The 106,239-nt window shown below is 69.1% G+C and carries 104 protein-coding genes, 2 tRNA genes, 1 pseudogene and 1 riboswitch; of the genes and pseudogenes, 60 read left to right on the forward strand and 47 right to left on the reverse strand.

Going from position 1 to position 106,239, the window contains the following annotated elements; translation table 11 throughout:
* Positions 1–349: 349 nt before the first annotated feature.
* Together ACSDR0_RS25130 and ACSDR0_RS25135 are read right to left on the reverse strand one after the other, a co-directional pair.
* Positions 350–898 carry a flavoprotein gene (locus tag ACSDR0_RS25130; RefSeq protein ID WP_435291333.1) on the reverse strand — a complete coding sequence of 183 codons (549 nt, stop codon included), beginning with the start codon at positions 896–898 and terminating at the stop codon, positions 350–352.
* A gap of 86 nt (positions 899–984) precedes the next feature.
* The gene (locus tag ACSDR0_RS25135) at positions 985–1,608 is read right to left on the reverse strand and encodes a DJ-1/PfpI family protein (RefSeq protein WP_435291334.1); all 624 of its coding nucleotides are present in this window, start codon (positions 1,606–1,608) and stop codon (positions 985–987) included.
* An 82-nt stretch (positions 1,609–1,690) separates the two neighbouring features.
* Between ACSDR0_RS25135 and ACSDR0_RS25140 the strand changes: the two genes are divergently transcribed.
* Positions 1,691–1,939 carry a cell division protein SepF gene (locus ACSDR0_RS25140; protein ID WP_435291335.1) on the forward strand — a complete coding sequence of 83 codons (249 nt, stop codon included), beginning with the start codon at positions 1,691–1,693 and terminating at the stop codon, positions 1,937–1,939.
* Positions 1,940–2,074: 135 nt separating this feature from the next.
* On the opposite strand, the gene ACSDR0_RS25145 is transcribed toward ACSDR0_RS25140, so the two are convergent.
* Positions 2,075–2,233, reverse strand: coding sequence for a hypothetical protein (locus ACSDR0_RS25145; RefSeq protein WP_435291336.1), 159 nt, complete (start codon positions 2,231–2,233; stop codon positions 2,075–2,077).
* Between ACSDR0_RS25145 and ACSDR0_RS25150 the strand changes: the two genes are divergently transcribed.
* Both ACSDR0_RS25150 and ACSDR0_RS25155 read left to right on the forward strand, forming a co-directional pair.
* Positions 2,232–2,522, forward strand: coding sequence for a hypothetical protein (locus ACSDR0_RS25150; RefSeq protein ID WP_435291337.1), 291 nt, complete (start codon positions 2,232–2,234; stop codon positions 2,520–2,522). The two genes, ACSDR0_RS25145 and ACSDR0_RS25150, sit on opposite strands and share 2 nt — an antisense overlap.
* Positions 2,523–2,775: 253 nt before the next feature.
* Complete coding sequence (locus ACSDR0_RS25155; protein ID WP_435291338.1) at positions 2,776–3,525, forward strand: SDR family NAD(P)-dependent oxidoreductase; 750 nt, start codon at positions 2,776–2,778, stop codon at positions 3,523–3,525.
* 18 nt (positions 3,526–3,543) lie between these two features.
* Here the strand turns inward: ACSDR0_RS25155 and ACSDR0_RS25160 are convergent, their stop codons facing one another.
* The gene (locus ACSDR0_RS25160; protein ID WP_435291339.1) at positions 3,544–3,999 is read right to left on the reverse strand and encodes a hypothetical protein; all 456 of its coding nucleotides are present in this window, start codon (positions 3,997–3,999) and stop codon (positions 3,544–3,546) included.
* A gap of 334 nt (positions 4,000–4,333) precedes the next feature.
* Between ACSDR0_RS25160 and ACSDR0_RS25165 the strand changes: the two genes are divergently transcribed.
* Both ACSDR0_RS25165 and ACSDR0_RS25170 read left to right on the forward strand, forming a co-directional pair.
* Positions 4,334–7,126, forward strand: coding sequence for a tetratricopeptide repeat protein (locus tag ACSDR0_RS25165; protein ID WP_435291340.1), 2,793 nt, complete (start codon positions 4,334–4,336; stop codon positions 7,124–7,126).
* Between the two features lie 13 nt (positions 7,127–7,139).
* Positions 7,140–7,922, forward strand: a complete 783-nt coding sequence (locus tag ACSDR0_RS25170; RefSeq protein ID WP_435291341.1) for an SDR family NAD(P)-dependent oxidoreductase — start codon at positions 7,140–7,142, stop codon at positions 7,920–7,922.
* A 30-nt stretch (positions 7,923–7,952) separates the two neighbouring features.
* Here the strand turns inward: ACSDR0_RS25170 and ACSDR0_RS25175 are convergent, their stop codons facing one another.
* Genes ACSDR0_RS25175 through ACSDR0_RS25185 form a run of 3 tightly spaced genes read right to left on the reverse strand, consistent with a single transcriptional unit; the run spans position 7,953 to position 9,926 of the window.
* Positions 7,953–8,624 (reverse strand): nucleoside deaminase, encoded by a 672-nt coding sequence (locus ACSDR0_RS25175; RefSeq protein ID WP_435291342.1) that lies wholly within the window; start codon positions 8,622–8,624, stop codon positions 7,953–7,955.
* Between the two features lie 5 nt (positions 8,625–8,629).
* Positions 8,630–8,989 carry a hypothetical protein gene (locus ACSDR0_RS25180; RefSeq protein WP_435291343.1) on the reverse strand — a complete coding sequence of 120 codons (360 nt, stop codon included), beginning with the start codon at positions 8,987–8,989 and terminating at the stop codon, positions 8,630–8,632.
* Between the two features lie 31 nt (positions 8,990–9,020).
* Positions 9,021–9,926, reverse strand: coding sequence for a hypothetical protein (locus tag ACSDR0_RS25185; RefSeq protein ID WP_435291344.1), 906 nt, complete (start codon positions 9,924–9,926; stop codon positions 9,021–9,023).
* 101 nt (positions 9,927–10,027) lie between these two features.
* Here ACSDR0_RS25185 and ACSDR0_RS25190 point away from each other — a divergent pair, with 101 nt between their 5' ends.
* On the forward strand, positions 10,028–10,678 hold the full coding sequence (locus ACSDR0_RS25190) for a hypothetical protein (protein WP_435291345.1): 651 nt from the start codon (positions 10,028–10,030) through the stop codon (positions 10,676–10,678).
* Here ACSDR0_RS25190 and ACSDR0_RS25195 read toward each other — a convergent pair.
* Positions 10,621–11,160 (reverse strand): hypothetical protein, encoded by a 540-nt coding sequence (locus ACSDR0_RS25195; protein ID WP_435291346.1) that lies wholly within the window; start codon positions 11,158–11,160, stop codon positions 10,621–10,623. The genes ACSDR0_RS25190 and ACSDR0_RS25195 overlap by 58 nt on opposite strands.
* 362 nt (positions 11,161–11,522) lie before the next feature.
* On the opposite strand from ACSDR0_RS25195, the gene ACSDR0_RS25200 reads away from it, so the two are divergent.
* The 3 genes from ACSDR0_RS25200 (at position 11,523) to mltG (ending at position 14,813) form a co-directional block, all read left to right on the forward strand.
* Positions 11,523–12,395 carry a hypothetical protein gene (locus ACSDR0_RS25200; RefSeq protein WP_435291347.1) on the forward strand — a complete coding sequence of 291 codons (873 nt, stop codon included), beginning with the start codon at positions 11,523–11,525 and terminating at the stop codon, positions 12,393–12,395.
* A gap of 958 nt (positions 12,396–13,353) precedes the next feature.
* Positions 13,354–13,866, forward strand: coding sequence for a SigE family RNA polymerase sigma factor (locus ACSDR0_RS25205; RefSeq protein ID WP_435291348.1), 513 nt, complete (start codon positions 13,354–13,356; stop codon positions 13,864–13,866).
* Entirely contained in the window at positions 13,863–14,813 is a 951-nt protein-coding gene (gene mltG / locus ACSDR0_RS25210) for an endolytic transglycosylase MltG (RefSeq protein WP_435291349.1), read from the forward strand. Before ACSDR0_RS25205 ends, mltG begins: the two co-directional genes overlap by 4 nt.
* 393 nt (positions 14,814–15,206) lie before the next feature.
* Here the strand turns inward: mltG and ACSDR0_RS25215 are convergent.
* Together ACSDR0_RS25215 and ACSDR0_RS25220 are read right to left on the reverse strand one after the other, a co-directional pair.
* A tRNA-Ser gene (locus tag ACSDR0_RS25215) sits at positions 15,207–15,295 on the reverse strand.
* Positions 15,296–15,414: 119 nt separating this feature from the next.
* The gene (locus tag ACSDR0_RS25220; RefSeq protein WP_435291350.1) at positions 15,415–17,736 is read right to left on the reverse strand and encodes an AAA family ATPase; all 2,322 of its coding nucleotides are present in this window, start codon (positions 17,734–17,736) and stop codon (positions 15,415–15,417) included.
* A 117-nt stretch (positions 17,737–17,853) separates the two neighbouring features.
* Between ACSDR0_RS25220 and ACSDR0_RS25225 the strand changes: the two genes are divergently transcribed.
* Positions 17,854–18,810, forward strand: coding sequence for an NAD(P)H-quinone oxidoreductase (locus ACSDR0_RS25225; protein ID WP_435291351.1), 957 nt, complete (start codon positions 17,854–17,856; stop codon positions 18,808–18,810).
* 4 nt (positions 18,811–18,814) lie between these two features.
* Positions 18,815–19,327 (forward strand): bacterial proteasome activator family protein, encoded by a 513-nt coding sequence (locus ACSDR0_RS25230; RefSeq protein WP_435291352.1) that lies wholly within the window; start codon positions 18,815–18,817, stop codon positions 19,325–19,327.
* A 114-nt stretch (positions 19,328–19,441) separates the two neighbouring features.
* On the opposite strand, the gene ACSDR0_RS25235 is transcribed toward ACSDR0_RS25230, so the two are convergent.
* Complete coding sequence (locus ACSDR0_RS25235) at positions 19,442–20,242, reverse strand: HAD family hydrolase (protein WP_435291353.1); 801 nt, start codon at positions 20,240–20,242, stop codon at positions 19,442–19,444.
* 233 nt (positions 20,243–20,475) lie between these two features.
* On the opposite strand from ACSDR0_RS25235, the gene ACSDR0_RS25240 reads away from it, so the two are divergent.
* The gene (locus ACSDR0_RS25240; RefSeq protein ID WP_012886943.1) at positions 20,476–20,679 is read left to right on the forward strand and encodes a cold-shock protein; all 204 of its coding nucleotides are present in this window, start codon (positions 20,476–20,478) and stop codon (positions 20,677–20,679) included.
* Positions 20,680–20,855: 176 nt separating this feature from the next.
* Here ACSDR0_RS25240 and ACSDR0_RS25245 read toward each other — a convergent pair whose 3' ends face one another.
* Positions 20,856–22,007 (reverse strand): FAD-dependent oxidoreductase, encoded by a 1,152-nt coding sequence (locus ACSDR0_RS25245; protein WP_435291354.1) that lies wholly within the window; start codon positions 22,005–22,007, stop codon positions 20,856–20,858.
* A 103-nt stretch (positions 22,008–22,110) separates the two neighbouring features.
* Here ACSDR0_RS25245 and ACSDR0_RS25250 point away from each other — a divergent pair, with 103 nt between their 5' ends.
* Positions 22,111–22,656 (forward strand): TetR family transcriptional regulator, encoded by a 546-nt coding sequence (locus ACSDR0_RS25250; protein ID WP_435291355.1) that lies wholly within the window; start codon positions 22,111–22,113, stop codon positions 22,654–22,656.
* Positions 22,657–22,955: 299 nt separating this feature from the next.
* On the opposite strand, the gene serS is transcribed toward ACSDR0_RS25250, so the two are convergent.
* The 3 genes from serS to ACSDR0_RS25265 form a co-directional block, all read right to left on the reverse strand.
* Positions 22,956–24,218, reverse strand: coding sequence for a serine--tRNA ligase (serS, locus tag ACSDR0_RS25255; protein WP_435291356.1), 1,263 nt, complete (start codon positions 24,216–24,218; stop codon positions 22,956–22,958).
* Between the two features lie 190 nt (positions 24,219–24,408).
* Positions 24,409–25,329: a prephenate dehydratase gene (pheA, locus tag ACSDR0_RS25260; protein WP_435291357.1), complete on the reverse strand. Its 921-nt coding sequence runs from the start codon at positions 25,327–25,329 to the stop codon at positions 24,409–24,411.
* Between the two features lie 110 nt (positions 25,330–25,439).
* On the reverse strand, positions 25,440–26,846 hold the full coding sequence (locus ACSDR0_RS25265) for a glycosyltransferase 87 family protein (protein ID WP_435291358.1): 1,407 nt from the start codon (positions 26,844–26,846) through the stop codon (positions 25,440–25,442).
* A gap of 325 nt (positions 26,847–27,171) precedes the next feature.
* Here ACSDR0_RS25265 and ACSDR0_RS25270 point away from each other — a divergent pair, with 325 nt between their 5' ends.
* Positions 27,172–29,283: a hypothetical protein gene (locus tag ACSDR0_RS25270; protein ID WP_435291432.1), complete on the forward strand. Its 2,112-nt coding sequence runs from the start codon at positions 27,172–27,174 to the stop codon at positions 29,281–29,283.
* Here ACSDR0_RS25270 and mptB read toward each other — a convergent pair.
* The 3 genes from mptB to ACSDR0_RS25285 form a co-directional block, all read right to left on the reverse strand.
* Positions 29,165–30,679 (reverse strand): polyprenol phosphomannose-dependent alpha 1,6 mannosyltransferase MptB, encoded by a 1,515-nt coding sequence (mptB, locus tag ACSDR0_RS25275; protein ID WP_435291359.1) that lies wholly within the window; start codon positions 30,677–30,679, stop codon positions 29,165–29,167. The two genes, ACSDR0_RS25270 and mptB, sit on opposite strands and share 119 nt — an antisense overlap.
* 81 nt (positions 30,680–30,760) lie before the next feature.
* On the reverse strand, positions 30,761–31,441 hold the full coding sequence (locus ACSDR0_RS25280; protein WP_435291360.1) for a glycosyltransferase family 2 protein: 681 nt from the start codon (positions 31,439–31,441) through the stop codon (positions 30,761–30,763).
* Positions 31,442–31,487: 46 nt separating this feature from the next.
* Positions 31,488–31,841 carry an STAS domain-containing protein gene (locus ACSDR0_RS25285; protein ID WP_326646321.1) on the reverse strand — a complete coding sequence of 118 codons (354 nt, stop codon included), beginning with the start codon at positions 31,839–31,841 and terminating at the stop codon, positions 31,488–31,490.
* 229 nt (positions 31,842–32,070) lie between these two features.
* Here ACSDR0_RS25285 and ACSDR0_RS25290 point away from each other — a divergent pair, with 229 nt between their 5' ends.
* A complete protein-coding gene (locus ACSDR0_RS25290; RefSeq protein ID WP_435291361.1) occupies positions 32,071–32,598 on the forward strand; it encodes a hypothetical protein in 528 nt (175 codons plus the stop codon).
* A 60-nt stretch (positions 32,599–32,658) separates the two neighbouring features.
* Here ACSDR0_RS25290 and ACSDR0_RS25295 read toward each other — a convergent pair whose 3' ends face one another.
* Together ACSDR0_RS25295 and ACSDR0_RS25300 are read right to left on the reverse strand one after the other, a co-directional pair.
* Positions 32,659–33,786 (reverse strand): sensor histidine kinase, encoded by a 1,128-nt coding sequence (locus ACSDR0_RS25295; RefSeq protein WP_435291362.1) that lies wholly within the window; start codon positions 33,784–33,786, stop codon positions 32,659–32,661.
* Entirely contained in the window at positions 33,783–34,478 is a 696-nt protein-coding gene (locus ACSDR0_RS25300; protein ID WP_435291363.1) for a response regulator transcription factor, read from the reverse strand. Before ACSDR0_RS25300 ends, ACSDR0_RS25295 begins: the two co-directional genes overlap by 4 nt.
* Before the next feature lie 128 nt (positions 34,479–34,606).
* Here ACSDR0_RS25300 and ACSDR0_RS25305 point away from each other — a divergent pair, with 128 nt between their 5' ends.
* From ACSDR0_RS25305 to ACSDR0_RS25315, 3 genes are all read left to right on the forward strand, one after another.
* Positions 34,607–34,774, forward strand: coding sequence for a hypothetical protein (locus ACSDR0_RS25305; RefSeq protein WP_435291364.1), 168 nt, complete (start codon positions 34,607–34,609; stop codon positions 34,772–34,774).
* The gene (locus ACSDR0_RS25310; protein WP_435291365.1) at positions 34,771–35,037 is read left to right on the forward strand and encodes a DUF6412 domain-containing protein; all 267 of its coding nucleotides are present in this window, start codon (positions 34,771–34,773) and stop codon (positions 35,035–35,037) included. The genes ACSDR0_RS25305 and ACSDR0_RS25310 overlap by 4 nt, the downstream gene beginning before the upstream one ends.
* Before the next feature lie 281 nt (positions 35,038–35,318).
* Positions 35,319–36,014, forward strand: coding sequence for a YidC/Oxa1 family membrane protein insertase (locus tag ACSDR0_RS25315; RefSeq protein ID WP_435291366.1), 696 nt, complete (start codon positions 35,319–35,321; stop codon positions 36,012–36,014).
* A gap of 141 nt (positions 36,015–36,155) precedes the next feature.
* Here the strand turns inward: ACSDR0_RS25315 and ACSDR0_RS25320 are convergent, their stop codons facing one another.
* Both ACSDR0_RS25320 and ACSDR0_RS25325 read right to left on the reverse strand, forming a co-directional pair.
* The gene (locus ACSDR0_RS25320) at positions 36,156–36,605 is read right to left on the reverse strand and encodes an ATP-binding protein (RefSeq protein WP_435291367.1); all 450 of its coding nucleotides are present in this window, start codon (positions 36,603–36,605) and stop codon (positions 36,156–36,158) included.
* A 157-nt stretch (positions 36,606–36,762) separates the two neighbouring features.
* Positions 36,763–38,634, reverse strand: coding sequence for a PAS domain S-box protein (locus ACSDR0_RS25325; protein ID WP_435291368.1), 1,872 nt, complete (start codon positions 38,632–38,634; stop codon positions 36,763–36,765).
* A gap of 125 nt (positions 38,635–38,759) precedes the next feature.
* Between ACSDR0_RS25325 and ACSDR0_RS25330 the strand changes: the two genes are divergently transcribed.
* A complete protein-coding gene (locus tag ACSDR0_RS25330; RefSeq protein WP_435291369.1) occupies positions 38,760–39,344 on the forward strand; it encodes a methylated-DNA--[protein]-cysteine S-methyltransferase in 585 nt (194 codons plus the stop codon).
* 96 nt (positions 39,345–39,440) lie between these two features.
* Here ACSDR0_RS25330 and ACSDR0_RS25335 read toward each other — a convergent pair whose 3' ends face one another.
* The 4 genes from ACSDR0_RS25335 to ACSDR0_RS25350 all read right to left on the reverse strand — a co-directional run bounded on the left by ACSDR0_RS25335 (position 39,441) and on the right by ACSDR0_RS25350 (position 43,045).
* Positions 39,441–40,787, reverse strand: a complete 1,347-nt coding sequence (locus ACSDR0_RS25335; RefSeq protein WP_435291370.1) for a purine-cytosine permease family protein — start codon at positions 40,785–40,787, stop codon at positions 39,441–39,443.
* Positions 40,778–40,890, reverse strand: a riboswitch (TPP riboswitch). (Overlaps the previous gene by 10 nt.)
* A gap of 393 nt (positions 40,891–41,283) precedes the next feature.
* Positions 41,284–41,607 (reverse strand): rhodanese-like domain-containing protein, encoded by a 324-nt coding sequence (locus ACSDR0_RS25340; protein WP_435291371.1) that lies wholly within the window; start codon positions 41,605–41,607, stop codon positions 41,284–41,286.
* Between the two features lie 214 nt (positions 41,608–41,821).
* Complete coding sequence (locus tag ACSDR0_RS25345; protein WP_435291372.1) at positions 41,822–42,427, reverse strand: TenA family protein; 606 nt, start codon at positions 42,425–42,427, stop codon at positions 41,822–41,824.
* Between the two features lie 15 nt (positions 42,428–42,442).
* Positions 42,443–43,045, reverse strand: a complete 603-nt coding sequence (locus tag ACSDR0_RS25350; protein ID WP_435291373.1) for a DM13 domain-containing protein — start codon at positions 43,043–43,045, stop codon at positions 42,443–42,445.
* A gap of 137 nt (positions 43,046–43,182) precedes the next feature.
* Between ACSDR0_RS25350 and ACSDR0_RS25355 the strand changes: the two genes are divergently transcribed.
* Positions 43,183–43,827 (forward strand): GOLPH3/VPS74 family protein, encoded by a 645-nt coding sequence (locus ACSDR0_RS25355; protein ID WP_435291374.1) that lies wholly within the window; start codon positions 43,183–43,185, stop codon positions 43,825–43,827.
* A 298-nt stretch (positions 43,828–44,125) separates the two neighbouring features.
* Here ACSDR0_RS25355 and ACSDR0_RS25360 read toward each other — a convergent pair whose 3' ends face one another.
* Positions 44,126–45,343, reverse strand: a complete 1,218-nt coding sequence (locus ACSDR0_RS25360; RefSeq protein ID WP_435291375.1) for an LCP family protein — start codon at positions 45,341–45,343, stop codon at positions 44,126–44,128.
* Between the two features lie 357 nt (positions 45,344–45,700).
* On the opposite strand from ACSDR0_RS25360, the gene ACSDR0_RS25365 reads away from it, so the two are divergent.
* On the forward strand, positions 45,701–47,173 hold the full coding sequence (locus tag ACSDR0_RS25365; RefSeq protein ID WP_435291376.1) for a hemolysin family protein: 1,473 nt from the start codon (positions 45,701–45,703) through the stop codon (positions 47,171–47,173).
* Positions 47,170–48,204: a hemolysin family protein gene (locus ACSDR0_RS25370; RefSeq protein WP_435291377.1), complete on the forward strand. Its 1,035-nt coding sequence runs from the start codon at positions 47,170–47,172 to the stop codon at positions 48,202–48,204. Before ACSDR0_RS25365 ends, ACSDR0_RS25370 begins: the two co-directional genes overlap by 4 nt.
* 560 nt (positions 48,205–48,764) lie before the next feature.
* Here ACSDR0_RS25370 and ACSDR0_RS25375 read toward each other — a convergent pair.
* Positions 48,765–48,850, reverse strand: a tRNA-Leu gene (locus tag ACSDR0_RS25375).
* 164 nt (positions 48,851–49,014) lie between these two features.
* Between ACSDR0_RS25375 and ACSDR0_RS25380 the strand changes: the two genes are divergently transcribed.
* The 7 genes from ACSDR0_RS25380 (at position 49,015) to pknB (ending at position 57,913) form a co-directional block, all read left to right on the forward strand.
* On the forward strand, positions 49,015–49,755 hold the full coding sequence (locus ACSDR0_RS25380) for an FhaA domain-containing protein (RefSeq protein ID WP_435291378.1): 741 nt from the start codon (positions 49,015–49,017) through the stop codon (positions 49,753–49,755).
* Positions 49,756–49,772: 17 nt separating this feature from the next.
* Positions 49,773–50,240 carry an FHA domain-containing protein FhaB/FipA gene (locus ACSDR0_RS25385; protein WP_435291379.1) on the forward strand — a complete coding sequence of 156 codons (468 nt, stop codon included), beginning with the start codon at positions 49,773–49,775 and terminating at the stop codon, positions 50,238–50,240.
* Positions 50,237–51,553: a PP2C family protein-serine/threonine phosphatase gene (locus ACSDR0_RS25390; protein WP_435291380.1), complete on the forward strand. Its 1,317-nt coding sequence runs from the start codon at positions 50,237–50,239 to the stop codon at positions 51,551–51,553. Before ACSDR0_RS25385 ends, ACSDR0_RS25390 begins: the two co-directional genes overlap by 4 nt.
* Before the next feature lie 4 nt (positions 51,554–51,557).
* Positions 51,558–52,937 carry an FtsW/RodA/SpoVE family cell cycle protein gene (locus ACSDR0_RS25395; RefSeq protein WP_435291381.1) on the forward strand — a complete coding sequence of 460 codons (1,380 nt, stop codon included), beginning with the start codon at positions 51,558–51,560 and terminating at the stop codon, positions 52,935–52,937.
* Positions 52,934–54,391 carry a peptidoglycan D,D-transpeptidase FtsI family protein gene (locus ACSDR0_RS25400; protein WP_435291382.1) on the forward strand — a complete coding sequence of 486 codons (1,458 nt, stop codon included), beginning with the start codon at positions 52,934–52,936 and terminating at the stop codon, positions 54,389–54,391. The genes ACSDR0_RS25395 and ACSDR0_RS25400 overlap by 4 nt, the downstream gene beginning before the upstream one ends.
* Entirely contained in the window at positions 54,388–55,962 is a 1,575-nt protein-coding gene (locus tag ACSDR0_RS25405; protein ID WP_435291383.1) for a serine/threonine-protein kinase, read from the forward strand. The genes ACSDR0_RS25400 and ACSDR0_RS25405 overlap by 4 nt, the downstream gene beginning before the upstream one ends.
* A gap of 82 nt (positions 55,963–56,044) precedes the next feature.
* Entirely contained in the window at positions 56,045–57,913 is a 1,869-nt protein-coding gene (gene pknB, locus ACSDR0_RS25410) for a Stk1 family PASTA domain-containing Ser/Thr kinase (protein ID WP_435291384.1), read from the forward strand.
* Positions 57,914–58,184: 271 nt separating this feature from the next.
* On the opposite strand, the gene ACSDR0_RS25415 is transcribed toward pknB, so the two are convergent.
* From ACSDR0_RS25415 to ACSDR0_RS25425, 3 genes are read right to left on the reverse strand one after another with little or no spacing between them, the layout of a single operon-like run.
* Positions 58,185–58,757 carry an anthranilate synthase component II gene (locus ACSDR0_RS25415; protein WP_435291385.1) on the reverse strand — a complete coding sequence of 191 codons (573 nt, stop codon included), beginning with the start codon at positions 58,755–58,757 and terminating at the stop codon, positions 58,185–58,187.
* Positions 58,754–58,912, reverse strand: coding sequence for a hypothetical protein (locus tag ACSDR0_RS25420; RefSeq protein ID WP_435291386.1), 159 nt, complete (start codon positions 58,910–58,912; stop codon positions 58,754–58,756). Before ACSDR0_RS25420 ends, ACSDR0_RS25415 begins: the two co-directional genes overlap by 4 nt.
* 6 nt (positions 58,913–58,918) lie before the next feature.
* Complete coding sequence (locus ACSDR0_RS25425; protein WP_435291387.1) at positions 58,919–59,587, reverse strand: class E sortase; 669 nt, start codon at positions 59,585–59,587, stop codon at positions 58,919–58,921.
* Positions 59,588–59,798: 211 nt separating this feature from the next.
* On the opposite strand from ACSDR0_RS25425, the gene ACSDR0_RS25430 reads away from it, so the two are divergent.
* Complete coding sequence (locus tag ACSDR0_RS25430) at positions 59,799–60,044, forward strand: cell division protein CrgA (protein WP_435291388.1); 246 nt, start codon at positions 59,799–59,801, stop codon at positions 60,042–60,044.
* A 48-nt stretch (positions 60,045–60,092) separates the two neighbouring features.
* On the opposite strand, the gene ACSDR0_RS25435 is transcribed toward ACSDR0_RS25430, so the two are convergent.
* Both ACSDR0_RS25435 and ACSDR0_RS25440 read right to left on the reverse strand, forming a co-directional pair.
* Positions 60,093–60,968, reverse strand: coding sequence for a rhomboid family intramembrane serine protease (locus tag ACSDR0_RS25435; RefSeq protein ID WP_435291389.1), 876 nt, complete (start codon positions 60,966–60,968; stop codon positions 60,093–60,095).
* A gap of 244 nt (positions 60,969–61,212) precedes the next feature.
* Positions 61,213–61,749, reverse strand: a complete 537-nt coding sequence (locus tag ACSDR0_RS25440; protein WP_435291390.1) for a peptidylprolyl isomerase — start codon at positions 61,747–61,749, stop codon at positions 61,213–61,215.
* A 330-nt stretch (positions 61,750–62,079) separates the two neighbouring features.
* Between ACSDR0_RS25440 and ACSDR0_RS25445 the strand changes: the two genes are divergently transcribed.
* Positions 62,080–62,559 (forward strand): hypothetical protein, encoded by a 480-nt coding sequence (locus tag ACSDR0_RS25445; protein WP_435291391.1) that lies wholly within the window; start codon positions 62,080–62,082, stop codon positions 62,557–62,559.
* Positions 62,560–62,754: 195 nt separating this feature from the next.
* Positions 62,755–63,846, forward strand: coding sequence for a hypothetical protein (locus tag ACSDR0_RS25450; RefSeq protein WP_435291392.1), 1,092 nt, complete (start codon positions 62,755–62,757; stop codon positions 63,844–63,846).
* Positions 63,847–64,252: 406 nt separating this feature from the next.
* Here ACSDR0_RS25450 and ACSDR0_RS25455 read toward each other — a convergent pair whose 3' ends face one another.
* Positions 64,253–64,801 carry a hypothetical protein gene (locus ACSDR0_RS25455; protein ID WP_435291393.1) on the reverse strand — a complete coding sequence of 183 codons (549 nt, stop codon included), beginning with the start codon at positions 64,799–64,801 and terminating at the stop codon, positions 64,253–64,255.
* Positions 64,802–64,979: 178 nt separating this feature from the next.
* Here ACSDR0_RS25455 and ACSDR0_RS25460 point away from each other — a divergent pair, with 178 nt between their 5' ends.
* The 3 genes from ACSDR0_RS25460 to ACSDR0_RS25470 are packed head-to-tail and all read left to right on the forward strand — an operon-like array spanning position 64,980 to position 67,615.
* Positions 64,980–65,648 carry a response regulator transcription factor gene (locus ACSDR0_RS25460; protein WP_435291394.1) on the forward strand — a complete coding sequence of 223 codons (669 nt, stop codon included), beginning with the start codon at positions 64,980–64,982 and terminating at the stop codon, positions 65,646–65,648.
* Between the two features lies 1 nt (position 65,649).
* Entirely contained in the window at positions 65,650–67,155 is a 1,506-nt protein-coding gene (locus ACSDR0_RS25465; protein ID WP_435291395.1) for a sensor histidine kinase, read from the forward strand.
* A gap of 49 nt (positions 67,156–67,204) precedes the next feature.
* Positions 67,205–67,615 carry a Rieske (2Fe-2S) protein gene (locus ACSDR0_RS25470; protein WP_435291396.1) on the forward strand — a complete coding sequence of 137 codons (411 nt, stop codon included), beginning with the start codon at positions 67,205–67,207 and terminating at the stop codon, positions 67,613–67,615.
* Positions 67,616–67,877: 262 nt separating this feature from the next.
* On the opposite strand, the gene ACSDR0_RS25475 is transcribed toward ACSDR0_RS25470, so the two are convergent.
* Positions 67,878–69,107: a hypothetical protein gene (locus ACSDR0_RS25475; protein WP_435291397.1), complete on the reverse strand. Its 1,230-nt coding sequence runs from the start codon at positions 69,105–69,107 to the stop codon at positions 67,878–67,880.
* Positions 69,104–69,616, reverse strand: coding sequence for a SigE family RNA polymerase sigma factor (locus ACSDR0_RS25480; protein WP_435291398.1), 513 nt, complete (start codon positions 69,614–69,616; stop codon positions 69,104–69,106). Before ACSDR0_RS25480 ends, ACSDR0_RS25475 begins: the two co-directional genes overlap by 4 nt.
* Before the next feature lie 405 nt (positions 69,617–70,021).
* Between ACSDR0_RS25480 and ACSDR0_RS25485 the strand changes: the two genes are divergently transcribed.
* From ACSDR0_RS25485 to ACSDR0_RS25505, 5 genes are all read left to right on the forward strand, one after another.
* Positions 70,022–70,903, forward strand: a complete 882-nt coding sequence (locus ACSDR0_RS25485) for a GNAT family N-acetyltransferase (protein WP_435291399.1) — start codon at positions 70,022–70,024, stop codon at positions 70,901–70,903.
* A 236-nt stretch (positions 70,904–71,139) separates the two neighbouring features.
* Positions 71,140–72,138: an RNA polymerase subunit sigma-70 gene (locus ACSDR0_RS25490; RefSeq protein ID WP_435291400.1), complete on the forward strand. Its 999-nt coding sequence runs from the start codon at positions 71,140–71,142 to the stop codon at positions 72,136–72,138.
* 5 nt (positions 72,139–72,143) lie between these two features.
* The gene (locus ACSDR0_RS25495) at positions 72,144–72,890 is read left to right on the forward strand and encodes a DUF6069 family protein (RefSeq protein WP_435291401.1); all 747 of its coding nucleotides are present in this window, start codon (positions 72,144–72,146) and stop codon (positions 72,888–72,890) included.
* Positions 72,891–73,479: 589 nt separating this feature from the next.
* Entirely contained in the window at positions 73,480–74,361 is an 882-nt protein-coding gene (locus ACSDR0_RS25500; protein WP_435291402.1) for a L,D-transpeptidase family protein, read from the forward strand.
* Positions 74,362–74,508: 147 nt separating this feature from the next.
* Positions 74,509–74,754 (forward strand): hypothetical protein, encoded by a 246-nt coding sequence (locus tag ACSDR0_RS25505; protein ID WP_435291403.1) that lies wholly within the window; start codon positions 74,509–74,511, stop codon positions 74,752–74,754.
* A gap of 98 nt (positions 74,755–74,852) precedes the next feature.
* Here the strand turns inward: ACSDR0_RS25505 and ACSDR0_RS25510 are convergent, their stop codons facing one another.
* On the reverse strand, positions 74,853–75,818 hold the full coding sequence (locus ACSDR0_RS25510) for a serine hydrolase domain-containing protein (protein WP_435291404.1): 966 nt from the start codon (positions 75,816–75,818) through the stop codon (positions 74,853–74,855).
* 33 nt (positions 75,819–75,851) lie between these two features.
* Positions 75,852–76,898 carry an aldo/keto reductase gene (locus tag ACSDR0_RS25515; RefSeq protein WP_435291405.1) on the reverse strand — a complete coding sequence of 349 codons (1,047 nt, stop codon included), beginning with the start codon at positions 76,896–76,898 and terminating at the stop codon, positions 75,852–75,854.
* Between the two features lie 105 nt (positions 76,899–77,003).
* Between ACSDR0_RS25515 and ACSDR0_RS25520 the strand changes: the two genes are divergently transcribed.
* Positions 77,004–77,948, forward strand: a complete 945-nt coding sequence (locus ACSDR0_RS25520) for an AraC family transcriptional regulator (protein ID WP_435291406.1) — start codon at positions 77,004–77,006, stop codon at positions 77,946–77,948.
* Positions 77,949–78,239: 291 nt separating this feature from the next.
* Positions 78,240–79,139 carry an aminoglycoside phosphotransferase family protein gene (locus ACSDR0_RS25525; protein ID WP_435291407.1) on the forward strand — a complete coding sequence of 300 codons (900 nt, stop codon included), beginning with the start codon at positions 78,240–78,242 and terminating at the stop codon, positions 79,137–79,139.
* Between the two features lie 66 nt (positions 79,140–79,205).
* On the opposite strand, the gene ACSDR0_RS25530 is transcribed toward ACSDR0_RS25525, so the two are convergent.
* Positions 79,206–80,486, reverse strand: coding sequence for an NAD(P)/FAD-dependent oxidoreductase (locus ACSDR0_RS25530; protein ID WP_435291408.1), 1,281 nt, complete (start codon positions 80,484–80,486; stop codon positions 79,206–79,208).
* Positions 80,487–80,847: 361 nt separating this feature from the next.
* Between ACSDR0_RS25530 and ACSDR0_RS25535 the strand changes: the two genes are divergently transcribed.
* The 3 genes from ACSDR0_RS25535 (at position 80,848) to ACSDR0_RS25545 (ending at position 83,547) form a co-directional block, all read left to right on the forward strand.
* Positions 80,848–81,315, forward strand: coding sequence for an RrF2 family transcriptional regulator (locus ACSDR0_RS25535; protein ID WP_435291409.1), 468 nt, complete (start codon positions 80,848–80,850; stop codon positions 81,313–81,315).
* A 179-nt stretch (positions 81,316–81,494) separates the two neighbouring features.
* Positions 81,495–81,983, forward strand: coding sequence for a MarR family winged helix-turn-helix transcriptional regulator (locus tag ACSDR0_RS25540; protein WP_435291410.1), 489 nt, complete (start codon positions 81,495–81,497; stop codon positions 81,981–81,983).
* A 73-nt stretch (positions 81,984–82,056) separates the two neighbouring features.
* Positions 82,057–83,547, forward strand: a complete 1,491-nt coding sequence (locus ACSDR0_RS25545) for a DHA2 family efflux MFS transporter permease subunit (RefSeq protein ID WP_435291411.1) — start codon at positions 82,057–82,059, stop codon at positions 83,545–83,547.
* Between the two features lie 215 nt (positions 83,548–83,762).
* On the opposite strand, the gene ACSDR0_RS25550 is transcribed toward ACSDR0_RS25545, so the two are convergent.
* Positions 83,763–84,614 (reverse strand): DUF72 domain-containing protein, encoded by an 852-nt coding sequence (locus ACSDR0_RS25550; RefSeq protein ID WP_435291412.1) that lies wholly within the window; start codon positions 84,612–84,614, stop codon positions 83,763–83,765.
* 312 nt (positions 84,615–84,926) lie between these two features.
* Positions 84,927–85,415 (reverse strand): CAP family protein, encoded by a 489-nt coding sequence (locus ACSDR0_RS25555; protein WP_435291413.1) that lies wholly within the window; start codon positions 85,413–85,415, stop codon positions 84,927–84,929.
* A gap of 732 nt (positions 85,416–86,147) precedes the next feature.
* Between ACSDR0_RS25555 and ACSDR0_RS25560 the strand changes: the two genes are divergently transcribed.
* Complete coding sequence (locus ACSDR0_RS25560; RefSeq protein WP_435291414.1) at positions 86,148–87,101, forward strand: superoxide dismutase; 954 nt, start codon at positions 86,148–86,150, stop codon at positions 87,099–87,101.
* A gap of 238 nt (positions 87,102–87,339) precedes the next feature.
* Here the strand turns inward: ACSDR0_RS25560 and ACSDR0_RS25565 are convergent, their stop codons facing one another.
* Entirely contained in the window at positions 87,340–87,900 is a 561-nt protein-coding gene (locus ACSDR0_RS25565; protein WP_435291415.1) for an isochorismatase family protein, read from the reverse strand.
* A gap of 141 nt (positions 87,901–88,041) precedes the next feature.
* Between ACSDR0_RS25565 and ACSDR0_RS25570 the strand changes: the two genes are divergently transcribed.
* Together ACSDR0_RS25570 and ACSDR0_RS25575 are read left to right on the forward strand one after the other, a co-directional pair.
* Positions 88,042–88,515, forward strand: a complete 474-nt coding sequence (locus ACSDR0_RS25570) for a GNAT family N-acetyltransferase (protein ID WP_435291416.1) — start codon at positions 88,042–88,044, stop codon at positions 88,513–88,515.
* A 122-nt stretch (positions 88,516–88,637) separates the two neighbouring features.
* Positions 88,638–89,720 (forward strand): aldo/keto reductase, encoded by a 1,083-nt coding sequence (locus tag ACSDR0_RS25575; RefSeq protein ID WP_435291417.1) that lies wholly within the window; start codon positions 88,638–88,640, stop codon positions 89,718–89,720.
* A gap of 170 nt (positions 89,721–89,890) precedes the next feature.
* Here the strand turns inward: ACSDR0_RS25575 and ACSDR0_RS25580 are convergent, their stop codons facing one another.
* Positions 89,891–90,715, reverse strand: coding sequence for a hypothetical protein (locus ACSDR0_RS25580; RefSeq protein ID WP_435291418.1), 825 nt, complete (start codon positions 90,713–90,715; stop codon positions 89,891–89,893).
* Positions 90,716–91,170: 455 nt separating this feature from the next.
* On the opposite strand from ACSDR0_RS25580, the gene ACSDR0_RS25585 reads away from it, so the two are divergent.
* The gene (locus ACSDR0_RS25585; RefSeq protein WP_435291433.1) at positions 91,171–91,395 is read left to right on the forward strand and encodes an amidase family protein; all 225 of its coding nucleotides are present in this window, start codon (positions 91,171–91,173) and stop codon (positions 91,393–91,395) included.
* Positions 91,396–91,590: 195 nt separating this feature from the next.
* A complete protein-coding gene (locus ACSDR0_RS25590) occupies positions 91,591–91,965 on the forward strand; it encodes a VOC family protein (RefSeq protein ID WP_435291419.1) in 375 nt (124 codons plus the stop codon).
* A gap of 231 nt (positions 91,966–92,196) precedes the next feature.
* Here the strand turns inward: ACSDR0_RS25590 and ACSDR0_RS25595 are convergent, their stop codons facing one another.
* Both ACSDR0_RS25595 and ACSDR0_RS25600 read right to left on the reverse strand, forming a co-directional pair.
* On the reverse strand, positions 92,197–92,334 hold the full coding sequence (locus ACSDR0_RS25595) for a hypothetical protein (protein ID WP_435291420.1): 138 nt from the start codon (positions 92,332–92,334) through the stop codon (positions 92,197–92,199).
* A 456-nt stretch (positions 92,335–92,790) separates the two neighbouring features.
* Positions 92,791–93,795 (reverse strand): LacI family DNA-binding transcriptional regulator, encoded by a 1,005-nt coding sequence (locus ACSDR0_RS25600; protein WP_435291421.1) that lies wholly within the window; start codon positions 93,793–93,795, stop codon positions 92,791–92,793.
* 250 nt (positions 93,796–94,045) lie between these two features.
* Here ACSDR0_RS25600 and ACSDR0_RS25605 point away from each other — a divergent pair, with 250 nt between their 5' ends.
* The 9 genes and pseudogenes from ACSDR0_RS25605 to ACSDR0_RS25645 all read left to right on the forward strand — a co-directional run bounded on the left by ACSDR0_RS25605 (position 94,046) and on the right by ACSDR0_RS25645 (position 103,715).
* Positions 94,046–95,323 (forward strand): ABC transporter substrate-binding protein, encoded by a 1,278-nt coding sequence (locus ACSDR0_RS25605; RefSeq protein WP_435291422.1) that lies wholly within the window; start codon positions 94,046–94,048, stop codon positions 95,321–95,323.
* Between the two features lie 170 nt (positions 95,324–95,493).
* Positions 95,494–96,420, forward strand: a complete 927-nt coding sequence (locus ACSDR0_RS25610; RefSeq protein ID WP_435291423.1) for a carbohydrate ABC transporter permease — start codon at positions 95,494–95,496, stop codon at positions 96,418–96,420.
* 1 nt (position 96,421) lies between these two features.
* Positions 96,422–97,300 (forward strand): carbohydrate ABC transporter permease, encoded by an 879-nt coding sequence (locus ACSDR0_RS25615; RefSeq protein WP_435291424.1) that lies wholly within the window; start codon positions 96,422–96,424, stop codon positions 97,298–97,300.
* A complete protein-coding gene (locus ACSDR0_RS25620) occupies positions 97,297–98,658 on the forward strand; it encodes a GH1 family beta-glucosidase (RefSeq protein WP_435291425.1) in 1,362 nt (453 codons plus the stop codon). The genes ACSDR0_RS25615 and ACSDR0_RS25620 overlap by 4 nt, the downstream gene beginning before the upstream one ends.
* Positions 98,659–98,906: 248 nt before the next feature.
* Positions 98,907–99,491 (forward strand): hypothetical protein, encoded by a 585-nt coding sequence (locus ACSDR0_RS25625; RefSeq protein ID WP_435291426.1) that lies wholly within the window; start codon positions 98,907–98,909, stop codon positions 99,489–99,491.
* A 95-nt stretch (positions 99,492–99,586) separates the two neighbouring features.
* A complete protein-coding gene (locus ACSDR0_RS25630; protein WP_435291434.1) occupies positions 99,587–100,756 on the forward strand; it encodes a sensor histidine kinase in 1,170 nt (389 codons plus the stop codon).
* A complete protein-coding gene (locus ACSDR0_RS25635) occupies positions 100,753–101,421 on the forward strand; it encodes a response regulator (RefSeq protein ID WP_435291427.1) in 669 nt (222 codons plus the stop codon). The genes ACSDR0_RS25630 and ACSDR0_RS25635 overlap by 4 nt, the downstream gene beginning before the upstream one ends.
* Before the next feature lie 480 nt (positions 101,422–101,901).
* Positions 101,902–102,801 (forward strand): aminoglycoside phosphotransferase family protein, encoded by a 900-nt coding sequence (locus tag ACSDR0_RS25640; RefSeq protein WP_435291428.1) that lies wholly within the window; start codon positions 101,902–101,904, stop codon positions 102,799–102,801.
* A 103-nt stretch (positions 102,802–102,904) separates the two neighbouring features.
* Positions 102,905–103,715, forward strand: a pseudogene (locus ACSDR0_RS25645) (IS630 family transposase).
* A 77-nt stretch (positions 103,716–103,792) separates the two neighbouring features.
* On the opposite strand, the gene ACSDR0_RS25650 reads toward ACSDR0_RS25645, so the two are convergent.
* On the reverse strand, positions 103,793–104,227 hold the full coding sequence (locus ACSDR0_RS25650) for a DUF5980 family protein (protein WP_435291429.1): 435 nt from the start codon (positions 104,225–104,227) through the stop codon (positions 103,793–103,795).
* Between the two features lie 379 nt (positions 104,228–104,606).
* On the opposite strand from ACSDR0_RS25650, the gene ACSDR0_RS25655 reads away from it, so the two are divergent.
* A complete protein-coding gene (locus ACSDR0_RS25655) occupies positions 104,607–104,837 on the forward strand; it encodes a GNAT family N-acetyltransferase (protein ID WP_435291430.1) in 231 nt (76 codons plus the stop codon).
* Positions 104,838–105,268: 431 nt separating this feature from the next.
* On the opposite strand, the gene ACSDR0_RS25660 is transcribed toward ACSDR0_RS25655, so the two are convergent.
* The gene (locus ACSDR0_RS25660) at positions 105,269–106,060 is read right to left on the reverse strand and encodes a hypothetical protein (RefSeq protein ID WP_435291431.1); all 792 of its coding nucleotides are present in this window, start codon (positions 106,058–106,060) and stop codon (positions 105,269–105,271) included.
* Positions 106,061–106,239: the final 179 nt, after the last annotated feature.

The raw sequence follows: 106,239 nt of genomic DNA on the forward strand, positions 1-106,239 counted from the left end.
ACGTCCAGTTGAAGGACTTCATTAGGCGATGTCTGCATAGACGATCAGCTTAGGGCTGGCGCCTTCGACTACCTGGGTGCGCTGTTGCATCGTCCTCTGTCTTCTGCTCTGCCATAGAACGACCTCACGATCACCTCTCAAACACTCACTAAGACCCGGAAGCCCGACAACACACGAGCCGAACGGCCGGGAGACGAAGAACATCGGAACAGGCCAAGACCATGGGAATCAAAGGTGATCTCACATCACACAATGACTGCGGATGCATAATGTGATTCTGTGGCGACCGATAATCACGAAGAATCGACACGTCTCATGGCGCCGGTTCCTCACCGCTCGCCACGACCGGTCACCGCGCGTCCGGCGAGCCTGTTTTCGAGAGCTCCCCGAGAGCGAGGGCCCAGAGGTGGCTCTCCTGGATCGCGTCTCCGGTATCGGCCGGGTCGGACCCGGAGGGGCTGGGCAGGACACGGACGCCTTCGGCCCGGAGGCTTTCGACACTTCGGCGAAACGGTGCGCGTGCGGCGAGAGCGTCGTTGACGAAGGGCAGGACGACCACGGGGATGCCAAGCCCGGGGGCTTCGGCGAGGAGCCCGAGGGCGTAGGTGTCGGCGATGCCCTGCGCGAACTTGTTGACGGTGTTGTACGTGGCGGGGGCGACGATGATCGCGTCGGCCCTCGGGGGCTTCGGCTCGTCCGGTGTCCGGTATCGGCTGCGGACAGGGCGGCCGGTCCGCCGTTCCAGGGCGGGGACGTCGACGAAGTCCAGGGCGGACGGGGTCGCGACGACCTGGACGGTCCAGCCCTCGCCCTGGGCAAGGGCGACGAGACCGCCGACGTCCCGGGCGGCACCGGCCGCGCACACGATGACGTAGAGAAGCCGTCCTGACTCGGTCACGCGATCACTCCCAGGTACGCGGCACATTCACGGGCTCGGAGGTCCACGGGCCTCTCGGGCGTGTACCCGTGAGATCCCGCGTGAGATCAGCGGGCTCTTTCCGCGAGGAGATCCTTCGCGGCCTGCGACGCCTTGGCGGGGGATCCGGCGTCGAACGGCGGTCGCGGGTCGTACTCGATGGCGAGCTGGATCGCCTCGGCCGCGGTCTGACCGGCGATGCGTGCCGCCAGGGCGAGCGCCATGTCGATGCCGGAGGACACCCCGGCGGCGGTCACGACCTTCCCCTGGAACACCACGCGCTCGGCCGTATAGGTGGCCCCGAACGACTCCAGTATGTCGGCCGCGCCCCAGTGGGTCGTCGCCGAGAGCCCGGTGAGCAACCCCGCGGCCCCCAGCAGCAACGATCCGGTGCACACCGAGGTCGTCCACGTACTTCCCCCGTCCATCCGGCGGATCCAGCCGAGGAGCACGTCGTCGCCGAGCAGTGCCCGGCTCCCCGGACCTCCCGGGACGAGCAGCACGTCACAGGAGTCGACGTCGGCGAACGCCGAGCCCGCGGTGAGAACCAGAGATCCTGCGTCGTTCCGGACCGGCCCGGGCTCGACGGCCGCGAACACGACGTCGGCGCCCGGAAGGAACCTGAGCACCTCGTACGGGCCGACCGCGTCGAGCGCGGTGAACCGGTCGAACAGCGGTATGACGATACGCACGACGATTCCCCCTAGTGGCGAGGTGCCACCCACGCTTCGGAGGACACCTTGACGGGCGTGACGGACAGTGGAGACTTATGCGGTGGTCAAAACACTACGTCCCCAGAATTACAACGAGGCGATCTACGTCGGGCACTTCTTCCGTACCGGCGTGCCCGTGGTGATGGACCTCACCGGGTTACCGGACGACGAGGCGAAACAGTTCGTCGACTTCGCCGCCGGCCTGGTGTTCGGCAGAGGCGGGGACATGGACCGCCTGTCGCCCAAGGTGTTCCTGCTGATGCCTCGCGGGCTGGGCAATCGGGTACCGGTCGTCGAGGAGGTGCCGTAAGCGGGCTCACCGGCGTTACGCGAGCCGGCGGGCCTGTTCCTCTCATGAGGTCCGGGAAACTCACTACTCATGAGGTCCGGGAAGCTCGCGACCTCTTCCATCTGGCCGTGGAAGAGCCGGGGTCGTCAGTGACTTTCAGGCCGCGCTCTTCCGTTCGCGATCAAGATGCTTCATGCTGCTGACCTCGTTGATCGCGGTGGTCGCGGTGATCGCGGTGATCGCGGTGATCGCGGTGGTCGCGGTGGTCGCGGTGGTGAGCTGTTGGGAGTGATGGCGCGTGAAGAGGCGGAGCATGGCCTTTCTCCTGGTCCTGGCATTGGCCGCGGTGCCCGCACTCGGCACGGCAGCCCCGCTGGATTGCCGGGTGCGACCGCTCTCGGATTCCGACCATCTCGCGCTGCAAGAGCGGTTTTTCATGGAGGAGCTGTGGAAAGAGGAAGTTCCCTGGCCCAGCCCGACCCCGTCCGAGACGGTGCCCGGCGGTTACACGCCTGATGGGAAGGCGGGAACCGTGGCGCCCATCGGCGTCGAGATCGTGGAGCCGCCGGGCTGTCCCGAGATCAGCGATCAACGGTCTCCTTAGCGCTGCCGGCGCGATGAGGTGAGGTGGCGCCGGTCGGTCCAGGCGCTGCCGGGCGTGCGGAAGGCTTCGTGGACGTCGTCGCGTTGAGCCTGAAGCCGACATCGCGTTGAGCGTGACGCCGACGTCGCGCTCAGTGTGACGCCGGAAAAGTGTGGAGGAGTTCAAGGGCTCGTAGGGGTTTGTGCCGCTAAAAGCACGCCTTTTACTGATCTGCGTCCCCGAACCTCGCACTTCTTGACCAGACGGAGCAATCATGTCCGGACCACTTACCGGCAAAGTCGCGCTAGTCACCGGCGGATCGCGTGGCATCGGCGTCGCCACCGCTCAAGCCCTCGCCGACGCCGGTGCCGACGTCGCCATCAGCTACGCCAGTTCGGCCGAGAGGGCCCATCGGGCCGTCGAGGATCTCCGGGCCATCGGGGTCCGTGGCGCCGCCTACCGCGCCGACCAGGGGGACAACGTCCAGATCGCCGCTCTGATCAATGACGTCGTCGCCGACTTCGGGCACCTTGACATCCTGGTCAACAACGCCGGTACTCCCGCGGGCGGTCTGATCGACGATCCCGCCTCCGACCACCAGGCCCTTGACCGGCAGTTCGTCGTCAACGCCGGCGGGGTGCTGGCGACGATACGTGCCGCTGCCACGGTCCTGCGCCAGGACGGCCGCATCATCACCGTCGGCTCGGTTCTGGCCGCCCGCGCCGGTTACCAGGGTGTCGCCGACTACGCCGCGGCCAAAGCCGCGGTCACCGCCTACAGCAAGGCCGCCGCCCGCGATCTGGCGCCCCGTGGGATCACGGTCAACGTCGTCCAGCCCGGTTCCATCGAAACCGATATGAACCCCGCTGACGGCCCCTATTCCGACGCCCAGCGCGCGGCCAACGCCATGGGGCGCTACGGCCGCCCCGAAGAGGTCGCCACGGGTATCGCCTTCCTCGCCGGTCCCGGTGCCTCCTTCATCACCGGCGCCGTTTTGGACATCGACGGCGGCTATCTCGCCTGAGCCTCGAACGCCCGCCCGTCACTCCTCCTTGTTGGAATCCGTGGCCGTGGAGCCGTTCTGAGAGACGGCACGTCGGTATTGCTCGACCAGCGGCCACAACGGGCTGTCCTTCTGATCGAAGGTGTCGATATCGATGCGCTGATCCTTATCGATGATCTTCGCGTTCGACGTGTCGTCCTCCTCGGCCGGCGTGGTGACCGGTCGATTCGCCTTCTCCGGGTCGTCGCGGTTTACCAGATGGACTCCGGCCATGAGAATCAAGGCAACGCCCGGAAACGGCCACGAGACGGCCACGAGGGCCAACGCGGTGCCCACCAGGGTGACGATCACGCCGACCGGCCACGGCCGCCGGGCTCGGCCGGCGTGGACTCCACCACGGCCCGTGCCCACCGCCACGCCGCCGGGATGGCCTTGGACGGCGAGTTGGTGAAGGTGGTGGAGGAAGCCGCCGAACAGGAAAAAGGGCTGCGCCAAAGGTGCAAAAACTCCCAAAACGGCGGACCCGGTGAATCAAGGAATGGCGCGGGCCGGCCTTCCGCTTCGACAAGGCCTCTGAAAGTCATCTCGCCGACCTTCATCTACGGGAAGCCGTCCTGTGGACCCGAAGCCTTCACCCCATCCGAAGATCCGAATTTCGTACAGATCCACCGGCCTCGATCCCCCTTCTTTACCCGAATCGGTATGGAGCAGAAGATGATGAGGAGGTGGTCACCTGGGAACCCGGATGGCAAACTGGACGTTCACCAAGGGGAAGCCGGTTTCTCCCGTATCGCGGGAGGGACGCAGTTCTCATGTGGAGGACTCCCAGATGCCGCCAGAACGGCTTAAAGTTTTCACCCGAATCCTCGAAGAAGAGCACAAGAACTTCGTAGGCCGCGGCGGCGAAATCGAAGACTTCGCACGGGACGTCATCCTTGCGCCGTCACCCAGGTTCAACGTCAACATGTTCTGGGGCATCGGCGGGATCGGAAAGACATCGCTGCTTCGTGAGCTGCAGATTCGGGTGAAGGCCGCGGGATCCGCGGTATCGATGGCCACCCTCGAAACGGCTCACGCCCCGATCGACCTCATGCGCGTGTGGCGCGAACAACTGCCCGGCAGGCCCTTCCGCACCTTCGACAAAGAACTGCGCCGGTATGCACAGGTGATGGCGAAACTGCACCGGGCGACCGGCGGCCCGGCGCGTGACGGCGGAGTGACGGGCGGACTCATGGAGGCTGCCCGCGGATCCGGGATCATCGGTGGGTTCATCGCGGGCGCGATAGGCGAGGAGCGGATCCGGGCGTTCCTCTCCCAGTACCTGTCCGGCCGGGAGGCGAGCATCTTCATCCAGGGGGCGGACGTCCTCACCCGCGCTTTCTCCGCCGGAGTCAATGAGGTCGCCCGCTCGACCCGGACCCACCTCTTCCTGGACTACTACGAGGCGGCCACCGCGGAGATCGACGACTGGATGCGCCGCCTCATCACCGGAGGTCTGTCCGTCGAAGTGGTGCTGACGGTGGCGGGGAGGGAGTCGCTTCGCCGGACCAGCCCCAGGTGGGTGGAGTTCAGCACCATCCTGCGAGAACGAGAGCTCACCGCGCTGAGTGAGCCCGAGGTCAGGGAGTACCTGAACCGCGTCAGTGTCCAGGACCCCGAGGTGCGCCGGGAGATCGAGCACCTGGCCGGTGGCATCCCCTGGGCGCTGGCCCTGTCCGTGGACGCGATGCGTGAAGCGCCGTCGGCTACCGTCGAATACCACGAGGACGGTCGTACCGTCGGCGTCCGGACGATGGTGGCGAGCCGCTTCCTCAGCCAGCTCGCCGGCCAGTCCGCTCAGTTGAGGGAGACGGTGGAGGCAGCCGCCCTGACGGCCTGGTTCGACCGGGACCTGCTCCGGGAACTCGTCGGACGCGACTGCACCGAGGATATCGACCACCTTCTGCGCTTCTCGTTCCTCTCGATGCGCAGGGACGGCACCTACATGATCAAAGATGCGGTCCGTGAGGCTGTGGCCGTCCTGGTGCGGCAACAGAACCCGCTGCGGTGGAAACGGGTCAACGACACCGCGGCGCAGTATCACCAGCGGCAGCTCGCCGAAAGCCGACCGCTGACCCCTGGCTGGGGAAGACACTTTCTGGAGCTGATCCGCACCACACTGGAGACCGATCCGCTGCGTGCGGTGGAGATCTTCACCGAGAGCGTGGCGGCCCTGCCGATCCAGATCTGGAACGGCACCTGCGGTCCTGCGCTCCTGCTGCTGGAGGACCACGAGATCGCCTGTACGCACACCAGCGTCCGCTACTACCGGGGCCTGTCCCTGCTCGCCACCAACGATCTGAGTGGCGCACGGGAGATGCTCGAGCTCGTCGCCGAGTCCTCCGACGCCCAATCGTGGATGAAGATGCGAGCCTACGCGGGCATCGTCGACATTGATCACCGGGCGGGGGACGTCAGGACGTCCTTCGACGTGGCGGTCACCGCCCACGACACGGCGTTGGGCCTCGACCTCTGCGCCGACGCGGCGATCTTCGCAGCGCGTGCGGGAGAGATGAGCGGATCAATCGGTGACGAGCAGCAGTCCCTCCGCTATCTGCGTCTGGCGGAGCAGCATCTGACACGCTGCACGGACGATTTCGCCCACGGCCAGGCCGAGCTCATCCTCTGCTACACGCATACCTTCGCCGCACGGTATTCGGAGGGGACAGATCACCTGGATCGGGCGCTGGAGCGGTGGCACGCGGCAGGCTACAAGTTCGGTACCGCGCAGATACACAGCGCCCGCGCGTGGCTGGGCTGGCTGACGGGCCGGATCTCTGACGGTATCGCCTCGGCGAAAGTGGCCATCGCCTACTTCGACCAGATCGGCGACGTCTACAGCAAAGGGCTGGCCGCGCTCAACATGGCCGAGCTGGAACGGCGTCGTGGAAACCTGGACGCGGCGATCGAGTGGAATCAGACCGCTGACTCGCTCCTTACGGAGACCGGCGGTCTGCTCTACCACGCGATCGTGCTGTATCGGATCGGCCGGGCCTACCTCGACGCAGGTGACACTGACCGGGCGATAGAGCACCTGTCGAACTCGATCAGAATCCAGCGGGAGAAGATCGGAGAGAAGTATTCCGAGGGAATGGCGATGCTCTACCTTGCCGAGGCCTTCGCCATGGTCGGGGACCCGCGTGCGACCGAGACGTTGAAGAACGCGCAGAGCACCCTCGGTGCGGCGCAGAACAAATACGGCAGAGTGGCGGCGCTCGTCGTTGGCGCGGTCATCCGGCGACGGATCCGGCCGGACAGCGACGAGGCGCTGCGGGAGCTGGCCGAGGGGGTGGCCAACGCCGAAGAGCTCGGCTTCGCCGATCTCGTGGCCGAGGGCATGGCGGAACAGGCACTGGCGGAGTCCGCGGAGGACCGGGCGGTCGACGCCGTGACCACGGCGCTGCGGCACAGTCCCCACTGCGCCGCGACCGTTCTCACCAGAGTCGAGCCTGTGCTGCGCGCTGTTCCCCCTCAGCGGTCCGAGGAACTGCTCGGGCGACTCGACACGGCGACACCCGAGACGGAGCGAAGCGCCGCTGCCATCGTGCGTCTCCGTGGCATGCTGAGAAGTACCTCTCTTTGAGAAAGCACCGGGTTTGAACGTCAGCGAAGGGGTCACCGCGTTGAGCCAGAAGAAGTTCGCCGATCGCAATGCCCTGGTGCTCGGAGGTTCGGGCGGGCTGGGGACGGCCATCGCCCTCGACCTCGGGAAGGCAGGCTGCTCGGTTGCCGTTCACTACCATGAACAAAAGGAGAAGGCGCTCAGCACGGTCGACCGGATCAATCAGCTCGATGTCACGGCGGCGGCGGTGGCGGGTGATCTTTCGGTGCCGGGCTCTGCTCCAGAGATCGTTCAGCGGGCGCGCGAAGCGCTCGGCGGCCCCATCCACATCCTCGTCTACTGCGCGGGCGTCGTCACCAACAATTCGGGCTGGCAGACGGAGTCGGCAGACTCGCTGCTGCGCGCCTACACCATCAACGCGATGGGAGCGGTGCTCACCGCGCAGGCCGTCCAGCAGGACATGGCGGAGGCCGGATGGGGCAGGATCGTCGTCGTCTCAACGATCTATGGCGAGCTCGCCTCGCCGTGGGTCCTTTCCTATTCGATGTCGAAGGCGGCGCTCGACGCCGCCGTAAAGGCGTTGTCCTCCACGTGTGCCGAAGCAGGAATCACCGTGAACGCCGTGGCGCCAGGAAACATCGACACTGCGATGACGAGGAGATCAGGCGAGGAGTACATCGCCGACGTGGTGGGCAAGACCCCGCTGCGTCGTCTTGGCTCGCCCGAAGAGGTCGCCGAGGCGGTGACATACCTGTGCGGCGCCGGCTTCCTCACGGGGACCACGATCACGGTCGACGGCGGCCTTTCCAGGGCTTAGAGCCTGTCAGGCAGGCCACACCACAGGGTCTCAGAGCATCCCAAGCCGGTTCATGCGGATCTCTGCTCGGCGCAGTTCCTCGGTCACCGAGTCCAGCCGTGGCCGAAGCTCGCAGAGCAGTGTCTCCCAGCCGTCCTCGTCAGCGTGGACCCGCCGGAAGACGGAGGTCTCGACGCATTCGTCGGCGAGGCGTTTGAGCTTCGGAGCCATCCGCTGCTCGAGCCCGAACGAGCCGCTGCCGTGCCCGTTCTCCATCTCGGCGACCATCGACAGCAGCCGTGCGAAGGTCGCCGATACGTCCTGCTCGGGCCCCCGGAAGGTGGGGACGCGTGATCCGAGGATCGGGGCCTGCCGAAGGTGGCGCCAGCCGGCCGAGAACGAGAAGTCTCGCGCCATGAACGCCACGACGGGGACCCGGCAGAACGTGAGCGCTCCGAGGCACAGCACGCAGGGTTCGAGCGTGGTGTAGATGATGCACGTCCTGCGCTGTGGCCTGGTCAGCCGGTTCAGGACCTCGATCTCGGCATGCCGGAGGACCTCGGCGTGTTCGGCCGTGGAGGAGCAGCTGTTACCGGCGACCTCGATCACTGAGCCGTCGGAGTCGACGGCCGCCGCACCCACGCCCCAGCCGCGGTTCTGGTAGGACCGCCACGCTTCTGCGATGACGGTCCGCCACGGGGTGGCCGCATGGGGAGGGCTCACGATCGCTAATCGGAAGTGCGATGGTAGGTGTACGTCCCCGCGGAGAAGACTCGCACCCAGGCACTGATCTCGGTGCCGTGGAATCCGAGCTCCTCCAAGTGTCGTCCGAGGACGGCGCTGAGCTCCTCCGACAGCGCCTTGGTGGCGCCGGCCCGTACTCCTCCGGGGTCGGGCGAAGAATCGACCTCGATGTCGACGGTCTTTCGGTTCTTGACCACGTTGTGCTGAGGAGAGATTTCCAGGGAGACGAACTCCGGCCGTTCCTGGAAATGCTTTGCCACCACTTCGATCAGCAGATCGACGGCACCTACGAGTTGGTCTTCTCCGAGGACGTCGGAACGGTACTTGATATCGATGTGCGGCACGAGGACCACCTTCCGGGAAACGGTATGCGAATCAGGTGACAGAGCCCGGCCAGGCGATCAGGGCCTCATTCTCGAACGAGAGAAGCGTCCCGCCTTCCGGGCCGGGGGCGAGAGAACGCGCCAGCGCGGTGAAGGAAGAAACATCCATGGTGCATGGATCTTGGTGGCATACGAGGGCGAGAAGACCGCGCAGCTCGGAGTCCTGAAAGAGGAGATCACGCAGTGCGGCTTCGGAGCCGTGTGGCAAAGGGACGGGAAGATCGGTTCTCGTCATCCTGGAGAGAAACGGAACGTCGTGATCCGTCAGCCATTCGGCCACGACCTCGCTCTGCACCATTGCGGCGTTCTCCTGATTTTGTGCACTTCGTACGGCACGCCTGAGGCGGTAGGAGTCCGACCGGCGGGTTCTTGTGACGATAACACAGCACCCGTTCGAGTGTTCGATCATACGCAGGACACGCGAAAGAAGATACGGCCAGGACCGGCTGTAATACAGGACATGAGAGAGGAGCACCGCGGGCCTGCGGATTTCGAGTGTTTCAGGAAAGGGAAGAAAGTCCACGTCGGCCAGAAGAGGCCATGCCCGGGAGCCGTTCGCGAGATGGCCGGCGACCGCCGTGCTCAGGAGATCGCGATCCTTGTCCAGAAGGAGAGATATCGTCGGCGTGGAGGCGCGCGCGGATACGGCGAGGGAGAATCGTCCGTTTCCGCAGCCCAGGTCGATGATTGCCTCCGGGGCGATGGCGGCGAGATCTGTTCCCACATCAGCGAAGAGTTGCCGGTGGTTTCGGTCCATGACCCCCTCGACCCCGAAGGCCCGACCGTAAAGGTATTTCCATTCTCCGGTGGAGACCGGAACCGGATCCGGGAAGTCACCGCTCGCCTTCACGTTCTTCTCAGCCTCTAGACAGGTACTGCCATCGTGGGGTATTTCCACATCATATGCTCCGACGCCTTACTTCGGAGAGAGAGATGGTTCTTCATGAAACCTGCAACGGGGCCACCGCGGAAGCCGGCGGACCACGCCAGGGCGGCCCGATGAGCACCGCCGGTGATGGAGAAGCCACCGAGCGTCTGGCCACGGCCTTCGATCAACAAGATGCCGACGAGCTCAGGAAGGCGGTGCGGATCCTGGTCGCGCGGCACCGGCTGACCGGCTTCCGTCCTTACTGGCATGCGCTCGGCTTCTTCCGGATCGAGCTCGCGCAGGATTCGGAGGGGCGTCGCTACGCGTTGCACTGCTGGCCCGAGAGAGAGCGGCACACCCAGGATCCCGCATGGCTCGTCCACAGCCACGCCTGGGATCTCGAAAGCACGATCCTGTCCGGATCAATCCGTGATCTGCAGTACGAGAATCTTCCGGAGGAGGCCGGCGACCTGGCGGGCCCGCTCTATCTCGCCTCCGCCGTCCACATGGCCTCCAGCTTGAGGCGGACGGAGACCGTCCTCTCACTCGCCGGCGAGGAAGACAGCTCTCTGCGGGAAGGTGAGTTTTACACCGTCCCGCTGGCCCGGTACCACCAGAGCATCGTCGCCGGATCAGACTTCTGTATGACGCTGATGAGGCGTGGTGACCGGATCCGTCAGAATGCGCGCGTCCTCGGCGAATTCGGCTTCGCAGAGGAGCTCGTCTATCGCAGGGAGATGGTCTCGCTCCCCCTGGTCGATCTCTGCTTTGGACGGATCTGATTCCAGGTGGTCGGCGGCGTCCATCGCCATGTCAGCCGGCCGGGATGGATCCACGGTGACCTGCGTATCCTGATACGCCGCCGAGCGGCACGCGTATAGGGGATGTGCGCGATCGTCGAGCGTGGGACAAGACGGCTCCAGTCACGGAAAAGCAGCGCACCCTGCGGAGTCCAGCCAGGAAGCTGATCGCGAAGCAGCAGGAGGTCGGATTCGGTCGAGACGACCACGGTCCTTTCCGCGAGCGCCTGCACGATCTGGCGACGGGATTCGGGGAACGGCGGTGCGAGAACCAGGTCACGGCGTCGCCACGGGGGGATACGGGTGATGGCGTGTGGCGGCGGACAGAAGATCCACGCGAAGGTGCGCAATCGAGTGGACCCATCGAACTGCGCGATCACCAAGGCGGTGATCTCGGGCTTCGGGGCGCGGGTGGCCTCCAGCACCGCGATCGCGAATCGACTCGCCGCCCTCGCCTCCACCATAGGCCCTCCTGAGCGACTCCTACCTGCGCAACTCCCCGAAGACACCTGTGATAGAGCACATCAATGACAGCGTCAAATGTCAACCTCCAAAATCATCTACAAGTATTCTTAGTGCGTTTACTGTCATTTCATTGCTAATTGGATGCCAGGCGGAAACGGTCATGCTTCGGCAAGATCGCATGCCGGACGGCCTGGGCTCCGGTTCGTGGTCCGCCGGCACAGAGGTCGGCTCCCTGCGGCCGATGCCGACCTTCGCCTCCCCCTCAGCCGCCTTCCGTATTTTCCGATCGGAGGGGTTGACGTAGTTGTGGTGCCACGGTTTTCTTCCTTGTGAGTCTTGCCGAGATTACGAGGTCGCGTTCATGGACGAAGTCGACCAAGATGCCATGACCAGCAAGGACCGGCCATCTCTGACCGATATGATGAATCACTTCATCACGGATTCTCCCGAGTACTCGGAAATCCTGGCCGTCGAAGTCGGCGGGTCGGTCGGCAGGGACGAGTCGGACGATGACTCCGACCTTGATTTTTTTATCTATGTCCGGAGGAATTCTCTACATTCCTTCGTCGAGGAAAAGGCCCTGGATCTCCTGCGCGCCCTGGTGTCACCCTGGATCTTCCACGGCCCCGAATACAAGGAGAATTTCGGCTGGACCTTCACCGGCGTGCAAAGATCTCACGGGTGTGTTTCGATCATCGTACGTGACGAAACGCAGCTTGAACCGAACTACATGAGGGGGGCGGGTGGAAAGATCGCCCATGATCCGGCCAACCTTCTGCGTCGGTCGCTGGCCCAATCGGCTCTGACCTCCATCCCGACTGTCGCCCTTGCGAGGTCGGCGATGGTTGATAGCTACATCAAGATCATGAAGGTCGCGAAAGAAATCTCCAGAGGAAACGACTGGCAGGCACGTAAATACTATCGACAGATTCTGGAGAACGCGACCCTTCTGGTCCGAGTGATTACGGGAGTCCCTCCACGCGGGCGAAGCTATCGCCATCCGGGACGCGGAATGGAACGCGAAATCCCGCAGGCGCGGAGCAAGGAGATCAGGCGGTTGGAGACCGACTGCATGAAATCCATAACACCCGACCTCATCATCCGCACCACCGCCCTCATGGCGGATCTCGCGACCCGGCTTGACGACGTGGAGCTCGATATCAATTGGAACGACCTTGGCCGTCGGACAGCCGGCGCCCTGAGGGCCGATTCGAGCCCGCCAGGACCTTTGTGAACGTCGCCATCTCGATGACCTGTGGTCGCGCGTCTCAAAAGCGAGGGTCATAGGCTTGATCGACCGACGTCATTGAAGTGGACGCGCACACGTCATACGCCTTCGACCGTTGAATGGGTGGAGGGGGCGCGCCGTCCGTCGTCGGAGTTCGCACGGTGCCGAATGCGGTCCTCTTGGATTGAGCCGAGCCTGCGCATGAGCCGTTGAAGGCCCTTTTCTCTGAGAATCGGGCGCCTTGTGGAAACGCGGCCCTGGTATCTCGAAACCCAACTGGAGCAGAGGACGGTCCCCGCAGGCGGTTTCCCTCGCTCACGTGGCACGGCCCATCGCCTCACCGGCTTGTTCGGCCGCCCGCCGGCACCCGACCCGGGCAAGCGCCGCCCGGCCCACGATGACACCCCGGTCCTGGTGCGGCACGCGGCGGCGCCCCTGCGGAGAGCGTGGGATTCGAACCCACGAGACCGGTCACCCGGCCCAACGGCTTTCAGGAGGGCTGCGTTTCCCGCAGAGAGAAGGGATCTCACCAGGGCGGCAGCATCTTCCCGTGCCTCAACCGCCGAGGATCATCCCGCGTATATCCCGCAACGGCCATGACCGGCCTCGGGCTGTCGGGCACGCAGTGGGTACGCCTCCGATGTCTCCCCCCAAACCGCATTAGCAGCTCTGATCTTGTCCGTTCAGGACAACCCGGTGCCCGTCGATCGCCCCCGGCCCCGAGCGGAGATGGCAACCATCAGGCGATCGGGAGGGCGGCACCGATCCAGAACCGCGTCCTCGTCGAGAACTCACTCCGCGCCCTCCGCCCTTTAAAAAGTCGTTTCAGGCTGAGGCCCGCAAGTGGCGAAGGTAGATGACGCAGGCCAGGGCATGCATCCCTTGATGCGGATCGGTTCGGCCATGCCGGCATAGATCGACGTCCTGCCCGCGTCCTTGCTTGGTGACATCGCGAGGAGGACAGGTGGATCCAGGATTTGAGGCGGACTTCCGGGAGTTCGTCATCGATCGATCAGGGGCGCTGTTCCGTACCGCGTACTTGCTGACCGGCGATCGGCACGCCGCCGAGGACTTGATGCAGTCGGCACTGTCGAAGACAGCGGTGAAGTGGCGCAGCCTGCGCGACCCCGCGGCCATCGAGGGGTACGTCCGCCGCGCCATGTACCACGAACAGGTGAGCTGGTGGCGGCGCCGTTCCCGCGTCGCGGAAGTGTCCACCGGATGGCTGCCCGAACAGATCGGCGACGGGCACGCCGAGATGGTGGATCTTCGCCTGGTGATGCGTGCGGCTCTTGCCCGGCTGACACCCCGGCAGCGGACCATGCTCGTGCTGCGCTACTTCGAAGACCTGTCCGAGACCGAGATCGCGCGTTTGCTCGGTGTCAGGGTGGGGTCGGTGCGCAGCCAGATTTACCGGTCGTTGGAGCGTCTGAAGAAGGCCGCACCTGAACTGAGCACCGTGAGGGAGTTCGGATGAGCATCGAGGATCTGCTGCGCGAGACCCTTTCCGACATGGCCCATGAGGAGCAGCCACCCCCACCGGGTCGGTTCCTCCGCGTCAACCGGAGTCGATCCCGTCGGTGCGGCCTCGCCCTGGCGGCGGCGGCGACCGTAACCGTGATGGCGGTCGGATCCACGCTCGTGGTCCAGGGCCTGTCCTCTCGGACGGCGGCCCCCGAGGTTCTCACCGGGCAGGGCTCCGGCGAGACGCGTGCGGAGACCCGGATCACCGTGACGGTGCACGAAGGACTGCGGCTCTCCCAGGTCTTGAAGGATCTGTCGACCGCCACCGGCAAGCCGCTGGAGAAGTTCGAGCGGGCCGCCAAGGACGGCAGGGCGCTCGGCCTTCCGGCCTACGCCAAGGGCGCGCTGGAAGGATTCGCCTTCCCCGGAACCTATGAGGTCTTGCCCATATCGAGCCCCGACGAACTCCTCGCCGCGATGGTGGCACGCTTCGATCGCGCCGCCGAGGACAGCGACCTGGTCGACGGCGCCGGGCGTGTCGGCCGTACGCCACTGGAGATCATGACCATCGCCAGCATCGTCCAGGCCGAGTCGCACAACAAGCGCGACATGCCCAAGATCGCGCGGGTCATCTACAACCGGCTGAACCACACGCCCGAGATGAAGCTGGGGTTGGACAGCACGGTTCTGTACGGCCTGAACAAGTTCGGCATCAGGGCCTCGAACGAGGATCTCAAGAGCCGGTCGCGGTACAACACCTATGCGCGCCTCGGCCTGCCGCCCGGTCCCATCGGCAACCCGGGCGCCGATGCCCTCGAAGCTGCTCTGAAGCCGGCCGCCGGGCCCTGGCTGTACTTCGTGACGACCGATCGGGAGAAGGGCATCACGAAGTTCGCCGCCTCCGAATCCGAGTTCTTCAAGCTGGTCGAGGAGTTCAAGAAGAACCGCAGGAGCGGGTGATGGAGCGGCGCGATCCTCGGTTCATCGATGGGGCACGCTCCCTCTCCTCGTACCTTCGTTGGGTCGCGATGACGCTCTGAACCGCGCCGGGACAGACCAAAGCCTCCAGCAATCCCGGCGCGGTTCAACCTGAACCGCGCCGGGATTGCTGGAGGCCCAACGCGGGCCGGGTATCCGGCTCCAATCCACCATCTCCACCGTCGCTCCTCGAAGGCGTCCCGCAGCGATTCTTCCAACGCGACCTGCGCGGATGCGACCAACATCATTCCGCGCATATTCCGCGAACACCGACTCAGGGCCGCTCAGAGCGGCATACGGCCGCACATCCCGGAAACGAACAACGGCGCCCGATCCGAGGGAAGTCCCTGGTCAGACGCCGTTTCTGATGCTCAGCGGAGAGCGTGGGATTCGAACCCACGAGACCGGTCACCCGGCCTAGCGGTTTTCAAGACCGCCGCCATCGTCCACTAGGCGAGCTCTCCTGATGACACGTCCAAAGAACGCGTCAGATTGCACCCTAGTCTCTCATTGGCCCGGGCGTGCCCGGACCCGGCGGGTGCCACGGCTCCAATCTGGAGACGTGGCACCCGCCGGGTGTGGATCAGGGCTGGGGGCCGGCGAAACCGTCGCCGACCGAGGCGGCCAGGCGGAGGTAGGACTCGCGGGTGGCGGCCTGGAGCCTTTCCAGGTCGATCTCCGCGCCCTCCTCAAGGTGCGGGTCGTAGGGAACGCGGATGACGGCGCGGCAACGGGCCGCGAAGTGGGCTTCCAGGCGGTCGAGGTCGACGGTCGACTTCGAGCGCGGGCGGACGCTGCACAGCACCACGGTCGCGGAGCGGACGAGCTCCTCGTAGTGGTGGGCCTCCAGCCAGTCGAGGGTCGCCGAGGCGGCGCGGGCGCCGTCCACGGAGGGGGAACTGACCAGGACGAGCTGGTCGGCCAGGCCGAGGACGCCGGACATGGCCGAGTGGAGCAGGCCGGTGCCACAGTCGGTGATGCAGATCGAGTAGAAGTTCTCCAGGACCTGGGAGACCGACTGGTAGTCGGCCGCGCTGAAGGCCTCGGACACCGACGGGTCCCGGTCGGAGGCGAGGATCTCCAGGCGCGACGGGGCCTGGGAGGTGAAGGCCCGGATGTCGACGTACCTCTTGATCTGCTGGCGCTCGTTCAGCAGGTCGCGGACGGTCGCGGAGGTTTCGAGTTCCACCTTGTCCGACAGGGTGCCCCGGTCGGGGTTGGCGTCGACCGCGATCACCCGGTCGCCACGCACCTGGGCCAGAGTGGCGCCGAGGCCGACCGTGGTCGTGGTCTTGCCGACACCACCCTTGAGGCTGAGCACGGCGACGCGGTGGTGGCCGGTGGCCACCGGGGTGCGTGCGCGGCCGACCAGCTCCCTGCGGCGGCGGACCTCCGGGGACTCGCCCGGTTTGATCAGCCCGGCCGACGCCTTGTAGACCAGCTTCCGCCAGCCTCCGGCGGGCGCGTTGCGACGGCCCCTCAGCAGCGACTCCGGGTCAAGGCTGTCGGCGGACTGCCGGGGAGCCGTGCCCGGAGGCTGATGCCTGACCGGTGCGCCGAAGACGGGTGCCGGAGCCGTCTGGCGGCGGCGTGCCTGGTACGGCTCCCGCACCGGTTCGGACGCGTCCCGCCCGGGTGCGAAGGGGTTCTCCCGTTCCGCGCGCTCCTGGGGCGAGACGGTCTCCCGCTCGGAGGCGGGCGGCGCGTCCCGGCCCGGCGCGAAGGCCGTGGGACCGGAGAAGGCGGCGAAACCAGAGGAACCGGAGGAAGAAGCCGACGGAGCCGAGTTGGAGCGCTCCGTACCGAAGGAGCGCGAAGTGGTCTCAGAACCGAAGGAACCCGAGGTGGAGGGACGCTCCGGCGACGCGGCCGGTTCGGGCCTGTCGGTGCCGAAGGATTCGGGGGCCCGGAACGGCTCCGACTCCGGTTCGGGCTCGGGACTGGACGAAGCGACGGGCGCCGGAACGGGTTCGAAGCGATCCGAGGCGGGTTCGAAGCGCTCGGGTGCCTGCCTGGGCGACTCCTTCGCCGCCGACGTCACCGTGGACTCGAAGGACTCGAAGGGTTCGAAGATCGTACGGTCGTGCTCGGCACCGGCACCGGGGAACCGGTCGCCACCGTCGGACGTGCCGGACGCACCGGACGTGCCGGATCCGGACGTGCCGGACGGGGACCTGTCGGCGTCGGTGGCTCCGGTCGAGAAATCTCCGCTGGTCGAGGAGAAGTCCTTGCCGCCCGAGGTGGATCGCGTGCCGCCGCTTCCGAAGGAGAAGCGGTCGGAGTCGGTGTCGCCGAACTCCGTACTGCCGAAGGTGAACCGCTGGGTGTCCGAGGACGACGGCTTGAGCGGCTCCAGGTCGGAGGGCTCGGCCGGGGCGGGAGCGGAGGCGGCGGGCGTGAAAGGTTCGGCCGGCTCCGCCGGGCGCTGGGGTTGCTCGAACAGGCCCCGGGACGGCTCCTGGGCGGGCGCCGCGAACGGGGTGCGGATGTGCGGCTCGGTGAAGTCGGCGAGACCGTAGTCGCCGGCTTCGGCCGGCTCCGGGCGCGGCAGAGGCTTGAGCGGCGCGAGGAAGCCGTCGTTGTCCTGCTTGCCGGAGGCCGGGGCGGGCACGGTGAAGGAACTCACCGTGTCGGAGGCCTCGATCCACTCGGCCGCGTCAGCGTCCTCCACCGGCGGGTCGGCCGGGTGAGCCGAGTCGACGGCCGCGCGGAACAACGGCGAGGACGTCGCGTCGGACTCGGTGGGGACCAGGCTCCACGGGTCCTTCGGGTACGGCGAAACGACGGCGTCGTCCGTCACGCCGGCCTTCACCGCCAGGGCGGGCGCCTCCTCCTCCTGCTCCTTGATGGCGTCAAGCCACGCGAGCTGTTCCTCGAGAGATTCCTCACGATCGTGTCTTGCCACCGTGTTCCCCCTCGGGATGGGCATAAAAGGGCAGCAAACACATAGCAGGTTAACGCCCTGTGTTCCTGTCAACGCGAGCAACCACCAAGTTGGGCCTCAGCGGATACCTTTGCTCACATGCGCGCCATCGTGATCGATAAACCAGGCGGACCGGAAGTTCTGACGTGGCGGGAGGTTCCCGATCCGCTGCCCGAGCGTGGCGAAATCATCATCGACGTGGCCGCCTCCGCGGTCAACAGGGCCGACGCGCTGCAGCGCCAGGGCTTCTACGACCCGCCTCCCGGCGCCTCACCGTACCCGGGCATGGAGTGCTCCGGCGTGGTCGAGGCCGTGGGTCCGGACGTCGAGGGGTTCGCGCCGGGCGACCGGGTGTGCGCGCTGCTCAGCGGGGGCGGGTACGCGGAGAAGGTCGCCGTGCCCTGGCAGCAGGTCATGCGGGTGCCGGAGGGCGTCGACCTGGTCGAGGCGGCCGGGCTGCCCGAGGTGGCCTGCACGGTCTGGTCCAACGTCTTCATGACCGCGCGCCTGCGGAAGGGGGAGACCCTCCTCGTGCACGGCGGTGCCAGCGGGATCGGCACGATGGCCGTACAGCTGGCGAAGGCGTTCGGCTCGCGCGTGGTCGTCACCGCCGGGTCTCCCGAGAAGATCGCCCGCTGCCTGGAGCTGGGCGCCGACGAGGGGATCGACTATCGGCGGGAGGACTTCTCGGAGAAGGTCAGGGCCGACGTGATCCTCGACATCATGGGCGGCAAGTATCTTCCGGGGAACATCAAGGTTCTCAAGACGGGCGGACGGCTGGTCGTCATCGGCCTGCAGGGTGGGGCGAAGGGCGAGCTGAACCTGGGAGCCCTGCTCGCCAAGCGGGCCTCGGTGCACGGCACCACACTGCGCTCCCGGCCCGTCGACGAGAAGGGGGTCATCGTGCGCGGGGTAGTGGACAACGTCTGGCCCCTGCTCGACGCCGGGGCGATCCGGCCCGTGGTGCACGCCCAGGTGCCGATGAGTGACGCGGCCGAGGCTCACCGCATCCTGGAGTCCGGAGAACACATTGGGAAAATCCTGCTAGTAAGTTGAGGTTATGAACGCTGAGGAGAGCACTCCGCACATCGTGGTCGTGGGTCCCCAGGGCTCCCAGGGCGAGGAGGAGGGCGAGAGCCGGTCCATCGCCGACCTCGTCGAGCAGCCTGCGAAGGTGATGCGCATCGGCAGCATGATCCGTCAGCTCCTTGAGGAGGTCCGGGCGGCTCCGCTGGACGAGGCCAGCCGCAAGCGGCTCAAGGAGATCCACCAGAGTTCCATCAAGGAGCTCGAAGACGGTCTGGCGCCGGAACTGGTCGACGAGCTGGAACGGCTCTCGCTGCCCTTCACCGAGGACGTCAACGGCACCCCGCCCAGCGAGGCGGAGCTCCGGATCGCCCACGCGCAGCTGGTCGGCTGGCTTGAGGGGCTGTTCCACGGCATACAGACCACGTTGTTCGCCCAGCAGATGGCGGCTCGCGCCCAGTTGGAGAACATGCGCAGGGCGCTGCCCGGCGGCATGTCCCTCCAGCAGCAGGAAGGCGCCGCCGGCAACGCGGGTCCCTACCTGTAGGGACCGCGCGGCGCCCGCGGGCCTGATCGGGGGACGCGCGAGGGCAAGGCGGAGGCCTGCGGCCACCGCCGCCCACAGGGCCTTCGCGGGGCCCGCGGTGCTCCCCGGAGCCCGTCACGACCTGTAGAGCTCCTCAAGAACTCCGGCGACCCCGTCGTCGTTGTTGGCCGCGGTCACGTGATCGACCGCGGCCAGCACCTCCGGGTGGGCGTTGGCGACGGCGTACGAGACGCCGGCCCATCGCAGCATCGGAAGATCGTTGGGCATGTCGCCGAAGGCGATCACTTCCTCGGCCACGATGCCCAGCGTCGTGGCGAGATGGGCCAGCGCCGAGGCCTTCGTCACACCGTGCGCGCTCATCTCGATCAGTGCCCGGCCGCTGGAATGGGTGGGGGTGACCAGGTCGCCTACCAGCCCATAAACCGCCGCATGGAGGATGTCGGGGTCCATTCTGGGATGTAGTGCCAGAAGTTTGGCGCATGGCCGCGAGGTTAGTGTGTCCCTTCCGACACGGAGTCCGGCGACCGCCGCGCTGTCCCATCCCCCGAGACGGAAGTCCGATTCGTGGGCGAATCCGCCCTCGTATTCCACTGAGAAGGCAAGGTCGGGAACCTTTTCACGGAGGCGTCTCACCACCTCTTCAAGCACGTCCGGGTGGATGAGGTGGGATTTGACGATCCGCTCGCTGTGCAGGTCGTAGACGAGGGCTCCGTTGGCGCATATGGCCAGCCCCCGATGGCGTACGGCTCCCGCGACCATGTGCATCCAGCGAGGTGGCCTGCCGGTCACGAAGACCAGCGTGGCCCCGGCGTTCTCCACAAGCGCAAAAGCGGCGGCTGTGCGGGGGGAGACGGTGCCGTCCGAGCGCAGAGCGGTGCCGTCGAGGTCGGTGGCGACCAGCCTGGGACTTCGCATAACACGTCCCAGTGTGCACGATGGCCGACGCGTCGGCTCCGGGGATCCGATCCGAGGAATCTCCTCATGGCGGGAACACGCCTGCGCCGGATAGTGTTAGATGTGATGGCGTTGTATTAGCTGAATCCCGTTGTGAAAACCAGTTTGACTGAGCCACCCCGGGGCCCGCTGTACGACACATGGGGTTCATGAGGTGTGAATCCCAAAGTTTCAAATCCTGAGGGAGAGCTTTAATGGCTCAGGGAACCGTCAAGTGGTTCAACGCTGAAAAGGGCTTCGGCTTCATCGCACCGGACGGCGGTGCACCGGACGTGTTCGTGCACTTCTCCGAGATCCAGGGCAACGGCTACCGTAGCCTCGAAGACGGCCAGCGGGTCGAGTTCGAGATCACCCAGGGCCAGAAGGGCCCGCAGGCCTCGCAGGTCCGCGCCGTCTGACGCATAGACCTCTTGGTTGAACCGGAAGGCGGGGTTCGCTTCTAGCGAACCCCGCCTTCTACCTTTTCCGGCCACTCCGGGGTCCTCCAAGGCGTCCCGGAGCGCTCCGGCGGGCCGGCCCCGCGTGCTCCCGCCCCGCGGTCACCCGCGAGGACACCGGCCGGGACCCGAGGGCCTCACCGGTAGACCAGACCCGAGAGACGCCGGGCGAGACGCCGGCGAAAGATCGGGCTGAGCGCCAGGATCCGCAGGAACAGGTTCCTGACCGGTCGCAGGTGCCTGTTCACGTTGGCCAGCCCGGAGAGCCACCCGGCGAAGGCGACGACCTGGAGTGCGACGGGGCGGCGGGTGGCGGCGTAGCGGTCCAGTGCCCCCTCTCCGCCCTTGAGAGCGATCGTGAGGGCTTCGGCAAGGGCGGTGGCGTCCTGGATTCCGATGTTCATTCCCTGCCCTCCCGCAGGACTGTGGACGTGCGCGGCGTCACCGGCGAGCAGGACCCGCCCGGCGCGGAACGTACGGGCCACGCGATGGTGGACGCGGAAGCGCGATCCCCAGACGACCTCGCCGACCACGGCGCGCTCCTTCCGGGGACCCCGGGCGTCCAGCAGCCCCTGGACGAAGGCCACGTCGGGCACGGGTGGCGCCTCGTCCACGGTGGAGACGATCCTGTGGGTGCCGTCGGGCAGCGGCGCGACCACGACCAGCCCGGCGGGCGAGAAGTAGAGGATGACTTCGTCGCCGGGCACCCCGCCGGTGAGGCGCACGTCGGCCAGGCTGAACGACTCCGCGTACCGCCCACCCTCGAACGCGACTCCCACCTGCTCGCGAACCGTGCTGTGCATGCCGTCGGCGCCGACGAGGTACTTCGCGGTGACGACCGCACCCCCGGAGAAGCGCGCGGTCACCCCCTCGGCGTCCTGGGTGAGGCTTTCCAGGGTGTACGGCCTGGCGACACGTCCGCCCAGTTCGGCGAGGCGCTCCAGCAGCACCCGCTCGGTCACGGCCTGGGAGACCATCAGCGTGTAGGGGTAGCGGGTCGGGAGCCGGTCGAAGCCGACCGGCACCAGGATCCTGTCGCGGTCCCTGATGGTGAAGCGCCGGGCGTGGATGCCCAGGGCCGCCAGACGCTCGGAGACTCCGAGATCCTCGAGAACCTCCAGCGTCCTGGCGTGCACGACGGCGGCTCGCGAGGTGTTGTCACCGGCCGCCTGGTCGTCGACGACGGTCACGTCGAATCCCTGGCCGGCGAGCTGGACGGCGGTGGTGAGGCCGGTCGGGCCCGCGCCGACGACGAGAACGTCCGTGGTCGCGGGAAGCGTGGGAAGCATTCGTCCTCCTTTATATGCCAACGCTTGTTGGTCAACGTTCGTTGGCATAACTGTGCGCCTCCTCCCTGGCGATGTCAACAGTCGTTGGCCTACACTTGTTGACATGCGGAGAACCTCGGAGGACACCAAGGCCGCGATCCTGAGCGCGGCACGCGAGCGCTTCGCGGCGGACGGTTACGAGCGGGCCACCATCCGGGCCATAGCCTCGGACGCGGGCATCGACCCGTCCATGGTCATGCGCTACTACGGCAACAAAGACGGGCTCTTCGCCGCCGCGGCCGACGTCGACCTGAGGTTTCCGGATCTGGCGGCGGTTCCCCGAGAGGTGGTGGGCAGGACTCTCGTCGCCCACTTCCTCGACCGCTGGGAGAACGACGAGGGCATGATGATCCTGCTCCGTACCGGGGTCACCAACGAGGGCGCCGCCGAGCGCATGCGCGAGATCTTCGCCACCCAGCTCGGCCCTGTGACCGCTCGCCTCGGAGCCGACCCCGCCCAGGCCGCGATACGGGCCGGGCTCACCGCCACCCAAGTCCTCGGCATGGCCCTGTGCCGCTACGTCCTGCGCCTGCCGCCCGTGGTGGCCATGTCCCGGGAGGAGATCGTCGACTGGCTCGGCCCCACGCTCCAGCGCTACCTCACGGAGTGATCGGAACGAGCAGGACGAGCGGAGCGGACCGCCTCGGTGAACCGAGCGGGATGAGCGGGATGAGCGGGAAGATTCTCCAGAGGACACGCTCGGTCACGAATGCCGCCATGCCCGAACCGGGCCGCGTCACGGCTGGTCCACCCGCCCATGGAGCATCCGCGAGACCCCGGCCTCGCCCGGTCTCGCCTCGGCCGGGTGGAGGTGGTGAAGGCGGTGGAGCCCCCGGCGTGAACGTGAAAAGGCCCCGCCGCACGGCGGGGCCTTTTCACTGCGAGCTTCGCCGCGAGCGGGGAGCTGGCTTACTGGACGGGTTCGAGCACGTCGAGGCCGACGTACGGGCGCAGGGCCTTGGGGAGCACGACGGAGCCGTCGGCCTGCTGGTGGTTCTCCAGGATGGCGACGATCCAGCGGGTGGTGGCCAGCGTGCCGTTCAGGGTGGCCACGTGCTGGGGCTTGCCGCCGGAGTCGCGGAAGCGGACACCGAGGCGGCGGGCCTGGAAGTCGGTGCAGTTGGAGGTCGAGGTGAGCTCGCGGTAGCGGCCCTGGCTGGGCACCCACGCCTCGCAGTCGAACTTCCGCGCGGCCGAGGACCCCAGATCTCCGGCCGCGGTGTCGATCACCCGGTAGGGCAGCTCGACCTTGGCCAGCATCTCCTTCTCCCAGTCGAGCAGACGCAGGTGCTCGGCGTGCGCGTCCTCGGGCCGGGCGTAGGAGAACATCTCGACCTTGTCGAACTGGTGGACCCGGATGATGCCCCGCGTGTCCTTGCCGTACGAGCCCGCCTCGCGGCGGAAGCAGGAGGACCATCCCGCGTAGCGGTACGGGAGCGCGGAGCCGTCGAGGATCTCGTCGCTGTGGTAGGCCGCCATCGGCACCTCGCTCGTGCCGACCAGGAACAGGTCGTCGTCGGGCAGGTGGTAGACCTCGCTGGCGTGGGCGCCGAGGAAGCCGGTGCCCTTCATCGACTCCGGCTTGACCAGCACAGGTGTGATCATCGGGACGAAGCCCGCCTCGATCGCCTGCTGCATGGCCATGTTGAGCAGCCCGAGCTGCAGCCGGGCGCCGACACCCTTCAGGAAGAAGAACCGCGAGCCCGAGACCTTCGCGCCGCGCTCCATGTCGATCGCGCCGAGCAGCTCGCCCAGCTCCAGATGGTCCTTGGGCTCGAAGTCGAAGAACGGCTTCTCGCCGATCTCCTCCAGCACGACGTAGTCGTCCTCGCCGCCCGCGGGAGCCCCCTCCTCCACGAGGTTGGGCACCGTGTAGAGCACCTCGCCGAGCTCGGCTGCGAGCCTCTCGGCCTCGGCCTCGGCGGACTTGACCTGCGAGGAGAGGTCTTTCGCCTGCTCCAGCAGGGTCGCCTTCTCCTCCCCAGAGGCACGGGAGACCGACTTGCCGACGTTTTTCTGCTCGGCGCGGAGCGTCTCGAAGCGGCTCAGCGCGCCGCGCCGCCGCTCGTCGAGATCGAGCAGCGTGTCGACGACAGAGTCGTCCTCACCGCGGGCACGCTGCGACGCCCGTAGCCGGTCGGGATCCTCACGAAGGGTACGCAGGTCAATCACAACCACAAGGCTACCGATGTACTGCTCGCGCCCGCGCCCGGATTAACCCGGCCCGCCCCCGCCTCGGCGGTGGCGTCACGGCCGAGGCCTTCGTTTCCCGCCCGCCGGGACACCTCAGGCGGGCGCGCACCCGGCTTCCGCCCGTCTCCCGCCCGGGGAAGCAGGAACCGGCTCGTCGGCCGGGTGACGATCAGACCTGGCCGGTGCGGATCCTGCCGAGCCAGCCGGCGGCCTCGGCGAAGTCGCCGTCGTTCGTACCGTGCTTGATCTGCGGGAAGAGGCCGTCGGCACGCGGGTAACTGCCCAGGAAGCGCACCTCGGCGGAGATCCGGTGGAGCCCGGAGATCGCCTCTCCGACGCGGGCGTCGGCGACGTGGCCCTCGAAGTCGAAATGGAAGAAATAGCGGCCGATGCCGTCGCCGGTGGGCCGCGACTCGATGCGGGACAGGTTGACGCCGCGGACGGAGAACTCGGTCAGCATCTCCAGCAGCGCGCCCGGGTGGTCGTCGGCGAGGAAGACGACCAGCGAGGTGCGGTCGGCACCGGTCGGCTCGGGCAGCGGGCCGGGACGCGACACCTGGACGAACCGGGTGACGGTGTCGGCGCGGTCACCGATTTTGGCCGCGAGCTCGACCAGGCCGTAGTGCTCACCGGCGATGCGCGCGGCGATGGCCGCGTCGTACGGCGAGCCGGGAAGCGCGACCTCCTGCGCCGCGGCGGCGGTCGACGGGGCGGCGACCACCACGGCGTCGGGCAGCTCGCGGGCGATGAAGTTGCGGCACTGGGTGATGGCCGCCGGGTGGCTGAAGACCCTCTTGATGTGGCCGATCTCGGTGTCGGGACGCGCCAGGAGCGAGAACTCGACGGGAAGCAGCAGCTCGGCGGTGATGATCAGCGATTCACCCCTGGCGAGCTCGTCGAGGGTCGTGGTGATGGCGCCTTCGAGCGAGTTCTCCATCGGGACGACGGCTCCGTCGGCCTCCCCGCTCCGGGCGGCCTCCAGGGCCGCGGTGACGTTCGGGCTCGGCAGGCGCTCGGCCTCAGGCGCCAGGATGCGCAGGGCTTCCTCGGTGAAGGTCCCCTCCGGTCCCAGATAAGCGAGTTTCGGCATGCCCCCAGGTTATCCGGCGACTGTCAGAAAATGTGTGCAGGATTACGTACCGGTGCGACTGATTTCCACCCGATCGCCCGAAGTCGTGCCACGTCAGAGGCCGTATCCCCTCAGGGGAGAGCCCGGAACGCCTGTCTCCGCCTGGGCAGCCAAACGCCCAGCAACCAGACCAGGACCAGCGCGCCCAGGCCGAATCCGTTCTGCACGATCTTGCCCAGCACGGGGCTGAGCACCGGAATCTCCGCGGCCTTGATCGTCACTCCCCACCAGGGGATCGGCAGCACGTAGTAGAGCCAGACCCCGGCGGCCACCCGGAGCCTGACCGGATCGCGCCCGTCACCGGCCAGCGCGCCGAGCACCACGACCACCCAGGCCAGATGATGGATCCAGGCGACCGGCGACAGCAGCACGGCCATCAGCCCGACCAGGGCGGCCCCCGCCACGAGGTGCCCGTCGAGCAGGGCCCTGCGGGCGTAACGGAAGCCGTACCAGGCGACCACGGCGACCAGCGCCACCCAGAGCAGGCTCGTCAGCGTGTCGGGTAGGTAGAGCCGGATGAGCATGCCGCGCATCGACTGGTTGGTGGTCGCGGCGTTGGCACCGAGCCGCTCGGGGTCGAGCAGCGCGCGAAACCAGAAGTCGGCGGCGTCCGCCGGGATCACCAGGAACGGCAGCACGGTCAGCAGCGCGGCGGTGAGCGCGGCCACGAGGAAGGTCCCGCGCTGCTCCCGCCTGGCGCCGGGCCCGAAACCGGCGATGAGAAGGTAGATCAGGAAGACACCGGGAGTGAGCTTGACCGCGGTGGCCAGGCCGATCAGCATGCCGCGCGGCCACACCGGGCGCCGGACCACGCAGTCGGCCAGGCAGAGCGCGACGAGCAGGATGTCCACCTGGCCGAAGCGGACCTGGTCCCTGATCGGCATCAGGTAGGTGCACGCGATCATCAGGGCGGCGAACAGCAGGGGCGTCCACAGCCTGCCCGCTCCCGCCCCGCTCGTCCCGCTCGTCCCGCCGAGCCTGCCCAGCCGGGCGCGTACGCCCCGGAATGTCCCCGCCGTTCGTGCCGGATCTCCGGCGGCCGTGCCGGGAACGGCATCCGGCGGGACCGGGACCTCGCCCGGCGTTCCCGGCGCCTCGCCCGGTGCGGCGGCGCCCGCCCCGCCGAGCACGGCGCGGAAGGAGAGCCTGACGGTGACCGCCAGCGTCAGGAAGATCAGCGCCGTCCACACCCACTGCGCCGCCGCCCACGACATCGCCGCCAGCGGCGTGGCGAGCAGAGCCGCCACCGGCGGGTAGGTGAAGGGCAGCAGCTGCGGCGCGGGCGTGACGAACCCGTAAACGGGCCGACCCTCCAGGATCGCCGCTCCGCCGGTACGGTAAACATCCAGGTCGACCAGGCGCTGGTCGTCCACGTTGCCCAGCCAGTGGAGCACCAGCGGTGCCACCGCGGCGGCGACGAGCAGCAGCGCGGGCAGCCACGACAGCCACATCCAGGGGCGCCGCACGGTCGTGGTCACCTCGCCAGTCCTCACGAGCAGGCAGGTTACCGTGGGGCCGGGAAAGTGGCCGCCCAACGGGTACGGACAGGGGAACCGGATGGCTTCGACACACCGCGGTCACGGGCCCGCGCGCCCGGCCACCGGGAGGACCGCGACGCGACCGGCGCTCCGCCGGGCCGCCGGGATCGCGCCGGCCGCCGTATCCCTGCTGCTGACCGTGCTCTGCGTCCTTCTCGGCGTTCCGGGCGCCTTCGCCGCCTCCGCCGGTACAGGCGCTTCCGGAGCTCCGGGCGCTTCCGGGGTTCCAAGCACCTCAGGCGGTACGACGGGCGCCTTGGCGAGGATGCTTCCCGAGAGGGTCGTGATCGTCGGGATACCGGGCCTGGAGTGGAGCGACCTGGACCGGGTGCGGACCCCGAACCTGTGGAGGCTGGTGGGCGAGGGCGGGTCCGCGTCCATGTCCACCCGGGCGGTACCGCCGCCCGAGCGGGGGATCACGTGCCCGGTGGCGGGCTGGCTGACGGTGTCGGCGGGCCAGCGGGCGGGCGCTCCCGGTACGGGCTGCGAGTTCCCGCGCACCCCGGAGGCGGCCCCCGGAGGCGGGGCGAGCGTGCCCGGCTGGGCCGAGCTGTCCGCTTTCAACGCCACGACCTCCTACCGGCCGGTTCTCGGGCAGCTGGGCGGCCTCGCGGCCGGAGCGGGCCTGAAGGTGGCGGCCGTCGGGCCGGGAGCCGCGCTCGCCGCCGCCGACAAGTCCGGAAAAATCGGGAAATACGCGGCGAGCGTCGAGGAACTGGGCGACCTGTCCCCGTACGGGCTGATCGTGGTTGAGGCCGACGCCCTCGCCAGGGCCTGGACCGGTGGCGCCCTCGCCCCGGACGGCGCCCCGGTCACGATGACCGTTCAGGCCAGGCGGGAGGCCGCGGCCGGCGCCGACCGGGTGGTGGGCGCGGTCCTCGACCGCCTGCCCCCGGCGCGCGGGGCGGGGACCACGGTCCTGGTCGGCGGCCTGGCCGACACCTCGGCCGCGCCCCACCTGCACGTGGCGATCGCCCGGGGCCCGTCCCCGGACGGCGGAACGTACGCCCGCGGCTACCTCACCGCCACCTCCACCCGCCAGGACGGCCTGGTCACGAACACCGACCTGACCGCCACCGCGATCGGCCTGCTGGGCCTGGAGGCCCCCAACGGGATCGTGGGACGCGCCTGGCAGAACAACGGGCCGAGCGGGGAGCCTGTCGCGGCGACGGCCGGGAAGCTGGCCGACGACGACCTGGCGAGCCAGGTGCTGCGCGAGGTGAGGGGGCCGTTCTTCGCGGTGTTCGTGGCGGTGCAGATCCTGTTCTACCTGCTGGCCGCCGTCGCGATCCGCCGGGGCTGGGGCGGCTCCCGCGCCCTGACGGCCGTCAGGGTCGTCGCCGTGGTCAGCGGGGCGATCGCGGTCTCCACCTTCCTGGCGCAGCTGGTCCCCTGGTGGAGCCTGCCCGCGCCGATGGTCTGGGTGATCGCGACCATCCTCGGATTCGCCTGCGCGGTCGCCGGTGCGGCCCTCGCCGGGCCGTGGCGGGCGCACCCGCTCGGCCCGCTGACGGTGGTCGCCGCCGTCACCTCGGTGGCGCTGCTGGCCGACGTGATGACCGGCTCGGCGCTCCAGGTGAACGCGGTGACCGGCTACGAGCCGGTCACCGGCGGGCGCTTCTACGGTTTCAGCAACATCGCCTTCGCCGTCTACTCCGCCGGCACGATCCTGGCCCTCGCCGGGATCGCCCAGTGGCTGATCTCGCGCGGCCGGCGGGCGCTCGCGCTCGCGGTGTGCGCGGCGTACGGGGGGCTGGCGGTGTTCGCCGACGGCTGGCCCGCGTGGGGCGCCGACTTCGGCGGGGTCCCGGCGTTCCTGGTGGGGGTCGCGGTCTTCCTGATCCTGCTGTCCGGCGGGCGGGTCTCACCGGTCAGGCTGGTCCTGGTCGGCCTGGCGGGCGGCCTGCTGATCGGGGCCATAGCGGTGGTCGACTGGCTGCGGCCCGCCGACCAGCGCACCCACCTGGGCGCCTTCGTGCAGCAGGTGCTCGACGGGGAGGCCTGGACCGTGGTCGGCCGCAAGTTCGGCGCGATGATCGGGGTCACGGTCGGCAACTGGTCGCTGTCGCTGCTCACGCTGGTCGCGCTGGCGTTCCTGTTCCTGGTGCTCGACCGCCCGTCTCAATGGGGGGCCTCGGCTCTGGGCCGGGCCTACGCGCTCGCGCCCGCGCTGCGCGCCGGGCTGATCGGGGCGCTGGCCTGCGCGCTGATCGGGTTCCTGATGAACGACTCGGGCATCGCGATCCCGGCCATGGCGCTCACGGTCGCGGTGCCTCTGACGCTGGCCGCCTGCGTGCGCGCCCTCCAGCTCTCGCCGCCCACCACGCCAGAACGACCGTCAGTGCCAGCAGCGTCCACGGCACCACCGTCTCCCTGAGCAGGGTCTTCGTCCAGAGCAAATCATCGGGCCGCAGCGCCTCCCTGGCCGGAAGGTAGCCCAGCGACAACACGACGACCCTGGCCACCATGAACGCCTCCAGCGCCGGCCAGGACGCCATGGCCAGCAGCGCGAAGACCAGCCCGTCGTACCAGGGCAGCGCGTACGGCGCGGCGAACAGCCAGGCGACCACCATCGCGGCGGCGACGGCGGGCGCGGTGTCGGCAGGCGGTGTTCCCGGTGTTCCCGGTGTTCCCAGCGCCCCCGGCACCCCGGGCGTCCCCAGCGCCCGCAGCACCAGCCAGGCCAGGCAGGCCATCAGGAGCAGCGACCCGATCTGGATCCAGGCCGAGTACGCGCCCGGCCCGAAGACCGACTGGAACCCCACCTTGACGAGCTGCCAGGGCGTGGCGAGGGAGACCTTCCTGCTGGCGGCGCTCACCTGGTCGAGCACGTGCGGCCCGGCGACGGCGTAGATCGCCACCACGGTGGCCGTCGCGGTCCCCGCCACCACGGCGAGCCTGCCTGGCGAGCGGCGCAGCTCCCACGCCGGCCCGAGGGCGACGAGCCCGGCGTTGAGCTTGACCCCGATGCCCACCCCCAGCAGCAGCCCCGAGGCGGCACCGCGAACCGTCAGCGCGGCGACCATGCAGGCGATGGCGAGGGTGTCGACGTGCATCCCGGCGGCCAGGTGATAGATCATCAGCGGGTTGGCCGCCCACAGCAGCGCCGCCCGCCGCTGGAGGTCCGCGTCCCCCCTGGCGAAACGGTGCAGCAGCAGCGCCGTACCGATGAACGCCGCCGCGTTCACGACGGCCATCGCGAAGACCGTCAGCCTGACCGAGTCACCGCCCACGAAGCTCGCCAGCGCCTGCACGGCGGTGGCGACCGGGCCGTAGACGCTGGTCACACCGGCCCACTCCTCCACCGCGCCGGTGACCGGGTCGCCGGGCAGGGTGGCGGGGGCGATCGCGTACGGGTCCTGGCCGAGCGTGGCCAGGCGGCCGTACGCGGCGTAGTTGAGGTGGTCGGCCGAGCCGGAGGGCGGCAGGAAGGCGAGCAGGCCCGCCACGGCGCAACCGGCGGCGAGCAGCCAGCGCGGATCGGGCGCCCACCGGGACCTGAGCGCGGCGGCGAGCCCGAGCCCGCCCAGCACGATCGCGACGGCGCCCATGGCGATGACCAGATGGGCGCCGGGGTGGACGTCCAGCGAGTACGGAGGCTGCCAGGAGGGTCCGGGCAGCCTCGGGACCATGGCCGAGGGGCCCAGCAGCCCGATCAGGACCGTGATCGCCACCGAGAGCCCCACGGCTCCGAGCGCGGCGACGTCGAGTCCCCGCGGCGTACCGCCGGCGGGACTCCGCCTCTCGTCGACGACCGACGTATCCCGAGTCACCCGCAAATTCCAGCACACCCGGCCGGGTGCCCGGCGCGGCGCCGCCTTCCGGTGCCGGCGGTACCCGGCTGTCAGGCCGGGTTAACGGCGCGCCAGGAGGGCGCGGGCGACGTCGCGGAACTGCCTGGCCCGGTGGATCTGGGCCTTCCAGTCGGTGCCGGTGGCCCGGTGCGCCATCTCGACCGGGACCTCGCGCACGCGAAAGCCCTTCCTGAGCAGGTCGATCGTGAGACCGGTCTCCACACCGAAGCCGCGTGCCAGTGGCCGGGCGGCCTCGAACGCCGCCCGGGTCAGGCAACGCTGCCCGTTGAGCGGCTGGGCCGGCGTCCAGCCGGTGGCGCGCTCGACGCCCTCGCGCGCGAGCTTCACGACGAACCCGTGGCCGCCGAGCTTCACGCGGGTGACGAAGACGGCGATCGTCATGTCGGCCTCGCCCGCCGCGACCGGCTCGATCAGCGGCGCGGCCGTACGGGCGGTCTCGCCCAGGTCGGCGTCGAGGAACAGCAGGTGCCGAGGCTCCTCGCCGTCGAGCAGGCGCACGGCATGGGCACCGCTCTCCATGGCGGCGGCCTTGCCCCGGTTGTGGCTGTGCCGCACGACGCGGGCTCCGGCGGCCTTGGCCACCCGCCCCGTCTGGTCGACAGAGCCGTCGTCGACGACCACGACGAGATCGACGCCGGGCAGCGCCAGGACCGCGGCCACGGTGGCCCCGATCCTGTCGCCCTCGTCCTTGGCGGGAATGATCGCCGCCGTGCCGGTCATCGAACACCTCCAGCGGAGACCCCGGGCATCAGCCGTGGGGAAGACGTCATCCTTGGGATTCGGAGGTCAGCAGCTTCTCCGGCAGCGTCTCGTGCACGACGAAGACGGAGTCGAGACCCGTGACCTGCAGGATCTTGCGTACGGCGGGCCGGGGCGCCGCCACCTCCAGTGTGCCGCCCCGCTCGCGCAGCCGCTTGAGCGCGGAGAGCAGCACGTTCATGCCGGTGGAGTCGCAGAACTCCACGGCGGACATGTCGAGGACGACGAGCATGGTCTGGCTCTGCCCAAGCAGCCGGGTGAACTCGGCCTGCAGGCGAGGCGCGGTATAAAGGTCGATTTCGCCAACGATGGTCACGACGGTGTGCCCGGCATGAGATCGAGTTGAGACTTTTAGCTCCACAGCGGGCACACTAGCGGCGCGAGAGCCGCTGGTCACGTTCTCTTGAACAACCCGAGTCGTCCGCCCTTTGTCCCCCGTTTCCGCCTCACGGAAACCCTGAGTGCGCGAAGCTTGACACTAAGCAACACCGGCTTGGCCGGAAAAGGGAGGAGACCCGGCACCTCCCGATCGTCGCTGCGCTACGTCAGTGGCGGCCGTTGAGTTACAAGAAACGGGCTCGAACGCATCCATGAACACCGACCTACCTGAGGATCTCCAGCGACAGCGGCTCCGGGAGCACCTGGAGTCCATGATCACTCGTACCGACAAGGCCACCTCGTGGCGTGACGCGGCGAGTTCACTGCGGAGCCTGGTGAACCACGAGGGATACGTCCCGATCAGAACCCGCCTGTCGACCGAGGACCTCGACTTTCTCGAGGGAGCGCGCGAAGAGCTCCTCGACTTCGCCACGCTCGGCGTCAGACTGCTCGACCTGCACCAGCCGCGCGACGCGGGCGGCATCACCAGCGACGCGGCGCATCCGATCCTGCGCTGCCGCAGCTGCATGTGGCGCTGGCCGTGCCCGACGTTCCGGGCGATGGTGGAGTCTCTCGGCACCACCAGGAGGCTGACCTCCTGCCAGCACGTCGAACCCGACACCGAGGGCGGCGAGTGCGCGCAGATGACCCTCATGGTCTCCGTGAGACCCGACGGTCCCGACGGCTCCGACGGTCACGTAACGCCCGCGCCGACCGCCAACGGCACCGGCGCGAACTGACCGCCAACCGGCCCTCCAGTCCGGCCACCTAGACCGGCCACCCAGACCTGACCGGGCCGCTCAGACGGAGAGCGGCAGGCGGATCTCGAAGCGGCAGCCGGGGCCGGAGTTGACGACGTCGATCGTCCCCTCGTGGGCCTCGACGATGCCGCGCGCGATCGCCAGGCCGAGGCCCGCCCCGGTGCCGTCGGGGCTGGGGGTACGGGCCGCCTCGCCACGGAAGGCGACGTCGAAGACGCGGGGAAGGTCGTCGGCCGGGATGCCGCCGCAGCAGTCGGCGACGGACAGGCAGGCGGTGCCGTCCTCGGCCGAGGCACGGACCACGACGGTGCCGTCGCCCGGGGTGTGCCTGATCGCGTTGACCACCAGGTTGCGCAGCGCCCGGGAGAGCTCGCCCGCGTCGGCCTGGACGGGGACCACGGGGCCGGCCTCGCCGGTCAGCCGTACCCCCTTGGCCCTGGCCAGCTGCTCCACCCCGGCCAGCGCGTCGGCGACCAGGTCGCCGAGGCCGATCCGGCTGCGCGACAGGCGCAGCGCCCCCGCGTGGATCCTGGACAGTGCGAACAGGTCGTCGACCAGGCCCGACAGCCGGTCCACCTCCAGGCGGATCTGCCGGTGGTAGCGGCCGACGGTCTCCGGATCGGCGACCACCCCGTCCTCCAGGGCCTCGGCCATGGCCCGCATTCCCGCCAGCGGGGTGCGAAGGTCGTGGCTGACCCAGGCGACGAGCTCGCGGCGGGCGCTCTCCAGGGCACGCTCGCGCTCACGGCCGAGCCGCAGCCGCCGGTAGGCCTGGTCCAGGCTTCCGGCGACCGTGCCGAGCTCCGCGGGCAGCCCCCCGGGGGGCGTGAACTCCCCCGAGGCCGTTACCGCGTGCACGGCGTCGACGAGCCTGCGGCTGGCCGCCAGGACCCGGCGCGAGAGCACCGTCGCGACGCCCAGCCCGACCAGGCCGCCCACGGCGACCACGCTGAGCACGATGTCCCTCGACGTCCCCTCAATGATCATTTTCAGGGTGAGGGCCACCATGCCGCCGACCGTCGCCACGACGGTCACCACGACGACCACCGCGAGCATCACGCCGATCGACCGCTCGCGCAGCAGCCGCATCGCGCCCAGCCCGGCCAGCGCGACCAGCAGGCCGAGCCCGGCGGTGACCGCGACGATCACCAGCATCTCGGGGATCACGGCCCCGCCAGCGGCTCGTAGCGGTAGCCGACGCCCCACACGGTGACGATGCGCCGGGGAGCGGTCGGGTCGGGCTCGATCTTCTCGCGAAGGCGGCGGACGTGGACGGTGACCGTGGACGAGTCGCCGAAGGACCAGCCCCAGACCTGGTCGAGCAGGGCGGAGCGGCTGAAGGCCTGGCGGGGGTTGCGCATCATGTGGGCGAGGAGGTCGAACTCGCGGGCGGTCAGCATGATCTCGTCGCCGTGGAGCCGCACCTCGTGAGCGCCGACGTCGACCGTCAGCTCGCCGTCCCTGAGCACGCCGGTACCGGCCGGCAGGGAGGCTCCGCGCGCCCGCCGCAGCACGGACTGCACGCGCAGGGCCAGCTCCCGGGGGCTGAAGGGCTTCGTGACGTAGTCGTCGGCGCCGGTCTCCAGGCCGACGACCCTGTCCAGCTCCTCGCCGAGCGCGGTCAGCATGATCACCGGAACCGGCCAGCGCTCCCTGAGTTTCCTGCAGACCTGGAGCCCGTCCATCTTGGGGAGCATCAGGTCGAGCACCATCAGGTCGGGCGGGCTGGCCAGCGCGCGCCTGAGCGCCTCGGCGCCGTCCCCGACGCACTCGACCACGTGACCGTCGCGTTCCAGGTAGCGGGCCACGACCTCGGCCACCATCGGATCGTCCTCGACCACCAGAATCCGCGCGCTCATGGTCCCCACGGTAGGCCCGCGAGAGACGATCCCCGAGCCGTGTCACCGGTCCGTAAGCACTCGATCGTTATGATCATCTTTATGATCAAGGCCCCCGAGGTTTCCCCGGCCGACGTACGGTGGACCGCATGAGTCGTATCGTGCTGGGGGTTCTGGGCGTCCTGCTCGCGCTCTACGTGGTGTTCGGGTTCGTGCTGCCGGCCCTCTTCGGGCTGCTGAAGTTCGTGCTCGTGCTGGCAGTGGTGGCCTTCGTGGTCGTCGCCCTGGTCACCGCGGTGGCCAAGCTCAAGAAGTGAACCTGCTGCTCGCCGTCCAGACCCTGGCGGTCTGGATGTTCGACGGTGGCGGCGTCCTGACGGCCGCCGCCGTGGTCGGGCTGGGCGTGCTCCTGCTCGCCTGGGCACTGCGTCCGGCACCCGTCACCTCCGGTACGGAGTCACGGTCGCCGCTGTCCCGGCGCGACCGGGCCAGGCGGACGATGTTCGTCCGGCAGCGCGACCCCGACGCGGCCGGGAGGTCCCGGCCCAGAGCACCCTCCGCGGGCCCGGCGCCCGCGTAACCCCCCGCGACCTCTCGCGGCCGCGCGCACGTGACCGGCTCGATCTCGCATTCGAGGTCGGTCCTGCGGTGGCCCCGCGCGCATGACCGGCTCGATTTTGTATTCGGGGTCGGTCCTGCGGTGGCCCCGCGCGCACGGCGGCCGGCATGCCCCGCACGCACGTGATCACCGTGTCCCGGAGGCACCCTGCCACCGTGCGCCGCGCTCACGCGTCCCGAAAGACCCCCGCGGTTCGCGGGCGCCTTCTGTGCCGTCTCCACTCCGCTCAGAAGGGCCCCTCCATGTTCGACCCCGTCATCGCGTTCACCGCCGGCCTCATCGCCGCGCTCGCCGAACCGCTGGGCTCCACCGCGCCGGCGATCGTCGTGTTCACCGTCCTCGTCCGGCTCCTGCTGCTTCCGCTCAGTGTCATGCAGGCCAGGGGCGAGCGGGCCAGGATCCGCCTCGCGCCGGAGGTCCAGAAGCTCAAGAAGCGCCACGGCCGCAATCCTGAGCGGCTCCAGCGGGAGCTGGCCGCCCTCTACGCCAGGGAGAAGACCTCGCCGCTGGCCGGATGCCTGCCGTCCGCGGCGCAGATGCCGTTCCTCATGGTGACGTACCAGGTGTTCATCTCCTCGACGATCGCCGGGCAGGCCAACGTGCTCCTGACCCACGGGCTCCTGGGGGTGCCGCTCGGGCAGCAGTTCGCGGGCGCGGTGGCCGGATTCGGTCTGCTCAGCGGTCCGACCCTGGTCTTCGCCGGGCTCTTCCTGTTGCTCGTCGCGGTGGCGTGGATCACGTCCCGCCGGATGCGGAGCACGATGAGCGAGGACCTCCAGCCCGCGGCGCTGCGCCGGATACTGCCCCTGCTGCCGTACGGGACCGTCCTGATCGCCGCGGTACTGCCGCTGGCGGCGGGGATCTATCTCCTCGTCACGACGGCCTGGACGGCCGGGGAGAAGGCGGTGCTGCACCGCCCCGCGCTCGCCGCGGGGTGAGAGCGGGGCCCGAGGAAGGACCGCGCCCCCCGCCGGCCGCCCGGAAGGGTTGATCACCCCCGGGAGACCTCCCCGCCGGAGAGGTGCCGGATCCCGTCCCGCTTCGTGGCGTACGAAGCGGGACGGAGCTCCTCGAAGGGGTTACCCGCATTCCCTGAGTGCGGGTTCGGGGGTGGAAACATGGCCGTTATCCAACGTGGCGACCGACGAGACCACCGCCCATACCGTGGTGATGTCCCCCTCGTGTCTGACCCCCCATGTGGAGGCCAGATATTCGACGATTCCAAGACCTCGCCCTCCCAGGGAGGAGAGCGTCGGGCGTCCCGCCCTCGGTTCGGTGGCCGCGCCACCGTCACTCACAGCGACCTCGACATGCTCCTCGGTCCAGCGCCACGACACTCTGATCTGCCCTGATGGCAACGGATGGGCGTGACGCAGCGCATTGCTCAGCAGCTCGCTGACCACGAGCACCGCGTCATCGATAGCGGTCTCGTACACACCCCGTTCCTGCAGGTCAGAGCAGAGGCGTTGGCGTGCGACAGCGACGCTGGACGGTGCATACGGCAACAGAACGACGCTCGACGCACTCACCTCCCCGTATGCCTGTTCCCCCCTGAGGAACTCACCCCAGTACGACCGAAATGCCCCGTTAGATAGTCTTGGAAACCGCGCGCCAATTACAGCTTGTGCACATTCGACAATAGATCAGCGCATCCGTTACCGACTTGTTACCGGTTCGGCGTGTCGATCAGGTAAGGGCGCCCGGCGTGTCGGCAATACGGAGAGCTAACCTCATCCGGGTGCCGCCCGAGGGGCGCGGGTGGGCCGAGACCTCCCCTCCCTGGGCCCGTGCCAGGCTCCGCACGATGTAGAGGCCGAGGCCGACCCCGCCGAACCTGCGGCGATCACCGCTGTCGGCCTGGACGAAACGCTCGAAGACGCGCTCCCGGCTGGCGTGGGCGATCCCCACGCCCTCGTCGTCCACGACCAGTACCACCCTGTCGCCGTCCACCCACGCCTCGACCCTGATCAGGCCACCGTCCGGCGAGTACTTGAAGGCGTTCTCCAGCAGCTGGGCCAGCAGGATGTCGGTGGCCAGCGCGTCACCGGAGACCGGGGGCAGGTCGTCGGGGACGTCGACCTCGACCCGGTGCAGGTCCGACAGGATCGGCAGTCCCAGCGTGGCCCCCCGGACCAGCTCGGCCAGGTCGAAGCTCTCGATCCTGAGTGTGAGCTCGCCTGCCCCCGCGCGCGAGCCCAGCAACAGGTGGTCCATGAGCTGGCCGAGGGAGCGGGCCCGCTCGGCGATGGTGTGCACGGCGGCGCGGCGCTCGGTGTCGGCCATGCTGTCCCAGCGGGTGTCGAGCGTGCTGGCGAAGCCGCGGACCACGGTGATCGGCGTGCGGAGCTCGTGGCTGGTGGTGGCGAGGAAGAGGTCCTTGGCCTCCTCCAGCTCCTTCGCGCGGGTGACGTCGCGGAAGTCGACCACGATCTCGCCGGTCTCCACGATCTCCGCGCAGAGCACGTCCAGCCAGGTGCCCGAGGGCAGCTGGATGCTGAGCTTGTCCCCCGGCCCCGGCAGCTGGAACGGCGGCGGCCCGCCGATCACCTCGGCGGCGTGGAAACCGGTCAGATCGCTGGCGGCCGGGTTCCACTGGACGACCCGGCCCATGCCGTCGAGGACCGCGATGCCGTCGGCGCTGGCGTCGAACACCGCCCGCTCGTGGGCGCGCTGCCGTACGGCCTCCTGGTAGGCCATGGCGTTGCCCACCGCGATGCCCGCGTGACCCGCGAGGAGTTCCAGCAGCTCCAGCTCCAGGTGGCCCGCCTTGCGCTTGGCGAACAGCGCGTACAGCGCGCCGTACGGCCGCCCGCCCATGGCCGCGAGGCCGAGCGCGATGGTGTGCAGGCCGGGCAGCTGCGACCAGATCAGCTTGTCCAGCCGGTCCTGGTCGCCGGTCTCCAGCAGGACGGTCCTGCCCTCGCGCAGCAGCTTGCCGACCAGGCTCGTGGGCAGGTCGGCGGTGGAGTCGCGCATCGAGTCGGGGAGGTTGTGGCAGGCCACGAGGCGGAGCCGGTCGCCCTCGATCAGCACGAACCCGCCCGCGTCGGCCCCGGTCAGGTCGGTGAGGCTGGCCGCGATCCGGTCGAGCACGGCGGGCAGCTCCAGCTCGGCGTTGATGTCGGCGACCACGTCGGTGAGTCTGCGAACGAGCTGCGCCCGGCGGGCGTTGCGGTCGTTGGCGGTCTCGTCGTCCTGGGCCAGGTGATAGACGCTGACGTAGCCGAGGAGGGCGCCGTCGTGCGAGCGCAGCGCGCCGGTGTCGACCCGCACGTCGAGCAGGCTGCCGTCGCGCCGGAACCGCTTGGTCCTCAGCGAGACCTGACCGCCGGTGCGGACCTTCTCCAGGACCGCGTTGTGCTCGGCCGTCAGCTCCTCGGGGACCACCGGCGCCCGGCTGCCGACGATCTCCTCCGCCGGCCAGCCGAAAAGGCGCTCGGCGGCGGGATTCCAGGCGAGAACCGTCTGCTCGCGGTCGATGGCGACGATCGCGTTGGGCGCCGCGGCCACGACCTCACGGCCGATGCCCCCGTCACTGTCGGCCCTGTAGTCCACCACACACCCATAGTGCCGTCTCGACCGGTCTGATCTTGGCACTTTCGTCCCGCACGTGTTGCCACTGGCCGGGCGATCCGTCCGATACTCTGCGGTCACCACACACCTGGATACGAAAGGGTGGGGCCATGTCATCCGGCGACATCGATGCATTGCTACGGGTGACCTCGCCCGACTACGTCGGCACGAGCCATCCCGACATCGCGTTCGGCACGCTCGACGGCCCGCTGGGGCGCCTGACCCTCGCCGTGACGGGCAGGGGTGTGGTGGCCTGCAGCTACGAGGACGAGAACGTCGTCTTCGAGCGGATCAGCAGGGAGGTCGGCACGTTCATCGGGCCGGACGCCCGGCGGCTCGACCCGGTCCGCCGGGAGCTGGACGCCTACTTCTCCGCCAGGCTCCGCGCCTTCACGATCGCCGTCGACCTGCGCCTGGCCACCCAGTTCTCCAGGACCGTGCTGCAGATGATGCTCGCGGTGCCGTACGGGACGGTGACGACCTACCGCGAGATCGCCGAGCGGATCGGCAGGCCGCGGGCGCTGCGCGCGGTCGGCAACGCGCTGGGCAGCAACCCGGTGTGCGTCATCGTGCCGTGCCACCGGGTGGTCGAGAGCGAGGCCGTCCTCGGCGGGTACGCCGGAGGCTCGGCCGCCAAGGAACGCCTGCTGCGCATCGAGTCCACCGCCGCGGTCCGCGGCCCCGGCCACGCGTAGACCGCCCCCGCCCTGCCCGCCGTACGGCCTCCGACCGTACGGCCGGAAGCCGTACGGCCGGTGCCGTCAGGAGCGGCGCCCTTGGAGCGGCGCCCCTCAGGAGCGGCGCCGGAGCGCGCCGAGACCCAGGGTGATGAGACCCGCGACGAGGAACGCGCCGACGGACGCGCTCATCCACGGCTGCGGGACGAAGCCGAGCGCCTCGCGGGCCCCCTCCCAGAACGAGGTCCACCACGCGAGCTCCGGGCCGGCCGGCAGCGCGGCGAGCATCCACCAGGTCACGAAGCCCAGCACCCACGGGACCACCATGAGAGGGCGCGAGGGCGCGGTCTCCGAGGTGTCCCAGCGCCTGGCGCCGCCGAGCAGGAAGTAGTCCGCGACGAGCACCGCGAACATCGGCACGAAGACCGCCCCGATGAGGCCGAGGAAACCGGTGTAGGTCTCGGCGTTGACGAAGATCGCGAGCAGGGTGACCAGCACGCCGATGGCCGCGGAGATGACCCGCCGGTCCACCCTGGGCAGAAAATTCTGCAGCGACATCGCGGTGGAGTAGACGTTCACGAACGACTGGTCGGTCTCGCGCAGCACCAGGATGCCGAAGAACAGCGGGCCGAGCGCCGCGGCCACGAAGGGGTCCCAGACCTGGTCCGGGTCGTTGCCGACCAGCGCGAGCGCCGCGATGCCGAGGACCAGGCAGGCCACCTGGGCGATCGTGTAGCCGCCGACGACCCCGGCGAACGCGGCCCTGCCCGAGCGGGAGAAGCGGGCGAAGTCCGCCGCGACCGGCACCCACGAGACCGACAGCGCGATCACGTAGTCGACCGAGGGGGCGAACGCCTCCCACGATCCGCCTCCGATCACCGGTCCCCGCTGGAACAGGGCGACCATGAACCAGATCATCGAGATCACCACGCCGGCGGTGACGTACCTGCGGAGCAGGCGGACCGCCCCCAGCGGCCGGATGGTCAGCGCGGTGGTGATCACCCCTGCGACGACCACCCAGACCGCGTAGGGCACCTCGACCCCGAAGGATCCGGCGATGGCCCGGGCGCCCTGGGCGATGACCCACAGCTCGAAGGCCCCCCAGCCCAGCATCTGGATGATGTTCAGCACCGTCGGGAGGTAGGAGAGCCTGGCCCCGAAGAGGCCGCGCAGCAGGACCATCGCCGGAGCGCCGGTCCGCTGCCCGGGAATCGCGGCCAGGCCGACCATCGCGGTGCCGATGACGCTGCCCACGACGGCGGCCAGGATCGCGGCCACGAAGCTCAGCGGCCGGTCGCCGAGCGGATTGATCAGTGTGATCGCACCGGAGAACCCGAGCAGGCTGACACCCAGGTTGGCCCAGAGCGCGCCCTGGTCGAGCACGCCCAGCTCCTTGGGAGGAGCCTCGTCGAGGGTGAGGGGGGCCTCGGCCGACCTGGAGTCGACAACGGCAGACGACATCACACGCTCCCTACGCCGGCATTACCCGGACAGGTTCATGCGGTCGGCGACAGCCGTAGTCGCCCTCTCAGCCTGGTTGCCCCAAGCTCCCGCGTTGGATGGTACGCAAAGCCGGGATCATCCCAGCTCGCGCCCTCATGATGCACCATCCGTCCGTATTCGGCCAGCGCCGAGTTGGCGCGGCCGTCTCACGAGACGAGTCCGTGGACGTTCGCGGAAGTACGGCTACGCACGTGGCGGTGGCTGTACTTCCCGGCTGTGGGGGGGCGGGCGTCCGACCTCCGGATCTGTCCAGAGGGACCTCTGAAGGCTCGGCCGACGCCCTACCGGCAAGGCCGGGCCGACGGATCACGAACGGCGGTGCCGGCGTTTCGCGGTCGTCGGGCGGTGGTCGTGCGTTCCCGGCGAGGACCTCCACCCGGCGGACGCCCGCCCAGGCCGGGTGGGCCGTTCGGGGCCGAGCATGCCTCCCGGTCGTGGAGGCCACCCGGGCCGCTCAGGCGACGAACGGGTCTTGGCCGCTCTCGGCGATCATCGGACGCCCCGCGACGTCCCAGGACTGCATGCCGCCACCGACGTTGATCGCGTCCCAGCCGACGTGGTTGAGCCAGGCGGTGGCGTTCGCGGAACGGCCGCCGACCCGGCAGATCACGTAGACGGGCGCGCCCTTGGGCACCTCGTCGACCCGGGACTGCAGCTCGCCCAGCGGGATGTGGACGGCGCCGGGCGCGTGCCCGGCACTCCACTCGTCGTTCTCACGCACGTCGAGCAGGAACGCGTCATCCGGCACGGCCTGTGCCTCGACTTCAGGAACACTCATGCGTCCATTGTTCCAACCTCCCGCACCGGATGAGGCACAAAGCCCCTCGGACGCCCTCATCCGGACTCTCAATTTCCCCTGATATAGGGCTAATTCATCACAAATGACCAGCTGAACCGACCGGGACGCGCCCTCCCCGGCCGGGGAACCGGCGAGGCCGGCGAGAACGGGGAGAGCGGGAGGAGCGAAAGGCGGCGGGCACGAGGTGACAGGTTCAGGGCACGTCCCAGAAGGCGAGTTCGTGGGCCATTCCCTCGGCGAACAGCCTCCCCGCCCTGCCGGGGTCCGGCACCGCCTCGTCGATCATCACCGCGACACGCCCGGTCAGCTCGGCGAAGGCCGGGTGGGCGTAGGTGTCGACCCAGGCACGGTAGCGGGGCTCGTCGGGCGGGTTCTCCGCCAGGGCGCGGCCGAGCGTGGAGTAGCCCCACATGCAGGGGTAAAGGGCGGCCAGGCCGTCGGCGTAGACGGCCGCCGAGTCGAGCAGGAAGGAGGTGTACGCCAAACAGGCCGGCCCCTTCCTCGCCCCGCCGAGGTCGGCGCCGAACTCGGCCGACATCGACCGGTGCAGGCTCAGCTCCTCGTGGAAGGTGGCGTGCGCCAGGTCGACCAGGTCGCCCAGGTGCCCGTCCGGGGCCTGCCACGCGAGCCGCGAGAAGACGCGGACGTAGTCGAGCAGGAACAGGTAGTCCTGCTCCAGCCACGACCGGAACACCGGCTCGGGCAGGTCCCCCCGGGCGATGCCTACCACCGTCGGGTGGGCGAGCTGCGCCTCGACCAGCGGGCGGCCGATGGCGTGCAGTTCCTCAGAAACGCTCATGGACCGGAGATTGTGTCAGGTCAGGGCGGCGGCGCCGAAGGAGACGCCGAAGCGCCTGCACCAGATGGTGACGGACTTCAGATCGCCGAGGTCGGTGCCGGCGGGAATGGCGTAGTTGGCGTTGCCCCTGTTGCCCTTCAGCTCGCCGAGTTCGAGGTGCTCGCCGTCGTCCAGGTTGAACCACCCGGCGTTGCCCTTCTTGACGGGCTGGTCACTGAGCCAGACCCGCAGGTCCGGGCCGTCGGAGGTGTTCAGGTCCTCGATCCGCAGGACCCGGCTCCCGTCGGGCAGCTCCAGCACCCTGGCCCTGCCCTCGGTCTCGTGCTCGTGGGAGATGAACGTGCCCGTGGCCAGGGTCTTCGGCTCCTGAGCGGGCTCGGCGGCCTTGGAGGCATCGGCGGCCTTGGAAGCCTTGGAAGCCTTGGAGGCATCGCCCGGCTCGCCCTGCCGGGCGGCCTCGGGCCCGGGGGACGCGGCCACGGGCAACGCCTCGTTCACCTCGACGGTGGTGAACAGGCGCCATGGCTGGAACAGATACAGCGCGACACCGAGCGCGACGGCGCCCACCGCCAGGACTCCCCAGGTGACAGGGTGCCGGAGCAACCTCTTGACTCTCATCGGATACCTCCGGCTTCCGGTCAGGGAGGAAGTCGAGATGTCCCTCCGGCCTCGGTGTCGACGCTATCCACGGCACCGCCCTCGATCGATTACGAAGTGCTTACGACCGCGGAACGCTCGCGACGTAGTGTCGAACGATGACGACGATCGCTGAGGAAGTGCTCCTGCTCGCGTACGGCGAGGAAGAGGGCGGACAACTCATCGGCTCCTCTGAGCTGGACGCCGCACTCGGCGGCGCGTTGCTGGCGGAACTGGCCGTCGCCGGCCGGATCGACCTCGCGGACAGGAAGGTCGCCGTCCTCGACGCGACCCCGGTCGGGGAGGAGGAGCTCGACACGGCGCTGGCCAGGATCGCGGCGGAGTCCAAGCCGCGCAAGCCCGAGTGGTGGGTGCAGCGGCTCCATTCCGGCAAGCTCCGCGGGCGCCTGCTGTCGCGCCTGGCGGAGCGGGGCGTGCTGGACGAGGAGCGACGCAAAATCCTGGGGATCTTCCCGAGCACCCGCTACCCCGAGCGCGACCCGGGCGTCGAGCTGGCGATCCGCGAGCGGGTCCAGAGCGTGCTGTCCGGCGCCGCCCCCGACGAGCGGGCCGCGGTGCTGATCGCGATCCTGCACGCGGCCAAGATCGACCGTAAGGCGTTCCCCGGTGCGAGCAAGGAGCGGATCAAGGAGATCACCGAGGGCGAGTGGGCCGGTAAGGCGGTCTCCCAGACCATCGCCGCCATCAACTCCGCCGTCATGGCGGCCGTGATAGCCGGGGTCGTCGTCACCGCCGCCGGCTGAGGCCCGATCGGTGGCTCCCGAGGCCTTGAGGACCCGGCTCAGGTGAGGCCGCACAGCCGCTTCCGAAGCCCGGGACTCCGGCTCGAGCCGAGCCGAACCGGGCTGGACTGGGCCGAGCCGGACTGAGCCGAGGGCCTGATGGCCCTCGCCGGGCGGAGCGCTGTCACGAAGGTGCTCCGCCCGGCGAGGCCGTCCGATCCCGCCCCGCGCGGCGGGAACCCCCGGCGTTCCCGGCATCCCCTGCGTGCCCGGCCCTCGGGCCGGAAGGACGCCACCGGCCCTCAGGCCGGGGAGAACGTCACTTGCCGAGGGCGTCCTTGGGAACGGGCTTGTCCTGGGCCAGGGCCTCGAACATGCGCAGGGCCTTGGCGCGATCCCACTTGACGACCGCCTGGCCGTTGATGGTGGGCAGGGAGCCGATGGGCACGACCGTGGTGACCGGGTTGCCGCCCATGGCGAGGCCGAGGGAGAGCAGGTCGAAGGCACCGGTCTCCTCGCCGACGGACACCGAGTCGGCGGCGCTCAGCGCGAGCGGGACGGACGTGAAGGGGTTGATCAGGACGCCGGGACTGGCCGCCTTCTTCACCACCGCGGAGAAGAACTGGCGCTGGCGCTGGGTCCTGTCGAGGTCGGGGATCGCGCCGGTGGCGCGGGTGCGGACGTAGCCGAGGGCCGTCCCCCCGTCCATGGTCTGCAGGCCCTTCTTCAGGTCGATCCCGGCCTTGGGGTCCTTGATCGCCTGCTTGACGTCGATCTCGACCCCGCCGATGGCGTCCACGATCCCCACGAAGCCGCCGAAGCCGATCTCCATGTAGTGGTCAAGGCGCAGCCCGGTGACCTGCTCCACGGTCTTGGGAAGCAGCTGCTGGCCGCCCTTGAAGGCGTACGCGGCGTTGAGCTTGTCGCTGCCGTGGCCGTCGATCGGCACGTAGGAGTCACGCGGGAGGCTGACCAGGGTCGGGCGGCCGTCGCCCTCGGGGATGTGCAGCAGCATCATCGTGTCGGTCCTGCGGCCCACGGCCTTGCCGGTGGCGAGCTTCCTGCGCTGGGCCGCGGTCAGGCCCGCGCGGCTGTCGGAGCCGACCAGCAGCCAGTTGGTGCCGGGAGTGTCGGCGGGACGGCCCACGTAGTCGGTGAGCGCCTCGATCCGGGTCAGCCGCGAGTTGATCACGAAATACCCGCCGACGGCCAGGACGAGCAGCACAACGACCAGTCCGGCGAGGATTCGCACGACCAGCCTGCCGGGACGCTTCGGCCGCCAGCCGGGCGCGCGTGACGCCCTCCCGCCATCCCCGTCGCCGGAGCCCCCGGGCGGGGGCGGGGGCGCGTTCAACGGCTTGACCGGGCTGGAACCGGACCTGGGCTTGCCGTACACCCGCCCGCCTCCCTGGGAGGGCGGCACCTCGCGCGACGTCCCCTCGGGGGCGGGCGCCCCCCGCCGCGCCGACTGCCGGACGGGCGTCCCCGGGCCGCCAGGCGAGGGGTAGGCGGGCTGCCCGGCCGCTCTCGGCGGCACGGGCCCCGGCGTGGGCGATCGCAGCGCGCGAGTGCGATCGTCGTCTTCGGGCCTGTCAGCCACGTCTTGTCCCGCCACTTCTTGATCTCATGGTGAAAACGTCATTATCGACGCTACGTCGTGGCTCAGGCGCATGCCGCAGGGTCCCCAAGGTTTCCCTATGTAAAAGTACTCAGACTGGTTGTTAGCGACCAACAATGCGATCGTCGGCGGATCCGGAAACATCGACCCCCATCCGGATCGTTACGGTAGAGGACTACCTCTGCTCGAAAGGATGATCGTGTCCACTCCGGACCCGTGGAGTACCTGCCCGTGCGAACGCACGGGCGCCACTGAACCAACCGGGAGAGCCGCCCGGTGAACACGGCTTTGGGCCTGCTGGCCATCCTCCTGCTCACCCTCGCCACCGGCTACTTCGTCGCCCAGGAGTTCGCCTTCGTGGCCGCGGACCGCGGCGTGCTGCGCGAGCAGGCCGACTCCGGTGACCCGGCCGCGGCACGGGCGCTGGAGGTGACGGGGCGTCTGTCGTTCATGTTGTCGGGCGCGCAACTCGGCATCACCGTGACCGCCCTGCTGGTCGGCTTCATCTCCGAACCCGCCATCGCCACGGTCATCCGGCCCTGGCTGGAGACCGCGGGAGTGCCCCGGGGGGCCGTGCCCGGCATCGCCGTGACCCTGGCCGTCGCGATCGCCACCGTCATTCAGATGGTCCTCGGCGAGCTGGCTCCCAAGAACCTCGGCATCGCCCGTCCCGAGCCCGTGGCGAAGTTCCTCGCCCGCTCGACGATGATCTATCTGCGGATCGCCGGGCCGGTCATCCGGCTGTTCGACTCCGCCGCCACCGGCCTGCTGCGCCGGGTCGGCGTGGAGCCCGTGGAGGAGATCAAGCACGGCGCCAGCCCCGAGGAGCTGTCCCGGATCATCTCCGAGTCCGCCATGACGGGTGACCTGCCGCCGAGGCTGTCGGAGCTGCTGGGACGCGCCCTGGAGTTCGGCGACCGCACCGCGGAGGACGTCATGGTGCCGCGCCCCCGCGTGGTGCTGCTGAGGGACGACCGGCCGATCTCCGACCTGCTCGACGCCGTCCGCAGGCACGGTCACTCCCGCTACCCGGTGCTCTGCAACCACAACGGCGACGACGTGGTCGGTGTCACCGGCGTACGCGAGCTGCTCAAGTCGGGACTGACCGACGGCACGCTGGAGAGGATCACCCGTCCCGCGCTCCTGGTGCCCACCTCCTCGCCGCTGCCTCTCGTACTGGAGCGCATGCGCACCGCCCGCGACGACCTGGCGTGCGTCATCGACGAGTACGGCGGCCTGGCCGGCGTGGTCACCATCGAGGACCTCGCCGAGGAGCTCGTCGGCGAGCTCATCGACGAGAACGACCCGGAGCCCGCGGGCGTCGTCGTGGGCGACGAGGGCACGTGGGACCTGCCGGGCACGCTCCGGCTGGACGAGATCGAGCGCGCCATCGGGCTGCAGCTCCCCGAGAGCGACGACTACGACACCGTCGCGGGCCTCGTGCTCGCCACCCTCGGCCGGATGGCCGAGCCCGGCGACCAGGTGACCGTCACGCTGACATCGCGGAACGACCCCCTGGAGAACAACGGCGCCGACGAGAAGGACGCGGTGCTCACGGTGCTCTCCGTGCACCGCAGGGTCCCCGAGTGGGTGCGGCTGTCGCTCAACGCGCCGCAGGGCGCCGATGCCGGGGACGACCCGGAGACGAGAACCGGGAAAGAGGACGAACCGGCGATGACCGGGCCGTGGATGATCGAGCGCGGCCCCGACAGGGCCATGATCGAGCGGGGCGGGGTGAATCGACGATGAGCACCACCTCCGCCCTGCTGCTCGGTGTGGCCCTGCTGATCGGCAACGCCTTCTTCGTCGCCGCCGAGTTCGCGGTGATCTCGGCCCGCAGGCACCGCCTGGAGGAGCTGGGGGGCAGGGGCGGCCGGTTGACCCGCATCGCCGCCCGCGCCGCCGTCCGCGGCGGCAGGGAACTCTCCCTGATGCTGGCCGGAGCCCAGCTGGGCATCACGCTGTGCTCGCTCGGCCTGGGCATGGTGACCGAGCCGGCCATCGAACACCTGCTGGAGCCGGTTTTCGGCGCGATCGGCCTGCCCGAGTCGCTGCAGGTCCCCGTCTCGCTCGTGATCGCGCTGGCGCTCGTCACCTTCCTGCACATGGTGATCGGCGAGATGGCTCCCAAGTCGTGGGCGCTGACCCACCCGGAGACCGCGGCGATGGGGCTGGCCCTGCCGTTCCGCGGCTTCACCTGGCTCGTCAGGCCGGTCCTCGCCACGCTCAACGGCCTGACGAACGCGATCCTGAGGCTGTTCGGGGTGCATCCCAAGGACGAGCTGGCCACCACCAGGACCCCGGTCCAGCTGGCGATGCTGGTCGGCGAGTCCGGCCGGATGGGCCTGCTCGACCGCGACGAGCACGACCTGCTCACCCGGGCCCTGCGGGTCCACCAGCAGCCGGTGGAGCGGCTGATGCTGCCGCTGGCGAAGGCCACCTCGGTGCTCGCCGACGCGACGGGCGAGCAGGTGCGCCGGGTCGCCGCGCGCGACGGGCACCTGCGCATGCTGGTCACCTCCGGCAGGCCTGGCGACGTCCTGGGCGTGGTGCACGTCAGGGACATCCTCATCAGGCCGGAGGCGAGCCCCGCCGAGCTCGCCCGCCCGGTGCCGCGCCTGGACAAGACCACCACGATCCCCGACGCGGTCTCCGCGCTCCAGGACGCCCACGCGCACCTGGGCCTGGTGACGGACGGCGGCGGCGAGGTGGTCGGCATGGTGAGCCTCACGGACCTGCTCGGCGAGATCCTCGACGTACGGGTGCTCGCGACCCGCTAGCGGTCCCCGCGCTCCCGTCGGCCGCGCGGCCGGCGGGAGCGCGACATGACCGAAGAAAGAGCGGCAGGACCGGCCGGGAGCGCGACAGAACCCGGCAGGAGAACGGCAGGACCGGGCAGAGAGCGGCCGGGCTCATCGCGGGCGGCCGAGAAGGCTCATCCCCGGCGGCCGGCGAAGCCGATCGCGAGACCGGAGGAACCGGTGGTCGCCGGGAAGATTGATCTCGGGATCGGCGGGAAGACGACACGGGTCGGAGAAAGATTCTTTCGTCGGCCCGTTTTCTCTGTCAGCGTAATCGGACATCGACGAACCCATGCAAGTCATCCGAAAGTGATCAGCAAGCGTGGCCGACTAGAACGGGGAGGCATGCCGTAGCGGGCCAAAAACCACAAGACCCATGCGTAACCCCTGAGACTTCTCTATAACGGAGCGAGCGACTACCTTGATCGATGATCGACTCGGCCCGCCACGAGACCTTACGGACGGCTCAGATGAATACGCGGTTTCCCAGGGAACGACAAAGCCCCGGTCGCGATGTTCGCGTGACCGGGGCCATGATCTGGTGGGCGAGGAGGGATTTGAACCCTCACGTCCTTTCGGACACACGGACCTGAACCGTGCGCGTCTGCCGTTCCGCCACCCGCCCTTGTTGGGTGCGGTCGAAACATTAGCACGGATCAGCCGGTACCCATGAACCCGGATACGATCCTCCTAGATGCGAAAGCGGAGCAGCTGGGTGCGAGAGCGAGGAACGAGCCAACGAGCCCCCAAGCGGCCGCGACCACATAGACGGAGGAAGGGAGGTACCCGGTGGGAGTCCTTCAGCGTTTCGAGCGGAGGCTCGAAGGCTTGGTTGAAGGCGCCTTTGCGCGGGCGTTCAAATCTGACCTTCAGCCGGTAGAGGTCGCCAGTGCGGTCCAGCGGGAGATGGACGAGCGGGCGGCGATCGTCGCCCAGGGACGCACTCTCGTGCCCAACGACTTCGTGGTCGAGCTGTCCACGACCGACAACGAGCGGTTGGAGGTCTACGCCGACAGCATCAGCCACGAGCTGGCCAACCTCGCCAGGGAGTACGCCAAGGAACAGGGCTACTCCTTCGTGGGGCCGGTCAGGGTCCGCTTCGAGACGGCCGACGACCTCGCGGTCGGCCTGTTCCGCATTCGCTCGGGCGTGATCCGTGGCGCGACGGTCGAGCAGGACGAGATCCGCCAGCCGGTGAGCGACGTGCCCGCCGCGAAGTCCCACGCCTTCGGGGGCCGCCCCCGCCTGCTGGTGTCCACCCAGGACGACCCGCAGGGCCAGCGGTCCTTCGACCTGACAACACCGGTGACCCTGCTCGGCAGGGGCACCGACTGTGATCTACGGCTGGTCGACCCGGGTGTGTCCCGGCACCACGCCGAGCTGCGAGTGGAGGGTCCCCTGGTCGCGCTCGTCGACCTCGGCTCCACGAACGGCACCTTCGTCAACGGCCAGCCGGTTCGCCGGGTCGAGCTCCAGAACGGCACTCGCGTGACGCTGGGGCGAACGACTCTGGTTTTCCGGCGCGATTAAAGGTAAACAGACGGTCCATGTCCGAGCTCACGCTGCTGCTGATCCGGCTCGCCTTCCTCGCGGTGCTGTGGTTCTTCGTGATTGCCGCGGTCGGTGTGATCCGGACAGACTTGTTCGGATCACGTACGGCCGCCGCCGCCCCCGCGCGCAAGGCCCCGAAGCCGGTGAAGCCCACGGCCAAATCCAAGAAGGGGGAACCACGGGAGATGGTCGTCACCGGTGGTCCCCTCCAAGGCACCACCATTACCCTCTCGGAGACCCCCATCACCATCGGCCGGGCGAACGACGCGACGCTGGTAGTCAGCGACGACTACGCCTCCAGCCGGCACGCCCGGCTCTTCCCCCAGGACGGTCAGTGGATCGTGGAAGATCTCGGCTCGACCAACGGCACGTATCTTGACCGCTCCAAAGTCACCCGTCCGACTCCGGTGCCGCTCGGTGTTCCGATCCGCATTGGCAAGACCGTCATCGAATTGCGCAAATGACCATCGCACTCCGTTACGCCGCCCGCTCTGACGTCGGCCTCCTCCGCGAAGGCAACGAGGACTCCGCCTACGCCAGCGGCCGCCTGCTCGCCGTCGCGGACGGCATGGGCGGCCACGCACACGGCGAGGTGGCCAGCTCGGTCGCCATCGCCGCGATGTCCTCGCTCGACGCCGACGCCCAGGGAGGTGACCTGCTCAGTGCCATCGAGGCGGCGGTACGCGACGCCAACCGCAAGCTGCACGAGATGGTGGGCCGCGATCCCAGCCTCAAGGGCATGGGCACCACCCTCACCGCCATGCTCTGGTCGGGGACGAGGGTCGCCCTGGTCCACGTCGGCGACTCACGGGCCTACCTGCTGCGCGCCGGAGAGCTCTACCAGATCACTCACGACCACACCCTCGTGCAGTCACTGGTGGACGACGGCCGGATCACCCAGGACGAGGCCGCCACCCACCCCCAGCGGTCGATCCTGTTGCGGGCACTCGACGGCAGCGGCGAGGTCGACCCCGACCTGTCCCTGCGCGAGGCCCAGATCGGCGACCGCTACCTGCTCTGCTCCGACGGCCTGTCCGGGGTGGTGAGCGCGGAGACCCTGCACCACACGCTCTCCACGATCGAAGACCCCGACGGGGTGGTCCGCACCCTCATCGACCTGGCCAACCGGGGCGGCGGTCCCGACAACATCACCTGCGTCCTCGCCGACGTACTGGAGGTGGACGAGGCCCACGTCCCGCGCACCGACGCGGCCGTGGTCGGCGCCGCCGGTTCCAGCATGCCGCGGTCACAGCCGCCGGACACCCCGGCGGGCCGCGCCAGCGCGGTCACCATGCCGCAGCCCGTCATCTCCGACGACGACGACATCGACGAGCCGGTCATCAGGGCCGCGGCCCGACCGGCCAAACGCCGCCGGCTGTGGCCTCTCCTGACCGTGGCCGGCGGCGTCGTCGTCATCGGGGGCGGCTTGGGCTGGTATTTCGGCGGGCAATGGCTGGAGGACCAGTACTTCGTGGGGGCCAAGGGCAACGAGATCGTGGTCTTCCAGGGCGTGAAGACCAACCTGGGCCCCTTCGAGCTCTTCGACGTCGCCCAGAGCACCGCGGAATCGATCACCACCCTCGGCGCGTTCCAGCAGGGCCAGGTCCGCGACGGCATCCCCGTCCCCACCGTCGAGGCGGGCCTGAAGAAGATCGAAGAGCTGAAGACGTCCGCGGCCAAGCCCAAACCCGACGGGAAGGACGAACCGACCGCATCCCCGAGCGCCTCCGCGTCCTCCGCGCCCGCCAGGGCTCCCGAACCCACAAGGTCACAGTAAACACATGAGCACCCCTAGCGCCGAGCCGGTCCTGCTTCCCGCCAAACGGCGGGTGGCCCAGTTGGCGATGCTCGCATTCGCGGTCGCCATCGTGATGCTGGCGTACGCCAACGTGGGGTTGGCCCTCGACAAGCAGATCCCCTCCGGAATGGTCACCTACGGCCTCGGCCTGGGCGGCCTCATGCTGGCCGCCTACCTGGTCCTGGCCAAGTTCGCCCCCTGGGCCGACCCGCTGATCCTGCCGCTGGTGACACTGGTCAACGGCATCGGGCTGGTGATCATCTACCGGCTCGAGGCGTCCGGCATGCCGGGGGCCTCGGCGACCAACCAGCTTCTCTGGACCGCCGTCGGAGTCGTGATGTTCTCCGTGACGCTGATCGTGCTGCGCGACCACCGCGCGCTGCAGCGTCTGACCTACACCATGGGCGCCGTCGGCCTGGCCCTGCTGGTCTCGCCGCTGCTGCCGTTCATCGGCCAGGAGATCAACGGCGCGCGCATCTGGATCGGCATCGCCGGCTTCACGCTCCAGCCCGCGGAGTTCACCAAGCTCGCCCTGGTCGTCTTCTTCGCCGGCTACCTGGTCGCCAAGCGCGACGTGCTGGCCCTGGCGGGGCGGCGGCTGCTCTTCATCGACCTGCCCCGGGCCCGCGACCTGGGCCCGGTCCTCATCACCTGGGGCCTCAGCCTGGGCGTGCTGATCCTGCAGAAGGACCTCGGCTCCTCGCTGCTGATCTTCGGCACGTTCATCGCGATGCTCTACATCGCCACCCAGCGCACCTCGTGGGTGCTCATCGGCATCCTGCTCTTCGTCGGCGGCGCGGTCCTGGCGGGGCTGCTCTTCGACCACGTCGCGGCCCGCTTCGAGGTCTTCCTCGACCCGGAGAACCCGGCGCTGTACGACCGCGAGTTCGGCGGCAGCTACCAGCTCATGCAGGGCCTGTTCGCCATGGGGCAGGGCGGTGTGCTCGGCACCGGGCTCGGCCAGGGCCACCCCGACGAGATTCCGCTGGCCTTCTCCGACTTCATCTTCACCGCCGCCGGCGAGGAGCTCGGCCTGACCGGGCTCATGGCCCTGCTGATGGTCTACGCCCTGCTGGTGGAGCGCGGCCTGCGCACCTCGATCGCGGCCCGCGAGCCGTTCTCCAAGCTGCTGGCGGGCGGCCTGTCGTTCATCCTCGCCTGGCAGGTCTTCATCATCGTGGGCGGCGTGACCAACCTCATCCCGCTGACCGGTCTGGTCACCCCGTTCATGTCCCAGGGCGGATCGGCGCTGCTGGCCAACTGGATCCTTATCGCGCTTCTGGTACGCATGTCGGATACGGCGAGGAAGCCTCCGCCCCAGGCCATCCAGGACGAAGGAATGACGCAGGTGTTCCAGCGATGAACGGTCCCCTCAAGCGCGCCGCCCTTGCCTGCCTGCTCATGTTCGGCCTACTTATGATCAATGTGAACTACCTGCAGGCCGTGCGGGCGGAGGAGCTGCGCGACGACTCGCGCAACACCCGGAACTTCTACGCGCGCTACGAGGTCGAGCGCGGCCGCATCACCGCGGGCGACAAGGTCCTCGCCGAGTCGGTCGACACCGGCGACCTCGAGTTCCGCTTCCAGCGGCGCTACCCCGAGGGCAAGCTCTACGCCCCCATCACCGGGTTCTTCGCGCCCGAGAGCGAGCGCGACATGGAGCGGGCCGAGAACAGCCTCCTCAACGGCACCAGCGCCGACCTGCTGATCCGGCGCAGCATCGACCTGTTCACCGCCAAGCAGTCCAGGGGTGCCAACGTCGACCTGACGATCAACCCCCGGGCGCAGGAGGCGGCCTACAAGGCGCTGGGAGAGAGCGGCAGGAAGGGCGCGCTGGTCGCGATCGAGCCGAAGACCGGGGCGATCCTCGCCATGGTCTCGATCCCCACCTACGACCCCAACCTGCTGTCCAAGCCCAACAAGGAAGACGTCAACAAGGCCTACAACAAGCTGGACAAGGACGAGGACAAGCCGCTGGTCAACCGGGCCATCGAGCGCACCTACCCGCCGGGCTCGACCTTCAAGGTCGTCACCACCGCCGCGTACCTGGAGAGCGACGACACCGTGGGCCCGGAGACCCAGGTCGACGCCCCGCAGCGGCTGGACCTGCCCAACACCACCGCCGACCTGCCCAACTACGGCGGCGCGGCGTGCGGTGCCGGGCGGGTGACGCTGTCGTTCGCGCTGGAGAAGTCCTGCAACACCCCGTTCGGCAAGATCGCGATGGACCTCGGCTACGACGCCCTGCGCGACCAGGCCCTGAAGTTCGGCATCGGCGGAGATCCGATCGAGATCCCCCTGCCGGTCGCGGGCAGCGGCATCGGCCCCGAGGAGGACCAGGCGGCCCTCGCCCAGGCCTCGATCGGCCAGCGCAGCAACCAGATGACCCCGCTGCAGATGGCCATGATCGCCGCCGGCATCGCCAACAACGGCGTGGTCATGAAGCCGTACCTGGTGAACAAGATCGCGGACGCCGAGGGTGGCGAGGTCGACAGCGCCAACCCCGACGAACTGGACACCGCGATGAGCGAGGACAGCGCGCGCAAGCTCCAGGAGATGATGGTCAACGTCGTCAACAAGGGCACGGCCAGCGCGGCGCAGATCCCGGGTGTGACGGTCGGCGGCAAGACCGGCACCGCCGAGACCTCCGAGGGCCGTGACCCGCACGCGTGGTTCATCTCCTTCGCCCCCGCGGAGGACCCCAAGGTCGCCGTCGCGCTGATCGTGGAGTCCGGGAGCGCCGGCAGCGACGCCTCCGGTGGGCAGACCGCCGCCCCGATCGCCAAGAAGGTGATGGAAGCGGTGCTGGGTAGATGACCGCGTTGCTCGGGGGCCGGTACCGCCCGCTGGGGCGGATCGCGTCGGGCGGCATGGGTGAGGTGTGGCGGGCCAAGGACGAACTGCTCGGCCGTGAGGTCGCCGTGAAGCTGCTGCGCCCGCACGTGGCGGAGGATCCGGCCTTTCGCCTGCGGTTCCGCTCCGAGGCGCGCATCGCGGCCGGGCTGTCCGATCCGGGCATCGCGCAGGTCTACGACTACGGCGAGGGCGGCGGCGTCGCCTACCTGGTGATGGAGCTGGTGCCCGGACAGTCCCTGGCCGGCATCCTGGCCCGTGACGGGGCGCTGAGCCCCGAGATCACCCTCGACGTGATCCGCCAGACCGCCATGGGCCTGCACGCCGCGCACCGCGCGGGGATCATCCACAGGGACATCAAGCCCGGGAACCTCCTGGTGACCGAGGCGGGCGTGATAAAGATCACAGACTTCGGCATCGCCAGGTTGCTGGAGGCCGTGCCGGTCACCCAGACGGGCATCCTGATGGGCACCGCGCAGTACGTCAGTCCCGAGCAGGCGTCGGGCGAGCCGCTGACGCCCGCCACCGACATCTACTCGCTCGGGGTGGTCGCCTACGAGTGCCTGGCGGGCCGTGCGCCGTTCCGCGCCGAGACGCAGGTGGCGATCGCCCTCATGCACATCGGCGAGCCCCCGCCGCCGCTGCCGGAGAGCGTCCCGCCCGCGGTCCGCGGCCTGGTCATGGCGTGCCTGTCCAAGGACCCGCTGCGGCGCCCGGCCGGTGCCAGGGAGCTGTCGGAGCGGGCGGACGTGCTGCTCGACGCGCTGAGCAGCACCGGTGCCACCGGTCTCGGCATGCTCACCGACCCCGTGGGCTGGCGCGCGGAGCCCGCGACCGAGTGGCCTCAGGAGATCACCTCCGCCCTGGCCGCCCCCCTCCGGCCCGAACCCGGCCGGGGCGCGGGCTTCGGAGCGGGTGCGGGGACCGGTCCCGGTCAGGGCACGGGCTCCGGCGTGGGCGGTGGTTCCGGCGCGGGTTCCGGTTTCGGCGGTGGTTCCGGCGCGGGTTCCGGTCCCGGTAACGGACCTGGTTCCGGTAACGGACCTGGTTCCGGTGAGGGATCCGGAGCGGGCCCGACTCCGCCGGGCGCCACCCCGGTGCGTCGCGGAGGCCGCGGCCTGCGCAGGACGACGGTGATCGTCGCCGCGGTCGCGGGGTGCGCCGCCGCGGTCGGGCTGGGCACCCTGGCGGTCCGCGAGCTGGCGAACCAGCCCGGCGACAGCGAGCCGGGAGGGCCGGCCGTACGGTCGAGCCCGGCCACCAAGTCGCCCACGGCCAGGCCGGCCAGAAGCAAGACCCCGACGAGCAGACCACCGCTCTCGCCGACGAAGTCGGCCCGCCCCTCGGCCACGCCGTCGGCTACGGTAAGCACATCGGCCACGCCCACCGTAAGGCCGAGTACGTCGCCACCGCCCAGCCCCAGCCCGACGACTCCCACCCCGACACCCACCACCCCGACGGTGACACCGAGCCCCACACCACCGAGCACAACTCCTGAACCCGGCGACACAGACCCGCCGAATGAGGAGACGTGATGCGGCAACGGGTCGATGATGGACACCGGTGGCCCAAGAGCTCACCGGCACCCAAGATGAACGGTAAGGGACAGTGCAGGAAATGACTCAGCCCCGACGCCTCGGCGATCGCTACGAGCTTGACGGCGTCGTCGGGCGTGGCGGCATGGCCGAGGTCTATCGCGCCCGAGACATCCGGCTGGATCGGATCGTCGCCATCAAGACCCTCCGCGCGGACCTGGCCAGGGATCACGTCTTCCAGGCGCGTTTCCGCCGGGAGGCGCAGTCCGCTGCGTCACTGAACCACCCGTCCATCGTCGCGGTCTACGACACCGGCGAGGACGTCTCCGAGGGCGCGCCGGTGCCCTACATCGTGATGGAGTACGTCGACGGCCGCACGCTGCGCGACCTGCTCCGGGCCGACCGGCGGCTGCTGCCCGAGCGCGCCGCCGAGCTGGTCGACGGGATCCTGCGGGCGCTGGACTACAGCCACCGCGGCGGCATCGTCCACCGCGACATCAAGCCCGCGAACGTCATGATCACTCGCAACGGTGACGTGAAGGTCATGGACTTCGGCATCGCCCGCGCGATGGCCGACTCGGCCGCGACCATGACGCAGACCGCCCAGGTGATCGGAACCGCCCAGTACCTCTCGCCGGAGCAGGCCAGGGGCGAGCGGGTCGACGCCCGCAGCGACCTCTACTCCACCGGCTGCGTGCTGTACGAACTGCTGACCGGGCAGCCGCCGTTCACCGGTGACTCCCCGGTCGCGATCGCGTACCAGCACGTGCGCGAGGACCCGATCCCGCCGTCGCAGATCGACCATGACATCCCGCCGTGGGCCGACGCCATCGTGCTCAAGGCGATGGCCAAGGACCCGGCGCACCGCTACCAGAGCGCCGGGGAGATGCGGGCCGACCTCCAGCGGGCGATGTCCGGCATCCCGACGGACGCCCAGACGATGGCCCTGAGCGCCAACAACAACTACGGCTCGGCCACCCGGACGATGCAGGCTCCCGGGCCCGGCGGCCCGGCCACCCAGCGCACCACCGCCGTCCCGGCGTACGAGTACGGCGAGGAGGGCGGCGGGCGCACCGGCGAGCGCGGCCGGCGCCGGCAACAGAGCGGCGGGAACACCGCGGTCAAGACCGCGGCGTGGATCCTCATCCCGCTGCTGGTGATCGGTGCCTTCATCGGCGTCGGTTACATGTTCCTCAGCTCGCCGGGCACCCCCACCGACACCGGCAAGGTGAAGATCCCCGCGCTGGCCTCGCAGACCGAGGAGGCGGCGACCAAGACGCTGACCGACCTCGGCCTGAAGGTGAAGGCGGTCCAGGCGTTCGACGAGGAGATCCCGAAGGGGTCGGTGATCGAGACCGATCCCGCGGCCGACACCGAGGTCGAGAAGAACGCCGAGGTGACGCTCAGGGTCTCCAAGGGCATCGAGAAGGTCGAGGTGCCCGTCGTGGTCAACATGACCGCGGACGACGCCAAGCAGGCCCTTGAGGACGCCGGCTTCAAGGCCAGCCTGCAGACCAAGGCCTCCAGCCGCAAGCAGGGGATCGTCTTCGAGAGCGTGCCCGAGGCAGGTAGGAAGGTCAACAAGGGCAGCACCGTCCGGATCTACATCCCCAAGGAGGCGGTGGAGGTCCCGGCCGTGGTGAACCTCACGGTCGGGGACGCCAAGAACGCGCTCAAGGACGCGGGCTTCAAGTGGAAGATCGTTGAGCAGCCGAGCGACCTGCCCAAGGACACCGTGCTGAGCCAGTCTCCCGAGGCGGGCGGCAAGTATCAGCCGGGGACGACCATCACGCTGATCGTGTCGAGCGGGGCGCCGCCCGAGCCGACCGAGCAGCCGACCGTTCCGGATGAGCAGCCGACCGTTCCGGATGAGCCGACGGAGGAGGAGACCATGCCCACGGATCCCGACGAAGGCACGATCTTCGATGAGGCACAGCCCGACGGGAACTGACCGGAGCACCTGACGGAGGCCCTCGCGATCTCGCGGGGGCCTTCCTCGTTTCCGCCCCGCCCGCCCTCGCCCGTTCCGGCGCGTTTCGGCGCGTTCTCATGGTTTTCGCGGCTTCAGCGGCAACGTCGCGCGGGTTCGCGCGGGTTCGCCCGCTGGGGCATCCGGGAAGCGGGGACACCGGGAGGCCCGGAAACGGGGAAGAGTCCTTCCGCCACTCGGGGGCGATGGCGGAAGGACTCTCACTGGTCAATCGTTCAGGATGGGCTCCGCGTTACAACAATCTTTCGAGCCAATTTCCGAGCAGCCGATGACCGTGTTCTGAGATCACCGATTCGGGGTGGAACTGCACGCCCTCGACGGGGGCGGTGCGGTGGCGCAGGCCCATGATCACACCGTCGTCGGTGGTCGCGGTGACCTTGAGGATGTCGGGAACCGTACCGGGCAGGACCGCCAGCGAGTGGTAGCGCGTCATGGTCACCGGCGACGGCAGGCCGGCGAAGACGCCCTGCCCGTCGTGCTCGATCGCGCTGGTGCGGCCGTGCACCAGTTCGGGCGCCCGCCCCACGGTCGCCCCGTGGGCGATGGCGATGGCCTGGTGCCCGAGGCAGACGCCGAGCAGCGGGATGCCCCGGGCCTCGCAGTGGCCGACGAGCGGGACGCTGACCCCCGCGTCCTCCGGGGTGCCGGGGCCGGGGCTGATCAGGACCCCGTCGAAGCCTCGGGTGTCCTCGACCGCGACCCGGTCGCGCGGGCGCACGTCGCAGGTGGCGCCGAGCTCGCGGAGATACTGGACGATGGTGTGGACGAAGCTGTCGTGGTTGTCGACGACGAGGACGCGGCTCATCGGCCCACGGTGGTCAGGTCGAGGGAGATGCGGGGTTCGATCCAGGGGAACACGACATACCAGAGTACGGCCGCGACCAGCCCGGCCAGCACCAGGGCTGTGAGCACCCTGGTCACGCGGTTTCCGGGAAGCAGCCGCCAGATCCAGCCGTACATGGGACCTTACCTTTCCGCCGATCCTGCTCGCGGCCGTACGAGGTGGTTCTCGCGCCCTTCCAGCTCGCCGAAGACGACGAGCCGCTGGCTGGCCGAGTACTCCGGGTGGCAGGTGGACAGGGTGATCAGCGCTCTGGTCGGTTCGCGGCCCGGCCTGTCGGGAACCGGGGCGACCACGCTGAGCTCGGTGGGGGCGACGACGCGCTTGTCGGTGACGCGGTAGGTGTATCGGGCCTCGCGGGTGTCGACCAGGATGAGATCGCCCCGGCGAAGCTCGTCGATGCGGTTGAAGGGGGCGGCATAGGTGGTTCGATGCCCCGAAAGTACAAAATTGCCGATTTTTCCTGGCATGGCGGTGCCGGGATAGTGTCCCGGGCCCATCCGCAGCCGATCCTGGTCGACACCTTCCACGATGGCGTACCGGTAGTCGTCACCGAGCCTGGGGATCGCCAGCATCGCCAACGCCCCGCCCAGCCGGACCGGCGCCGGCCTGCCCCGCCGACCTCCGGTCTCTCCGCCCGGCGGGATCTCCCTGTCCAGGAGTTCCCTGAGCAGCAGCGCCTGCTGCTCGGCGGTGTAGGAGCCGGTCCCCCACAGCAGGTAGGCGCAGAAGAGAAGGATGACCAGCCCAGCGGTGACGCTCAGGTCGCCCAGAGCCCTCAGCGCTGCCCTCATGGGGGCAGGATAGTGACGGAAAAGGCCTGCGCGGCGAGCCGGATCACGGGCCCGGCGTAACATTTGCCACAGGATGGTGCCCCGCGGAATCGCCATGGTCCACCTGCGCGGACTATCCTTACACGGGACTTCACCCACTAGCGACTACGCTAATCGACACGGCCTGCGCACGATCCAGATCGCGCAGGGTTGACGCAGGAGAAGAACCCCAGTGCCCAAGCCCAAGACTCGCAAGAAGCCGGTCTACACTCCGCCGCAGACGACACAGCAGATCAAGGTCAGCCCGCGCTGGTTGGCGCCGGTCATGGTGACCTGCTGGATCGTCGGCATTCTGTGGATCGCCGTCTATTACGTGGCGCCCAACGCGCCCCTTCTCGGCGACCTCCAGAACTGGAACCTGCTGGTCGGGTTCGCGTTCATCATCCTCGGGGTGGTCCTGTCCACCCGGTGGCGTTAGCTTTTCCACAGGCATTATCCACACCCTGGGGAAGCATCAGGGTGTGGATCAACCGAAGACCCCGAGTTCGGCCTGGACGGCGAACGGCGGCAGCCCCAGCACGAGCCCAACCAGGATGATCAGCACCGCCGCGCAGCCTCCCCACTGGATTGCGCTGCGGTTCCTGGCGGGGGCGAAGGCGAAGATCGCGGCGACCAGGGTGCCGGCGATCAGGCCACCGAGGTGTCCCTGCCAGCTGATGCCGGGGACCACGAAGGTGATCAGGGCGTTGGCGCCGATCAGCCAGAGCACGCCCTGGGCGTTGTAGCCGAGCTTCTTGGCGAGCACGAACAGCGCGCCGAACATGCCGTAGATCGCGCCCGAGGCGCCGACCGCGGCGATGCCGAACAGGTAGATCGCGACGGATCCGCCGAGCGCGGCGAGGAGATACAGCGTCAGGAACCTGGCCGACCCCAGGCGCCGCTCCAGCTCGGGGCCGATGGCGTAGAGGGCCCACATGTTGAACAGGATGTGGGTCAGGGCCCAGCTGGAACCGCCCAGCGGCTGGTGCAGGAAGGCGCCGGTGACCAGGCGCCACCACTCGCCGTGGTAGCCGACCTCGTACGCGTTCATCGTGAAGTTGGCCAGCACCCAGTTGGTGTTCACGGTCTCGACGGCGTACGCCAGGACGTTGATGATCAACAATGCCCAGGTGACCCGGGGCGTGGTGACCGCCCGGCCGCCGAACACGGACTGCGCCTGCCGCATCCCCTTGCTTCCCTCGGCCACGCACTCGGGGCACTGGAAGCCCACCGAGGCGTCGCGCATGCAGTCGGGGCAGATGGGACGGTCACAGCGCTGGCAGCGGACGTAGGTCTCACGTCCTGGATGCCGGTAGCAGGTGGGGACAACGGTGTTGGGCTCGTTGGACGGCTGGGTGGTCATGTGTGTGGCTGGCCCCTTCGAGCGTTCTGTTATCCACAGACTGCCAGCCTATTCACCATCCCGAGCACCCGTACACCCGCGAATGGCGCCGCCGCGCCGCACCGACCGGAGCACGGGCTCACGGTGAGGCGGCCCCGGGACGGTCGAGCCCGGGAAACCAGGGCCAAAAGAGCCGAAAAGCGCCGGGCGGGAACCGGGCGGGAACGCGAACGGCGGCCTCCGAGGGAGGCCGCCGGGCGAGAGATCAGCTCTGGACGCGCTCGATGGTCACCGACTCCAGGACCACGGGAGTCGTGGGCCTGTCACGGGCGTCGGTGTCGGTCTTGGCGATGGCGTCGATGACGTCCTGGCCCTCGATCACCTCGCCGAAGATGGTGTGCTTGCCGTTGAGGTGCGGCGTGGGCACCACCGTGATGAAGAACTGCGAGCCGTTGGTGCCGCGGCCGAACTGGACGCCGGCGTTGGCCATGGCGAGCAGGTACGGACGGTTGAAGTAGAGGTCCGGGTGGATCTCGTCGTCGAACTTGTAGCCGGGGCCGCCGACGCCCTGTCCCAGCGGGTCGCCACCCTGGATCATGAATCCCGCGATGACCCGGTGGAAGATCGTGCCGTCGTACAGCTTGGCGTTGGACTTCTGGCCGGTCTCCGGGTGCTCCCACTCGCGGGTGCCCTCGGCGAGCTCGACGAAGTTACTCACGGTCTTGGGCGCGTGATCCGGGAAAAGCTGGACCTTCACGCTACCGCGGTTGGTTTTGAGGTTCGCGATCAACTTCTCAGCCATGATCGGACTGCCCCCTTCAGGTCGTAGGCAATACCTGTGCAACGTATTGCTTTTATGGCACTTTGACGATTTCGGCCGTAGCCGCATCGCCAAGCATCCTCCCACGGGCCGTCATGATTGAGCCGCCTTCGAGCGGGAAGGGGTGGCGACGGGGCCCCAACGAATGGGGAGGTTGTTGTGCCTCTAGCACTGTTTGGAAAGCGCCACATGAAGATCGTGGCTCCGGAAAGGCGGCTGCGCCACGTGAAGGCTCAGGCCGTCCGAGCCGTGGATCGGGTCGGCCCGATGGCCAGCCATGCCCGTGACGCGGCCAGTCATCATGCACACGACGTGGCCGTTCAGGCTCGCGACGTGGCAGGCCACGCCCGTGAAGTGGCCGGACAGGCCCGGGACGTGGCCAGTGAGAAGATCATCGTGGCACGTGGGTGGGCGGCACCGAGGCTTGACGCCGCCGCGCACTCGATCGAGGAACAGCTCGCGCCGAAACTCAGCGCCGCGCTGTCCCAGGCCGCCGCGAGAATCGATCCCACTCCCGCGAAGTCCAGGAAGACGCCGATGATCCTGCTGTTCGCGGGCGTCGCGATCGCGGCGGCGGGCTATGTCCTGTATCGCAGGAACGCCGACCAGTGGGCCGACACGCTGAAGGAGAGCGCCTCCGACGCGTCCCAGTGGGTGGGTCAGAAGACGGAGGCGACGGCAGGGAAGGTCTCCGACGTGGTGGAGAACGCCACGGCGAAGGCCGACGAGGTCGGCGCCAAGGCCGATGCCAGGGCGGAGCACACGTCGCACACGTCCAAGAGACAGCCCTAGGGGCTGAAGCGCGCCGGTCGGCCGAGTGAGTGCCGATCGGCCGAACGGATACGGCGTACGGCCGGACACGGCGTACGGCGTCGGCCGGGAGTACGGCCCGCACCGCGAAGGTGCGGGCCGTACCGCCGTCCGGGGGCCATTGACCGATCCCCAAGCGCTTGTTAGAACGTGTTCCTCGGACACGAAGGAGCACCGATGACGCTGTCGCCCCTCGACGACCATCCCGTACACCAGTCGCCCGAGGTGATGCGGCACGTCACGACGTCGGACCGCAATTTCTACGACCGCTACTACTTCAACTGCCACTCCGGATCCGACGAGCTGATGCTCATCGTCGGACTCGGCCAGTATCCCAACCTGGGGGTCACCGACGCGTTCGCCTGCGTGCGGTACCGGAACCTGCACCGCGTGGTCCGGGCCTCCCGGGAGCTCGGTGACGACCGGATGGACACGCGGGTCGGCCCGTTCAGGGTCGAGGTGATCGAGGGGCTGCGCCGGCTGCGGGTGGTGCTCGATCCCACGGAGCACGGCCTGTCCTTCGACCTCACCTGGGAGGGCACCGTACCGGCCACGCTGGAACCCCGGCACTTCCTGCGCTGGCAGGAGCGCGTGGTGTTCGACTCCTCGCGGATGGCCCAGACCGGCCGGTGGACCGGGCACATCCTGATCGGCGACGAGCGCGTCGAGGTCACGCCCGACCGCTGGCAGGGCGCCCGCGACCGCTCGTGGGGCATCCGCCCGGTCGGCGAGCCCGAGCCGCCGGGCATCCAGGCGCGCAACGCGGGCACCTTCTACTGGCTCTACACACCTGTCCGGTTCGACGACCACGCCATCCTGTGCATCATCCAGGAGGACGAGAAGGGCCGCCGGCTGCTGGAGGAGGCGGTGCGCGTGTGGGGGTTCGGATCCCCGAGGGAGGGCGAGGAGGAGTATCTCGGACGTCCCGAGTACCGCCCGACGTACGTGGACGGCACCCGGGAGGTGCGCGAGGCGACGATCTCCTTCTCCCCGCCGGGCGGGAAGCCCTTCGACCTGCGCTGCGTCCCGATTCTCCCGGTGCACCTGATGGTGGGCACCGGATATGGCCTGGAATCGGATTGGAAGCACGGCATGTACCAGGGTCCCCGCCCGGTGGTCCAGGGCGTCACCCACACGCTGCCCGAGGACGCCCCCAAGATGTGGGGCATGGTCGACGCGGTCGGCCGCTTCGAGTACGACGACCAGATCGGCTACGGCCTGTACGAGTACTGGGCCGTGGGCCCGCACCCGTCCTTCCCCGAGAGCTGATCACCGCGTGAGGGCCGGCTCTCCCGAGGACTGATCCCCGCACGAGATCTGTCCCCCTCCCGGAAAACCGGCCCCCTGCTTCCCGGCTCCGGAGAACCGTGCGGTGGGAGACCTTCACCGGGGACTTTCATCGGGAACTTTCATCGGGGACCTTCACCGGAGACCGAACCGCGCCGACCCCCATACGGCGCGGACTCCCCGGAGCGGTCCCGCGCGGTCGTCGCCCCCGGTGACCCGGTGGCCCGGTGGCCCGGGACCGGCCGGGGTTTCCGCGCGGGTTTCCCGGATCATCCGGATCATCTCCGAGCCGGCTGCGAACCGGCCGGGGCCATTCCCGCACGGAGGCCCGGCCGGTTCGCAGGTCTTCGCGGGGGCGCCCCTCGGCTCTTCGGGGCGTCCCCCGACGTCACTCCTCCTCGGCCTTGCTGACGCAGGTGACGCTGGGCGTGCCGCCTTCGGAGAGCTTGCCTTCCACCCTGACCTCGGTGGCCGCGGCCCCGTCGGGAGCGGGCACGGCCCGGGAGAGCGTGACCGTCGCCCCGGGCTCCCCGGGCTCCCCGGGCTTCACGGCCCCGGTGGGAAGGGGTGCGGTCATGACCTTGAGGTCCTTGGGCGGGGCGGGGGGCTCCTCGCCCGGCCTCACCGCCAGGACGTCCTCGGCGATCGTGACGCGGCCGGCCTCGGTCTTCCCGAACCCGCCGGTCTGCCCGGACGGCAGGGCGGGGAGGGCGGGCACCGCGAGAGCGGCTCCACTCTTCTCCAGCTCCTCGCGCTCGGCCTCGGTGAGCCGGCGCGTCATCAGGGTTACCTGGCCGCCGCCCTCGCAGTCGACGAGCACGACGCTGTCCCCGGGCAGGGGGGCGGGAGTGGGCGTGTCGGCGCTGGCGGCTCCGGTCAGCGTGGCCATCAGGGCTCCAGCGGTCACCACGGCGGCGGCGAGCATGCGAATACGCATGGGTGTTCTCCTTGTCAGACGAATCGGTGAACGAATCGGCAAGCGGACTGGTGAGCGTGAGCGGACCGGTGTGCGGTGTTGCGGACCACAGGTTCTCGCCCGCTCCCTGAACCCAGGCTGAAGGCGCCGGAAACCATCTTCAGGTTGGCTTTAGGCGGGGTACGGCAGGCTGGACGGCATGCGCGTGCTGCTGGTTGAGGACGAGAAACGCCTGGCCCATCTTTTGAAGGAGGGGCTGGCAGGCGAGGGGTTCGCCGTCGACGTCGCGTACGACGGGCGCGACGGATTGTGGATGGCGACCGAGAACCCGTACGACGTGATCGTGCTCGACGTCATGCTGCCCCGGATGAACGGCTACACCGTCTGCGCCAAGCTCCGCGACGCGGAGAACTGGACGCCGATCCTGATGCTGACCGCCAAGGACGGGGTGCACGACGAGGCCGAGGCCCTGGACACGGGCGCGGACGACTTCCTGTCCAAACCGTTCTCCTACGTGGTGCTGCTGGCCCGGCTGCGCGCGCTGGTACGCAGGGGCGGCGGGGCGAGGCCGGTGTCCATCGTGGTCGGCGACCTGACCGTCGACCCGGCCGGGCTCCGCTGCCGCCGGGGTGATGTGGAGATCGCCCTCACCCCCAAGGAGTTCGCGGTCCTGCACGGCCTGGCGCGCAGGCAGGGCGAGGTAGTCTCCAAGAGCGAGTTGCTGGCCCAGGCGTGGGACTTCGCCTACGACGGCGACCCGAACATCATCGAGGTCTACGTCAGCGCGCTGCGCCGCAAGATCGACTCTCCGTTCGGCCGCTCGTCACTGGTGACCGTGCGCGGCGCCGGCTACCGGTTGGAGGCCTGAGATGGCGTCGCGCCTGTCGGTACGACTCCGGGCGACCCTCGCGGCCACCGCCATCGTCGCGGTCGCGCTGGCCGTGGCGTCGGCGGTGCTCGTCGGCGTGCTGACGGGAAGCCTGACGCGGAGCGCCTCCGACGAGGCCACCCGCCGCGCCGGCGTGACCGCCGACGTTCTCGCAGGCGCGACCGCCGACGTGCTTCCGGGCGGCACGGTGACGCTCGGCGTTCCGGCGATCGACGTCGCGCGGACCGGTGTCGCGGAGCTCACCACGGAGACGATCGACGCTCCGTCGGTCACCGTGGTGACCGTCACCGGAGGGCGGACCGAGGCCGTCCGGCACACGGAGCCGGCCCTCCTCGACCCCGACGTCAAGATCTTCACACGCTCGGTACGACCGGCTCCGACGCTCCCCGGCCCGGCCCCGGCCCCGGTCACCGTCCCGTCGTCCGGCGAGAAGGGCGTGGCGTCACCCGCGGCGGTGGCCGTGAAGGGCACGGCGGTCGAGGCGGCGCCCGCGCCGGACGACATGGCACGATGGGCGCCGGGTGACTCCTTCGCCCTCGCCACGATGCCGGTGGACACCGCGAACGGCACGCTGTTCGTGCAGGCCAGGGCATCGCTGGAGCCCACGGGGGACGCCCTGGCGGCCCTGCGCGGCCTGCTGCTTCCCGGCATTCCCGCGCTGCTCCTGCTGGTCGCCGCCCTGACCTGGCTCGCCGTCGGCCGGGCGCTGGCACCGGTCTCGGCCATCCGCGCCGAGATGGCCGACATCACCGCCAGCGACCTGCACCGGCGGGTTCCCGTACCCAGGTCGCGCGACGAGATCGCCCGCCTCGCCGAGACCATGAACCGTACGCTCGACCGCCTCGAACTGGCCGTCAGCCGGCACAAGCGCTTCGTCGCCGACGCGGCCCACGAGCTCCGCAGCCCGCTGGCCATCCTGCGGACCCGCCTGGAGCTGGCCCGGCCGGGACCGCTGGCGGCCGAGGCGCTGACCGACGTGGAGCGGATCCAGGCGCTCACCTCCGACCTCCTCCTGCTCGCCCGCCTGGACGCCGGTGAGCCCATCTGTCACGAGGAGGTGGACCTCGGCCAGGTGACCGCCGAGGAGGCGGCCAGGTCTCGGCCCAGGCCGGAGATCAGGGTAACGCTGGAGGTGGAGGCCGACACCGTGGTCCTGGGCTCCGCCGGGCAGCTGCGCCGCCTGGTGGCCAATCTGGTGGACAACGCCGTACGCCACGCGAGTTCCGCGGTCATCGTCCGGCTGGCCACGGACGGCGGCGAGGCGGTGCTCGACGTGCGAGACGACGGGCCGGGCATCCCCGCCGAGCACCACGAGGCGGTCTTCGACCGGTTCACCCGGCTGGACGAGGCAAGGGACAGGGACGCGGGCGGTGCGGGTCTCGGGCTGGCCATCGCCAGGGACATCGCGGTACGGCACGGTGGCGGCCTGCGCGTCGCGGGGAAAGATCGCGAAGCGTGGCTACAGGCTCGTTTTCCTGTGATATGAACCACACACGTGATCTCTCACGGATCCCTTCACTTCCAGGAGGCCCGCCATGCCAGCCCCCACCCGCCGCTTTATGATCTTCCGAGGTCTCGCGGGCGGTGCCGCCGCCGTGATCGCGTCGGCCACCGCATGGGTACGCCCCGCCGAGGCTTCCGAAGAGAGCGAGGAGGCCGCCGGCCCCATACTCGCCAAGACCAAGAGCATTCCCGTCGGCGGCGGCCGGATCATCAACGGCAAATGGGTGGTCACCCAGCCGGTCAAGGGCACCTTCCGTGCCTTCAGCGCGAAGTGCACGCACCAGGGCTGCCCTGTCTCCACCATCCGCGGCGGGACCATCAACTGCGCCTGCCACGGCAGCAGATTCCGGATCGCCGACGGCTCGGTGGCCAAGGGTCCCGCCAGGCGGCCGCTGGCCCGCAAGAAGATCAAGGTTTCCAAGGGCGTCATCCGGCTGAGCTGACCGACCGCCACTCACCCGGACTCCGCGCGGACCGCTCTCGTGACGTTCGTGACACCCGTCGCGTCGAGCGGCTCGCGCGGTCCGCTCTCATGACACCCGCCACGCAAGCGAGTTCATGCGGTCCGCTCTCATGACACCCGCCATGCGAGCATGTGGTCCGCCCTCGTGACACCCGCCACGCGAGCGGTCGGTGCGGGTCCGAGCGGCTCGCGGGCCGCTCTCATGACGTTCGCCATGTGAGCGGCCCGCGAGTGGAGCGGGGTCAGCGAGCCGTGAAGACGGGGACCCAGGATTCGCCCTCTCGCTGGCTGTTCTTCCGGAAGCCGCTGAGAGGGACGCCCTCCCCGCCGTTCAGGCCGACGAGGAGCAGCCGGTTGCGGAACTCGCCACCCACGCAACCGTCGGCGCCCTCCTGCTCGCAGGCCCAGACGACCAGGCGCTCGTCGTCCGCCCACACCTCGGCCTGCTCGATCCAGTAGCCGGAGACCGGGGTGAGTGGGACGGTCTTGCCGGTGGCCAGGTCCCGGATCCCGACGACCGCGCTCCGGTCGGGGCTGTCGACGGCCAGCCGCGTGCCGCCCGGTGAGAGCCCGGCCAGCTGGAACGTCTCGGCCTCCTTGGAAGGGGCCGGTCGCGCCCTGCCCTCCAGGTCGTAGTACTTCTTGCTCACCGGGATGGTGGAGGTGTTCTCCCAGACCAGGGCGCCGTCGTCGCTCCACCGGAAGTCGTTACGGGAATTGGGCGGTGAGTCCGGATCCAAAGCCACCGCGCGGAAATCGGACCGGCCGCTGTCCAGGTCGACGATGGTGAAGCCGACGCGGCTCGGCGGCATGCCCATCTGGCTGTTGTCCTCGGGGATGTAGGACTCGTCGGGGTTGGCGGAGTAGTTCGTGAGCAGCAGCCGGGTCGCGTCCGGCGACCAGCGGACGGCCGAGGCGGGACGCTCCAGGGCGATCCAGCGAACCTCCGCACCGCGCCCGGTGAGCACCCCCACCCGTGGCGCGGGAACCTCCTCCAGGAACGCGGCCGCCTCGCCACCCCTGGCGACGTCGAGCCACGCCCACGGGGTTGGCTCGTAGACGCCCTTGTCCCTGTCGTAGCGGCTCCAGGTCAGCTTCCTGACCTGCCGATCCGCGGAGACCTTCTCCTCCTTCCAGGTGTAGTAGGAGTAGGCCGCCACCTCGCCCGCGGCCACCAGGGTCTTCGGCGGCGAGGAGTCCGGATCGGCGACGGTCTCCCTGGACGGATCGGGCTCGGCGACGACCGCGATGGCCGGCTCGTCGTTCCCGAGCGGCGCCTCCCCCCGGACCAGGGCCGGGACGGCGACCGCCGCCGCGATAACGGTCGCGGTCGCCCCCGCGACCACCGCGAACGTCCGCAACCGGCTCCTGCGCCGCCGCCGGAGCGCGACCCCCGCCAGATCCCCAGGCGGTACGTCCGCCTCCGCCGACCACTCCCTGAGGGTCTGCCTCACCAGCTCGTCGATGGTCACGTCGCCACCTCCCCGAAAATCGTGTACGGCTCCCGCAGCTCCGGCGCCAGGACGCGCAGCCGTGCCAGGGAACGGTGAGCGGTGCTTCGGACCGTGCCGACCGAGCAGCCGAGGATTCCGGCCACCTCCGCCTCCGGCAGGTCCTCGTAGTAGCGCAGCACCAGCACCGCCCGCTGCCGGGGGGTGAGCCGGGCCAGCGCCCTGCGCATGACGATGCGCAGGTCCGCGCCGTGCGTGCCGTCGGCCACCGTTCCCTCCGGCGGCTCGGCGACCACGGTCTCCCCGCGCTTCCGCCACCATGACACCTGCTGGCGGTACATGGCCTGCCTGACGTACGCCTCGGGCGTCTCCACCCGGCTCCACCTGGCGACCGTCCTGGCCAGCGCGGTCTGCAGCAGGTCCTCCGCCGCGTGCTGGTCACCTCCGGTCAGCAGGAAGGCCAGGCGCATCAGCGCGGGCGATCGCGCCGAGACGAACTCGCGGAAACGTCGCTCCTCTGCGGCGTCCACGATCACCTCCACTCTGCGGTTACCCCCTAAGACGCTCCACGGTGGGCGCCACTATGTCTCCTCGCCGCACGAATCAGCACGGAGTCGTACGCAACCGGTTCGTACGGGGGCCGGTTCATAGGAGCGGGGAGACTCGCGGGCACGGGGAGGGCCGGACAGCCTTCCTGGGACATCGGCGAAGGTTTCACGTGAATCAATGCGCTTCGCGCGGCGGTGAGAAGGTCGCGACGGACCGTGTTCGTCCCGGGGAGAGGGTAGATATCCGGATGCGTCCGAAGGAGGGCGGCGAAAGAATATGCGGTGCGGCGGTCCGTCCGTTCGGCAGTCCAGCGGGTCGGCGGGTCCGGACCCGGCCGTGCGGGCCAGGCCGGTCCGTGGAACCGCCACGGGAAGGACGCGAGACCGATGAGCGACATCACCATGCGCCCCTACTCCGGCCCCGCCGACCTGCGCAAGATGCAGGAAGTCGTACGGGCGACCTGGGGTCCCACCGTCCGGCCGCACATCGGAGGCCTCGCCTGGAGCAGGTTCCAGCACGTGGGGCGGGAGGCGGAGTGGCCGACGGCGTTGTGGGAGCGCGACGGTGACACCCTGGCGTGGGGATGGGCGATGCCTCCGGGCGAGCTGGAGCTGTTCACGCATCCGGAGCGTCCCGAACTGGCGGACGAGGTGCTCGACTGGTTCCGCGGCGTGGCCACCGGCGACGAGCTGGGGGTGACCATCCTGGAGGGCGGGCAGCGGCTCGCCGCGACCCTGTCCCGGCACGGTTACCGGCGGGAGCCCGCGGACGCGCCCTTCCTGCTGCACATGTCACGCGACCTGCGCGACCTGCCGGAACCGGAGCTGCCGCCCGGCTTCGTCGCGCGCCACGTGCGCGGCGAGGAGGACGTGCCCGCGCGGGTGGCCGTGCACCGGTCGGCGTTCGCCCCCTCCTCGGTCACCGAGGAGAGCTACCGCAACGTCATGGGCGCGTGGCCCTACCGGCGCGAGCTGGACTGCGTCGTCGAGGCCCCGGACGGCCGCGTGGTGTCGTACTGCCTGATCTGGCTGGACGACGCCAACGGCGTCGGGGAGATGGAGCCGGTCGGCACGCACCCGGACTTCCGGCGGATGGGGCTGGCCCGCGCGGCCTGCCTGCACGCGCTGCGTCGGCTCGGGGAGGCCGGAGCGGTCACCGCGATCGTCCGCCCCCGGGGGGACGCGGGATATCCGGTGCCCGCCCGGTTGTACGAGGCGCTCGGCTTCCGCGCCCGCGACCGGACGGCCCGCCACTCGCGTCCCCGTTGAGCCCCGTCGAGCACGCCCAACGCGTCATCGTGAACCAGGCGACCCCGGCACGAGCCAGGCGGTCGCGCACCCGCGCCCACTCCGGCGGACCCGCGCCCTCCTCGCCGTACCGCGCGTCGTGCTCGGCCACCGGATCCGTCACTGGATCAGCCATGCCGACCGACCCTGGTGATGAGTTGTCGCGCCCGCACCCGTCATACCTATGACGGGACACGACGAGGCGGAAGGATGACGTGATGAGTGCGGACACGCGGCTGGAGGAGCTGGGCGTGAGCGGGCTGGGCGAGGTCGACGAGCCGGCGTTCTCGGGGCTGGCGGAGCGGCACCGGCGGGAGCTGCACGTGCACTGCTACCGGATGCTCGGGTCGTTCGAGGACGCCGAGGACACCGTGCAGGAGACGTTCCTCCGTGCCTGGCAGCGGCGGGAGACCTTCGAGGGGCGGTCGACGTTCCGGGCCTGGCTGTACCGGATCGCCACCAACGCCTGCCTGGACCTGCTCGCCAAGTGCCGCCCGGAGCCTGCGACCGGCGGCGAGGTGCTGTGGCTGCAGCCCTACCCGGACCGGCTGCTCGACGAGCTGCCCGCGGGCGACGCGGACGAGCCGGAGGCCGTCGCCGTCGCGCGGGAGACGATCGAGCTGGCGTACCTGGTCGCGGTCCAGCACCTCGCGCCGCGCCCGCGGGCCGTGCTGATCCTGCGGGACGTGCTCGGCTGGCCGGCGAAGGACGTCGCGGAGCTCCTCGGAGACTCCGTCAACTCCGTGAACAGCGCGCTGCAGCGGGCCCGCGCCGGCATGCGGGAGCACCTGCCCGCCGAACGGCAGGACTGGACCGGCGGCGAGGAGGACGCCGGGACGCGCGAGCTGGTGCGCCGCTATACCGACGCCAGCGTGGCCACGGACGTCGACAAGCTCACCGCACTGCTGCGGGACGACGTCCGCTGCTCGATGCCGCCCACGCCGGGCCTGTACGTCGGCCGCGACGCGGTGGTGAACGACTGGGTCGAGAGCGGCTTCGAGGACATGAAGCACCTGCGCGCCGTCCTCACCTCCGTGAACCGGCAGCCCGCCGTCGCCTTCTACCTCTGGCGGAAGCAGGAGGGTGCGTACCTGCCGCTGACGATCGACGTCCTGCGCGTCACCGGCGGGGTGATCACCGAGATCGTCACGTTCCACGACGACCGGTTCCCGCGGCTCGGGCTGCCGGAGCGCCTGCCGGCGGACGGCACGGAGTAGTCCCGGTGCGGACGCTCGCGCTGCGAGGTGGCACGCGTGTCGCGGTGGTCGCGGCCGAGTGGTGCGACGCGTTCGGCGTCGTCACCCGCGGGCGGGTGCAGCTGGAGCTACGCGACGGCGAGCCCGGGCCGGTCCTCGGACGCGACGCCGGGTTCTGGCTCCACGGCACCGGCGTCCGCGCCCTGCGGAACCCCGGCCGTCGCACGGCGAGGGTGCGCATCGTCACCCCCGGGGCCAGGACCGTCACATGCCAGTCAACACACCCCTACGCCAGTCACCGAATGATGAAGGATGACATGAACAGCATGAATGACACCGGGGTCGTCACAGGCCCGGCATCGGGCCGGACCAGCCACACCCACCGACTCCGCGGGCTCGCCGGCACCGGCTTCGTTGCCACGCTCGCGGCGATGGTGGCCACCACCCTCGCCGCTGCGCTTGCCCAGGCCGTCGGCGTCGACTTCGAGGTCCCCGACGGTGGCGAGACGATCCCGTTGCCCGGGTTCGCCGTCGTGACCGGCTTCTTCTCGGTCGTGGGCATCGTCATCGCCGTCGCTCTTCTTCGTTGGAGCGCTCGCCCCGCCAAGCGATTCGTGTGGACGGCGGTGTCGCTGACCGCGATCTCGCTGGTCCCGCCTCTCCTCTCCGGGGCGAACACCGCCACCACCACCGCCCTCCTCGGGCTGCACCTCGTCCCTGCGGCGGTGATGATCCCCGCCCTGGCGCGGAGCCTCCGCACCCGGACCGATTGACGATCCCGCAACGGGACAACGCGCGGCGCAAGGGCGTGCGCGAGCGCACCAACGTGACCCCCGGTGCTGCCCCCCTCCATTCCAGGTTCCTTTTCCTGGTCAATTCGGAAGCTGAGTCGCGTGTGCGAAGAAGCACAGGGCACCTTGCGAGATGAAGACCAAACGCCATCCGCTTCGGTTGGGGCGCACCGGGTGCCCCGGACGCGTTCACCCTGACCGACCCCGCCGTCACGCGCCTCCCACGTGGATTCCGCTCCTGCGCGGCGGCTTGAGCCGGGATCTGACCCTCTCGGGTCGACGTCAGGCTCAGGCCGCGCCAGGACGCGCTCGCAGCTGAGCCCTGACACCTACGCGTGCCGGAGGCCGCCACGCCGTAGCCGGCGGGGCGGGGAGCGCTGTTCGTGACGGGGGAGGTCGAAAAAGGCCCAGTTATTGATATCGCCGTATAACGCCGTCTGGAAATATGCGCATATTCTTTTGAGTAAACTCTCCGCGACGGTTCTCGGATCGTACGCGGATGTATAAGTGTCACTCTCTGGCAAGTGACATTACAGGATTGATCGCGTCTGTCGGCGGATAGACGTCACACATGCGAAGCACAGTTCAACACTCCCTGATCACCAGCACCGTCTTCGCCCTGGTCACGACCCTCCCCTTCAGCGTCTCGCACGCCGTGGCCGACCCCGCCCCCGACTCCAGGCACGTCCCCCTTCCGGATCAATTCACGACCCTCAGAACAGGCAGCAGGGGAATCGAAGTACACAACGCGAAGAAAAGACTCAAAGATTTGGGTTTCTCCCCGGGAAATCTCAGCCCCACGTACGATTCCGCTCTGCGAATGGCCGTGTGGGCCTTCCAGAAGGCCAACGGGTTGAAGCCCGTCGACAGAATCGACGCGCCGACCTGGCAGGCCCTCCTGCATCCCCGTCGCGTCAGGCCCCTGGTGACGTACGGGGAGCGGGAAAGGGCCGAGATCGATCTACGGCGCCAGCTCCTCACGGCGTGGAGGGGCGGGAAACCCGTGCTGGTGACCCACATCTCGACCGGTGCCCGCAGGCCGTACTGCGAGAAGGGCCACTGCGGGTTCGCCGCGACCCCGATCGGTGACTACCGGGTGGGAGTGCGGGTCACCGGCTGGTCCACGGGGATTCTGGGGGCGATGTTCTACCCCGTCTACTTCAACGGCGGCATCGCCATCCACGGTTCCACCCTCGTCCCCCGCTACCCCGCGTCCCACGGGTGCGTCAGGGTCCCGCTGCACAACGCCCTCGACCTCTACCGGTTCCTTCAGCCGGGCGTTCCCGTATACGTCCGCCGCCCGGAGGCTCCCGCCGACCGTCGCCCGAAGGCTCGCGCGGAACGACGCTCGCGCATTCCCAAGGCACGACCTCCCGAAGCCCCTCACCGCTCGTACGGACACTCCTCGCGCCCCGGGCGCACCACCGGCGATCACGCCGGAAGACGCCGGTGAGCCGTGGGGACGCGCCCGAGCCGAAAAGCGGCCCTCCCGCCACGGAATCCCGGCCGGTACGGCGATCGAACCGATCCGGCGGGCTTAGAACCGGTGCCGCGAGGTCATGATGAAGATGTCGGCAGATCATTCCGAAGGGCGTGAATCGTGATACCAACCATGATCCTGTTCGGCCTGGTCTTCGGGCGCTGGTGGCGGGCCTCTCTCCTCGCCGCCGCCGTGTTCTGGCCCGCCGTGCTCCTGGCGGGCGACGCGATCGGGCTCGACGGGTCACTGATGATGGCGGCCGCGCTGGGAGTGCTCAACGTCTCCGCCGGGGTGGCGATTCATCAGAGCGTCCTGTGGTTCGTCAGGAACACGGTCGCGCAGCGGCCACGGGCGAAGAATTCGTAGCCGTACAACCGCGCGTTCCGACGCCGGAGGCATCGGAGGTGCCGGAGGCGCCGGGATGTGGGCGGCATCCGGCGGTCGATGCCGCCCGCGGACGCGGTTCAGGATCTGATCCCCTCCAGGATCACCTCGTCGAGCACGACCGAGGCGGTCGACTGGTCGGGCCTGTCGTACTGCCCCGCGGTGACGGCGACCACCAGGTCCAGTGCGGGCGCCACGTGGATCCGCTGGCCGCCGTTGCCGAACCCGCCCGTCCACGTGTCGCCCGAGTACCACTGGTAGCCGTAGTGGCGCCCCTCGTCGATCCGCACGTGCGGGTGCAGCGCCGTCCTCAGCCAGGACGAGGGGACGACGCCGCCACCCCCGTCGAGCACGAGCCGCCCGATCGCGAGAAGGTCGCGAGGGGTGAGCCTCAGCCCGGAGGCGGCCAGGGCCACCCCGTCCTCGCCGGTCGACCACTCGAAGCGGGTGATCCCCAGCGGCTCGAACAACCTGGCGCGCGCGTAGTCCTCCACCGCCCGTCCGGTGCCCTTCTCGATGAGCCGCGCCACCAGCGCCGCGGCGCCGCCGCAGTAGGACCATCGGTTGCCGGGCTCCTCCACGATCCGCTGCCCCAGGATGTAGCGGTAGCGGTCGGGGGCCAGCTCCATCGCGATCTCGCTGTTGGCCGCGCTCGTGTAGGGGGCGCTCTCGTCCCACTCCAGGCCGAGCGTCATGGTGAGCGCGTGCTCGACCGTCAGCGCGGCTCGCCGGGGATCCCCGGCGAGGTCCGGATACTCGGGAAAGTGTCGTAGCAGCGGCTCGCGCGGCTCCGGCACCCGGCCGTCGGCCAGGGCGATGCCGTACAGGAGGCCGACGACGCTCTTGGTGATCGAGCGGACGTCGTGGAGCGTGTCGGGCGTGAAGCGCACCCGGCCGAGCGGCTCGTTCAGCCTGAAATCCTCGCCCTCGCCGTAGTGCTCAAGGATCACCCGGCCGTGGCGGGCGGCGACCACGGCGTGGAGGTCGGGCAGCCGGCCCTGCTCCACGCCGAGGGCGAGACGGTCGGCGAGAGTGTCGCTGTTCATGATCCTGTTCTACGCCCTGCCACCGTGCCGGGGTCAACCCCGCGGGGAGAACTCCCACGCACCTTGCCTGGGGAAGCGGTCGGAGTGGTCGGCCTGGATCCAGCCGGGGTACTCGACCGGGAGCGCGCTGGCGGCGTCCAGCTCGGCGAGGTCCTGCCCGGTGAGCTCCAGCTCGACGGCGGCGAGGTTCTCGGCGAGCTGCTCCGGGCGCTTGGCGCCGATGATGACGCTGCTCACGCCGGGTCGCGAGAGCACCCAGGCGAGCGCGACGCGGGCCACGCCGACCTCGTGGCGGGCCGCCACCTCGCGCAGCACGTCGATGACGTCGTAGGCGCGCTCCAGGTTCACCGGCGGGAACTCGAACCGGTTGCGACGGGCACCGCCGTCGCTCGTGCCGGTGCGGTCGAACTTCCCGGACAGCAGACCGGCGGCCAGCGGGCTCCAGACCAGCAGGCCGAGCCTCTGGTCCTGGAGCAGGGGGAGGATCTCGCGTTCGATGTCACGTGCCGCGAGCGAGTACTGGGCCTGCAGGGAGGCGAACCGCGCCCACCCCCGCCGCTCGGAGACGCCCAGGGCCTTCATCGCCTGCCAGGCGGTCAGGTTCGAGGCGCCGATGTAGCGGATCTTCCCCTGGTGCACGGCGTCGTCGAGGGCGGCCAGGGACTCCTCGAAGGGAGTGATCGGGTCGATGTTGTGAATCTGGTAGAGGTCGATGTGGTCGGTACGGAGCCTGCGCAGGCTGTCCTCCAGCGACCGCATGATGTGCAGCCGGGACTGGCCGACGTCGTTGGGGCCGGCCGCCATCCGCGCGGTCATCTTGGTGGCCAGCACCACGTCGCGGCGGCGTGCCCCGAGCACCTGGCCGAGGAGCTCCTCCGACTCTCCACCGCCGTACACGTCGGCGGTGTCGATGAGGTTCACCCCGTGATCGAGCGCGGTACCCACCAGGTGGTCCGTGTCCTTCACATCCAGCGCGCCGACCGCCTCCCAGACCTGGGAACCGCGCCCGCCGAAGCTCATCGCTCCCAGCGAGATGCTGGAGACGAAGACTCCGGTGCTACCGAGCTGTGCGTATTTCATCGTCCTACTCCTTCCAGATGAGGGGGCGTTGGAACGCTATAACTGACTATCTGGACAATCCATAAGAAAGAGTCCGATATGTATGCGAGATCGTCCGGAGCCGCCATGGACCCCCTGTCCGATGTCCTGACCCTGCTGAACGTCGGCAGCGCCCTCTCCTCGCGCTTCGAGGCCGGTGGCCGATGGGCGCTGCGCTTCCGGAGCTACCGGCACATCAAGATCGGCGCGATCGTGTCCGGTGCCTGCTGGCTCACCATCGACGGCATGCCCGCCCTGCGGCTGTCGGCGGGCGACTGCTACCTGCTCACGGGCGGGCGGCCGTACGAGGTCGCCAGTGACCTGGACATCGAACCGGAGGACGGACACGCCGTCTACCTTCGTGCTCCCAACATCACGAACGTGCGGTACGGCGACGCGTCGGACGCGGAGCCGACCGTGATCGTCGGAGGCAGCATCACCCTGGACGACATGACCGCGACGCTGCTGCTCGACTGCCTGCCCCCGGCCGTGCGCATCCCCGCCGACAGCGATCCGGCTCGGACCCTGCGGCCGGTGCTGGGGATGCTGACCCACGAGACCGCCGCCGAGCCGCTCGGGGCGACGGTGATGATCGAGCACCTGACCCAGATCCTCTTCGTCCAGGCCCTGCGCGCCCACCTCGCCGGTGAGGAGAACGTCCCGGGCTGGCTGGGGGCGCTGAACGACCCGCAGATCGGCGCCGCGCTCACCCTGATGCACCAGCAGGCCACCCGTCGCTGGACGGTCGCCGACCTCGCCGCCGAGGTGGACATGTCCCGCTCCAGCTTCGCCCTGCGCTTCAAGACCCTCGTCGGGCTGCCGCCGCTGGACTACCTGCTGCACTGGCGCATCCGGTCGGCGGCCGAGACGTTGCGCGCCGGTGGCCGCACGGTCGCGTCGGTGGCCGCCGAGTGGGGATACGCCTCGGAAAGCGCCTTCAGCAACGCTTTCAAACGCGTCACCGGCCAGCCGCCCGCCCGGTACCGGACCATGCGGCCGCCCCCGCCGTCCGCCCCTCCCGTCCACGAATGACGGCCGGCGAGCGGCGCGCCGGTGGCCGGGTCACGCCTCTCCGGCCGCCTCGCGGGTACCCACCGGCGGCGGGCACGAGGCCACCGCGCCGACCGGTTCCCAGGGGAGGCCGCACCGCCGCCGAACGCCGGGCGAGAGCGCGTTTCCATCGGTATATGAGTTGACAGGCACGTCCGGAAACCGGTCCGATGAACGTCGGCCGGCGTACGACGGGAGGCGTGGCACGGTCCTTCGGCCCCGTCGCGTCGCCGGTGTCATGCGGTGGTCCCACCCCGGGTCAGGAAGGTGCTCATGCGCGCCGGCAGGATGCATGCGGATGAGATGGAGCACGACGTCCCTCTCGTACGCCGACTGGTCGCCACGCAGTTCCCGCGCTGGGCGGACCTTCCCGTCGAGCCGTTCGACTCCTCCGGCACCGACAACGCCATATACCGGCTCGGCGACGACATGGCCGTGCGCCTGCCCCGCAGGACCGGTTCCGCGGCGCAGGTCGAGAAGGACCTGCGGTGGCTGCCGAGGCTCGCTCCGCTGCTCCCGGTGCCCGTTCCCGTGCCGCTCGGCGCGGGGAGGCCCGCCGAGGGGTACCCGCTGCCCTGGTCGGTCTACCGCTGGCTCGACGGTGAGAGCCCGTCCGCCGGTCGCCTGACCGAGCCGGGCCCGCTGGCGAGGGATCTGGCGGCGTTCGTCGCCGCGTTCCGCCGGATCGACCTCCCGGACGGGCCGCCCGCCTACCGGGGCGGGCCGCTGGAGACGCTGGACGCTCCGACGCGCACCGCGATCGGTGAGCTGCGCGGGACGATCGACACCGGCGCGGCGACCGCGGCGTGGGAGGCCGCCCTCGAAACTCCCGGGTGGGCGGGCCCGCCCGTCTGGATCCACTCCGACCTGATGCCCGGGAACCTGCTGCTCGTCCGGGGACGGCTCGGCGCCGTCATCGACTTCGGCAGCGCGGGCGTGGGAGACCCCGCCTGCGACCTGATCGTCGCGTGGAACCTTCTCCCGGCCGAGGTGCGCGACGACTTCCGCACGGCCCTGCGGGTGGACGACGCGACCTGGGCCCGCGGACGCGGCCGGGCCCTGTCCATCGCGCTCATCGCACTCCCGTACTACAGGGACACGAATCCGGTGTTCGCGGCGAACGCGCGGCACACGATCCGCGAGGTCCTCACCGACCACGAGAACGCCACCTGACGAGATCCGCGTACGGGCGCCCGCGAGACGCCCTCGCTCCGCTTTCCGGGGCGAGGGCGTCTTCGGTCAGGCTTTCAGCGCCTGGGCCGTGACGGCGGGCTCCGGCTCGCGGGTCGCGGCGAGGGCTCGCTCGTCGGCCGTCGAGGAGTTGAGAAGGCGGCCCGCCTGGGTGAGAATCTGCTCCGGGTCGTCGACCGCGGGGTAGATCCACATCGTGTTGATGTTCTGCTTCATGCTCTTGGCCTCGGGTCCGGTCGCCATGACCGTGCGCTCCCACCCGTTCGTGAGAACGGCGCCGGCGGATCCCAGGTCCAGGGCGTTGCTGTAGGGGTCGGAGGTGAAAGGCAGGGGGGCGGCTCCGAGGAGTTCGGCCGCCGCGTTGTATCCGGCGCACTTTCCCATCGGCTGGGCGTGCTGGCAGCTCTGTATCGTGTGGTGCCCGTCCTCCGCGGCGGCCACCGCGGTGTCACCGGCCGCGTACACGTCAGGGACCCCGCTCACCCGCATGTACGTGTCGACGCTCAGCCGTCCCAGCCGGTCACGCTCCCCTGGGATCTGGGCCGTGAGGGGACTCGCGGCCATGCCGGCCGTCCATATGACGGTCTCCGCGGGGATGATCTCGCCGTCCGAGAGAACGACCTCCTTGGAGGTCGCCGACGACACGGTGTAGCCCAGACGCCGTTCGATCTTCAGCTCGTCGATCGCGCTGTCGATGTGCGGGCGAGGTCCCGGGCCGAGCTCCGGGCCGAGCACCTCGGCGCGGTCGACAAGAACGATCCGCACCGCCTCGCCGGCGTCCTGCCCGTCGGCGATCGCCCGCATCCGCTCCCCCAGGACGGTGGCGATCTCCAGGCCGGTGAAGCCCGCGCCCACCACGACGGCCGTGTACCTGCCGTCGGAGGGCTCCCGCCGGGGCAGCCGCCGCAGGTGGTGGTCGAGCGCGGCCGCCGCGGGCAGGGTGTCGATGTCGAAGACGTGCTCCGCACCGGGGAAGGTGGGGCGTACCAGCTGGCTGCCGGTCGCCAGCACGAGCCTGTCGTAGGACAGGGTCAGTTCGGTGCCTTCCCGCCCGACGGCACGTACGGTACGGGCCTCGGTGTCGATGCCGGTCACGGTCGCGGTGAGGCGGCGTACGCCGATCGGGCCGAGAACGCGATCCAGAGGCACTCGCATGGTCTCCGGGTCCTCCTCGTACAGACGCGGGCGTATGACCAGGTCGTCGCCACCGCTGACCAGGGTCACCCGCAACTCCTCGCCGGCGCCTCCGGTCGCACGCGCGGCGCGAACGGCTCCTGCCGCGCTCCACACACCGGCGAAACCACCACCGATGACCAGGATGTCCTTCATGGCTTCTCCTTTTCGAACGGCAGGTACGGAAGTCGCCGCCGGGGCGATGGGGCGCGTTCCCGCTGCGGTCGCCGGGACAGGTTCCCGGCTCGTGGACCGCGGCCTGCGCCGCCCAACCCGGACATTACATATCCTGGATATTTAATGTCAAGATTTACGAGATCGGTGGAATGCCACGCGGGAGCGGGGTCGGCGGCCCGGTCGGGCAGCAGGGTCGACGGGCTCGGCCGGGTGGCGGGACCGAGGGCTCGACCGGCTCGGCCGGACGGCGGGTCGACGGCTCGACCGGCTCGGCTGGGCAGCGGGGGCGACGCCCGACCAGCCCTCCCCGGCCCAGTCCGGGACATGTAATGTCCACGTTATGAGAATGGCTAAGGGTGTCGAGTGGGCCCTCCATACACTCCTCAACCTGGACATGATCGGCGGTGGCCCCGTGGGCAGCGGCCAGCTCGCCGAGGCTCACGGACTGCCGGCCCCCTACCTGATCAAGCAACTGCAGCAACTCTCCAGAGCGGGGCTCCTGACCTCCGTCCCCGGGCCGCGCGGAGGCTTCCGCCTGGCCAGGCCACTCAGCGACATCACACTCCTCGATGTGGTCGAAGCCATCGAGGGTGACACACGCCTCTTTCACTGCGCCGAGATCCGTTGCTGCGGCAAGATCGGCGAGCTCTCACCGCCACCTGATGGCGCATGCCCCGTCAAGACGGCCATGCGTCGTGCGGAAGAGGCGTTCCATCAGGCCCTGGCCGCCCAGACCCTCGCGGACATCAGAGCGGAGCTGGACCACACCCCCGCGGTCGGGCGCGTCATACGCTCCGCGTTCAACTGAGCGCACGCGGGGCCGCGAACGAACGCGGGGGCCATGAACGAACGCGGGGTCAACCGTCGCACCGCTCGGATGACCCGGCGGTGGCCACGCCACGGACGAATCGGGCAGGCTCCGGGGCCCGCCAAGTGCTTCCGCTTGTAGATAATCCAGAACGGTACCGGTTGGCTATGGTGGAGAACATGACCGCCATGGCACCTGCCCGTACCGAGCCGGATCTGTCGTTCCTGCTGGACCACGCCGGCCATGTCCTGAGAACCCGGATGGCGGCGGCGCTCGCCGAGATCGGGCTGACAGCACGCATGCACTGCGTGCTGGTCCACGCCCTGGAGGAGGAGCGCACGCAGATCCAGCTCGCCGAGCTGGGCGACATGGACAAGACCACGATGGTGGTCACGGTCGACGCCCTGGAGAAGGCGGGGCTCGCCGAGCGCCGCCCGTCCAGCACGGATCGGCGCGCCCGGATCATCGCGGTCACCGAGAAGGGCGCGAAGGTCGCGCGCCGGAGCCAGGAGATCGCCGACGGCGTGCACCGGGCAGCACTGGGCGCGCTGCCCGAAGACGAGGCCGAGGTGCTCGTCCGGGCCATGAACCGCCTGGTGACGGGACATCTGGCCACCCCCACCGAGGCGCCGCAGGGGATCAGGCGGGCACGGCAGCGCACAAAGTAAATCCATAGAGGATCGTCTACAACAAAACTATCTGCTACGGTCGTTACTGTTCCCCTTCGAACAGGAGACGGCCATGCCGCACACCGCACACTCCCCTCGATCACCCCGCACCGGCACCTCCCCGTCGCGCTGGCTGGCGCTCATCGTGCTGTCCGCCGCGATGTTGATGACGATCCTGGACGGCAGCATCGTGACCGTGGCGATGCCGGCCATCCAGGCGGATCTGGGCTTCTCGCCCGCCGAGCTCAGCTGGACCGTCAACGCCTACCTGATCGCCTTCGGCGGGCTGCTCCTCCTGGCCGGTCGGCTCGGCGACCTCATCGGCCGCAAGACCATGTTCCTGGCGGGGAACGTGGTCTTCACCGCCGCGTCGCTGCTGGCCGGAATGGCCACCGGGCCCGGCATGCTGATCACCGCCCGGTTCCTGCAGGGCGTCGGCAGCGCCATGGCCTCCGCGGTCGTGCTGGGCATCCTGGTCACGCTGTTCGCCGAACCCGGGGAACGCGCGAAGGCGATCGGCGTCTTCAGCTTCACCGGTGCCGCCGGGGCCTCGATCGGCCAGGTCCTGGGCGGGGTCCTCACCGACGCGCTCAGCTGGCACTGGATCTTCTTCATCAACCTGCCGATCGGGCTGGCCACGATCGCGCTGGCGATCTGGGCACTGCCCGGCGAGCGCGGGATCGGGCTCGCCGCCGGGGCCGACGTCATCGGCGCCGTGCTGGTCACCGGCGGCCTGATGCTGGGCATCTACACCGTGATCAAGATCGAGGAGTACGGCTGGCTCGCGGCGCACACCCTGGGCCTCGGCGCGGTGTCACTCGCTCTGCTGGTCGCGTTCGTCATCCGCCAGGCGACCACCAGGACCCCGCTGATGCCGCTGCGGATCTTCCGCTCGCGCAACGTATCGGGCGCCAACCTGGTCCAGATCCTGACGCTGTCGGCCATGTTCGCCTTCCAGATCCTCGTCGCGCTCTACATGCAGAAGGTCCTCGGCTACGGCGCGCTCGACACCGGCCTGGCGATGCTTCCCGCGGCGGTGGCCATCGGCGGCGTGTCCCTGTTCCTCTCCGCCCGGCTCAACACCCGCTTCGGTGAGCGCGCCGTCCTGCTGACCGGTCTGGTGCTCCTGTTCGGGGCGATGGGCTGGCTCACCCGCGTACCGGTGGACGCGAACTACGTCACCGACCTGCTCCCGGTGATGCTGCTCATCGCGGGTGGCGGGCTGGTGCTTCCGGCACTGACCACGCTCGGCATGTCCGGCGCCAGGGCCGACGACGCGGGCCTGGCGTCCGGGCTGTTCAACACCACCCAGCAGATCGGCATGGCCGTCGGCGTCGCGGTACTGTCCACGCTGGCCGCCTGGCGCACCGAGGAACTGCTGTCCGCGGGAGAGTCCGGGGCGGTCGCGCTGACCGACGGCTACCACCTGGCCTTCGGCATCGCCGCCGCCCTGCTCCTGGCCGCCTTCACCGTCGCGCTCATCGTGCTGCGGCAGCCCAGGCCGGACACCGGCCCCCTGGACGCGACCCCCGCCACGCCGACGGCCCAGCCCGAAACCACCTGACCACCGCCGCGACCGGCCCGGCTTGAAGCCACCTGACCACCGCCGCGATCGGCTCGGCCCGGTCCGGCCCGGCCACACGCGGCGCGGATGATCGAACTCACCGCCACGTACGAGAACGACCCGGGATGCGGCCCCCCGATGATCACCCTCTTCCGCGGGGCCACCTCCGCCCGTACCTCCCCGAGGATCCCGGCCGCCGACGGGAGGCGCCGCGGTCAGAAGAGTGTCAGCGGCTCGGTGGGCATGGGCTCGGGCAGTGGCTCGATCCCCGGCAGCCGGGCCCGGACGTCGTCGTGAAAACGACGGGCGAGCATCGGCGCTTCGGCGTTGTCGGGGGTGTGGATGAACACGGTCGGCGAGCGGCCCTCGCGCAGCCACTCGGTGACCGTGCCGATCCAGTGCCGCCAGCCCTCGATCGTGCTCGCCGTGTCGTCCCGGCCGAGGTAGCGGACGATCGGACGATCGGTGAGGGCGACCGACCGGCGCGGCATGCGCGGTTTCTTCGACCACGCCTCTCGTTCGGTGTCGCTGGTCGGAGGACTCCGGAAGAGGGTGGTGGTGTCGAAGGGCACCCACTCGGCCCCGACGCCGGCGAGCACCCCTTCGAGAAGCCGCACGGATCGCTCGTCGTCGAAGAACGCGCGGTGGCGGACTTCGACGGCGTACCTGTGCGACCGGGGGAGCCTGCGGAGAAACCCGGCCAGGGTGCCGAGGTCGGTCGGAGCGAACGACCCCGGCAGCTGGATCCAGAGGGCGTGGGCACGCGGTCCCAGCGGCTCGATCGTCTCCAGGAACGATCGGACCTCCTCGTCGACGCCGGTGAGACGGCCCTCGTGCGTGATCGTCTTGGGCAGCTTGACCACCAGGCGGAAGTCCGGGGCGGTCTGCCGCGCCCACGACTCCACCGTGCTCCTCGCCGGTGTCGCGTAGAACGTCGTGTTGCCCTCCACCGCGTTGCACCAGGTCGCGTAGGACCGCAGGCGCTCCCCGGGAGGGAGCGGATGAGGCAGGAAACGCCCCTGCCATGACTTGAGAGTCCACATCGCGCATCCCACATGAAGCCGCATGACCTCGACGCTATCCAAGGACCGCGGGAGAACGAACCGGGAACCCCTCAGGCCGAACATCCCGCTGGACGTGACCCTCGGCGAGGGTGAAGCCCTCCGCGGCCCGGCGGCACCGATAGGGAAAGGGCGATATGTCGCGCCTTTTCAAACGAAGGAATTACCGGTTAAGGGCGCCGCAACGGTGCCGGTGCCACCCCGGGTACTGCATGGGCGACACCGACACCTTGGTTTGCTCCGGATTAACCGGGAGGCGCTCGTTCGGGAAGTTCGGAAAATTCAGGCGGTTCGGTCAGTTCAAACGGTTCGGACGTCTCAGGCGGGAAGAACGTTCTCCGCGAAATCGCCTTCCATGTTTCCCGGGGGCTCGAAGACGAAGACGATGTACGTTTCGAAGTAGTCGCTTCCCTGGCCCGACGCCCGCCCGATACCGACCTTCGTGCTGCCCTTCCAGACGAGCTGCGTGAAGTGGCCGCTGGCGCCACTGAACCGGGCCGCGGCGAAGTCGTAGGCGTCGATCTCGCTGTACCAGCTCTTGACCGCGTCCGATCCCGGCAGGGCTTCGGAACCGCCACCCCAGAAGATGTTCTCGCCCGTCCCCTGGCGCAGACCGGTGTGACCGGCGTGGAGTTCCTCCTGCTCGGAACGGGAAACGGCTCGCGACTGGGCGTACGCGTTGAGCTCGGGGTCCAGGACCAGGGGCGGCGCGTGGTGTTTGGCCCGGAAGGCATTGGCCTCCGCGAGCGCTTCGGCCTGAAACTCAGGCGTCGTGCTGTCGGGAAATGCGGGGCGAGTCGCTGGCATGAGAGGTCCCCAAACAGCGCCGTGGGCGCCGGCCGAACCACGGTCCCTGATGACCGTGGATTTCTCGCCCAATCCTTTACCGCGCGCATTCCATTCGGCAAGGACCGATCCACTCGGAGGAGTTTATAGGGATATCCGAATCGATTCGGTCAACAATAAAGACGCTATTGCCCTCTCGGATACGCCTTGGAGGTGACGCACGGTGAATAAAGCGCCCGGAGAAGCGGGTGTAACGAATCGGCGTATCCCTGTGGTCCGTATCGGCGGCGCTCCACGAAAAGGCCGTCACCGCTGCCGCGGATAGAGCGTACGATGCCAACAAAATGGGCAGGAGGACGGCAGAATTCTCTCGTCCCCAGGGCTCCTCTCATCGCAGAACCCTCCCTCGTCCCCAGGGCTCCTCGCATCGGGGAGACGGACCGTAAGAAACGGCCCGGAACCGCGGGTTTCTCGCGCGAATCGCCGATCACCCGGCTCAACGGGTGCGGCGTATCCGGCCTCGGCGGACCACGGCGTTCACGACCGGCCGACTCGCCGCCACCCGCTCCGGCGCCGCTCCCTCATCTGGACGAGACCCGCTCCGTGAACGGCGCCCGCACCGGAGCCGCACCGGCCGTCGGCCAGACGGACGCGCTTTACGGGAGCACTACAACCGATCGTCATACGTTGAATCCATGCCCAGGCGGGCATTTCGGTAGACCATCGCACTCGCGACAGATGGGATGTTCCTCGATGAAGGTGACATTTCTCGTAGCAGGGTTCCTGGCCGTACTCGTGGGAGCCCCGCCCGCAGTGGCGGCCGAGACCGGATCCGGGGCCGACGCGTCCACGACCTCCTTCGAAAAACCGGCCTACCCCACCGAATTCTCCCTCCCGGACGGCTTCCAGCCCGAGGGGATCGCCATCGGCCCGAACCAGGCCGCGTACTTCGGCTCGCGCGGGACCGGCGCGATCTACCGGGCCGACCTGCGCACAGGCCAGGGCCGGATCATCAATCCGGGACCGGGCACCCCGTCGCTCGGCCTCAAGGTCGACACGCGCGACAGGCTGTTCGTCGCCGGCGGCACCGGCGGCAACGCCCGCGTGATCGACACCCGGAGCGGCAAGGTACTCGCGAGCTACCAGCTCGCCACCGGCACCGCGTTCGTCAACGACGTCGTGCTCACCCGGGACGCGGCGTACTTCACCGACTCGGCCAACCCCGTGCTGTACAAGCTGCCGTTCGGGCGCGGGGGAGCGCTGCCGGACGAGGCGGTGAAGGTGCCGCTGAGCGGGGACATCGTCTACACGACCGGCAACAACGCCAACGGCATCGCCCAGACCCCCGACCGCAGGGCCCTGCTCGTCGTCCAGTCCAACACCGGCAAGCTGTTCCGCGTCGACCCCTCGACCGGCGTCGCCACCCTGGTGGACATCGGCACCGAGTCACTGGCCAACGGTGACGGCCTGCTGCTGGAGGGCCGCACCCTCTACGTCGTGCAGAACCGCCTGAACACCTTGACCTCCCTCTCCCTCAGCCGCGACGCCACATCCGGGAAGGTGGTCCGCAAACTCGTGGACGGCCGCTTCGACGTCCCCACCACCGTCGCCTCCTTCCGCGACCGCCTCTATCTCCCCAACGCCCGCTTCACCACGCCCCCCACCCCGACGACCCCGTACAACGTGGTGGCCGTCAAACGTCAGTGACCGCTCTTTCCATGCTCGTCGTTCTTTTCACGCTCGGTCACCGCCGATCGGCAGGCACGCTTTCGTACGTCCATTGATCCCGGGTCCCCGCCGGTGAGTTTCCCGCCCGCGGGACCCGGGGGTTCCGCCGTGCCGCGGGTGTGCTCGTCCGGCGTCTCGCGTGCTCCTTTTTCGGACCCTGTCGCCCTTCAGGGTGTGCCGCTTTCAGGGTGTGCCGTCCTTCAGGATGTGCCGTCCTTCAGGATGTGCCGCCGAAGTCGACGTCCTTGGTCTCGACCGTCCCGGCCGTCCGCCCCGGCGCCGCCTGGTGGGTCCAGTACAGGTTCGTGTGCGCGATGACCTGGTCCGGCGGCGGCGCCCCCCATGCCGTCTGGTCCTCCGTGGTGTGGGCGTCGCTGACAAGGATCACGTCGTACCCCCTGACGAACGCTCCGTGGAGCGTCGAGCGGACGCACACGTCGGTCTGCGCTCCGACGAGGACGAGTCGCCCGGCGCCGAGGCCCGACAGCACGGTCTCCAGGGTGGTGTCCTCGAAGGAGTCACCGTAGTTCTTCCCGACAAGCGGCTCGGCGTCGTCCGGGGTCAGCTCCGGGACGATCCGCCAGTTGTCGCTCCCCTTCACGAGCTCCTCGTCCGAGTGCTGGACCCAGACGACGGGGACTCCCTCCCGCCGAGCCCTCTCGACAAGACCGCCGATGTTCGCGACGACCACGTCGCGCTCGTGAGCCCCCTCGACGACACCGTTCTGCACGTCGACGACGAGGAGCGCGGTGTTCGGCCGGCCCTCAAGTGTGGTCATGGTCTCCCCTTACTCACGCCGGCCTCCTGTGCCCACCCACGGTAGACACGGCCACCGACAAAAGGTGCTCCCGGGTCACCCCCGCGCAGGCGGGGCTCCGACCGCACGGGCCGTACATGATCCAACTCATATGGTTCTCGTATGACGCGAAACCTCCGGCTCGCCCCCATCACCCCCGCCAACATCGAGGCCGCCATCGCGGTGAAAGTCCGTCCCGACCAGGAGCGCTTCGTCTCGCCGGTGGTGAAGTCGCTGGCCGAGGCCTACGTCCACCCGAAGGTGGCCTGGCCGCGCCTCATCCTCGACGGCGATCTTCCCGTGGGCTTCCTCATGGCCTTCCTCGACATCGACTGGAACGGTGAGGGGGTCGACTTCCGATCCGGCCTGTGGCGCCTCAACGTGATACCCGACGCACAGGGGCGCGGCATCGGCCGCTTCGCCGTCGAATCGGTGGCCGCCGAGCTCAGGCGCCGCGGCGGCACGCGGATGTACGTCACGTGGGAGCCGGGAGAGGGCGGGCCCGAGGACTTCTACCGGAAGCTCGGATTCCAGCTCACAGGAGAGAAGAGTGAAGGCGAGACGGTCGGGGTGCTGGATCTGACGCACCTCTCGTAACGGCGAGCAGCGCGGCGAAGTCGGGAGGATCGTGCAAGACCCAGCGCGGATCGGTCTACCACGGACCACGTGGCTCGCGCTTCGATGGGATGACCATCCCGACACACGCTGGAGCCATATTCATGCCACTCGATCACTACGTCACCCTCGGCCGATCGGGGTTGCGGGTCAGCCCGTTCGCCCTTGGCGCGATGACCTTCGGAGAGGATCCCGGAGGCGCCGGGTGCAGTGTCGAGGAGTCGGAGAAGATCCTGACGACCTACCTGGACCGCGGCGGGAACTTCATCGACACCTCGAACTTCTACACCAATGGCCACTCGGAGAAGATCCTTGGCGACTTCTTCGCCGCCCGTCCCGGACGGCGCCGGCATGTGGTGCTGGCGTCGAAGTTCTTCACCAACCTCTTCCCCGGCGATCCCAACGGTGGCGGCGCGGGCCGCTCGTCGATCGTCGCCCAGCTCGAAGAGAGCCTGCGCCGCATGCGCACCGACTACCTGGACCTGTACTGGCTGCACAACTGGGACCGGCACACACCGATCGAGGAAACGCTGCGCACCCTCGACGATCTGGTCCGGGCCGGAAAGATCCGCTACATCGGCTTCTCCAACACGCCGGCCTGGGTCACGGCCCAGGCCCAGACCATGGCGCTCCTGAGGGGCTGGACCCCGCTGATCGCGCTGCAGGTCGAGTACTCGCTGCTGGCGCGCACCGTCGAGGGCGAACTCGCCCCGCTCGCGCTCGATCAGGGCATGGCACTGGTTCCCTGGAGCCCGCTGAAGAACGGCTTCCTGTCCGGCAAGTACCGGCGCGACACCCAGGTCACCGACTCCGCCCGCACCACCTTCGTCGGTGGCCCCAGCGAGGACGAGTTCACGGTCATCGACACCGTCGCCTCCATCGCCGACGAGCTCGGAACCACGTCCGCGGCGGTGTCGCTGGCCTGGCTGCGCGCCCGCGAAGGCACCGTGGTGCCCATCCTCGGCGCCCGGCGCGTGGAGCACCTTGACGACAACCTCGCCGCTCTGGAGGTGACGCTCACCCCCGGACACCTCCACACGCTGGACGAGGTATCGGCCCCGACCCTGAACTACCCGGCACCGATGCACGGCGCGCTGCGGGCGATGCTGCAGTTCGCGGGGACCACCGTCGACGGTGAGACGTCCACCGTGTACCCGCCACTGTCGCAGAGCGGCGTCCGCTACTGAGTCTCCGCGACATCCCGCGGCAGGCCGACGCTCTTCACCCGGCGTCGAACCTCAGACGACATGTGATTGCCGGGGACGGCCGGATGTGGGTGGCGGCGGACTGCGGCAACCAGATCATCCAGTTATGAGGGAAGGGCACATGTATTGATTCATACTGCGGTGACGCCTCCCTAGGTTGCCAATGTCTGGCCTGCGTCAATCGCGTCTCGCAGATTTTTGGCGAGCGTGCTTTCGAGAACACTGACGTGTTCGGTGAGACTCTGGAGGCCCTGGGCATCGTCAGTCCGAGCCAAGAGGTCTCGATACTTGTCGTTGCTCTCCAGCAGCTCATGAGCCCGAAGCGCCGCGTCGGCCTCCTGGACGCGATCGGCATAATCTTCGAGTTCAACAACCTGCTTGGTGACTGCCGCCACCGAGCGATTCAGGGCTTCCCGCTGCGGGGCGATGACCGCCGCCAGCTCGGGCGTCATCATCTCGCTCATCGCCTCGTCCTGCTCCGCCCGTAACGCCGCCTGGGTGCGGAGAAGGCAGGCGATGTCCCAGATTTTTTCCGGAAGGACGACATCGTTGGCTATGTCGTCAAGCAGTCCCAAGCGATTCACTCTGGATGCGGACACGCTCTCAATAGCTCTCCGCGCACGACGGATCAGACCTAGAGCGTCTTCGTCCAGATCCGCTGGAAATATGTAGCAGTCCCCATAGAGATGTTGCAGTCGCGTGGTGCGGTTGAGGCGTCCAGCGTTGCCAAAGAGGCCGGCGACGATAAAAGCCAGAACAGACACAAAGGCCGCGGATTCCGAATCGGATTGGATGGCCACACCGGCCAGAAAGGCTCCGACCACTCCGGCGATGGATCCGTTGACGATAAGAAAGCGCCTTGTTCGTAAGGAAAGGTCGGAGGAGCCGCGCAGGAGGAAGGGCATGCCGATGATCTTCTGTCGGTCCGGTTCGGAAACGACCGGACTCACAATCGGCTCATCGATCCACTCCTCCATCTATGGTTCACTCCTCGACGAGAAACAGACATGTCGAACCTGATCATAGAGTAAAACAGTTACAAAAGTGCGGCAGTGCACCACCTGCTATCTTGCGCCATTTTTCACCACACAGTTAGTTGCTCAACGTGTCTACGTTCACCCGTAAAGCAGGAGGCGCCGGCCCAGCAAGCGACTCTCTCGTCGGCGGCGCATCCCGCACGTATCTCACCCAGAGATGTCACCGCGGCCGGCTCGAACCACGACCATCCTCGTTGAGGACCATGCTCCTTCCGAGTGGTCCCCGGGCATCGCCTCTTCAATGTCGGACGAGAGATCTATGGTGTCCGGCATGTTACGTGCCGCCCTCGGGGTGCTCACCGTGCTGACGATGGCCGCCGGCTGCTCGCAGCCGGCTCCCGGCGCCTCACGGCACCCTGCGGTACGACGACCCCGGTCACACCCTGACGAGCTGGCTGACCTCGATCTTCGATTACGGCCCGTTCACCATGGTGTTCAACGTCTCCGGTCAGCCCGTGATCAGCCTGCCGCTGGGCCACAGCGACAGCGGGCTACCGATAGGGGTGCAGATCATCGCTTCCTACGGCCGGGAAGACCTGCTTTTCAGGATCGCCGCCCAACTGGAACAGGCCATGCCCTGGAAGGATCGAACCCCTCGATTCTTCGTCGGGAAGCACTGAGCGAGGCGGCTTCGCGGGCCCGCTCCTCTCAGGGGGCGGGCCTGTGCCGCGTGCTCTCGTACGGCAGGGCCGCTGCGCGAACCGCTGTACGGCCTGCCCGCCCCTGGGCCGTACAGCAACCCCGCGTGTCGCCGCTCCGCGACGGGGGCCGCGCTTCGGCGCGGAATGTCGTACCCGGCGCGGATAATGCGGCGCATGACTCATCCTTCTGCACGTCGACACCATGCCATCGACTACGTGGAACTCACCGTCACCGACCTTGAGCAGGCCAAGCGCTTCTACGCCGAAGCCTTCGGCTGGCGATTCACCGATTACGGGCCCGAGTACGCCGGCATCCAGAGCCCGCAGGGCGAAACCGCACCTGAAGTGGGTGGTCTCCGTGCGGGCCAGGAGGTACGGGCGGGCGGCCCACTCGTGCTGCTCTACTCCACCGACTTGGACCGGTCCGTGAAGGCAGTGATCAACGCGGGCGGCCAGGTGGTGAACGGGCCGTACGAGTTTCCCGGTGGACGCCGCTTCCACTTCACCGATCCGAGCGGGAACGAACTCGGGGTCTGGGCAGAGGCGTAGATCGCTCACCCTGGCCGTGCGGCTCCGTCGCGGTGCACATCGCGCTACGAGGCCTCGAACTCCCGCTCTCCGATCCGCCCGATCTTCTCGGCGAGCCGGGCGGAACCCTTTCCGGTGGCCATCGTTGGATCTTGAGCATGCGAGGTCAGGACGGACCCGAGAACAATCAGGGCCCAGGCTTCGGCGACCATGCCTGACCTGGGCTTTTTTGTGCCCGAGAGGACGGGCCACCTACCAGTCGCTGATCTCCCAGACGTACCAGGGGCCGTCGATGTGGTGGTAGATGCCAGGTCCGTCGATGTCGTACGGATCACCGTTCGGGACCCAGGCGAGGCCGTAACTGGTAAGGAAACCCGTGTCGTCGATCATGAAGCCGAAGGCGCTGGGGGATCCTTCAAGATATTCGACGGGATACAAACCAATCCAATTCCGCTTTCCAGGCGGCGTCCCCTCTGACATCGTCTTCGCGAAATGATCGAGACCGGGGCGCGACAGCTCAAAACGCATCTTGACCGGCGCACCGACGTAGACCAGTGAGGCGACCAGTCGGAGAGTTCTTCGGGGTCGAGCACCGCGCTGGCGTTGTCGGCCGGCTCGGCGCTGTAGCCGACCTCGTAGCGGTTGGCGGGAGCCTTGACCTCGGTGACCTCGATCGAGCGGTGTTCATGGCCACCGTGATGTGGTGCCGTCCGCCCCTTTCGCTGTACGTGGCTGCCGCACGGCAAGGGTCGCGACTACGACCCCCGTCGCCGACGACAGCGGTCGATGAGGACAAGAGGACAAGAGGACAAGATAAGCAGCCGCGGTTCGAACCGCGGGCCGGGTCTATCCGGTGGAGCCGCGGACGACCAGCGAGGTGGGCAGGATCCGCGGGAGAGGGGTGACGCCTTCGTTGATCATCGTGATGACCGCCGCGGCCGCCGCCGTACCGAAGCCCGCCTTGTCCTGGGCCAGCGTCGTCAGCCCCGGCGGCACCAGCGCGGCCAGCTCGATGTCGTCGAACCCGACCAGCGCGATGTCCTCGGGCACCTTCAACCCCGCCTCGGTCACGGCCCGCAGCGCGCCGATCGCCATCTCGTCGCCCGCGGCGAACACCGCGTCGGGCGGCTCCTCCAGCTCCAGCAGGGCACGCATCGCGGCGTAACCACTCGACAGGTAGAAGTCGCCCTCGACGACCAGCTCCGGCCGGTGCGCCAGGCCGAGCGCGGCCAGCTCCTCCAGGTAGCCGCGCAGCCGCTCCGCGCCCGGCCTGGTGCGGGCCGGACCGGTGATGGTGGCGATGCCCCGGCGCCCGGTCGCGTGCAGGTGGCGGACCGCCTCGCGCGCCCCGCCCACGTTGTCGGAGGTCACGTAGGTGGTCCACGGCCCCTGGACGGGCCGGTCGAGGGAGACGCACGGCACCTCCGACGCCGCCAGCGGCTGGAGCGAGGGGTCGGCCCTGCCGTTGTCTATGAAGACCACGCCGTCGAGGTTGTGCCTGCGCACGGCGCGGAGAAAGCTGTCGGGCGTGCCGTCCTCGCTGGTGGCGAGCATGAGCAGGTGGTAGCCGCGCTCACTCAGCGCGGTCTTCAGCCCGATGAGGATCTCCTGGAAGAACGGGTGCCGCCAGCCGGGGCGGCGGTGGTCGGTGTCCCAGATCAGGCCGACCATGTGGGACCTCTTGGTGGCCAAGGTGCGGGCCGACTCGTTGGGCAGGTATCCGATGCGTGCCGCGGTGCTGAGAATGAGCTCGCGGGTCTGGGCGTTCACCACCTCGGGGTTGTTGAACACGCGGGAGACAGTCGCCGACGACACCCCGCAAAGGCGCGCCAGCTCTCGAATCGTTGCCACGGGCGTACGTTATCGCATCTCGCTGAAACCGGTTTCATGTAACCGGTTGCATGGAAGTTATGTGAGGGCCAACACCATGTCAACCCAATGCCACAGATTTCCATCGCGTGACGTTTCTGTGACTTGACGGAAGGGGGTGGCGTTCTGTGGAATGGCCCACTGACAGGCTGATGCCGCACCGTTGCCGCGGGGCTCGGCCTTCTCATCGCATCTCGCAGTCACCCTTCCTCTCCCTTCGAAGGAGTCCCAGGTGTCTGCTGGACGAATCAGTCTCGCCGCAGGAGTGCTGGCCATCGGCATGCTCGCCGCCGGTTGCGGCGGCTCCCCCTCCACCGGCTCCACGCCGACCGACGGCAAGGTCACCCTGGCCCTCAACCTGTTCGGGAACATGGGCTTCAAGGAGCTCTACGCCAAGTACGAGGCCGCCCACCCCAACATCAAGATCGTCGAGAGGACGTCGGCGTACAACGACCACCACCGCAACCTCGCGGCGCACCTGGCCACCGGCAGCGGCACCGCCGACATCGAGGCGATCGACACCGGCTTCGTCGCCCAGTTCAGGAACCAGCCCCAGCACTTCGCCGACCTGCGCCAGCACGGCGCCGACCAGCTCAAGGACCGCTGGCTGCCGTGGAAGTGGGAGGCGTCGCTGGCCAAGTCGGGGGCCCAGATCGGCTACGGCACCGACGTCGGCGGCCTGGCCATGTGCTACCGCCGCGACCTGTTCGAGAAGGCCGGGCTGCCCACCGACCGTGACGAGGTCGCCAAGCTCTGGCCCGACTGGGCGTCCTACTTCGAGACCGGCAAGCGCTACACCGCCAAGAAGCCCGAAGGCGCCGCGTTCTTCGACGGCGGCCCTCAGGTGTTCAACGCGATGATCGGCCAGGCCGAGACCGGCTACTACGACACCCAGGACAACGTCGTGGTCGCCACCAACCCGGCCGTCCGCTCGGCCTACGACGAGGTGCTCAAGGCCGTGGCCGACGGTCAGTCGGCCAAGCTCGTCGGCAGCTCACCCGCCTGGAACACCGGCTTCGCCAAGAGCCAGTTCGCCACCATCGCCTGCCCCGCCTGGATGCTCGCCAAGATCCAGGACCAGGGCAAGGCCTTCGCCGGGCAGTGGGACGTGACCGCCATCCCCGGCGGCGGCGGCAACTGGGGCGGCTCCTACCTGACCGTCCCCGCCCAGAGCAAGCACCTGAAGGAGGCCGTGGCGCTGATCACCTGGCTGACGGCGCCCGAACAGCAGATCGAGGTGTTCACCAAGCACGGCATCCTGCCCTCCACCGTCGCCACCTACGACAAGCCCGAGGTGACCGGGCTCAAGCACGAGTTCTTCAACGACGCGCCGATCGGGCAGATCTTCACCACCGCCGCCCGCAACCTCAAGCCGCAGTACCAGGGCCCGAGGGCCGGCGACATCCAGACCGCCATCCGCGACTCGATCAACCGTGTGGAGGAGGGCAAGCAGGACGGCGCCGAGGCGTGGACGCAGATGCTCGGGGACGTCGAGCGCATCAGCAAGTGACGCGCATCGATCCGTGAGAGCCGGGCGACGGCGGGCGGTCAGGGCCCGCCGTCGCACCCCTTCCCCCGGGGAGCCGACCGTGCCCCCCGTCTCCCCCGAGGAGCCGACCGTGGCCTCCGTCTCTCCGAGGAGCCGACCGTGACCTCCGCCTCCCCCGAGGAGCCCCGATTGTGACCCCCGTCAGATCAGGGCCCCGGCGCCGCTGGGCCTACCAGCTCGACGTCAAGGGCTCGCCGTACCTTTACATCGCCCCGTTCTTCCTGCTGTTCGGGGTGGTGGGCATGTTCCCGCTGCTGTACACCGCCTACGTCTCCCTCACCGACTGGAACCTGCTGGACCCGGCCCGCGAGTGGGTGGGACTGGCCAACTACGCCGAGTTGCTGGCCGACGACTACTTCTGGAACGCGCTGTTCAACACCGTCAGCATCTGGCTGTTGTCCACCGTGCCGCAGCTGCTGGCCGCGCTGTTCATCGCGCACATGCTCAACCGCAGGCTGCGCGCCCGCACGCTGTTCCGGATGGGCGTGCTGCTGCCCAACGTGACCTCGATCGTCGCGGTCACGATCATCTTCGCCCAGCTCTTCGGCCGCGACTTCGGCATGGTCAACTGGGCCCTCGACCTGGTGGGCCTGGATCCGATCGACTGGCAGGCCGGCACGCTCTCCTCGCACGTCGCGATCTCGATGATCGTCATCTGGCGGTGGACCGGCTACAACGCCCTCATCTACCTGGCCGCCATGCAGACCATCCCCGAGGACCTGTACGAGGCGGCCCGGCTGGACGGCGCGAGCCAGTTCACCCAGTTCCGGAAGATCACCGTGCCGATGCTCCGCCCCACGATCATCTTCACCGCCGTCGTGTCCACCATCGGCGGCTTCCAGATCATCGCCGAGCCGCTGCTCTTCCAGGCCGGCACCGGCAACCCGACCGGCGGCTCGGACCGCCAGTTCCAGACCGTCGGCCTCTACCTCTACGAGCAGGGCTTCAGCATGTACGAGTTCGGCTACGCCTCGGCGATCGCCTGGACGCTTTGCATGATCATCGTGGTCATGGCGCTCGTCAACTTCGCCATCACGCGCAGGATCAGGAGCAGCTGACATGGCAACCGTCACCGCCGTCCGACGCGGCCTGAACGCCCGGGCCGTCCGGCGCGGCCTGACCCCCCGGGGCGCGGGGTTCTGGACCTACGCCGCGCTCGTCGCCGTGCTGCTCGGCTCGCTGTTCCCCATCTACTGGTCGCTGATCGTGGCCTCCCACGACAACGACGCCATCGCCAGCGTCCCGCCGGTCCTCACCCCCGGCGGCCACCTGTTCGAGAACATCACCCGGGTCTTCGACACCACCGCGTTCGGCCAGGCGATGCTCAACTCCTTCCTCGTGTCCGGCTCGGTCACCGTCTCGGTCGTGCTGTTCTCCACGCTGGCCGGCTTCGCCTTCGCCAAGCTGCGCTTCCGCGGGCGCAACGTGCTGCTCGTCATGGCCATCGCCACCACCACCGTGCCGCAGCAGCTCGGCATCATCCCGCTGTACATCCTCATGGCGGAGCTCGGCTGGACCGGCAGGCTCGAAGCGGTGATCGTGCCCGGCCTGGTCACCGCGTTCGGCGTGTTCCTCATGACCCAGTACCTCTCCAGCGCCATCCCCGACGAGCTGCTGGAGGCCGGTCGCATCGACGGGTGCAGCACGCTGCGGCTGTTCTGGCACGTCGTGCTGCCCGCCGCCCGGCCGGCCGCCGCGGTGCTCGGCCTGTTCACCTTCATGCAGGCCTGGAACGACTTCTTCTGGCCGCTGGTCGTCCTCACGCCGGAGAACCCGACCGTCCAGGTCGCGCTCTCCAGCCTGGCCAGCGGCTACACCACCGACTACGCGCTCGTGCTCACCGGCACCGTGCTCGCGATCGTGCCCATCGTGGCGGTCTTCGCCGCGCTGGGCCGTCAGATCATTGGGGGAATCATGTCAGGAGCGATCAAGGGATGACCCAGGAACGTACGGCCTTTCCCGCCGGGTTCGTGTGGGGGACGGCCACGGCCGCCTACCAGATCGAGGGCGCCGTGGACGCCGACGGGCGCGGGCCCTCGATCTGGGACACGTTCTGCCGCGTCCCCGGCGCGGTGGCCAGGGGCGAGAGCGGCGAGCACGCCTGCGACCACTACCACCGCTGGCGGGAGGACGTGGAGCTGATGGACCGGCTCGGCACCGGCGCCTACCGCTTCTCGCTGGCCTGGCCCAGGATCGTGCCCGACGGCGACGGCCGGGTGAACCGGCGCGGCCTCGACTTCTACCGGCGGCTCGCCGACACCCTGCGCGAGCGCGGCGTCGAGCCGTACGTCACCCTCTACCACTGGGACCTGCCCCAGGCGCTGGAGGACCGCGGCGGCTGGCGCGACCGCGACACCGCCGAGCGCTTCGCCGACTACGCCGAGGTCGCGCACGAGGCGCTGGGCGACACGGTGTCACACTGGATCACGCTGAACGAGCCGTACTGCTCGTCCATCGTCGGCTACGCCGAAGGCCGCCACGCCCCCGGCGCACGCGAGGGTCACGGCGCGCTCGCCGCCGCCCACCACCTGCTGCTGGGCCACGGCCTCGCGGCGGCCAGGCTGCGGGCGCGGGCGCGGCCGGGGCAGCAGGTCGGCATCACGCTCAACATGTCGCCCACGGTGCCCGCGACCGGCTCGGCGGCCGACGCCGACGCGGCGCGCAAGATGGACCTGCTGGTCAACCGGCAGTTCACCGACCCGCTGCTGCTCGGCGCCTACGCGCCCGACATGGTGGAGACCTTCGGCGCCATCAGCGACTTCTCCTTCCGCCGCGAGGGCGACCTGGAGGTCATCGGCGCTCCGCTGGACTTCCTGGGCGTCAACTACTACTACCGCATCCACGCCGCCGCGGCGCCGTACGAGCAGGCGGACCCCGCGCTGCGCTCCGCCTTCGACCTCGGGGTGCGCAACGTCACCCCGGACGGCGCGGCGACCAGCGGGCTGGGCTGGCCGATGGAGCCGCAAGGACTCCACCAGACTCTCCTCGGCCTGACCCGGCGCTACCCCGCGCTGCCGCCGATCTTCATCACCGAGAACGGCTACGGCGACGACGGGACTCTCGACGACACCGGTCGCGTCGACTTCCTGCGCGACCACCTGGCCGCCATCCGCGCCGCGATGACCGACGGTGTGGACGTGCGCGGCTACTTCTGCTGGTCGCTGCTGGACAACTTCGAGTGGGCCCGCGGGTACGCCGCCCGGTTCGGGCTCGTCCACGTCGACTACGAGACCCAGGCCCGCACCGAGAAGGCGAGCTTCCACTGGCTGCGCGAGTTCATCGGGAAACAGGGGTGAAGATCCAGGCACCCGACCTCGGCACCTCATCGGTACAAGCGCCGGCCCAGGAGACCGTACCCCGTACGGCGCGGATTTAGGAGGGCGGTCTGGGATCGCACCTGCCTCCGGTGGCCGGGATGTCGCCGATGCGAGGGGGATGCACTCCCTCGCAAGAGGGAGCGCCGGGATCGCTCTCCTCGGCGATTACTTCCAGGCCGGAGAAATCCAGGATTGGGGCGTAGGCAAACCACTGAGGAGTCTCCCGGATGAACCCCCGCATCGCATTCGTCGCAGCCCCCCTGCTCGTCATGGCCTACGGAGTGATCCGGATCCTCGACGGACTCGACGGCAGCCGAGGTCCCGGCCTCGCCTGGACCACCGGCCACCTCGCCTTCATGGCGGCCCTGGCCATGTTCGTCTCCACCTTCCTGCAGATGCGCCGGCTGGCGGGACGAAACACCCTCGCCAACGTGAGCGCCACGATCGGGATCGTCGGCACCCTGGCGCTTTCCGCGCAGTTCGTCATCGACATAGTGGTCGGCTTCCTGTCCGCCGACCGTGCCGGTATGGGCGTCCTCTTCGACCGGATCCAGGACGTCCCCGGTGTCTCCATCGCCGTCTACGACGGCGGTCCGTTCCTCTTCTACATCGGCCAGCTCGCGCTCGTCGTCCAGCTCGCCGTCGCCCGCCGCGTCAAGGTCTGGACGCCCTTCCTGGTCCTGCTCGACCTCCTCCTCCCGTTCGTCGACAAGGACCTCATCCCGCTCGGGGCCGTCTTTCTGCTCGTCTCCTTCGCCCCTCTCGCCGGTCAGTCCTCCCGTACCGCCGAGCCCGTCCCCGCCGTCGTGTGACAGGACGCCAACCGGCGGGCCATCTGGTCCGTCGTTTCGCGTTCCCCGTTTTCGCTGTGCCGGAAGGTCGGAAAGAGGAGACAAGATTGGACGCTGTGTCCGCCTTGCCATTTTTCGTCCAAGCTCGCAGCCGGTTAAGATCTCTTCCACCTCCATGGCTGGACACAGCGCTCGCCGTACTGGTGATGGGCGTGCAGCTGTGGCCGTTCCTCTCCCGCGAAAACCCGTATGCCGTGCCATGGCACTGGTGGGGATACGCGGTCGTGGTCGCCGCCGCCCTGCCGCTGGTGTGGCGACGGCGGGCGCCAGTGGTCGCGCTGATATGCACCCTCGTCGCGACCTCCCTCTACGACCTCGTGGACGAGGTCCCCTCACAGCCGATCTGGTACGGCGGGCTCATCGCCACCTACACGGTCGCCGCCTACTCCTCGCGCCTGCCCCGCGTGATCATGCTCATCTTCTCGGTCGGCGGGGGCCTGCTCCTGGTCGGTTCCTCGGAGACCGCGCTGCGCGGCGTCGTGCTGTTCGTCGCCGCGTACGCGATCGGCCGCGCCTCCGCCACCTCCCGCGCATACGCCACAGCCTTGGAGGAGCGAGCCTCCCGGCTGAGGTACGAGCGCCAGGCCGAGATCGAACGGGCCGCCGAGCGCGAGCGAGCCCGGATCGCCCGCGACATGCACGACATCCTCGCCCACGCGGTCAGCCTCATGGTGGTGCAGGCCGAGGCCGGTCCCGTCGTGGTCAGAAGCGACCCGGCCCGCGCCGAGGCCGCCTTCGACGCGATCGCCTCCGCGGGACGCGATGCCATGGTCCAGCTCCGCCGTATGCTGACCGCGCTCAAGGAGGACACGGGTTCGCGCGCGCCGCAACCGACCATCAACGACCTGGCCGAGCTGGCCGACCAGGTCTCCGATGCCGGGCTCGAGGTGGCCTACTCCACCTCCGGTGAGCCCAGGCCGCTGCTTCCCGACATCGAGGTCGCCGCCTACCGGGTGACCCAGGAAGCCCTCACCAACATCGTCAAGCACGCGGGCGCCACCCGTGCCGACATTCGGCTCCTCTGGCAGGATGACACACTCATGATCATCATCACCGACGACGGCCGCGGCTCCGGGCCGTCCTTCCCCGCCGGCGGAAACGGTCTGATCGGCATCCGCGAGCGCGCCGCCGCCTTCGGCGGCTCCGCCACCACGGGCCCTCGCCCGGACGGGCCGGGCTTCCAGGTGCTCGTACGGCTGCCGCTGGCACAGGCGGTGACGGCATGACCCTGAGAGTCGTGGTAGCCGACGACCAGGAGCTGGTGCGCGCCGGGTTCGGCATGATCCTCGACGCCCAGCCCGACATCGAGGTCGTCGCCGAGGCGAACGACGGTGCCGAGGCCGTCGCGGCGGTCCGTGAGCACCGGCCGGACGTGCTCCTCCTCGACATCCGCATGCCCACGATGAACGGCATCGAAGCGGCCAGGATCGTGTGCGCCGAGACCGACTGCCGGGTGCTCATGCTGACCACGTTCGACCTGGACGACTACGTTTACGACGCGCTAAGAGCGGGCGCGAGCGGGTTTCTGCTCAAGGACGTCCGCCGCGACGACCTCGTCCACGCGGTGCGGGTGGTCGCAGCCGGGGAGTCACTGCTCGCGCCTTCCGTCACGAGGAAGCTGATCGCCGAGTTCACCTCCAGAACGATCACCCGTCCTGTCACCCCGCCTGCTGAGCGACTCGCCGTACTCACGGTTCGCGAGCAGGAGACACTTCAGATGATCGCGCGCGGACTGTCCAACGCGGAGATCGCCGAAGCCATGGTGCTCAGCGAGCACACGGTGAAAACGCACGTCAGCAACGTGCTCACCAAACTCGGGCTGCGCGATCGGGTACAGGCGGTGGTCGCCGCCTACGAGACCGGTCTCGCGGTCCCCGGCAGGTCGGTGTAGACGCCGACGGCCCACCACACCGTTCCGGCCCGAACGGCCGACCGGCTTCTCGTCCGGCCATCGGATGCGGTGCGGCGGAGGACGGCCCTGGCCGTGATCGATTCCCGGGCCACATGCGCAACCGGCGACCACGACACCGGACCGTACGACGGCGCGCCGTCGCCATGACGACCTCGCTCATGGGGTGCTTGGGAAGCGGTCGGGCGCGCACCGGGCACGGAAACCGGACGAGCCCGAATGAAGATCAAAATCCCGGTGAGGTCACCCGCGCCTGACCTGGGTTTTTCACCTTTCGAGGGTGGTGGAGTCTAGGAGATTCGAACTCCCGACATCCTGCTCGCAAATCGGCTTGATCATGATCCCGGACTACACGCGACCCGGCCGGTCCAGCGAGGAAACCCGGTCGACAGGCAAGCCCACGATGCACTGTGATGGTCCGGCCGCCCGCCGCACGGAGCGGGCCGATCGCAGGAGTTGCTCTTGGCGACCTCGAGAACCGCAGACACCCGCCCCACGATCAATGCCGCACTGGTCAGGAGGCTGGTCGATACGCAGTTCCCGCAGTGGGCCGCATTGCCTCTGGAGCTGCTCGATCCGGCCGGCTCGGACCATGTGATCTACCGGCTGGGCGAGCAACTGTCCGTCCGGCTGCCCCGCCACGCCGACGCCATCGGACAGGCCGAGAAGGAACTCGAGTGGCTGCCCCGGCTCGCCCCGCGACTACCCCTGGCCATCCCGGTACCGGTGGGAGTGGGTGAGCCCGACTTCGGCTATCCGTGGCGGTGGGCGGTGTCCCGCTGGATGGAGGGCGAGGTGGCGACCGTCGAGGCACTGGCCGACTCATCCGCGGCCGCCGTCGAACTGGCGGAGTTCCTAGCAGCCCTTCAGCGGTTCATGTCCGAGGACGTTCAGACCATGGAGGCCCGCGAGGACCTCATCGGCCGGCCGTTGGCGGACCGGGATCGCGCGACGCGGGCCGCCATCGCAGAGGTCGGCGGCGTGTTCGACGCCACCGCCATGACCGAACTGTGGAACGCGGCCGTGAGCGCCCCTGGATGGGATCGCTCTCCGGTCTGGTTCCACGGCGACTTCCACACCGGCAACCTGCTGACCGTCGACGGCCGTCTCAGCGCGGTCATCGACTTCGGTGAGCTCGGCATCGGCGATCCGGCCTGTGACCTGACCATCGCCTTCACCCTGATGTCGGCCGACAGCCGGACCGCCTTCCGCGCCGCGCTCGGTGTGGACGACGCCACCTGGACCCGGGGTCGCGGCTGGGCGCTTGCCACCGGTCTGAACGCCTACACCACCTACGCTGCCGTCAACCCGAGGGTCGCCGCGCAGACCACCCATCAGATCACCGAGGCCCTCATCGGTTAGTGTCCCGCGTCAGAAATTCGTCCGCTAAGTCTGGAGTGGTCGTACGGCGCGGACGGGACGACCGAAAACTCCGGTAACGCTCTCGGACGAGGAGCGGGCGACCCTGGAATGCCGGGTGCGGCGAAGTAAGTCCTCGCAGGTCCTGGCGATGCGATCCAAGATCGTGCCGGCGTGCGCGGACGGTAAGGACAACATCGAGATCGCCGCGCGGTTGCGGGTGCACCGCGACACGGTGTCCAGATGGCGGATCCGGTTCGTCCGTTCGAGGCTGGAGGGGCTGATGGACCGATGGGCTGATGGACGAGCAGCGACCGGGCCGGCCCCGTCTGTCAGCCCGGAGCGGGTCGAACAGGTCGTGGTGGCGACGCCGGCACAGCCCCCCACCGGCGCCACGCACCGGTCGCGGGCTTCGATGGCCAGGCTCAGCGGACCGAGCAAGTCCACGATCGGACGCATCTGGCGCGACCTCGGCCTCGAACCCCACCAGGCCGACACTTTCGAACTGTCGAGCGGCCCACTTCTCGTGGAGAAGGTCGTCGATGTCGTCGGGCTCCATCACAACCCGCCCGAGCGGGCCGTGGTGTTGTGCGCGGACGAGGAGTCCCAACTCCAGGCCCTGGACCGCTCGCAGCCGGTGCTGCCGATGATGCCGGGCATGCCCGAGCGCCGCACCCGCGACCACGTCCGCAACGGCATCACCGGCCTGTTCGCCGCGTTCGACCTCGTTGACGGGACCGCCATCGGCGAACTGCAAGGGCATCCGCGACCGGATCAGCCAGTGGGACGACAACCCCCGGCCGTTCGTGTGGAAGAAGACCGCCGAAGAGATCCTCGAATCACTCGCCCGACGCTGCCGACGAATTTCCGACGCAGGACACCAGCCGGCCTCCGTTTCCGCACGTCACCAACCCTAAGCTGTGCCGATTACGTCGGATGCCGGATCGGTCATGGCGGCTGATCAATGACCAGGTGGCACGTGTGGAAGGCGAGGCTAGTAGCAGCTCTCCTTCACGTTGATGGTGACGGGGACGGACTGGGTCTCCGCATGGTCCGAGGCCGTCAGCAGCGGGGTGTACACCCCGACCGGGAGCGGCGGGATCGATATCTGGACGAAGCCGTTCACTGTCGTCGCCCCGTTGCCGGGGTCGGGGTAATTGGATCCGGGTGCGATCGGTGTGCCGCCCGCGCTGGTCGAGCCGGGGGGCAGGTTCCGCAGTCCGATCTGGACGGTCGTCGACCAGCTTCCGACAACCGGGGCCAAGAAGTACGTACCGGGGTGGCCGCCGCTCGACGTGACGCAGATCTGCTGGCCGGAAGCGCGCAGTTCCCACGTCGCCGCCGAGGCGGGTGTCGTGCCGGACAGCGCGAGCGCCAGCCCGGCCGTCGCGCCGAGTGTCAGCCTGGCGGCACGGTGGATCTTTTTCACGGTTGCCTCCTTGGTGCTTGTGCTTCGGACGCTTGCTTACAACATCAATTATTGACAGTTAAAGGATCTCTGACAAGTTTCTGTTTGATTTCGAAACTTTCGACTTCCGGGGGCGCGTCTTCACCCGAGAGCGCGACTACGCCGACCTCCACTGCCTCGCGACCCTCAACGCTCTCGATGGCGGTGAGCTCACCGAAGCCTTGACCACCGACCGCCCGGCACCGCGGTACTCCACTGCGGACACTCACATCCCCGATCAGCGGAGAAATCAGCCACCATCAGGCGATCGTGGGGCTGTACCGCCTGCGGCCCTTCCTCGCAGCCTGGGAAGCCTTCAAGAACTTGATCACAAGATGCGTTCTCAAGCAGAATCAATATCATGACGGCGCTGGACGGTACCAAAGGCCGGTTTCCTCTCGATGTCCAACTGCCGGGCCTCGGAATTCACCTGCGCGAGTGGACCGATGAGGACCTTCCTGTCATGGTTGCCCTTTTCGATGAACCGCAGGTCGCTCGCTGGACTCCGCTACGTTCGCCGTTCGACTTCGACGCCGCTCAGGAGTACCTGTCCCAGTCGCGCAGAGCGCGTGCTGCTGATCGCGGCATGTAGCTCGCGATCACCAGGGATGGTGGTGAAGCACAAGGGGAGGTGCTGCTCTTCCGTACGGCCGATGAGCCCGGTGTGGCCGAACTTGCTTACGCGATCGGTGCTCGGCACCGGGGAGAACGGTTGGCGGCTCGTGCTGTTGAGCTGATGACCGACTGCCTGTACCTCGCTCAGGATGCGCGGCGTGGTTCTACGGATTGATCCAGCGAACGCGGCAAGCGTCGCGGTGGCGCGGGCTACCGGCTTTCACCTGGCCGACGATTAAAGAAGCTCTGAGCCACCTCATGATCGGCGTCCTGTTGATTGCAAGGCCGTGGATCGTGGCCTTCCGGTTGGAATGCCTTCGTGTGCACCGGATGTCAGGACGCCTCGGCCGCTTGGAGCGGCGGTCGCCATCCGACGGCCGGATTCAGCGAAACGGAGGTCTTAGACCTCTACCAGTCTGAAAGCGTCACCACATCGTCGGCGGAAGGAACGGCGATGTCGGTTTCGGCGCCCCAGCCGGTCAGGCGAGCATCAACGACATACGAGACGGGAACATCACCGTTCTTGGAAAACGGTTCGCTCCACGAACCCCAGGCCCTGCGCACCAGCTGGTCCTCACCGAGCCAGAGCCGCCAAGATATCTTGGCCTTCGCTTCCTTTTCGGTGGGCTTCACCACAAGTCCGAAAGGAAACCCGGGAGAGGCCTTGTAGAGCTGACCCAGGGTGATCGTGCCCTGGTAGAGCGTGGTAGGAGTGCCGTCGTAGACGCCTGCGTGGCGCTTGACCTTGGTGGTGGCCAGCACCGTCTTCAGCATGACCGGATCGGCGAGCGTGATCCAGTCAGCGCCCAATACCGGCCGGATCTCGTTGTCCTCGCGCAGGATCCAGCTCTTACCGTTGGGCAAGTGGTCGTCCTGGATGTACTGGCGGCCCTCGACGATGACCTGCCGTATGGGGTCGGTCCAGTTTCTCCGGTCGGAGTCAAAGGTCATATCGATAACCGCGATCTTGCCCCTACCGAACTCGGCGACGGCCTCGGTCCAGAAGTGTTCCTTCTCCCCGTCCGCTATGTATGTGGAGGTGTGGACCTTCGACATCTTCACGCCCCGGTTTTCGACGAGCTGGCGCTTGAGCGCGTTGATCGGGTCCGGAGCGCCCTTGGCGTTCGCGGTGCCGCCGAGTCCGGCTGCCACCATCGGGACGACCAGCATGACAGCCGACGCGGCGATCCATCGCCTCATCTGAAAACGTCCTCCCGCTCGTGCCCCCCACGGTGAAGGGCTGCAGCGTGATCTTTACACTCCGACATCTCGCGCTAGTTACAGCGTCCTGTCGCCAGGCTGGTACTACATTCGTAGATTCACTGGGAGTGGATCACCGCGCCTCCGATAATGGCTGATCAGGGCACGTGTCTGGTGAC

It is taken from the genome of Streptosporangium sp. G11 (assembly GCF_051192615.1).
Lineage (GTDB): Bacteria > Actinomycetota > Actinomycetes > Streptosporangiales > Streptosporangiaceae > Streptosporangium.

What these genes read in the sequence shown, in the direction of transcription:
- ACSDR0_RS25150 (WP_435291337.1), top strand. Translation starts at nt 2,232, where the DNA reads ATGGCCTTTCTCCTGGTCCTGGCATTGGCCGCGGTGCCCGCACTCGGC.
- ACSDR0_RS25145 (WP_435291336.1), bottom strand. Translation starts at nt 2,233, where the DNA reads ATGCTCCGCCTCTTCACGCGCCATCACTCCCAACAGCTCACCACCGCG.
- ACSDR0_RS25155 (WP_435291338.1), top strand. Translation starts at nt 2,776, where the DNA reads ATGTCCGGACCACTTACCGGCAAAGTCGCGCTAGTCACCGGCGGATCG.
- ACSDR0_RS25165 (WP_435291340.1), top strand. Translation starts at nt 4,334, where the DNA reads ATGCCGCCAGAACGGCTTAAAGTTTTCACCCGAATCCTCGAAGAAGAG.
- ACSDR0_RS25190 (WP_435291345.1), top strand. Translation starts at nt 10,028, where the DNA reads ATGAGCACCGCCGGTGATGGAGAAGCCACCGAGCGTCTGGCCACGGCC.
- ACSDR0_RS25195 (WP_435291346.1), bottom strand. Translation starts at nt 11,160, where the DNA reads ATGGTGGAGGCGAGGGCGGCGAGTCGATTCGCGATCGCGGTGCTGGAG.
- ACSDR0_RS25200 (WP_435291347.1), top strand. Translation starts at nt 11,523, where the DNA reads ATGGACGAAGTCGACCAAGATGCCATGACCAGCAAGGACCGGCCATCT.
- mltG (WP_435291349.1), top strand. Translation starts at nt 13,863, where the DNA reads ATGAGCATCGAGGATCTGCTGCGCGAGACCCTTTCCGACATGGCCCAT.
- ACSDR0_RS25225 (WP_435291351.1), top strand. Translation starts at nt 17,854, where the DNA reads ATGCGCGCCATCGTGATCGATAAACCAGGCGGACCGGAAGTTCTGACG.
- ACSDR0_RS25230 (WP_435291352.1), top strand. Translation starts at nt 18,815, where the DNA reads ATGAACGCTGAGGAGAGCACTCCGCACATCGTGGTCGTGGGTCCCCAG.
- ACSDR0_RS25235 (WP_435291353.1), bottom strand. Translation starts at nt 20,242, where the DNA reads ATGCGAAGTCCCAGGCTGGTCGCCACCGACCTCGACGGCACCGCTCTG.
- ACSDR0_RS25240 (WP_012886943.1), top strand. Translation starts at nt 20,476, where the DNA reads ATGGCTCAGGGAACCGTCAAGTGGTTCAACGCTGAAAAGGGCTTCGGC.
- ACSDR0_RS25245 (WP_435291354.1), bottom strand. Translation starts at nt 22,007, where the DNA reads ATGCTTCCCACGCTTCCCGCGACCACGGACGTTCTCGTCGTCGGCGCG.
- ACSDR0_RS25250 (WP_435291355.1), top strand. Translation starts at nt 22,111, where the DNA reads ATGCGGAGAACCTCGGAGGACACCAAGGCCGCGATCCTGAGCGCGGCA.
- pheA (WP_435291357.1), bottom strand. Translation starts at nt 25,329, where the DNA reads ATGCCGAAACTCGCTTATCTGGGACCGGAGGGGACCTTCACCGAGGAA.
- ACSDR0_RS25270 (WP_435291432.1), top strand. Translation starts at nt 27,172, where the DNA reads ATGCTTCCCGAGAGGGTCGTGATCGTCGGGATACCGGGCCTGGAGTGG.
- ACSDR0_RS25280 (WP_435291360.1), bottom strand. Translation starts at nt 31,441, where the DNA reads ATGACCGGCACGGCGGCGATCATTCCCGCCAAGGACGAGGGCGACAGG.
- ACSDR0_RS25290 (WP_435291361.1), top strand. Translation starts at nt 32,071, where the DNA reads ATGAACACCGACCTACCTGAGGATCTCCAGCGACAGCGGCTCCGGGAG.
- ACSDR0_RS25300 (WP_435291363.1), bottom strand. Translation starts at nt 34,478, where the DNA reads ATGAGCGCGCGGATTCTGGTGGTCGAGGACGATCCGATGGTGGCCGAG.
- ACSDR0_RS25305 (WP_435291364.1), top strand. Translation starts at nt 34,607, where the DNA reads ATGAGTCGTATCGTGCTGGGGGTTCTGGGCGTCCTGCTCGCGCTCTAC.
- ACSDR0_RS25315 (WP_435291366.1), top strand. Translation starts at nt 35,319, where the DNA reads ATGTTCGACCCCGTCATCGCGTTCACCGCCGGCCTCATCGCCGCGCTC.
- ACSDR0_RS25330 (WP_435291369.1), top strand. Translation starts at nt 38,760, where the DNA reads ATGTCATCCGGCGACATCGATGCATTGCTACGGGTGACCTCGCCCGAC.
- ACSDR0_RS25335 (WP_435291370.1), bottom strand. Translation starts at nt 40,787, where the DNA reads ATGTCGTCTGCCGTTGTCGACTCCAGGTCGGCCGAGGCCCCCCTCACC.
- ACSDR0_RS25340 (WP_435291371.1), bottom strand. Translation starts at nt 41,607, where the DNA reads ATGAGTGTTCCTGAAGTCGAGGCACAGGCCGTGCCGGATGACGCGTTC.
- ACSDR0_RS25345 (WP_435291372.1), bottom strand. Translation starts at nt 42,427, where the DNA reads ATGAGCGTTTCTGAGGAACTGCACGCCATCGGCCGCCCGCTGGTCGAG.
- ACSDR0_RS25350 (WP_435291373.1), bottom strand. Translation starts at nt 43,045, where the DNA reads ATGAGAGTCAAGAGGTTGCTCCGGCACCCTGTCACCTGGGGAGTCCTG.
- ACSDR0_RS25355 (WP_435291374.1), top strand. Translation starts at nt 43,183, where the DNA reads ATGACGACGATCGCTGAGGAAGTGCTCCTGCTCGCGTACGGCGAGGAA.
- ACSDR0_RS25370 (WP_435291377.1), top strand. Translation starts at nt 47,170, where the DNA reads ATGAGCACCACCTCCGCCCTGCTGCTCGGTGTGGCCCTGCTGATCGGC.
- ACSDR0_RS25385 (WP_435291379.1), top strand. Translation starts at nt 49,773, where the DNA reads ATGTCCGAGCTCACGCTGCTGCTGATCCGGCTCGCCTTCCTCGCGGTG.
- ACSDR0_RS25390 (WP_435291380.1), top strand. Translation starts at nt 50,237, where the DNA reads ATGACCATCGCACTCCGTTACGCCGCCCGCTCTGACGTCGGCCTCCTC.
- ACSDR0_RS25395 (WP_435291381.1), top strand. Translation starts at nt 51,558, where the DNA reads ATGAGCACCCCTAGCGCCGAGCCGGTCCTGCTTCCCGCCAAACGGCGG.
- ACSDR0_RS25400 (WP_435291382.1), top strand. Translation starts at nt 52,934, where the DNA reads ATGAACGGTCCCCTCAAGCGCGCCGCCCTTGCCTGCCTGCTCATGTTC.
- ACSDR0_RS25405 (WP_435291383.1), top strand. Translation starts at nt 54,388, where the DNA reads ATGACCGCGTTGCTCGGGGGCCGGTACCGCCCGCTGGGGCGGATCGCG.
- pknB (WP_435291384.1), top strand. Translation starts at nt 56,045, where the DNA reads ATGACTCAGCCCCGACGCCTCGGCGATCGCTACGAGCTTGACGGCGTC.
- ACSDR0_RS25415 (WP_435291385.1), bottom strand. Translation starts at nt 58,757, where the DNA reads ATGAGCCGCGTCCTCGTCGTCGACAACCACGACAGCTTCGTCCACACC.
- ACSDR0_RS25420 (WP_435291386.1), bottom strand. Translation starts at nt 58,912, where the DNA reads ATGTACGGCTGGATCTGGCGGCTGCTTCCCGGAAACCGCGTGACCAGG.
- ACSDR0_RS25425 (WP_435291387.1), bottom strand. Translation starts at nt 59,587, where the DNA reads ATGAGGGCAGCGCTGAGGGCTCTGGGCGACCTGAGCGTCACCGCTGGG.
- ACSDR0_RS25435 (WP_435291389.1), bottom strand. Translation starts at nt 60,968, where the DNA reads ATGACCACCCAGCCGTCCAACGAGCCCAACACCGTTGTCCCCACCTGC.
- ACSDR0_RS25440 (WP_435291390.1), bottom strand. Translation starts at nt 61,749, where the DNA reads ATGGCTGAGAAGTTGATCGCGAACCTCAAAACCAACCGCGGTAGCGTG.
- ACSDR0_RS25450 (WP_435291392.1), top strand. Translation starts at nt 62,755, where the DNA reads ATGACGCTGTCGCCCCTCGACGACCATCCCGTACACCAGTCGCCCGAG.
- ACSDR0_RS25455 (WP_435291393.1), bottom strand. Translation starts at nt 64,801, where the DNA reads ATGCGTATTCGCATGCTCGCCGCCGCCGTGGTGACCGCTGGAGCCCTG.
- ACSDR0_RS25460 (WP_435291394.1), top strand. Translation starts at nt 64,980, where the DNA reads ATGCGCGTGCTGCTGGTTGAGGACGAGAAACGCCTGGCCCATCTTTTG.
- ACSDR0_RS25465 (WP_435291395.1), top strand. Translation starts at nt 65,650, where the DNA reads ATGGCGTCGCGCCTGTCGGTACGACTCCGGGCGACCCTCGCGGCCACC.
- ACSDR0_RS25470 (WP_435291396.1), top strand. Translation starts at nt 67,205, where the DNA reads ATGCCAGCCCCCACCCGCCGCTTTATGATCTTCCGAGGTCTCGCGGGC.
- ACSDR0_RS25485 (WP_435291399.1), top strand. Translation starts at nt 70,022, where the DNA reads ATGAGCGACATCACCATGCGCCCCTACTCCGGCCCCGCCGACCTGCGC.
- ACSDR0_RS25490 (WP_435291400.1), top strand. Translation starts at nt 71,140, where the DNA reads ATGAGTGCGGACACGCGGCTGGAGGAGCTGGGCGTGAGCGGGCTGGGC.
- ACSDR0_RS25500 (WP_435291402.1), top strand. Translation starts at nt 73,480, where the DNA reads ATGCGAAGCACAGTTCAACACTCCCTGATCACCAGCACCGTCTTCGCC.
- ACSDR0_RS25510 (WP_435291404.1), bottom strand. Translation starts at nt 75,818, where the DNA reads ATGAACAGCGACACTCTCGCCGACCGTCTCGCCCTCGGCGTGGAGCAG.
- ACSDR0_RS25515 (WP_435291405.1), bottom strand. Translation starts at nt 76,898, where the DNA reads ATGAAATACGCACAGCTCGGTAGCACCGGAGTCTTCGTCTCCAGCATC.
- ACSDR0_RS25520 (WP_435291406.1), top strand. Translation starts at nt 77,004, where the DNA reads ATGGACCCCCTGTCCGATGTCCTGACCCTGCTGAACGTCGGCAGCGCC.
- ACSDR0_RS25525 (WP_435291407.1), top strand. Translation starts at nt 78,240, where the DNA reads ATGCGCGCCGGCAGGATGCATGCGGATGAGATGGAGCACGACGTCCCT.
- ACSDR0_RS25530 (WP_435291408.1), bottom strand. Translation starts at nt 80,486, where the DNA reads ATGAAGGACATCCTGGTCATCGGTGGTGGTTTCGCCGGTGTGTGGAGC.
- ACSDR0_RS25535 (WP_435291409.1), top strand. Translation starts at nt 80,848, where the DNA reads ATGAGAATGGCTAAGGGTGTCGAGTGGGCCCTCCATACACTCCTCAAC.
- ACSDR0_RS25540 (WP_435291410.1), top strand. Translation starts at nt 81,495, where the DNA reads ATGACCGCCATGGCACCTGCCCGTACCGAGCCGGATCTGTCGTTCCTG.
- ACSDR0_RS25545 (WP_435291411.1), top strand. Translation starts at nt 82,057, where the DNA reads ATGCCGCACACCGCACACTCCCCTCGATCACCCCGCACCGGCACCTCC.
- ACSDR0_RS25550 (WP_435291412.1), bottom strand. Translation starts at nt 84,614, where the DNA reads ATGCGGCTTCATGTGGGATGCGCGATGTGGACTCTCAAGTCATGGCAG.
- ACSDR0_RS25555 (WP_435291413.1), bottom strand. Translation starts at nt 85,415, where the DNA reads ATGCCAGCGACTCGCCCCGCATTTCCCGACAGCACGACGCCTGAGTTT.
- ACSDR0_RS25560 (WP_435291414.1), top strand. Translation starts at nt 86,148, where the DNA reads ATGAAGGTGACATTTCTCGTAGCAGGGTTCCTGGCCGTACTCGTGGGA.
- ACSDR0_RS25565 (WP_435291415.1), bottom strand. Translation starts at nt 87,900, where the DNA reads ATGACCACACTTGAGGGCCGGCCGAACACCGCGCTCCTCGTCGTCGAC.
- ACSDR0_RS25570 (WP_435291416.1), top strand. Translation starts at nt 88,042, where the DNA reads ATGACGCGAAACCTCCGGCTCGCCCCCATCACCCCCGCCAACATCGAG.
- ACSDR0_RS25575 (WP_435291417.1), top strand. Translation starts at nt 88,638, where the DNA reads ATGCCACTCGATCACTACGTCACCCTCGGCCGATCGGGGTTGCGGGTC.
- ACSDR0_RS25580 (WP_435291418.1), bottom strand. Translation starts at nt 90,715, where the DNA reads ATGGAGGAGTGGATCGATGAGCCGATTGTGAGTCCGGTCGTTTCCGAA.
- ACSDR0_RS25590 (WP_435291419.1), top strand. Translation starts at nt 91,591, where the DNA reads ATGACTCATCCTTCTGCACGTCGACACCATGCCATCGACTACGTGGAA.
- ACSDR0_RS25595 (WP_435291420.1), bottom strand. Translation starts at nt 92,334, where the DNA reads ATGATCGACGACACGGGTTTCCTTACCAGTTACGGCCTCGCCTGGGTC.
- ACSDR0_RS25615 (WP_435291424.1), top strand. Translation starts at nt 96,422, where the DNA reads ATGGCAACCGTCACCGCCGTCCGACGCGGCCTGAACGCCCGGGCCGTC.
- ACSDR0_RS25620 (WP_435291425.1), top strand. Translation starts at nt 97,297, where the DNA reads ATGACCCAGGAACGTACGGCCTTTCCCGCCGGGTTCGTGTGGGGGACG.
- ACSDR0_RS25625 (WP_435291426.1), top strand. Translation starts at nt 98,907, where the DNA reads ATGAACCCCCGCATCGCATTCGTCGCAGCCCCCCTGCTCGTCATGGCC.
- ACSDR0_RS25635 (WP_435291427.1), top strand. Translation starts at nt 100,753, where the DNA reads ATGACCCTGAGAGTCGTGGTAGCCGACGACCAGGAGCTGGTGCGCGCC.
- ACSDR0_RS25655 (WP_435291430.1), top strand. Translation starts at nt 104,607, where the DNA reads ATGACGGCGCTGGACGGTACCAAAGGCCGGTTTCCTCTCGATGTCCAA.
- ACSDR0_RS25660 (WP_435291431.1), bottom strand. Translation starts at nt 106,060, where the DNA reads ATGAGGCGATGGATCGCCGCGTCGGCTGTCATGCTGGTCGTCCCGATG.